General features: G+C 43.3%; 77 protein-coding genes, 2 tRNA genes and 1 pseudogene. 36 read left to right on the forward strand and 44 right to left on the reverse strand.

Annotated features, from left to right (window positions below):
• From NT010_10915 to NT010_10940, 6 genes are all read right to left on the reverse strand, one after another.
• A partial coding sequence (locus NT010_10915; GenBank protein MCX5806559.1) for a hypothetical protein occupies positions 1-523 on the reverse strand: 523 nt, incomplete at its 3' end.
• A gap of 84 nt (positions 524-607) precedes the next feature.
• A complete protein-coding gene (locus tag NT010_10920) occupies positions 608-958 on the reverse strand; it encodes a cupin domain-containing protein (GenBank protein ID MCX5806560.1) in 351 nt (116 codons plus the stop codon).
• 403 nt (positions 959-1,361) lie between these two features.
• Positions 1,362-1,832, reverse strand: coding sequence for a hydrogenase maturation protease (locus NT010_10925; GenBank protein MCX5806561.1), 471 nt, complete (start codon positions 1,830-1,832; stop codon positions 1,362-1,364).
• 78 nt (positions 1,833-1,910) lie between these two features.
• On the reverse strand, positions 1,911-3,368 hold the full coding sequence (locus NT010_10930; GenBank protein ID MCX5806562.1) for a Ni/Fe hydrogenase subunit alpha: 1,458 nt from the start codon (positions 3,366-3,368) through the stop codon (positions 1,911-1,913).
• Between the two features lie 9 nt (positions 3,369-3,377).
• Positions 3,378-4,358, reverse strand: a complete 981-nt coding sequence (locus NT010_10935; GenBank protein ID MCX5806563.1) for an oxidoreductase — start codon at positions 4,356-4,358, stop codon at positions 3,378-3,380.
• 2 nt (positions 4,359-4,360) lie between these two features.
• Positions 4,361-6,544 carry a hydrogenase iron-sulfur subunit gene (locus NT010_10940; GenBank protein ID MCX5806564.1) on the reverse strand — a complete coding sequence of 728 codons (2,184 nt, stop codon included), beginning with the start codon at positions 6,542-6,544 and terminating at the stop codon, positions 4,361-4,363.
• 465 nt (positions 6,545-7,009) lie between these two features.
• Here NT010_10940 and fdhF point away from each other — a divergent pair, with 465 nt between their 5' ends.
• The 3 genes from fdhF to NT010_10955 are packed head-to-tail and all read left to right on the forward strand — an operon-like array spanning position 7,010 to position 12,411.
• On the forward strand, positions 7,010-9,709 hold the full coding sequence (gene fdhF / locus NT010_10945; GenBank protein ID MCX5806565.1) for a formate dehydrogenase subunit alpha: 2,700 nt from the start codon (positions 7,010-7,012) through the stop codon (positions 9,707-9,709).
• 14 nt (positions 9,710-9,723) lie between these two features.
• On the forward strand, positions 9,724-11,547 hold the full coding sequence (nuoF, locus tag NT010_10950) for an NADH-quinone oxidoreductase subunit NuoF (GenBank protein ID MCX5806566.1): 1,824 nt from the start codon (positions 9,724-9,726) through the stop codon (positions 11,545-11,547).
• A gap of 36 nt (positions 11,548-11,583) precedes the next feature.
• Positions 11,584-12,411 (forward strand): formate/nitrite transporter family protein, encoded by an 828-nt coding sequence (locus tag NT010_10955; GenBank protein ID MCX5806567.1) that lies wholly within the window; start codon positions 11,584-11,586, stop codon positions 12,409-12,411.
• Between the two features lie 56 nt (positions 12,412-12,467).
• Here the strand turns inward: NT010_10955 and NT010_10960 are convergent, their stop codons facing one another.
• From NT010_10960 to NT010_10990, 7 genes are all read right to left on the reverse strand, one after another.
• Positions 12,468-13,205, reverse strand: coding sequence for a P-loop NTPase (locus NT010_10960; GenBank protein MCX5806568.1), 738 nt, complete (start codon positions 13,203-13,205; stop codon positions 12,468-12,470).
• The gene (hypA, locus tag NT010_10965) at positions 13,202-13,615 is read right to left on the reverse strand and encodes a hydrogenase nickel incorporation protein HypA (protein MCX5806569.1); all 414 of its coding nucleotides are present in this window, start codon (positions 13,613-13,615) and stop codon (positions 13,202-13,204) included. The genes NT010_10960 and hypA overlap by 4 nt, the downstream gene beginning before the upstream one ends.
• 23 nt (positions 13,616-13,638) lie before the next feature.
• Positions 13,639-14,493 (reverse strand): FecR family protein, encoded by an 855-nt coding sequence (locus NT010_10970; protein ID MCX5806570.1) that lies wholly within the window; start codon positions 14,491-14,493, stop codon positions 13,639-13,641.
• Between the two features lie 271 nt (positions 14,494-14,764).
• On the reverse strand, positions 14,765-15,070 hold the full coding sequence (locus NT010_10975) for a putative quinol monooxygenase (protein MCX5806571.1): 306 nt from the start codon (positions 15,068-15,070) through the stop codon (positions 14,765-14,767).
• Positions 15,071-15,396: 326 nt separating this feature from the next.
• Complete coding sequence (locus NT010_10980) at positions 15,397-16,275, reverse strand: ARMT1-like domain-containing protein (protein ID MCX5806572.1); 879 nt, start codon at positions 16,273-16,275, stop codon at positions 15,397-15,399.
• 117 nt (positions 16,276-16,392) lie between these two features.
• Complete coding sequence (locus NT010_10985; GenBank protein ID MCX5806573.1) at positions 16,393-17,565, reverse strand: MFS transporter; 1,173 nt, start codon at positions 17,563-17,565, stop codon at positions 16,393-16,395.
• Positions 17,566-17,719: 154 nt separating this feature from the next.
• Positions 17,720-19,492: a phosphoenolpyruvate carboxykinase (GTP) gene (locus tag NT010_10990; protein MCX5806574.1), complete on the reverse strand. Its 1,773-nt coding sequence runs from the start codon at positions 19,490-19,492 to the stop codon at positions 17,720-17,722.
• Positions 19,493-20,300: 808 nt separating this feature from the next.
• Between NT010_10990 and NT010_10995 the strand changes: the two genes are divergently transcribed.
• Positions 20,301-21,245, forward strand: a complete 945-nt coding sequence (locus NT010_10995; GenBank protein ID MCX5806575.1) for a 3-oxoacyl-ACP synthase III family protein — start codon at positions 20,301-20,303, stop codon at positions 21,243-21,245.
• A gap of 71 nt (positions 21,246-21,316) precedes the next feature.
• Here the strand turns inward: NT010_10995 and dusB are convergent, their stop codons facing one another.
• Both dusB and NT010_11005 read right to left on the reverse strand, forming a co-directional pair.
• Positions 21,317-22,309 (reverse strand): tRNA dihydrouridine synthase DusB, encoded by a 993-nt coding sequence (dusB, locus tag NT010_11000; GenBank protein MCX5806576.1) that lies wholly within the window; start codon positions 22,307-22,309, stop codon positions 21,317-21,319.
• A 113-nt stretch (positions 22,310-22,422) separates the two neighbouring features.
• A tRNA-Arg gene (locus NT010_11005) sits at positions 22,423-22,496 on the reverse strand.
• Between the two features lie 441 nt (positions 22,497-22,937).
• Between NT010_11005 and NT010_11010 the strand changes: the two genes are divergently transcribed.
• Positions 22,938-23,288 (forward strand): HU family DNA-binding protein, encoded by a 351-nt coding sequence (locus tag NT010_11010; GenBank protein ID MCX5806577.1) that lies wholly within the window; start codon positions 22,938-22,940, stop codon positions 23,286-23,288.
• A 250-nt stretch (positions 23,289-23,538) separates the two neighbouring features.
• On the opposite strand, the gene NT010_11015 is transcribed toward NT010_11010, so the two are convergent.
• From NT010_11015 to NT010_11050, 8 genes are all read right to left on the reverse strand, one after another.
• Complete coding sequence (locus NT010_11015) at positions 23,539-24,318, reverse strand: acyl-CoA dehydratase activase (GenBank protein MCX5806578.1); 780 nt, start codon at positions 24,316-24,318, stop codon at positions 23,539-23,541.
• A gap of 72 nt (positions 24,319-24,390) precedes the next feature.
• Positions 24,391-25,233, reverse strand: a complete 843-nt coding sequence (locus NT010_11020) for an acyl-CoA dehydratase activase (protein MCX5806579.1) — start codon at positions 25,231-25,233, stop codon at positions 24,391-24,393.
• A gap of 42 nt (positions 25,234-25,275) precedes the next feature.
• Positions 25,276-26,607, reverse strand: a complete 1,332-nt coding sequence (locus NT010_11025) for a 2-hydroxyacyl-CoA dehydratase family protein (GenBank protein MCX5806580.1) — start codon at positions 26,605-26,607, stop codon at positions 25,276-25,278.
• A 209-nt stretch (positions 26,608-26,816) separates the two neighbouring features.
• On the reverse strand, positions 26,817-27,989 hold the full coding sequence (locus NT010_11030; GenBank protein ID MCX5806581.1) for a 2-hydroxyacyl-CoA dehydratase family protein: 1,173 nt from the start codon (positions 27,987-27,989) through the stop codon (positions 26,817-26,819).
• Between the two features lie 389 nt (positions 27,990-28,378).
• The gene (locus tag NT010_11035) at positions 28,379-30,361 is read right to left on the reverse strand and encodes an APC family permease (protein MCX5806582.1); all 1,983 of its coding nucleotides are present in this window, start codon (positions 30,359-30,361) and stop codon (positions 28,379-28,381) included.
• A gap of 88 nt (positions 30,362-30,449) precedes the next feature.
• Positions 30,450-30,863, reverse strand: a complete 414-nt coding sequence (locus NT010_11040; GenBank protein ID MCX5806583.1) for a universal stress protein — start codon at positions 30,861-30,863, stop codon at positions 30,450-30,452.
• A 165-nt stretch (positions 30,864-31,028) separates the two neighbouring features.
• Entirely contained in the window at positions 31,029-31,721 is a 693-nt protein-coding gene (locus NT010_11045) for a response regulator (GenBank protein MCX5806584.1), read from the reverse strand.
• Entirely contained in the window at positions 31,711-33,315 is a 1,605-nt protein-coding gene (locus tag NT010_11050; protein MCX5806585.1) for a DUF4118 domain-containing protein, read from the reverse strand. Before NT010_11050 ends, NT010_11045 begins: the two co-directional genes overlap by 11 nt.
• 882 nt (positions 33,316-34,197) lie before the next feature.
• On the opposite strand from NT010_11050, the gene NT010_11055 reads away from it, so the two are divergent.
• The 11 genes from NT010_11055 (at position 34,198) to NT010_11105 (ending at position 40,933) form a co-directional block, all read left to right on the forward strand.
• A complete protein-coding gene (locus NT010_11055) occupies positions 34,198-34,947 on the forward strand; it encodes a hypothetical protein (protein ID MCX5806586.1) in 750 nt (249 codons plus the stop codon).
• A 122-nt stretch (positions 34,948-35,069) separates the two neighbouring features.
• Positions 35,070-35,339, forward strand: a complete 270-nt coding sequence (locus tag NT010_11060) for a hypothetical protein (GenBank protein MCX5806587.1) — start codon at positions 35,070-35,072, stop codon at positions 35,337-35,339.
• Positions 35,320-37,023, forward strand: a complete 1,704-nt coding sequence (locus tag NT010_11065) for a bifunctional DNA primase/polymerase (protein MCX5806588.1) — start codon at positions 35,320-35,322, stop codon at positions 37,021-37,023. Before NT010_11060 ends, NT010_11065 begins: the two co-directional genes overlap by 20 nt.
• 24 nt (positions 37,024-37,047) lie before the next feature.
• Complete coding sequence (locus tag NT010_11070; GenBank protein MCX5806589.1) at positions 37,048-37,395, forward strand: hypothetical protein; 348 nt, start codon at positions 37,048-37,050, stop codon at positions 37,393-37,395.
• A gap of 12 nt (positions 37,396-37,407) precedes the next feature.
• A complete protein-coding gene (locus NT010_11075; protein MCX5806590.1) occupies positions 37,408-37,983 on the forward strand; it encodes a hypothetical protein in 576 nt (191 codons plus the stop codon).
• 13 nt (positions 37,984-37,996) lie between these two features.
• Positions 37,997-38,206 (forward strand): hypothetical protein, encoded by a 210-nt coding sequence (locus NT010_11080; protein ID MCX5806591.1) that lies wholly within the window; start codon positions 37,997-37,999, stop codon positions 38,204-38,206.
• 8 nt (positions 38,207-38,214) lie between these two features.
• Entirely contained in the window at positions 38,215-38,763 is a 549-nt protein-coding gene (locus NT010_11085) for a terminase small subunit (protein ID MCX5806592.1), read from the forward strand.
• Between the two features lie 92 nt (positions 38,764-38,855).
• On the forward strand, positions 38,856-39,125 hold the full coding sequence (locus NT010_11090; GenBank protein ID MCX5806593.1) for a hypothetical protein: 270 nt from the start codon (positions 38,856-38,858) through the stop codon (positions 39,123-39,125).
• A gap of 85 nt (positions 39,126-39,210) precedes the next feature.
• Entirely contained in the window at positions 39,211-39,501 is a 291-nt protein-coding gene (locus NT010_11095; protein MCX5806594.1) for a hypothetical protein, read from the forward strand.
• A gap of 126 nt (positions 39,502-39,627) precedes the next feature.
• A complete protein-coding gene (locus tag NT010_11100; protein MCX5806595.1) occupies positions 39,628-39,879 on the forward strand; it encodes a hypothetical protein in 252 nt (83 codons plus the stop codon).
• On the forward strand, positions 39,851-40,933 hold the full coding sequence (locus NT010_11105; protein ID MCX5806596.1) for a site-specific integrase: 1,083 nt from the start codon (positions 39,851-39,853) through the stop codon (positions 40,931-40,933). The genes NT010_11100 and NT010_11105 overlap by 29 nt, the downstream gene beginning before the upstream one ends.
• 23 nt (positions 40,934-40,956) lie before the next feature.
• On the opposite strand, the gene NT010_11110 is transcribed toward NT010_11105, so the two are convergent.
• Positions 40,957-41,033, reverse strand: a tRNA-Lys gene (locus NT010_11110).
• 147 nt (positions 41,034-41,180) lie between these two features.
• Here NT010_11110 and NT010_11115 point away from each other — a divergent pair.
• The 4 genes from NT010_11115 to atpE all read left to right on the forward strand — a co-directional run bounded on the left by NT010_11115 (position 41,181) and on the right by atpE (position 42,831).
• The gene (locus NT010_11115) at positions 41,181-41,426 is read left to right on the forward strand and encodes an AtpZ/AtpI family protein (protein MCX5806597.1); all 246 of its coding nucleotides are present in this window, start codon (positions 41,181-41,183) and stop codon (positions 41,424-41,426) included.
• Positions 41,404-41,796, forward strand: coding sequence for a hypothetical protein (locus tag NT010_11120; protein MCX5806598.1), 393 nt, complete (start codon positions 41,404-41,406; stop codon positions 41,794-41,796). The genes NT010_11115 and NT010_11120 overlap by 23 nt, the downstream gene beginning before the upstream one ends.
• Positions 41,786-42,478 carry a F0F1 ATP synthase subunit A gene (atpB, locus tag NT010_11125; protein ID MCX5806599.1) on the forward strand — a complete coding sequence of 231 codons (693 nt, stop codon included), beginning with the start codon at positions 41,786-41,788 and terminating at the stop codon, positions 42,476-42,478. The genes NT010_11120 and atpB overlap by 11 nt, the downstream gene beginning before the upstream one ends.
• Positions 42,479-42,615: 137 nt before the next feature.
• Positions 42,616-42,831, forward strand: a complete 216-nt coding sequence (gene atpE, locus NT010_11130; protein MCX5806600.1) for an ATP synthase F0 subunit C — start codon at positions 42,616-42,618, stop codon at positions 42,829-42,831.
• 273 nt (positions 42,832-43,104) lie between these two features.
• Here atpE and NT010_11135 read toward each other — a convergent pair whose 3' ends face one another.
• Entirely contained in the window at positions 43,105-43,650 is a 546-nt protein-coding gene (locus NT010_11135) for a hypothetical protein (GenBank protein ID MCX5806601.1), read from the reverse strand.
• A 198-nt stretch (positions 43,651-43,848) separates the two neighbouring features.
• Between NT010_11135 and NT010_11140 the strand changes: the two genes are divergently transcribed.
• The 14 genes from NT010_11140 to NT010_11205 all read left to right on the forward strand — a co-directional run bounded on the left by NT010_11140 (position 43,849) and on the right by NT010_11205 (position 60,354).
• Positions 43,849-44,244 carry an EF-hand domain-containing protein gene (locus NT010_11140; protein ID MCX5806602.1) on the forward strand — a complete coding sequence of 132 codons (396 nt, stop codon included), beginning with the start codon at positions 43,849-43,851 and terminating at the stop codon, positions 44,242-44,244.
• 85 nt (positions 44,245-44,329) lie between these two features.
• On the forward strand, positions 44,330-44,911 hold the full coding sequence (locus NT010_11145) for an HD domain-containing protein (GenBank protein ID MCX5806603.1): 582 nt from the start codon (positions 44,330-44,332) through the stop codon (positions 44,909-44,911).
• Positions 44,911-46,893, forward strand: a complete 1,983-nt coding sequence (locus tag NT010_11150; GenBank protein MCX5806604.1) for an ATP-dependent helicase — start codon at positions 44,911-44,913, stop codon at positions 46,891-46,893. The genes NT010_11145 and NT010_11150 overlap by 1 nt, the downstream gene beginning before the upstream one ends.
• Positions 46,894-47,578: 685 nt before the next feature.
• A complete protein-coding gene (locus NT010_11155; protein ID MCX5806605.1) occupies positions 47,579-49,108 on the forward strand; it encodes a class I SAM-dependent DNA methyltransferase in 1,530 nt (509 codons plus the stop codon).
• A 10-nt stretch (positions 49,109-49,118) separates the two neighbouring features.
• Entirely contained in the window at positions 49,119-50,444 is a 1,326-nt protein-coding gene (locus NT010_11160; protein ID MCX5806606.1) for a putative DNA binding domain-containing protein, read from the forward strand.
• A gap of 10 nt (positions 50,445-50,454) precedes the next feature.
• Complete coding sequence (locus tag NT010_11165; GenBank protein ID MCX5806607.1) at positions 50,455-51,780, forward strand: restriction endonuclease subunit S; 1,326 nt, start codon at positions 50,455-50,457, stop codon at positions 51,778-51,780.
• Positions 51,777-52,823, forward strand: coding sequence for a hypothetical protein (locus NT010_11170; GenBank protein ID MCX5806608.1), 1,047 nt, complete (start codon positions 51,777-51,779; stop codon positions 52,821-52,823). Before NT010_11165 ends, NT010_11170 begins: the two co-directional genes overlap by 4 nt.
• Positions 52,820-56,026 carry a type I restriction endonuclease subunit R gene (locus tag NT010_11175; GenBank protein ID MCX5806609.1) on the forward strand — a complete coding sequence of 1,069 codons (3,207 nt, stop codon included), beginning with the start codon at positions 52,820-52,822 and terminating at the stop codon, positions 56,024-56,026. Before NT010_11170 ends, NT010_11175 begins: the two co-directional genes overlap by 4 nt.
• An 862-nt stretch (positions 56,027-56,888) precedes the next feature.
• On the forward strand, positions 56,889-57,182 hold the full coding sequence (locus NT010_11180) for a nucleotidyltransferase family protein (GenBank protein MCX5806610.1): 294 nt from the start codon (positions 56,889-56,891) through the stop codon (positions 57,180-57,182).
• Positions 57,179-57,526 (forward strand): DUF86 domain-containing protein, encoded by a 348-nt coding sequence (locus tag NT010_11185; GenBank protein ID MCX5806611.1) that lies wholly within the window; start codon positions 57,179-57,181, stop codon positions 57,524-57,526. Before NT010_11180 ends, NT010_11185 begins: the two co-directional genes overlap by 4 nt.
• 197 nt (positions 57,527-57,723) lie before the next feature.
• Positions 57,724-58,440 (forward strand): hypothetical protein, encoded by a 717-nt coding sequence (locus NT010_11190; GenBank protein ID MCX5806612.1) that lies wholly within the window; start codon positions 57,724-57,726, stop codon positions 58,438-58,440.
• Between the two features lie 36 nt (positions 58,441-58,476).
• A complete protein-coding gene (locus NT010_11195) occupies positions 58,477-59,547 on the forward strand; it encodes a nucleotidyl transferase AbiEii/AbiGii toxin family protein (GenBank protein MCX5806613.1) in 1,071 nt (356 codons plus the stop codon).
• Between the two features lie 170 nt (positions 59,548-59,717).
• A complete protein-coding gene (locus tag NT010_11200; GenBank protein MCX5806614.1) occupies positions 59,718-60,023 on the forward strand; it encodes a nucleotidyltransferase family protein in 306 nt (101 codons plus the stop codon).
• Positions 60,010-60,354 carry a DUF86 domain-containing protein gene (locus NT010_11205; protein MCX5806615.1) on the forward strand — a complete coding sequence of 115 codons (345 nt, stop codon included), beginning with the start codon at positions 60,010-60,012 and terminating at the stop codon, positions 60,352-60,354. Before NT010_11200 ends, NT010_11205 begins: the two co-directional genes overlap by 14 nt.
• Before the next feature lie 108 nt (positions 60,355-60,462).
• Here the strand turns inward: NT010_11205 and NT010_11210 are convergent, their stop codons facing one another.
• From NT010_11210 to NT010_11235, 6 genes are all read right to left on the reverse strand, one after another.
• Entirely contained in the window at positions 60,463-60,741 is a 279-nt protein-coding gene (locus tag NT010_11210; GenBank protein MCX5806616.1) for a hypothetical protein, read from the reverse strand.
• 157 nt (positions 60,742-60,898) lie between these two features.
• On the reverse strand, positions 60,899-62,506 hold the full coding sequence (locus NT010_11215) for a long-chain-fatty-acid--CoA ligase (protein MCX5806617.1): 1,608 nt from the start codon (positions 62,504-62,506) through the stop codon (positions 60,899-60,901).
• Positions 62,507-62,642: 136 nt separating this feature from the next.
• The gene (locus NT010_11220) at positions 62,643-62,810 is read right to left on the reverse strand and encodes a hypothetical protein (protein ID MCX5806618.1); all 168 of its coding nucleotides are present in this window, start codon (positions 62,808-62,810) and stop codon (positions 62,643-62,645) included.
• A 70-nt stretch (positions 62,811-62,880) separates the two neighbouring features.
• Positions 62,881-65,214 carry a xanthine dehydrogenase family protein molybdopterin-binding subunit gene (locus tag NT010_11225; GenBank protein ID MCX5806619.1) on the reverse strand — a complete coding sequence of 778 codons (2,334 nt, stop codon included), beginning with the start codon at positions 65,212-65,214 and terminating at the stop codon, positions 62,881-62,883.
• Positions 65,211-65,693: a (2Fe-2S)-binding protein gene (locus NT010_11230; GenBank protein MCX5806620.1), complete on the reverse strand. Its 483-nt coding sequence runs from the start codon at positions 65,691-65,693 to the stop codon at positions 65,211-65,213. The genes NT010_11225 and NT010_11230 overlap by 4 nt, the downstream gene beginning before the upstream one ends.
• Positions 65,694-65,703: 10 nt before the next feature.
• A complete protein-coding gene (locus NT010_11235; GenBank protein MCX5806621.1) occupies positions 65,704-66,585 on the reverse strand; it encodes a xanthine dehydrogenase family protein subunit M in 882 nt (293 codons plus the stop codon).
• Positions 66,586-66,905: 320 nt separating this feature from the next.
• Between NT010_11235 and NT010_11240 the strand changes: the two genes are divergently transcribed.
• Positions 66,906-67,325, forward strand: a complete 420-nt coding sequence (locus NT010_11240) for a VOC family protein (GenBank protein ID MCX5806622.1) — start codon at positions 66,906-66,908, stop codon at positions 67,323-67,325.
• Between the two features lie 749 nt (positions 67,326-68,074).
• Complete coding sequence (locus tag NT010_11245) at positions 68,075-68,272, forward strand: type II toxin-antitoxin system HicB family antitoxin (GenBank protein ID MCX5806623.1); 198 nt, start codon at positions 68,075-68,077, stop codon at positions 68,270-68,272.
• 248 nt (positions 68,273-68,520) lie between these two features.
• Here the strand turns inward: NT010_11245 and NT010_11250 are convergent, their stop codons facing one another.
• The 13 genes and pseudogenes from NT010_11250 to NT010_11310 form a co-directional block, all read right to left on the reverse strand.
• Positions 68,521-69,864, reverse strand: coding sequence for a DEAD/DEAH box helicase (locus tag NT010_11250; protein ID MCX5806624.1), 1,344 nt, complete (start codon positions 69,862-69,864; stop codon positions 68,521-68,523).
• A 330-nt stretch (positions 69,865-70,194) separates the two neighbouring features.
• Positions 70,195-70,875, reverse strand: a complete 681-nt coding sequence (locus NT010_11255; GenBank protein MCX5806625.1) for a DUF554 domain-containing protein — start codon at positions 70,873-70,875, stop codon at positions 70,195-70,197.
• Between the two features lie 101 nt (positions 70,876-70,976).
• Positions 70,977-72,194: an amino acid ABC transporter substrate-binding protein gene (locus NT010_11260; GenBank protein MCX5806626.1), complete on the reverse strand. Its 1,218-nt coding sequence runs from the start codon at positions 72,192-72,194 to the stop codon at positions 70,977-70,979.
• A gap of 115 nt (positions 72,195-72,309) precedes the next feature.
• On the reverse strand, positions 72,310-72,840 hold the full coding sequence (locus NT010_11265; GenBank protein MCX5806627.1) for a response regulator: 531 nt from the start codon (positions 72,838-72,840) through the stop codon (positions 72,310-72,312).
• A 188-nt stretch (positions 72,841-73,028) separates the two neighbouring features.
• Positions 73,029-73,790, reverse strand: coding sequence for a DUF169 domain-containing protein (locus NT010_11270; GenBank protein ID MCX5806628.1), 762 nt, complete (start codon positions 73,788-73,790; stop codon positions 73,029-73,031).
• 45 nt (positions 73,791-73,835) lie between these two features.
• A complete protein-coding gene (locus NT010_11275) occupies positions 73,836-74,660 on the reverse strand; it encodes an SDR family NAD(P)-dependent oxidoreductase (protein ID MCX5806629.1) in 825 nt (274 codons plus the stop codon).
• A 21-nt stretch (positions 74,661-74,681) separates the two neighbouring features.
• A complete protein-coding gene (locus NT010_11280; protein ID MCX5806630.1) occupies positions 74,682-75,386 on the reverse strand; it encodes an ABC transporter ATP-binding protein in 705 nt (234 codons plus the stop codon).
• A 4-nt stretch (positions 75,387-75,390) separates the two neighbouring features.
• Positions 75,391-76,110 carry an ABC transporter ATP-binding protein gene (locus NT010_11285; GenBank protein MCX5806631.1) on the reverse strand — a complete coding sequence of 240 codons (720 nt, stop codon included), beginning with the start codon at positions 76,108-76,110 and terminating at the stop codon, positions 75,391-75,393.
• Entirely contained in the window at positions 76,107-77,054 is a 948-nt protein-coding gene (locus tag NT010_11290) for a branched-chain amino acid ABC transporter permease (GenBank protein ID MCX5806632.1), read from the reverse strand. The genes NT010_11285 and NT010_11290 overlap by 4 nt, the downstream gene beginning before the upstream one ends.
• 13 nt (positions 77,055-77,067) lie before the next feature.
• Positions 77,068-77,940, reverse strand: a complete 873-nt coding sequence (locus NT010_11295; GenBank protein MCX5806633.1) for a branched-chain amino acid ABC transporter permease — start codon at positions 77,938-77,940, stop codon at positions 77,068-77,070.
• Positions 77,941-78,159: 219 nt separating this feature from the next.
• Positions 78,160-79,392, reverse strand: a pseudogene (locus tag NT010_11300) (amino acid ABC transporter substrate-binding protein).
• 152 nt (positions 79,393-79,544) lie between these two features.
• Complete coding sequence (locus NT010_11305; GenBank protein MCX5806634.1) at positions 79,545-80,765, reverse strand: amino acid ABC transporter substrate-binding protein; 1,221 nt, start codon at positions 80,763-80,765, stop codon at positions 79,545-79,547.
• A 128-nt stretch (positions 80,766-80,893) separates the two neighbouring features.
• Positions 80,894-81,685, reverse strand: a complete 792-nt coding sequence (locus NT010_11310; GenBank protein ID MCX5806635.1) for a MoaF N-terminal domain-containing protein — start codon at positions 81,683-81,685, stop codon at positions 80,894-80,896.
• Positions 81,686-81,743 lie beyond the last annotated feature (58 nt).

The following is an 81,743-nucleotide window of genomic DNA, read 5'->3' on the forward strand; positions in this document are numbered from 1 at the left end:
GAACAGGGTTTTTATCCGGTTGTTTCACCGATACAATCTCCGGGGCTGTTTCAACCTGCTTTTCTATGAATGAGACTAAAACCCTCAGTTCATCAAGAAATGTCTGAATATCTGATTTCGCATACATCCCGGTCTTTTTCTCAAAGTATGATTTTGCATTTTGTAAGACAGCAACCTTCTTTTTAATAGGCATAGGTTTAGATGTTGGTTTCGGTTTGGCTTTTTTGTATGCAGTAAGCATTTTCTCTAATTTAACATTAGTTACAGGTTTCTCCATTATTTCATCAAATATGGTAAAAAAGTCAGGACTTCCAAGGTTAGCGGCAAAGAGATATCCCTGGGAAACAGGGAGTTTTCCACTGAAAATTACGTCCTGAATTTTAGGAACCAGTTTTAGAAGTGATATCGTGCGGAATAAGGTAGGATAAGACTTTACAGAGATTTGAGAAATTGCATTCACAGTGAATGCAATTTCCTTCGATACGTCTTCGGGTCTCCTTTGGATATTCACCAACTCACTCATCACCCCATCCAGATTGTACCCTTTGTCAGGATATTTTGCCTGAAGAACCAGAGGGGGGAGGGGGCGAATTCGCCCTTCGCCTTACTATTCGTATTCCTTGGGAACCGCACAGATCAGAATAAGCGGTTTGTCTTTTGATTTATTCATGTACTGATGAATTTCTCCTGGCATAACAAGAACAAAATCACCTTTTTTTACGGGCTTTTCTTCTTTGCCTTCAATTACAACAGCGCCCTTCCCTTCGATGACATAATTAAGATGTTCAGATGGATGCTGGTGATAGGGAGTATGCCCATCAGGTTCAATCGTAAAAACCCGGAAGACAAAATTCGGTGAACCGTCCTGTTTAGATATGGGGATTTGCTTATAGGCATTATGTGCACCTTCCATGACAAGCTTAATTTTCTCCGTTTCTGCGAGATTGGTAATTTTCATTTTTGTCCTCCTTGCAGGCAGTTTCTTTTATTTCTTATGGTTTCTTCTTGGTCGGTCAGCGGCATCTTCGGGAATGTCCATCTTTGGCGGTCTGCTTCGCCTTGCGATCCTCCAGCGTACATTCAGTACGATTACGGCCTGCAAGACTTACAGCCCATCCACATCTGCAAAATCCCCGACATGCCGCTGCCCACTCAACCAGGATTCATATATATGATTATGTGAATCCTGGATAAAGAAGGGGGCAAATTTTTCCATTTTCATTTCTTTTCTCCCCTCTCCCTGTTTTCTCTTTGTAAAAGCTTGTACATATTCATTCTGCGAAACAGTTTTTCATGCAATGGCAGCACCTGAATATTGCATGCTGTATTCTATTACAATTTTAACTGTTTGTTCAAAAAATTTAATTCATCAGTCCCTGGTCTGTAATGATTTGATTGACAAGGTCGGGAAGTGCCTTTTCTACTTCAGGGCTCAGGATTTCGCTGAAGGTTGTATTGTCTTTGATTTCAATAGCGTAGATTTCTATTTTTTCCGGCATTTCATAACCAAATTTATTGCCAAGTTCAACTGCTGTTCTTACATCAAGAAAATGTGGGCCGCAAGGGTATGTAATATCCCCCAGGTCTTCCAGGTCAATTTTATAAATCTCACCCGGTTTGCCGTCAGCGGTTTTTATTGAATCAACTATAATCACTTTTTTGTATCCCACCATGAGATCAAGAAGTCCAATGCCGCCCAGACTTGCTTCAACTATGTCTATGCCGGACAATTCACGGCATTGCTTCGCAATCTCCCGGGCTGCCAGTATACCTGCACCGTCGTCGCTGAGTATAGTGTTACCCAATCCTATTATCAGTGTCTTTTTTTTCATTGTAATGATTACATCCGGTAATATTTGAATTCTTTACTGCCGGTTTAAAACGTCCGGCAGTAAAGACTGTTCAACCTTTTATCTCGAAATTGTCTTGATTATATTCCCCTCAGGGTCTCTGATATCAATTACCAAAGGCATCTTACCCGGCAATGTATGTGTTGCGCATCCGAGACATGGATCATATGCTCTGAATGCCATTTCAGCCATATTGAGCATACCTTCCTTTACTTCGCCGCCTTTAATGAATGCCTGAGCAGCCTTTTTTACAGACAGGCCGATAGGGGCCGCATTGTGCTGGGTGGCAACTATAAGGTTTACTTTCCTTATTAATCCATTGTCATCGGTTTCATAATCATGAATCAATACGCCTCTGCATGCTTCAACACAACCTACACCTTTTCCTGTAAACTGAAAATTCATGTTGCGGATGTCTTTGCTGGTAAGCAAAGGATCGTCTGCGATATTCTGTAAATCTTCTGCTGCCTGGAGAGCTTCGATCAATCTCATCCAGTGATATGCCAGCGTATGGTGAGAAGGTTTACCCAGCGTTTCCACCATCTGTTCGTATTCTTTCTGCGCAAGAGGTGTTGCCATGCCTTCGCAAACATTGTACCTTGCAAGCGGACCGACACGGTAAAGGGAGGTATCATCGCCTTCGATAAGCCCCTTCCATCCAAGCTTCTTAAGGTGCGTCAATCTTATGTATGTCCATGGTTCAACCCATTCGCCGATATAATCAACATAGTCATTCGGGTGAAAAAAAGCTGTTTCATTTCCGGATGGATCGATTACTCTCAGCTTTCCTTCATAAAAGTTGACCTTCTTGGTATCATCTACAAGCGCCATATAGTATGTCTTCAAATTATAGGCATCACTTAAGACAAGATCCAAATAACCCTTATTCTTGAGCACAGTATCTTTAAATAGCTGCATGGCAAACTGAGCAAATTCAACAGACAAATCTGCAGTCTTCCGTATAGTTTTTCTCTCTTCCTCTGTTATGCCCCTTGGAACACCTCCCGGTAGTCCGCCTTCGGGATGTGCGGGTTTGCTGGCAATAAGTTTTATGATCTCCCGCGTCTTTTTTCTTACTTCAATAACCTTTTTCCCTATATCCAGACCGACTTTATTGATTACTCCCAGGATATTCCTCTCTGCGGGGTTGGCATCAGGCCCTACTACAAAATCAGGACCGGCAAGGAAAAAGAAATGGATATAATGGTCCTCTATAAAATTAGCATTATACTGCAGTTTTCTCACAAGTTTTGCCGTAGGGGTGGGGGCTACGCCGTAAATATAATCAAGGGCCTTAGTGGATGCCATATTATGGGGTGTAGGACAGACGCCGCATATATTCGGCACTATCCTCGGCATCTCCTCGGCAGGTCTTCCGATACAGAATCTTTCAAAACCTCTTAACTCTGTTACCTGGAAATATGCATCTGCAACATCCCCGTTGTCGTTAAGAAAAATATCTATCTTACCGTGTCCTTCTAATCTTGTTACCGGATTTATCGTTATCTTATTAGCCATTTTTGCACCTCATGATTTCTTTGATGCATCTCTTCTCTTTTTCAAGAGAGAAGATGCAGTTGTGAAACGGTAGAAATAACCGGTAGGATCGTCCAGGCTTTCAGTGAGCTTCTTCCTGTCTTCCTCCGTATCTGCTTCTATTATTGAAGCAAAGGCCGAGAGATATTTTGCGCCCATGTCTGCAATACCTTCAACAGGTCCAAAACAACCTCTGCAAGGGATGTTTGTTTTTATGCAGGTTTCCCCGCATCCCGACCGCGTTGCAGGCCCTGTACAGACTACCCCCTGAGCAAGAAAGCATTTTTCAGGGTCGGCTTCAATTTCATGTATCCTCTTGATCTGAGATATGGCAAGGCGATCAGGTTTTGTTTTGTTCCTTTCGCAAAGATCACATAATGCCCTTTCAGGTGCCAGAGTTGAGCCCTTCGGCGGCAGATCCCCTGCTATCGCAGCGCTTACTGCATTATATATCAGGTTTGGCGGCGGTGGACATCCGGGAAGATAATAATCAACATCTATTATCTGATTCAATGGATACACCTGTGTGTAAAATTCCGGGAGTGTTAATTCATAACCGGTCGTGTTTGAAACAGGCTGTGGAACATTGTGTTTGGGGTTAACAATTGTCGGTGCATCTTCATAAACCCACTGAAAGATATCTTCCTTACTCCTTAAGTTTGCCATGCCGGGCGTTCCTCCAAAACATGCACAGGCGCCGAAGGAAAGTATAAGCTTGGATTTCTTTCTCAAAAGGTGGGCCATTTCCTCATGTTCCGAGTTTCTTACCGAGCCGTTTATGATGCTCAAAGTGATTTCTTTATCTTCCATTGCCTCGATATGATGATATTTAAAGTCGAGCGCAACAGGCCAGAGGACTAAATCAAAGGCGTTTGTCACCTTGAGGATATCTTCATTCAGGTCAACGATAGCCTCATCGCATCCGCCGCATCCGCCGAACCAACATATCGCTAATTTAGGTTTATCTGCCATTTTCATCCTCCTACACTTGTTTTCGGTCCAAGACCTTCTATTCTGTCTGCCATGCCGCGCACAATACCCAGCACTCTTTCCGCCTGCGGGTCAATGCCGGTAATTACCTCCAGTCTTTCCTTTTCAATACCGAAAGATTCCAATATTGAGTGGAGAAGATAAATCCTCTTTTTTGCTTCCTGGTTCCCGTCCTGGAAATGACAGTCACCGTCAGGGCATCCAAGAAGGAGAACACCGTCAGCACCTTTGTTAAAGGCATTGAGTATATCGGTTGCATCAACTTTTCCGATACATACAACAGGTATCATTTTGTTTATCTTTTCCATTTTTTCCTGATCAAAGGTGTATCCCCAGCCGAATTTGCAATAAAAGCAGACGACACCGGACTCGTAATCAGCCTTCTGCTTCTCAATAGAAACATCGGGTACAAGGCTTCTTGCCCCTGATGGACATGCTGACACACACATGCCGCAAGCCTTGCAAAGAACAGGGTCAGTATAAGAGATCCTCTTTGTTCCTATCACCCTGCCTTCAAAAAACTGCTCTGTCTCAGTCAGGTGAGCAGTGTTGTAGTTGCAGGCTGCTACACAGATACCGCAGCCGCTGCAAAGATTTTCTTCTATTTTTACGGCAGGCAGTTCAGGCTGTATGCCTGTCGATACGCAGGCCTTACAGGAAATGCAGGGACCGCATTCGAGACATCTGCGCGCCTCTTTGATTGCCTCGTCAATGGTAAATCCTTTCTCGAAAACATCAAAATTCATACGTTTGTCCGGAGAGGTCCATTTCGCTGCCGGTTCAGGCTTATAGGTTGCACGCAGTGGGGCTTCACTCCCTTCATACCTTACTATCCAGCGCTGCAGCCCGAGGCCCCTCAGATATTTATCAATAGAATCTGCCGCCTGCCTGCCTTCAGCCATTGCGTCCACCATAAAACCAACCCTTCTGACATCTCCGCCAAGAAATACTTCTTTTTTCAGCAAGCTCTGGTGAGTTACAGGGTCAACAGCAAGCCTGCCGTTTTCATCAAAGAGACCGGCTGACTGAAGGAATGACCTGTCCCATGCCTGTCCTATGGTAATCAGAAGCACGTCTCCTTCAATCTCCATACTGTCCGATGTATCAAATTTGGGATTAAAGCCCTTTTCATCAAAGACACTTGTACATTTCGGACAGTCCACCTTTGTAAATTTACCGTTTTCTCCTACCACCTTTTTGACACCCCTTGAATAGACTATCCTGATGCCTTCCTGATGGGCGCCTTCTATCTCTTCAGCGTCTGCCGGAATACCGTCTTTGTGCTTTTTATCCCAGGTCTCAAGACAGACCATTGTTACCTTTCCACCCATTCTGTATGCAGTTCTTGCAGCGTCAAAAGCAACATTGCCTCCGCCTATTACAATAACTCTCTTATCTTTATAGTAATCTGATGGAAGCTCGTTTTTCCCTGCCTGATCAAGAAAGGTGAGGCCGTAATCCACATTTTCCAGTCCCTGCCAATCCACAGGTTTTATGCCGAGGGTAAGCGGACGCGGGTATGGTGTCCCTGTGGCAATGAAAAAGGCTTTAAATCCCTTTTCTTTTAATTGAGCAACCGGATCACTCCCGTCCAGTTTAATCTTTTCAACATTAATCCCGCCGATTCTTACAAGGTTGTCTACGGCAGCATCAAGGACATTCTCAGGCAAGCGGTATTTCGGAATGTACCTTACCGCACCGCCCAATTTCGGATTGTTATCGAAGATTGTTACATCATAACCTTTCTTACCTAATTCCCAGGCACAGAGCAAACCTCCTGGACCACCGCCAACAATAGCAACCTTGGCTTTTTTGCTGTCAATGTTTACAGATGGTTTTTCAGGCAGATATGGTGTGTAGTAATCGGAAAGAAATCTCTTCAGCAATCTCCTTTTAATTGATCCGCCCTTTGTTTTGTAATTACATTCCCGTTCGCAGATGCCGCATATGTATCCGCATACGGTAAATAAAGGGTTTCTGTCATACAGATAGTCCCCGATCTGGATCACTCCTTCACGTGCTTTTTCCGGATCATCAGGCAGAAGAGAGATCATTACATTTGTTCTCTGTATGCCCTCTTTAATGGGACATTTGACCTGACAAGGGGGGAGAACCTGTTTTACTGCGGCTTCAACCCGTGCTTCTTCATCATTCCTCAACTGCCACATGGTCGTTTACCTCCTTTACTTTTGGTTGTTTGATTTGAAATGAACATTTATAACTGAAGTAAAAACAGGACGTAGGTTTAAACGGCTGCGCATATGAAAAAAATAACAATCGGTTATAATTACCATAAAAGTCGTCTATTGCTGGCAATGATATTAGTTTATTTTTAATTTGATGTCAATATGTATTAAATTCATATTTTTTTGCAAGATGCCAATAATGATATTCACTATTATAAACAATAAAACGCTATCAATAATAATAAAAATTAATATTATACGCTAAATTATCTATGATAATTGGAATATGTTCACTATAATGAATGTGAATTATTTCATTTGACATTTTAATTTGTATATGGCAGAAAAATACCAAATATTTAATGATATTTTTGCATTAAGTTTAACCAAATTTGATTTCTGTTTAATTTTTTTGTGATCAATTAAAAGCAAAAAGGAGTACTTAATATGGATGAAATAAAATTGTCATTCAACGGACGTGAAGTAAACGCCAGGAAAGGGCAGACAATTCTTGAAGCAGCCCTTATGAACGGAGTTGACATCCCTTATCTTTGTTATCATCCAAGAGTAAGCAAGACAGGTGCATGTCGAATGTGTATTGTTAAAGTAAATGATGTGATGCTTAAAACGGCCTGTACAGAACCTGTCATGGAAGGCATAAAGGTTGTTACGGAAGACGAGGAGATCATACAAATAAGAAGGGGTATTCTGGAATTGCTCCTTGCAGAAGGGGACCACAACTGTCTTTACTGTGATGCAAATGGTGAGTGTGAGCTACAGGCTCTTGTTTATAAATACGATATACAGCAGACTGCTTACGAATATCCGAAACGTGCAAGGGAAATAGACTACGAATCAAGTGAAGGCTTAAAGAGAAATGAAAACAGGTGTGTTTTATGCGGGAGATGTGTAAAAGCCTGTAAAGAAATTCAACTTTCCAATGTATGGGATTTTACCGATAGAGGAAGTCACACCCATCTTACATCAGGTCTTTTTGAAAAGATCGGCGACTCAGAATGCGTGAAGTGTGGAACGTGTGTCCAGTTGTGTCCCACAGGAGCCCTTTCATTTCAGACAGTTCTTGGCAAAGGCCATGCATGGGAACTTACAAAAGAGTCAAGCATCTGCATATATTGCGGGGTAGGCTGCAAAATAGATTTCTATAAAAACAAGGAAGGTCTGCTGGTTAAGACCATGGGGAACGAGGACGGCCCGAACAAGGGGCATTTGTGCGTAAAGGGGAGGTTCGGATTTGACTTTGTCCAGAGCCCCAAACGGCTTACAAAACCGCTTATAAAGAAAAATGGCAAGCTTGAAGAAGCAAGCTGGGACGAAGCCCTTGACCTGGTTGCAAGCAAATTCACTGAAATAAAAGAAAAGAGTGGCCCCGATTCTCTTGCAGCATTGTCATCTGCGAAATGTACGAATGAAGAAAATTATCTTATGCAAAAATTCATGAGGGCAATGATAGGTACGAATAATGTAGACCACTGCGCCCGGCTCTGACACAGTTCCACCGTCGCCGGTCTGGCGGCAGTGTTCGGTTCAGGAGCGATGACAAACTCTATCCGTGAAACACCACTTTCCGAAGGATTTCTTGTGATAGGATCAAACACAACAGAAAACCATCCTGTTCTTGGTTCAATGATAAAAAAAGAAGTAATCAATCAAGGCAAAAAACTGATTGTAGCTGATCCTCGTAGGATTGAGCTTTCAAGATATGCAGATTATTATTTTCAAATCAAGCCGGGTACGAATATAGCTATTCTTAACGGTTTTATGCACGTGTTAATTAAGGAAGAGCTTTTTGATAAGGAATTTATTGAAACACGTTGCGAAGGTTTTGACGCAATGGCTGCAGCGCTTGAGAAATATACCCCGGAATATGTTGCAGAGATTTGCGGGATTGATAATCCAGAAGATATTGTAAGTGCTGCTCATCTTATGGCTAATTTAAAACCTATGGCCCTTTATTATTCCATGGGCATTACCCAGTTCATCTCAGGTGTCAATGGCGTAAAGTCTACGGCAAACCTCCAGATGTTGCTCGGCAACATGGGTGTTCCAGGCGGAGGAGTCAATCCGCTACGCGGACAGAACAATGTTCAGGGTGCATGTGATATGGGCGCTCTCAATGCGGTGTATCCGGCATATCAACCTGTTGCCAATGAAGATAATAAGGCGAAATTTGAAAATTTCTGGGATGCGACAGGTTTATCTCTCAAACCAGGGCTGACAATTGTGGAAATGTTTAACGCTGCTATAGAAGGAAATCTGAAGGCTGTTTACCTCATGGGCGAAAACCCCATCATGTCCGACCCGAATCAGCACCATGTTATAGAGGCCATTGAATCGCTTGAGTTCTTTGTTGTCCAGGATATTTTTCTTACTGAAACCGCTCAATACGCTGATGTGGTATTCCCGGCATGTGCTTTTATTGAAAAAGAGGGTACGGCAAGCAACACAGAAAGAAGGGTGCAGCCTATGCACAAGGTACTTCCGCCGCCAGGAGATGCAAAGGACGATTGGTGGATTATTACACAGTTGGCAAACCGAATGGGCGCCAAATGGAACTATTTAAAAGCAGAGGACATTTTTGAGGAGATCAGAAAGGTAACGCCTTCTTATGCCGGAATCACATATGAAAGAATCGAAAAGGAACTGATACAATGGCCGTGTCCTACTGTTGAACATCCTGGAACGCAGTTTCTCCATAAAGATAAATTTTCACGAGGGCTGGGCCTTTTCACAGCTATTGATTATACACCCCCTGCAGAAGAAACCGATCCGGAATATCCTGTGATACTAACCACCGGCCGTTTACTTGAACATTTCCACACAGGCACAATGACGAGGAACTCAAGAATACTTGATGAAATAGTACCGGAAGGGTTTGTTGAGATGAACCCTAATGATGCAGAAAACTATAATATTACAGACGGCGAGATCATTTCAGTCTCTTCAAGACGCGGCAGCATAAGGATAAAGGCAAAGGTGACAGGAAAAATAAAGCCGAATACTGTTTTTATCCCCTTTCACTTCTATGAAGCAGCTGCGAATAAGTTAACCATAGACGCCCTTGATCCTACCTGCAAGATACCGGAATATAAGGTATGTGCATGCAAGATTGAAAAAATATACATGTAAAGGCGGTGATAGAGATGATAACAACTACAGAAATTAAAAATGTAATAGAGAACAGAGGAAATGCAAGAGAGCACCTCATGTATATACTGCGGGATCTTGAGCATTTATCCGGCAACAATCAGCTTGATGTAAGCGTATTAAAAGAAGTTGCCGATTTAATGAATATCCCGAAGAGCGCTGTAGCAGGTTTTCTAGGATTTTACGGTATGTTCAAAACAAATCCCAGGGCACGTTTTATAGTACGGGTTTGTAAATCAGGCCCATGTCATGTAATGGGGGCAAGAACTGTTTTTGACTATATTGAAAAGTATCTTGGCATTAAACCGGGCGAGGCAACATCTGACGGAATGTTTTACCTTGAAAAATGTGAATGTCTCGGGGTTTGTTCTGTAGCCCCTGCCATGATGATAAATTACGATCTCCATGGAAATCTCACTGAAGAGAGAATGGGAGAGATATTCAAGGATTACAGAAAGAAAACGCCATTTTTTGGAGAATCCTGTGGGCTGGAGGTTGAAGCAGCATCATGTATCATCGATGATGACAGACAAACCAAACGGCTGCTAAGAATGATCGGCAAGGTCGACCCGCTGAGTATCGACAGCTTTATTAAGAATGGTGGATACAGCGCACTCAAAAAGGCAATAAAAGAATATTCCCCTGACGATGTGATAAATATTGTGAAAATTTCGGGACTAAGAGGAAGAGGGGGCGCAGGATTCCCTGCAGGCGTCAAATGGTCATTCATGCCTAAAGGAGATATGCAGAAGTACATTATATGTAATGCCGATGAAGGAGAACCCGGCACATATAAAGATCGTATTCTTATGGAAGGTAATCCCCATATGCTTCTTGAGGGCATGATTATATGCGGTTATGCTACAGGCGCATCTGTCGGATACATCTATGTGAGAGGGGAATTCAGGCGTGCTATTGAAAGACTTCAGCATGCAATAGATCAGGCGCGTGAGAAAGGCTTTCTTGGAAGACCTATTTCCGGTTCCTCATTCAGCTTCGATGTATTCATTAAAGAAGGCGGGGGCGCATATGTATGCGGTGAGGAATCATCGCTTATGAATTCCATGGAAGGAAAACGGGGTTATCCAAGATTCAGGCCTCCATTCCCGGCCGGGGCTGGTTTTTCAGGTATGCCGTCAAACGTCAATAATGTTGAAACATACGCCTCTGCGCCTATGATCATCAGAAGAGGTGCCGATTGGTATAAATCTGTCGGTACTGAAAAATGTGCAGGAACAAAAATATACTGTCTATCGGGGAAGATGAACAGAGTTGGCCTTGTTGAACTGCCGATGGGAGTGACCCTCCGTGAAATAATTTATGAATACGGAAAGGGCGTTAAAAATGGGAAACGTTTTAAATTCGCACAGGTGGGCGGATCGGCAGCAGGCGTCCTTGGGGAAGACTTGCTTGACCTTCCTCTCGACATAGACCAGACGATACAAGCAGGAGTAACGCTCGGTTCAGGGGTAGTACTTGTATGTGATGAGGATACTTGCGCTGTGGATTTTTTACTGAATATACTCAGTTTCTTTGAGCATGAATCCTGTGGGCAGTGCGTACCTTGCCGTGTAGGGACATCACAACTGCATTATCTTGCAAGGAAGTTCGCTACAAGAACTGCTGTTGAACAGGATATTGACATGATGATTGAAAAGGCTACACTGATGAAGAAGGCTTCTCTTTGTGCCCTCGGGCAATCCCCTGTGTTGCCTATAATAACAACGTTGAAATACTTCAGGGAGGAGTTTTTGAAGCACTGTAATCCGAATTACAAATGCCCTGAGTGCGACAAAACGTTGGCGAGGTTTTACAGGTAGATATAAACATAATTTAATTTTAATAAGGAGGAATGAATGGCAAACAAACCAGTGGAAATTGTTCAGTTAGCGGGAGACGCCGGAAAATACAAAGGCAATCTCGGCATACCAAATTGGTTGGTAAGGAGTTTTATGGCAGGCCTTTTTATTGCTGTCGGAGGGGCCCTTTGTACAGTCTGTTCGACTGGGTTGGAAAAGACGATGGGGCCCGGCTTCAGAGCCCTTATTACAGGGGCAGTCTTCCCGGTAGGCTTGATTGCTATCGTGCTTACAGGAATGTCTTTGTTCACAGGCGATACCATGCTTATTCCTATGGCTGTTTTTCAAAATAAAAGCACATGGGGTAAAGTTATCAATGCATGGATATGGGTCTATATAGGCAACTTTGTCGGTTCTCTTTTTTGGGCATATCTTATGTCAGTCGGGCCGTTCACCACGGGCGGCATTGCGCCATTGACTGCTTTCGGACAGAATGCAGTCGCCATAGCGCAGGCAAAGGTGCTTCCTTATATGACGGCAGGGACGATGGGCTACTGGTCGGCATTTATGAAAGGCATTGCCTGCAACCTGCTGGTTAATGTTGCAATATTGTTGGCTCTTTCATCCAAAAATATGGTCGGTAAATTTTTTGGTATCTGGTTCCCCATTATGGCCTTTGTTTCCTCGGGATTTGAACACAGCGTGGCAAATATGTATTTTATTCCTGTTGGGATTATGCTGGGCGCAAATGTCACTTGGGGTCAGTTTATACAATGGAATCTTATTCCTGTTACCATCGGGAACATTGTTGGCGGGTTTATTTTTATTGGGGCGGTTTATTTTTATTCCTTTAAAAAGGAACTTTCCAGTATTTCACCTACATAAAAAAACAGCCCCGAACCTGCCAGGGTTCGGGGCTGTTTGCAACTTCTTTTCTGCATCTACAATTTATCTTTAATTCTTGTATTAAATATTCTATCAAGTTGCTTGTAAAAATCGGTTTCAATCAATTTATCCATATTGCCGGTTGCATCTTCAATTGTCTGATCAAAGTTTATTGTGCCTAATACAGGAATATTTAGATCGCTCATCATATCTGAAAGCAAAGGAGACTCCTTTATCCTCATATTTTCAAGAACACCCATGACAGGTATATTAAGCTCCATAAGTATTTTCATTTCTTTTTTCATAACCCCGATTGCAACCTTTGAGGGTATGGTAACAACAAGAAAGTTCATTTTTTTAATTAATCTTATGACATCGAGTATAGAATCGCTGATTCCAGGGGGCATATCAAGAATCAGCACATCCAGTTGATCCCATATTGTAATTGTAAGTAATTCTATAATGATATTAGATATATCGCTACCTCTCAACGGAGAAGGGTTATTGCCTGCAAAATATATAATGGACATATATTTAATCCCATGTATTTCCGGTGGGATCAGCCCTTTGTCTTCTTCCGGATATGCGCCTTTTATTCCAAGTATAATATGTGTAGAAGGACCACTCAGATCAAGATCCAGAAGACCTGTTTTATAGCCGTTTTTTGTCATACACAATGCCAGAACTGAGGCAACCGTACTCTTGCCTATTCCACCCTTTCCGCCTGAAACAGCTATTATCTTTTTTATTTTTTCCAGTCTTTTACTGATAACATGCAAACGCGGATCTATCATGTCTCTCCTTCAATACTCTCTATCCATACACCACGCCCTTTTTTGATGTTGAAGTCAGGACTTCCGCAGACAGGACATCTCATGTAAGTGTGAGCAATCTCCGGGATAAAGTGAATAGCCTCTGCTTCATCCGCCTGCATCTTTTTGATGTTTTCTCCGAAACTCCATTCATTTTCGCAGACATTGCATTTCAAAGTGCTTAGCTCTTTTTCAAGTATAATGCATTCTTGATCTACAGTTGTTTCGTATGTTGCAAGGACATTTTCAAGAGCAAACCTGAATATTTCAATATCGATCTGCTGTAACTCGCCAATTTTTACCGTAACGCGCGATATTCGGCTGAGTTTATTTTTTTTTATTTCATCTGAAATAGAACAGATAACTGATTCTGCCAGTGCCCATTCATGCATTTTGCAATCCTTAATTATGTTTTTTAATGGTTAGATGTGGTTGTATGTGTTTCTGTTGAACTGCTGCCGCTTGTTATCGCCGCAACACCTGCTGCTACGGCAGCTGCTCCGGCTATTCCAGCCGCTACTGTGCCTGCTCCAATACCTGCCCCTACACCTGCTCCTGCTCCTGCGCCTGCTGCTCCTGCCCCTGCTGCACCCGTGCCTGTTGCACCTGCCGTACCTGTACCTGCAGGCATTGAAGCACCTATCTGACCCATAACCCCCTGAATTACAGCCGGTGTAAAAGCCGCAGGAATAGTCGGTGCCATACCGGCAACAACAGTTGTGAAATTACCTGCCGTCACAGCAACAACTTGTGATGAAATTAAGGGGTTCATAACTGCCACTGTCTGTTCCAATGCATAAATTGAACTCTGTGCAATATTATTAACAACTTCTACTACTGTCAGCCATGCTGTTCCTCTTGCTCCTGCAACTGCCGTAGGGGTACGAACTTCAAAATTTGAATTCGAGTCAAGGAATTTTTCCACTTTAGTATATAGATTACCTGCTTTTAAAGAAACAACGCTTTTTCTTTTATTCTTTTCAAGAAGAAATTCGGTAATTTCAAGATGTGATTTCGGACCCATTCTAAGTATACTGTCATCGGCAAGAAGTAATCTTGCCCTCGATTGATCGCCCGTATATATGATATCCTTAGTCTGAATATTGTCTCCAACATCAGGTTTCAAACGTGCCTTTGCCCTGTTGAGTGATACATCACCTTTAATTTCATTAAATTTTCCGATTGTATCGGCAAAAACAGGAAATGGCAGCAACATCTGTAGAACTAAAAGAAAGACAAAGAAACGGACTGCCATTTTATACCTTTTCATAAATAACCCTCTCTAGATGTTATTAAGACATAATAAAATACTATTTTTGTATGATAACATTGGACATAAACTTAGTCAATAAAAATTATTTACCTCCTTGAAATTAAGAAAACCGGAAAAGCCTCCGAGCTATCGGGAATCCTGGCCATTAAAAAGACGTGTCCAGGCACTATCTTGTTAACAACTCGTCGCTGTTTTATATTGGTAAGGATCATTAAATTTCTTCAGGAGACTGGCAATAGCGACTGGACTCTTACAATTTAAAAGCCCATTATGCTTCCTTAAGCACCTTAAGGGACACATTTTGAACCATACCTTCTACCTTTTCCATGTATGCCATCATGTGAGGGCTGGCAAGATGATCATGGAGTGCATCCATATTCTCCCACTTCTCGATAATAGTGATTAGATTGTCTTCCAATACCTGCGGGGGCAAACCGGAGTCAATATCCATTGTTGGGATATACTGAACACACCCCTTCTCTTCTCTGACCTTTGGCATATTGGATTTAAATATTTCAAGATACTCGTTAACCCTGCCTGTCTTCACACGTACTGAGGCAATTACATGAATCATGTTAGTTTCCTCCCTCTTTTAATTATAACATCCTTATTTTTCGCTGCAAAGTAGAAAAGCAGATGCTTCCTTGTCTAATGACCGATAATGCTTTCCAACATCGGACTTCCTGGCAATATCCTTTCAAAAATAGTAACATTATTGATTACCTCAAAACAAAAGGGCTGAAAGGTATATCCTTATTAAACCTTAAAGATCATTTGGTTATTTCTAATTTACCAGTAGTTCCAAAGTCATACATAATTAATTACAGAAATATTACAATAATATAATTTAACCTCGTAGAAGTGAAAGTTCATATGTTGGCTGTGGGCAACATAGTTTTTTTAGCCGTTCCGAACAATAAGTGAACCCACGGGAACGTTGTTGTCGGTACAATAGGGATAACATTTACCATGAAGGAGATATGTAATTTTCCCTTTTATTGCCGGTTCTTCGGTGAGACAGTCATAATTCGCCCCTCCTTTAGAAATCAAAAGGTCTGCCCTCTCAACAAGCAATCTCACACGGGGAGAGACTTTTGCAAGTATGGTGCCTGCTATTGGTTCCTGAGTACCGTTTTCTATGACTTCTGCAACTTCTTCAATACCTACTGACCGGGCATCATTTAACGTGGCATCATTAAGAACAGGAAGCGTTCTTGTTACAAACGTTGTTTCAAGATCATGCATATCATGGCAGATGACCTCAAGCAGAAGTCTGTCGAAAACGATCTCTCCGCAATTATCACTAAAGTACACAAGCCGTTTGGCTTTACTCAAACGATCCTTGAATACTTCAACATTTTTTATATTTATTACATATTTTTCCAGTTCGGGGACCAGTCTTTCCATTGCCTTATCATGGACACTTACCAAGTCGTACAGATCGTTACCGGCAATAGATAACTTTAAAGCTTTAATAAAAGGGTCATGGTTTTTTAAGACCAATTCTTTCGCAGCAGAATATATATCCAGAGCCATGTTATTTTGATTTATCTTTATTTCCTTCATGGGATCCGCTTCGCCTGTAATTTTCTCCAGTATGTACCAGATATCCCTTATTACTTCGCCTGCAAGTACATGCCAATTTTCTCCACAAAAAGGCCTTAACTTCAGCACTTCACTCATGAAATCTTTCATAAGATCCTCTTCTTTGATCGCAAGACGGCCTGCTCCCAGTGACATCTTCAATATACAAGGAATACAGTCGGGCCAGATAAACATAACGGCTCCTTTCTTTTTTATATATATGTTAGCCGCAAGGACAAGCGGTGCACATTGTCGTCACATTATAAAATGCGTTTTCAGTTAAAGCAATAATTTACAGGATGTATATCAGTTTCATCGTTTCATTTGTGGTATAAGAAGATATGTAGCCAGAAAAGCTAATGCTGCAAGAAAGGCGCAAGGTAGGGGTATTGATAAAAGTCCTGCCAATACTGAATAATGATCTCCTATGTATCCTATTGATATAGGGGCGGCAGATGCCATTGCATAGGCAAAAGTGGAGATCACTCCAAGAGCCAGACCCTTAAAGGATGGAAAAACAAGACCGGTGAACGTCCAGAGCGCACCCATTACAGCACCGCCGATAAAACCCATCTGAAAGGTGAAGATAGCCCTAAGGAAAGGGCTGCTTACCCAAAGTAAAAGTACGAGAGATGTTCCCATAAGAATTCCGCCGCTTATGCCAACCCGCCGATAGCCGAGTTTATCGGATACCCATCCCAGAAATGGCCGGCCAATGAACTGTCCTACCCCATACAGACCGGCAATAAGACCGGCAATCGTTGCACTTGTCCCTATTTCTGTTTTAAGAAAGACAGGATACCACATGGTAAAACCAAACTCGGCAGATATCTGGAACATTGCAGTCAGGCTCAGGAGAAAAAGCATAATCAGGTTGGCGGGTTTGATGATGCTTTTGTCGAAAAAAGCACCAGCCCGGGTCTTATTTCCTTCCTGGGGCCAGACAAGGATCAGGAGAACCGCAACAACGATACCTGCAAGCCCGGTCAATATAAATGGCGCCCTCCAACTTCCGGTGAAATCCAGCAACCAGCCTGCCGATGCAGGACCTACAAACCAGCCTAAAGAAGAGCCGGAGGATATGGCGGTTAAAAAGAATCCCGGTCGTTCCGGGAAAAGTTCAAGTGTAAAAGCGAGAAGGATAACGAAATAAAAGGGCTCTATCATGCCTGTAAGAAGCCGTCCAATAAAGAGATGTCCTATGCTGGATACTAATCCGCAGATTACTGTGAGGGCAGAGAAACCGAAAATGCCAAAAAGGATGGTATATTTTCTTCCAAAACGATCCGATATTAAACCGGCGATAATAGGGGTAAACATGTAACCCCAGAGAGAAGCAGCACCGATAATGCCAAGGCCGGTCCTGTCAGTATGAAATTCTTGCATAAGAGAGGGGATAAGAGGACCAAATATCCAACGCTGAGCAAAGTAAAGGAGCCCTCCGATCCAGGCAATAAAAAAGAAAAGAATCCTCTTTGATGGCATAAACCTCCGTATAACTAACGGATAGGCTATATCACAATTATAGATATTTATCAAACTTGTGTTGATATAGGAAACCCCGGCAAAATAAATATGCCGGGGTCAACCACAACAGTGAAGTCGTCTGTTCTTCTTTTAGCGTAATTCCTGTTAAGACTTATGCGAAATGCTTTTTCAGTTGGGCTAATTGTCCTGTAAGTTCCTTAGGAAGTTTTTCGCCAAACTGTCCGTAAAATGCTTCAATACCTTCAATCTCTTTCTGCCATTCATCCTTATTAATTTCAAAAAGCTTCTTAAGAGTTTCTTTGGATATGTCAAGACCGGTGAGGTCTATGTCTTTTTTCTCCGGTATAAAACCAATAGGCGTTTCCGTTGCCTGAATTCTACCTTTGGCCCTGTCGAGCATCCATTTAATTATACGGAAATTTTCTCCGAATCCAGGCCATATAAATTTGCCTTGATCGTTCTTCTTAAACCAGTTAACAAAAAATATCTTCGGTGGATTGGTAAGTTTGGCTCCTATATTCATCCAGTGTTGGAAATAGTCGGCCATATTATACCCGCAGAACGGAAGCATTGCCATAGGATCGCGCCTTACCACGCCTATCTGGCCTGCTGCCGCCGTTGTGGTTTCCGAACCGAGCGAAGAAGCTTTAAAAACACCATGGTTCCAGTTGAAGCTCTCACATACAAGGGGTACGGTGTCTGAGCGTCGTCCTCCGAAAAGTATTACAGAGATGGGCACGCCTTTCGGATTGTCAAATTCAGGGGACAGAGTAGGACAGTTGTATGCCGCCACGGTAAAACGGGAATTGGGGTGTGCAACAACCTTACCTGAGGTTTTGTCCCAGGGATTACCCTGCCAATCCATAATATTTGCAGGTGCAATATCCGTAAGCCCTTCCCACCACGGTGAATTGGTATCAATATCGATACCGGTATTGGTAAAAAGAGTGGGATAGAACTTATCCGCCCTGAGGGTATTCATCATTTGAGGATTTGTCTTATCAGAAGTACCTGGAGCAACGCCAAAAAAACCTGCTTCGGGATTGATCGCATAGAGTCTGCCGTCGGCTCCTACATTGATCCAGGCAATATCGTCGCCTAATGTAGTTACATTGTACCCTTCCAGGGTAGGCTGAATCATGGCAAGGTTTGTTTTCCCGCAAGCAGAAGGAAAAGAACCGAGAACATACATGGTCTCCCCGGTTTTTTTGTCCTCTACACCCATTATAATCATGTGTTCTGCAAGCCAGCCTTCCTGATGACCCTGATAAGAAGCAATTCTCAAAGAGAAGCATTTCTTGCCGAGAAGTGCATTCCCACCATAACCGGAGCCAATACTCATAACAAGGTCTTCCTGGGGGAAGTGCATGACATACCGTCTTTCAGGGTTAAGGTCGGCTATTGAGTGAAGGCCCTTTACAAACTTACCCGTGGAGCCGATTTTGTCGATTATTCCCTGCCCTACCCTTGTCATGATATACATGCTGACAACAACATAAATAGAATCGGTGATTTGTATACATGGCTTCGCATAAGGAGAATCAGGATGACCCATCATGTAAGGGATAACATAGAGTGTCCTGCCCTTCATGCATCCGTCAAAGATTGCAGAAACTTTCTTCTTGGCATCGGCAGGCTCCATCCAGTTGTTGTTAGGACCTGCATCTTCTTTTTTCGGTGTGCATACAAATGTAAGTTGTTCTGTTCTGGCCACATCATTAGGGTGACTCATGTGATGATAGGAATTTGGAAAGAAATTATGGTTAAGTTCCCGGAATGTATTATGAATATATGTTTTCTCCTTCTCTATGCCTATTTTAATAAGGTCACGTATTTCCTGTTCATTGCCCTGAACCCAGTAAATTTTATCCGGTTTGGTAAGTACAGCCTGTTCTTCAACCCATTGTTCCACTAACTTTCTCATCTTATTTCCTCCTTAATTATTATGTAAATGTATAACTATTGCAATTGTGTATGCTTGACACGGTTCACATTGTATAACCGTCTTTTATATTTGCTGTACTGGATAACACATTGCAGAAACACAAACGGGAAAATTGTTTCACAGCGGTTGCTGTATCCACCCGATGCATTCCCGGACATTTTTACAGATCAATTGTGATCTGCTTGGTGTTGTGCCGATTTGGGTTGTGGAAAGAAAGTGCCAGACGGAAACCACTTGTTTATTTGTTAGTAGTATATATATCAAAATATGTTCCACCCGAATTGAATTATTATTTCTTTTATTTTATACTAAAGTCAATAAAAAAAATGTACAAAATGATGCACTAACCTTTGGGTTAAGTAGCCATGCGCTATCACCTGCACTCGGCAACTGATTTTTTAAACAGTCTCGTCAGTTGCCTCATAATTAAATCCTACCACCCAGGGTATGCCGAAGCAAGATAACATTGACTCATATAAAACCTTTATATCGGATTATGAACCAACAATCTTTTCTGTGATCTCTTTAATAAATTTAATATGATGCAATTCGTTGGTATACTTACTGAAGTTTATTTAAGGTTGACACTGATGCATATTACTGGTATATTTCACTTTATAAATAAGGTTTATCGTAAGGAGAAGGAAAATAAGTTTTTTTGACGATCTTGCCTCTGTTATGGTTCTTCTGAATTTTTTTGGAAGATATTCCCTGAACAACTAAAGGATTACAGCCATTATATTCAAATCGTTAATAAAAGAATATATTCATTATAGCAGATCATTATATGTATATTAATGCGGCCTACCATTATTTACCTGATAAGATCATTCCTAACTCATACTATACAACTCTGATTGACTTATCGGACGAGTGGATTTATAAAAGATCGGGTATCCGGACAAGAACAAAAGCAGGCATTGACGAGAATACAAACACAATGTCCATAGATGCTGTAAAATCAGGACTCCATAGACTCCCGTATGATCTGAAAGAAGTAGACCTTATTGTCGGCGCCACATATACACCTTACGATACCGTTGCAACTAATGCTCACGCTGTTCAAAGTCATTTCGCTATTTCCCGTGCCAAGGCTCTCTCCATTTCTTCAGCATGCTCATCCTTTATTAATGCTGTAGAGATAGTAGAAGGTTATTTTGCTATCAACAAATCACGGAGAGCCCTTGTCGTTGCTTCGGAACATAATACCGCTTACAGCGACGACAATGACAAGCAATCCGGTTATTTATGGGGAGACGGCGCCGGGGTCGTACTTATTTCGAAAGAAAAAATTTCTGAAGAAGATATTGAGATACTTGACCTGAACACAACGGGGCTTGCAGATGTTGGAAAAGGTCTCGATGGTGTATATTTAAGGCCAAATGACGGAGGACTACAAATGCCTTACGGCAAGGATATCTTTGTCCATGCATGTAAACACATGGTCTCTGAAGTCGAAAACATAGTAAAAAAGAATGGTTTTAAATTGGAAGACATAAAACATTGTATTCCACACCAAGCCAATGCACGAATAATCAATAATGTAGCAGAAACTCTTGGTTTGAAAAACGGGCAGTTGATTATGAATATCGAAGGTACCGGTAATACCGGTAGTGCAAGTACGATTATTGCCCTGTCACAAAACTGGCAGAGATTTAAGAAAGGCGAACTGATTGTCATCACAGTGTTCGGCGGCGGATACTCAAGCGGCGCAATACTTTTAAGAAGGTAATTTTTTCAATTGTGTTTCTTTCATACTACTCATGCTTTGCACTTACTTCCAGCACATGCATCTGCACAACATTAATTTCCCTGCGTCATCTGCTCTGAGTTATCAAAAGTCCGCAGTTCTTCTATAGCATCGAGAAGCTCTTTGCACGTACCTGTTCTGAAGGCTCTGTCGCGAAGCGGCTTCATCCCTGAAAGTCCTCTTGTGTACCATATAAAAAATTTGTGAAAGCAACTTACGCTTTTCTTTTCACCATAATGCTGAACCAGCAGGTTTAGATGCAGTTTCATTATTTCAATGCGCTCAATTATATCAGGCCCTTCACAAAACGTTCCATTTTGATAAAATTGGATTATCTCCCTGAATATCCATGGATTCCCGAGGGCGCCGCGGGCAATTGCCATCCCGTCACAGCCGGTTTCATTAAACATCTTTCTGACAAAGGACAACGATAAGGCGTCGCCGCTGGCAAATACAGGAATCTTTAATGCTTCTTTTACCTCTTTAATGATCCGGTAATCTACGGTTCCGTTATAACCCTGGGTTTTTGTCCTTCCGTGGATAAAAAGTGCACTGATACCGGCATCCTCGGCATAGAGTGCAGTTTCCCGCGCATTTATTGAATCATAATCCCACCCTGTTCTAATCTTCACTGTTACCGGGACTTTTGAATGGGCAACCAGTAATTTAAGGATATTTCTCAGTTTTCGCGGTTCTCTGAGAAGTGCTGCTCCTTTGCCGTTGCGCGTAATTTTTGCTGTTGGACAGGCAGCATTAAAATCAAGAAGATCAAACTCGTGTCCATCAAGAACATTCATAGCTTTTAAGATGTGTTCTTCGTCGTTCCCCAGCAACTGCACTCCCAGAGGCCGGTCATCAGTTGTGGAGGAAAGCATGCGAAGAGTCCTTTTATCATTGTGCGACAAAGCCCTTGCATCAATCATCTCAGTAAATGCCATTGGCGCACCAAAAGCACGTGTGACCAGACGAAAGGGAAGATCGCTCACCCCAGCCATAGGGGCAAGAATACAGGGGACGGGAAGAACGATGTTGCCAATTGCAAGCATGTTTTATTCTATCTCTCAAATACTCGGCTGTCAAATATAGGGAACTGGATGGTTGTAGTAAGTAAAAACATTCAAATACAATGGATCTGCGGTACAGTATCAGAATATAAATATGCCCCCGGCATGACTCGAACATGCGGCACACGGATTAGGAATCCGTTGCTCTATCCGCCTGAGCTACGGGGGCATCATTTAATCAATAAAATTGAGTTACACATTTTAAAATATAAATCACGCAAAGAATCTGCAAATTCATAAATATCACTGTCGTAAAACATGCTTTTTAATACCATATATGGGATTTATTTTAAAGAAAAAAGGCAGAGCGCCGGTAATTCATTGTTTAGCAAGGTAAATGCAACAAAATAGTGGCTTTTGTCATGGTAATTCAATATAGATTAGTGCCAATAAAACAACAAATAATCACCGAATATGTCTAAAAAATGGAATATTTATAAAAATTTTCATTTTTTTTTAAAAAATATGCAATAAATCCTTGATTATTAAAGAAATTGTGCTAATATCTTTTGTACATGGTTATTCTTACAGGGTTTCATATAACAGGCAAAGGATATTTGCCTGATAATCATATATATTATTATAAACTATACCCAAGGAGGTAGTAAGAATGACCAAGGCAGAAATCGTAGAAAAAGTAGCAGAAGAAATTAAAGTTTCTAAAACAGCTGCAGCAAAAGCCTTCGCTGTTGTTACAGGATCCATTGAACAGGCAATGAAGAAGGGTGAAAAGGTAACAATTATCGGATTTGGAACCTTCTCAGTAGCAGACAGAAAAGCCCGCAAAGGAAGAAACCCCCGTACAGGTAAGGAAATCAAGATTGCAGCAAAGAAAGTCCCTAAATTCTCAGCAGGCGCCGCTCTAAAGGCAGCAGTCAGCGGCAAAGCAGCAGCAAAACCGGCAGCAAAGAAAGCACCGGCAAAAGCAGTAAAACCGGCAGCAAAAGCTAAAAAGAAATAATACAACTTTGATAGATACATTCTGAACCAAGCGGGCCTTTTGCCCGCTTGGTTTTTTAATGGAAATTGCCTGGGACAGCTTGATACAGTTACTTATCCTAATGGAAAATACGAGATTGTTTCTTCCGTTTGTTTCATACCCGGTAATACATCCTTCCCCCCCATTAATAAACGACATCAAGGATTTTGATAAGGACTTGGGGAGCAAATTTTCTTAATAGCTCCAGAAGACAACGATCAATCTTCCTTCCTTACTGACGGGCGTTTTCTGCGGCTAAGAGGGCTGCTCCAAATGCTGCAGTGATTTGTGGTTCATCCGGAACAAGAATATCAATATTAAGTTCTTTCTCTATTGCTTTCACCAGACCACGATCTTTAGCGCCTCCGCCTGTTATAGCACAATCCAGAGTGAGACCAAGGCGTACAACAAGGTTTATAATCTTTGATGCAATAGCCTTATGTACACCGGCGAGAATATCCGCTGGGAAGGCTCCCTCGGCTATGCGCGACACCGCCTCTGATTCGGCAAAAACAGCGCATCCTGTTGTAAACTCAACAGGGTTAGCGGATTGAAGTGAAAGCTCCCCGATCTCATCTATATTCATGTGAAGAATACGGGCAATGACATGAAGAAACTTACCACTTCCTCCAGCGCATTTCTCATTTAAAATAAAGTTGGCTACCCTTCCCGCATCATTAAACCGGATCGCCTTGCTGAACTGGGCACCAATATCAATCAGAGTCCTGACAGAGGGAAATAAATGAAAAACACCGGCAGCATGGCATGAAATGTCCGTAATCGACTGATCTGCAAAATCAACAGTTGTCGCTCCATAGCCGGTGGCAATTGTATAAGATATATCCCCTATATTAAGACCGGCTTTTTCCAGAGCAATATCCGACGTTTTTTCAGCCGTTTCTTTATAGCTTCCGCCTGAAGGCATAGTTGCATATGAAATGAGAGTCTTGTCCTTGCACACAACCGCCTTTGAAAAACCGGAACCTATATCCACACCGAGCACATATGCCATCCTAAATCCTCTGTCATTGCCGTATAACACCGGGCTTTATCTATAAGAGTCGACATTGCCGGAACATGTCTCTCAAGAGAAAAAACTGGCCGCTTGCAGCCCCATTGTACTTCTTTTCAGAGTTTCTCCCCTTCCGGCAGCGTTTTCATAAGTTTCTTTCCCTACAATTGCTGCACCTATCGCACCTGTAAGCAGCGGTTCAGGCGGAACCAGAACCTGGCACCCGAATTTTCCTTCCAATGCCCTTACCAGGCCGATGTTCTTTGCTCCACCGCCTGTTATGGCAATATCGGGTGAAATTTTAAGCTTGTTTGCCATGGAATATATCCTAACGGCAATGGCTTCATGGATGCCTGCAATAAGATTGGCAACAGGTTCACCATTCGCAAGCTGAGAAGTTACTTCCTGTTCTGCGAAGACAGTGCAGGTATTACTAATAATTGCCGCCTTTCCGGCTGAAAGAGAAAGCTCGCCAAGTTTTTCCAGTGGAACACCCAGCGCATCGGCAATTACTTCAAGAAACCGCCCTGTTCCGGCAGCGCACTTATCATTCATAACAAAACTGATAACCTTGCCGGCCTTCAGTTTAATACATTTACTGTCCTGGCCGCCGATATCCACAATTATTTCCGCTGTTGGAAGAAGGCTGTAAATCCCTTTAGCGTGGCATGTAATCTCCGTAATCTGTTTGTCTGCAAAGGGTACGTTTATCCTGCCGTATCCGGTGGCAACAACATAGGACAAGTCTTCGAAGTCAAGCCCTGCCTTGTTAAGAGCTTCTTCCATTACTTTATTGGCCAGCCTGCGGTGCTCAGGACCAGTGGGTCCGATAACGGATGACACAAGGGTATCACCCACGATGGCCACCTTGGTCATCGTGGACCCAATGTCAATTCCGGCAAAGTATTGTTTCATTAATACGGGCTTTTGCACTGTATGCAGCGATCCGACAAAGTTTTAATTGCCCTTACTCCTGACCGTTTCCAGTGCTTCGATGAATGCATCAATCCTGTTGTGCGTATCTGCCTCATTGTAAGAGCTGATATCCACAATGTCGCCTTCCATAATAAGAACAGGTATGTCTTTATAAATTTTTCTGAGAATTTCCGCCTGTTGAACGATTCCTGCATGCCAGCTTCGGCAGGAAAAGGCTGAATGAAAAACTACACCATCGCATTTATAGTCTTCAATATATTCGATAATGCGCTCAACCTTAGGTATGGAGCCTGGACGATTCCGTGCCTTGTCGTACCAGTGGGTCCAGAATCTCACCCATCTCCATGCAATGTGTTCCAGGGGATCATTAGTCTTCGGGAGATTGAGACGCTCAACCTTTTCAGCGTTACGATATGTTGTTTCTACAGGGAATACGGCGCCTTTACTGTTGAAATACTGAAAATCGCCGAGGGCAAACCACGAAGGAAGTCCGGCACCCCAAAGAATACGGTATTTTTCTTCATCGGCCACGCCTTGCTTCTGCTCTATTTTCTGCCTCAACTCCAGGTTCAGGTCAGCATAAAAATCGTAGGCCTCCTGAGTACCGAGGTTAAACGTCAGGGGCACCATAGTATTCATCGCATCGCCAGTATCCATAGGCGTGGGAATAGCCTTGCGCAGTTCGTAGGTATCAATAAAGATGTCCCATGTTCTATCTGTAAGGTCAACAAGAGCTGCAAGCTTGTCCCAGTCCATCTTTTTACCAATATGTTTCTCACAGAAACTTACGCATGCACGCAGTTCCTCTGTTGCATATTTCACGTAGATCTTTTCCTGTCCCTTGTGATCCATATTCGGGTCCCAGGGCGGATAATACATGCTCCCGACAAATACAGGCACATCCTGCAGATAATGCTGTGTTGCCTGCGGCCACTTAAATCGCGGATCGCACAATTGCTGGCCGCTGCCTATTATCATGTCCGGTCTTCCCATGCCGCCCCACGGAGCTCCAGGAGGCATTTCTCCGCCCATTTCTTCGCGCAGCATATCAAAACCGAGGGTACATGTCGCATATGTGCACAAAGAACGGGAGAAGTTATCCGATTCTGCCTTTTGCAGATATTGTTCAGCATCACGTTTGGCTGCACATACGCCTGAGAAACTTTCACCCCAGGCGGGTACAATATCCATAGCCCTCATAATTTCATCCTGACCGTCATTGATATAGGCGTAGGCTACTTTTTTCCCCTCTTCTTTTGCTTTAAGGGTTGCGGACATATTGCCTCTTACAAATTTCGGTATTTTTGCTGCTGCCTGGGTTGCAAGCGCTCTTGGTTTTTTATCATCTGCCATGTTATTTTCCTCTAAATTATTTATTATTATTTACAATTTGCCAGGACACCCGCAGGCGGGTACCTGCCCCACACTCTCAAGGCTGTCGGGGCTTTCTCTTCTCGCTCACTGCCTGAGCTATTTTATTCTGTGTACGCTTTATTTTTACCGGGACTTAGTCCCTCCATTTCAAACGGTTTAAACACCTTGAACGGTTTAACCTGTTAATTCTATGCAATCATCTCCAGAAATGCCTCAACCCTTGTCTTCATCCTCGGCAGAGTAGAAGAGGAATATTCATCTTCAAGATAGAGTACCGGCACACCTGCAGTTTCGATAAAGCTTTTCATTGCCGGGACCTCAAAACCATAGGGGTCACAAAATTTATAGATAAAGAGAACAACACCATCCACTTTAAAATCCTTTATATTCTGTTTTATATGGCCAAATCTGGCCTCCAGATTTTCCTGGTAATTATTGCCGGCAGTAATGCATGTCGTAGGCAATTTAAGTTTTTTCAAATAACGCTCAGCGATACCCTGAACCGGATCAGGCGTTATATCAACATCAGCCCAATACATTTTACTTCCGATTGACAGATCATCCATAACAAGATTTGCACCGGCACTCTCGATGGTTTCAACAATGGCCACATCATCGATCTGATCTCCTATTAACATGATCCGTGACAGACTTGTACCATTTGGCACTCCTCTCAGTTTCACTTCTTTTATTACATCCCCGATAAGCGCGCTCGATTCTTCTACCGGTAAACTCATGGCAGCCACAAGAACCTTCATCATCTCAGCACCCGATATGAGAGGGTAATCGGCTTTTCTCAAAGAATAAAGCTCTCTCATAACCCGTCTGTTCTCATTGTGGGCTTTAACTGCCTGAACCAGAGCTTCGTCCGTGATCGCATTGCCGGTATACTTTTCGAGAGTGTCGATAAATATTCGCAAAATTGATTTTGTAAACTCTATTGACGGATCATCAGTCAAATGCGGGAAATTCAAGAAGTGCCAGTATGGCAAATTCAGGTTATAACTCCATACATCGTTTGTCCTGTCAATGCTATCACATTGATGAGGCAGGACCATGCCGTCAAGGAAGTCATATTTCCCTTTCAGGGCAGTATCAAAGACATTGCGTATAAAAGGACAGACTATAGTTTCCATATGGGCATCTGCTTTAGTAATTGCCTCTGAGACATTCCCCTTCAATCTAAGCGGGATTATTCCGGCAGCCGTTATGATTTCCACCGGAGCCAATGCAGATAAATAGCCTATTACTTTTCTGCCTTCAGCTTTTAGAGCCTTTGCCCTTGATCCATATTGACTGTAATGTTTTTCAGCTAACGCCAATCCATTTCCGTATTGTTCCATCATCTTTTTTCCTTTCACTCCTTCTTCTTTGCTCGCAATTAACCATTCATGCACTGTAATGCTTATAACTTCAAAACTTTCAGAAAAACCGGGGGAACCCGAAACATCATCTTTTAGACATTTTAATGAAGAGATATTTTTATCATATTTTCCTTTTCATTTCAACCGACTATTATCCTTGGAAATAGATAACAAGACTATACCGGGCCTTCATTTCTCACATTCGACAGAAGTTTCATCCTCGCGGAGTGTGTCGCCTGGCACTATGTTTACTAATCTTGTTTTGCTTTAGCTGTCGTAGAGGAAGCCATCACAACAATCGAGAAAAGGGACAAGAATGCAAAGAAGAAGAGCTTTCTCAAACAGAATTTCTTCAGTATTGTGCAGCCCCTTCTCAAATGGTATATTTACACGTCCACACGGATCGGTAAAATGACCGTTGGTATACCGTTCCACTGCAGCCTGCGCTGAATAGAGTGGGCTGTTTCATTGTGAAGTATCTTCTGGAAAGGGTTGTCGTGACGGAACACTAATTTTCCTGTAAAAACAGTTGATCTCGGAAACTCTTTGACCGTTGCTTCAACAAGATCAGAGGCCGCATCTATCACATCTGTTCCCACATCCGTTCTATAATCGGCAGAGAAACCATGTTCCCGGGTAACTTTTATATATTTCTTAAGCCCTTTCCGTACTGATTCCTTTAAGGCTTCTACTTCGGCAACCCCTTTAAAAGAACCGGAATCAATTTCAGCAACAGAAATAAAGATGAAGTTTTTGTAGATATTAGGGAAATAGCGAACAATTGACATAAGGGTATGAAGACCAAATCCATTATACCCGCTAACGAGAAGAATAGCGGTCATTTCCTTTGGATTGACGGGATTATTGTTGTACGGTTCGGTTGTAGGAAGGTTGGAGAGCATCTCTTCAAGCTTCTTCACACCAAGCCTGACTTTTTTATAATGGGAACGAATTAGGTAACAGAGACCTACTACTGCTAAGGTTAGAACAAGCGTTACCCAGCCACCTTCTCCAAATTTTTCATAGATAGTTATTACAAGGATAGTTAAGCAAAGGATGAGACCTATAATATGAATAACTATATGTTTCTTCCAGTCCCGATCAACCTCTTTGTTTTTTATAAAGAAGCGGACCATCCCAAACTGGGACAGAGAAAAGGTGAGAAAGACATTGATCGAGTACATGATGATAAGGGCAGAGACTGAACCGTGGGTATAGATAAGGAGAACGATAGCTGCCGTGCCCATAACGAGAACACCATTCTGCATTGAAAGCCTTTCTGAGAGGGCGGCAAATTTTCTGGGAAACCACGAGTCTACAGCCATGTTTGCCATTACGCGGGGACCATCGATAAATCCTGCCTGGGCAGCAACTATAAGAAGAACTCCTTCTGATAAAATTGTAATCAGTGCAATATAATAGCCGAAAGGCCAGTTCCCGAAAACCCCATCTGCAAGGATTGTATTTAATGTGCGGCCTTCAACGGGGTTTATCCCGAAAAGGTAATAGCAGAAAAACAGTCCTCCTGCTGTTATTGCAAGAGATGTAGCCATATATGCCATAGTGCGTTTACCGGTTTGCACCTTTGGCTCCCGCAGGATTTGCATTCCGTTCGATACAGCCTCAAGGCCGGTATATGTGCCGCCGCCGAGAGAGAATGCCCTCAAGAAAATTGCAAGTATACCGACAAAACCAATTGTCGATAGATCCGAACTGGATGTTGTTTTTAATGCGCCAAGTAATGGATTGATTTGGGGAACATGGCTAATAATGCCATAGCCTATTAATAGAACATGGGTAATGACAAAGATCGCGAAAATTGGTGCGAGAAGGGTCACCGATTCTTTTACTCCGCGAAGATTGAGGATAACCAGGGCGACAATGAGAAATGAAACAAAAAAAATCTTGTATTTTTGAAAGGCCAAAGGGAGAAAACTGAAAAGGGCATCACCGCAGGAAACAAGAGAGACAGTAATTGTCAGCATGTAGTCTACAAGCAACGCACATCCTGAAACAACCCCGACATTTTCGTTAATCGTATGGGTTGCCACGATATAACCGCCGCCGCCATGGGGGAAGTGTTCGATGATTCGTGAATAGGCATATGCAATGATAAAGACCGTTAAGGCTGTGGCAACCCCTATGATAGGGGCCAGATAGGTATGAGTGCCAAGTGCCCTGAAAGCCTCTTCGGGACCATACGAAGAAGATGAAAGACCGTCTGCACCAAGGCCGATCCATGCAAGTATCGGTATGAGTGAAAGTTTATGAAATATGGAAGGTTCATTTACATCTCTTGGCGCGCCTATGACTTTTCGCTTAATCCTTTCGTATAAACTCGGTTCCGGCTCCGAGATGTCATTTTCCATTAGAATATTCTCCTTTACTGTTGATATGTTCAATGAATCCCCCACTGTTGCCAGGCGGGTAGGTTGTTTGATGACGAAATATTTTCAATTAAGCCCCTACCACCAGTACAGAACATTGTGCATACTTCTTAACCTTTTCTGTAACGCTTCGAAAAAAAGTAAACAGGGATTCTGCTTTGTTATGTCGGGCAATTATAATTAAATCTATATTTTTTTCTGTCTGCACTTTCAGGATCTCTTTATAAATTATCCCTTTCCTGATCTCCGGGACTATCTCAACAGATTTTGCCTCAGGAAATTTAGCAAGTTGTCTCTGAATCATTTCCTTTTCGTCTGCAACCTTTCGAAATGGCAGAACGTGAAGAAGATGGATCCTGGCGTTCTGTTGTTTGGCGAGGTCGATTGCAATCTGTAACGCTACATCCGAAGGTTCTAAAAAATCCGTTGGAACAAGTATTGTCTTCAGACCGTGTTTGCCAATCTCTGTCGAGCAGCACATCATTAATACTCCAACATTCCGGGAAAGCTTACAGTACAGGCTTTGTAATTCACGCGGTGCTCACTCTCTTCCAAGATATCCTCACATTATTAATTTTAAACAATTCGGTATAAATTAACTGTTAAAAGATTGGCGATAAGTATAAAGAAAATATAAAGAAAGGATTTTTTAATCTCGTGTAATCAGCCGATATCCAACACCGGGCTCGGTGATTATATAAGTAGGCTGCGACGGATCAACCTCGATTTTACGTCGCAGTTGACCAATATAAACACGCAGATATTGAGATTCTTCCTGATAATTTGACCCCCAGATGGCCCGTAAGAGCTGTCTGTGGGTTACTACCCGGCCGGCCTGTTGCGCCAGATATTTTAGAACTTCATATTCTGTTGGTGTGAGCTTTACTTCCTCTCCTCTGATTGTCACGTTCCTGTGTGCTAAATCCACCGAAAGCTCACCGAAGGCAAGTATTGGCGCATCCTCTGACTTGGCTGCGTGACGCAGAGCAGTCCGGAGCCTGGCCAAAAGCTCGCCCATACTGAACGGTTTGGTGACATAGTCATCTGCACCGGCATCCAGTGCCTTGATCTTATCATCTTCATGCTCCCTTACTGAGAGAACAATGATGGGGACCTGTGTCCATTCACGGAGGTGCCTAATGACCTCGATGCCGTCGAGATCCGGCAACCCCAAATCCAGAATGATCAGATCCGGATGAAATATTGATGTTTGACTCAAACCTTCTTGTCCTGAAGCGGCTTCGCCAACATCATAGCCATAACCCTCTAAAGCAGCCTTCAACATCCGGCGTATCTGTTTTTCATCATCCACAACAAGTACTCGTGCGCCATCAGCCGACATTATCTGTTCCTTCTCTTGCATATTTTTGTTCCGAAAGCTCTTCGGATACAGGGAGAGAAAAGGTGAATCTATTACCGTATTCCGGCGATGAATCAACCCATATGCTGCCGCCATGCGCTTCAATGATTCCCTTGCAAATAGACAAGCCGAGTCCTGTCCCGCTTGCATGTTTAGAAGAATATAGCCGATAGAATTTATCGAACACATGTTCATGCTCTGTCTTTGGAATAGGCGGACCAGGATCAGCTACCGTAAGAAACAGTATTCTGTCCCGACAATGAACTGAAATTGAGATTGAGCTGCCCGGAAGAGAATATTTCACTGCATTTTCCAGCAAATTAATCATTACATGTTCTATGAGAATAAAATCAGCCATGAAGGAAGGAGGGTCCGGCGGTATATCAATCTGCAATGGATGCTCCTGTAAAGCATCTCTTGTTTCCCTCAGTACAACACCAATGATATCCTCGATATCGCACCATTTCATGTTCAATTTTAATGCACCACTCTCAAGACGTACCATATCAAGAAGATTTTCTATGAAACGGTTCATGCGGTGCGCCTCTTCCCTGATTGTGTGTAAAAAGATGTTTTTGGTTTCTTGTGTATAAACGCTTCCTTCCGACAGAAGACTTGTCACCGCACCCGTGATAGATGCAAGGGGTGTACGGAAGTCGTGGGAAATGGAATTTAATAATATCCTGTGGAGTTTCTCTGATTCTGCCAACCATTTTGCCTGTTCGGCTTCTTTTGCAAGCTGCAGGCGGATTATGGCAACTGCTACAAGATTGGTAAAGGTTTCTATAAGTTGTTGTTTTTCGGGCGAAAGGGCTGCATTCTCTATATTGGGTCTGATGCCGAGGACGGCTATTGTTTTATCTTCTGCTTTTATAGGAAAGAAAAACAATGAGCGTGCTCCTTCGAAAATTCCCAATTCCCTACCTGCTGGCTGGCCATGCTCCAGTACCCAACGTGCCACCGCATATTCTTTCTCATCAAATACAGCGTTGTCCAGAGTTGCAGCCATTTTGTACAGAACTTCATTATTCGGATCCTGGATGAGTACAATAGCCGTGCCGTTTACAGTTTCTGCAACCTTATCAAGAAAGGTTTTCAGAACTTGTTCCAGATCAGCCTTCGCTGCTATTTCCCGACTAAGTTCATACAAAGTGAGAGTTCTTATTTCCCGTTCAGTGGTTTTTTCCAGTTCATTCCTAAGTTTTGTTGCCGTAGTGCCGGTAACAAGGGCCACCAAAAAGAAAACAACAAGAACAAACAGGTGCTGCATGTTTCCCACTGCAAAGGTGAAAATTGGTGGCACAAAGAAAAAATTAAAAGTTAATACACCCATAAAAGAGGAGAGGAATGAAGGTCCTCTACCCCAACGAACTGCGCTGATAAGCACAGGCAACAAATAAAGAAGGACGATATTTATTAAATCAAAATAGGGTGTAAGTATTTCTCCGATAACGGTAACAATTGATACTGAGAGTGCTGCCCACGCATAATGCTTTAACGGCGAGCTAAATAAAGAGGAGTGCCTCTTCTGAATGCTCTCATTTTGTTCGGAAACTTTATGTGCGGCTGTTTTCATTATACTAATAAAATTATATTTTGGTATTATACCATGAAAAAAGTGTAAAGTTGTGGATGTTTATTGCCCCTCGGATTTATTCCATTTCTAAATCAAGGATGAAATGATTTACCCCGCTTTAGCTTGCGGGGCAATCAAGGCGGCAAGGGAACACCCGCAAGCGGGTACCCGGACGTAGGCGTACTATAATAGTACGTCGGAGGAGCCGATGACGAAGCCAACGATGATAGCGCCTTGATTTAGAATTGGAATTAGTACTCCAAAACTTGCCCTCGGGGTAATTCTTTGCGGAATATAATGAGACATAGTAAGGAGAAAAAAAGGGAAACGACGCTTCAGAAAGACAGCCGTATTCTGCAGGAACAAAAAACAAGCTGCCAAGCATTTACTTATTTCATTTGGTATTCAATAAGCTCACTCAAATGTGTATTGTGCAGGTTTATATCTGGTATATGCGACCAATTTTTCTTGATTTTTCCGCATTTTTCAAAGCTGATAACTAAACGTGAAGGGTTGATATTGTTTGTAAATAATTGGTGGGCCGTGGAGGATTCGAACCTCCGACCAATTGATTAAGAGTGAATAACATATGTAATATCAAATAGTTATGGTGTTAGATGCTGTTTGCTCCTGCTTGCAGTTATGGAAAAAAGGATATACCGATATAGACGGTATTACCCCTTGTTTGACGGTTTCAGTTCACAGTTAGTTCACAGGTAAAATTTATATTTTTACTTGTCATGGGTTGTAAACAAAACCGTGTCCATTGATTTTCGCAGTTTGAAGTTGTAATCTTTTTCAAGGGATAGGCAGCGCAGCCGATAAGGGGACTTCTCAAACCCCTTCCCTTGAATTTTTGAGAAACCACGATGAGAGGTGGCGATGGAAAAAGAAAATAGAGATGATAGAGTTTCTTTCAGTTTTAAAAATATCAATAATCCAAATATCGGTTATGCAGCGGGGTATTCACCACCAACTCAATGGGATAACGGCGAACATTGGTTAGATTTAACAGAAACCCCGAAGATGTTCCCACATTTTTACCATAAAGAAGCATGGCAGATATTTTACGATAACGCAACATTTGACGATATTCTTGTTGCAGCTGTTGGGGAAAACATTCTTGATGTAATGCATCGGGAAGGGCTACCGGACTTTGACGACCATAAAAAATGGACAGATAAAAAATTCCTTGAAGAACTTAGCCGATATCCTGATTGGCTTCAAATGATAGAGACAGGAGCCTTAGACAGATTTATCTTCATGATGAAAACTGCGGGGATAGCCAACAGTAAAAAAGCAGAACAGGTTTGTAATAATTTGAAGTATTATTTTATCCCGAAACGACCAGGAGGGTCTAAGGTCTACCCGGTTAATCTACATGGCTGTTATTACCTGCTTAAAATGTTATCGAAACATATCTCGAAAAAGTGCAACGAGTTTATAAAAGCCGGAGATAATCTTGATCGACAATCTTTTCAAGAATATACTGATGAAAGCCGGGTTACAGATATTTCTGTGTATGATTTGGACATCCTCCTATCACAACCAACTCAATACGCAAAAAAACTACTTGAAAAAGAATTATACGTCAGCATGGAAAGTCTGAAAAAAGAACTCAAAAAAGGGTAAATTAAAGTTTCTATTTAACCTTTCTGTATGTTTATCAAAACACTATCATATTGTATGCTTTCCTTACAACATAATGTAATACCCTAATATTACATTATTATTTACCGGTAAGGAGCACGACTATGAAAACTTTTTCAACCTTAGACATCTATTTATCTTCATTCCTTTTTCTTAATGGTGAGGAACCCGACCTTACAATCAAGAACAACAAAGTGGCTTTCAATTTCGATGCCAATGATAATGTTTACCGACTCATGGCAGAATTCAACACAAACCCGGAAATACCTTGTCTTGATCTGATAACGGCAATAAAAACGCTTAGAGGAAAGATGCTTTCAGCTAAAGAGAGCATAACTGGAAACGGTGGACGATATGGATATAATCACAGATAACGGGCAAACCGGATTTACAAAAAATGAAAATGAGTCTTTTTTACGTCGTGCTCTTGAATATCAAAAAATGGGTTTTTCAATAATTCCATTAAGAATCGACAAAACGCCACACATTAAATGGGAAGCTTTTCAAAAGCAAAAAGCAAAGATCGGAGATGTTACAGGTTGGTGGAAAAAATGGACTGATGCTAATATCGGCGTCGTGACAGGGTCTATATCCGGGCTTGTTGTGGTTGATGTCGATGATATGAAGATCGGGCTTTCAGAGCTTGCAAAGGTAATCCCGGTAGGCATTGAAACACCAACAGCGCAAACACCTTCAGGCGGACTACACTTTTATTTTAAACATCCGGACAGAAGAATCGAATGCAATAGAAAAACTATTCCGGGTTGTGATTTTCAAGGCGATGGGGGCTACGTCGTTGCACCGCCTTCGTATTGTGAGTATATAAAGCATGGCAAGGATATAAAGGGTTCTTATACATGGGTTAAATCCCCTGATGATTGCACCTTTGCGCCTTTGCCTGAAGCATATATAAATGCATTTGATTCTTTTAATAATAATTCTTTATATAAGGGTGGTAAGGTTGACACCTTACAACACCTTACAGACCTTACAGAACCTTACAGATATTTCATTGAAGGCCGCAGGGATGAGGACATTTTTCGTATTGCCAATGCACTTGTAAAGGCCAATTGTGCACCCGGTATTATACAGCATGTGCTTAATATACTTGCACTTTCTTGTGATCCACCTTTTCCTGAAAAAGACATTAATGCGAAAATTCAGTCAGCTTTACAGCGCGCGGCGCGACGTGAAAGAAACCTTTTGGAAGAAATTAGGACGTGGTGGACCTTACAAGAAGGTTACACAGACCTTACAAATATGAAACAGACCTTACAACTCCTTACAAAGGAAGAACGGAACCATGCTGATGTCATAATTCACAGACTCAAGGAGGAAGGTTTCATTGAGAAGTACGGTAACAAAGCAGGCGTTTATCGCCGTGTTGACAAGGATTTTGAGCGTGTCGACTTTCTCAGTGCTTCAGGAAGAGAGACAAATATTAACCTACCGCTTGACTTAAACGACCTTGCAAAACTATACGCCGGAAGCATTATTGTCGTTGCCGGTAGCAAAGAGGCAGGCAAAACCGCGTTCCTTCTAAATATCGCTTTAGCTAATTTGGGTAAAAAGCGCATTGTTTATCTCAATTCTGAAATGGGAGAGGACGAGTTGAAAAATCGCCTTCTAAATTTCGGCAACGTAAAACTTGAGACCTGGGCGGAAAAAATGGAAGTATTCAGGCTAAAACCGACGCAGACCCCGGCGGACTTTATTGACGGATCGGACACTATCTGGATTGTAGATTATCTCGAAATTGCAGAGGACTTCTCAAAGATAGCCCTTCCTATAGCTCATGTTCACGGAAAGTTAGGAAATGGCCTTGCCTTTATCGGCCTACAGAAGGCAGATGATAAAGAGATAGGACGCGGGGCCGACTTCAGTAGAGAAAAGGCGCGCTTGTATATTTCTCTTGATTGGGATTCGGAACGCCGACAGAATCGGATAAAAATTATTGATTGTAAGGCATGGAGAGACAGGAACCCGCGCGGGCTTTACAGATATTACAAATTGGTAAAGGGGGCTGGCATTATTCCACAAGGGAATTGGCAGGAATGAATAATACAAAAAGAGGTGAAATGAATGGAAAACATTAGTTACAAAGACATGGATGTTATCGGCGGCGAAGAAGTTAGAATATCAAGGGAGCAGAATCTCTACCCGGATATGCAGAACGGGCAGCACTTTACAACTCTTGAAGCATTGCCGGGCTATCTTGCCGGACAGATCAGCACGTCAAGCAATCCGACAGTGACAATGCAGCATCTTTCCGAACAGCTACTACAGGGCGGCCTTATGATGCCGCAGGAGTATGTTCGTTTCCAAACTCTTACCAATGAGATGAAGGCAGCAAACACAGACGAAAGCAAAACCGAAATTCTGAAAAGAACAACAGTTTTCTTAAACGGGCTACGGCCTAAAAAAATTTAAAGGGGGTTTCACATGGAAGATGTTTTAAAAAGGATTGAATCGACTTTGGCCTCATCAAATGCAGCCGGTAATCTTGCAGGGTTTGCAGAGGACAGGACAGAAACAGAGAAAACAAAATCTGATATTGAATCTGATATTTTCTTACTTCAGGCAGACCATAAAACTCTATCCGATTCCCTCAGTTCTGCTACAGATGAAAAAGAGATCGACGAAGGGACCTTAAAGCTAATTCAGATTGAGAAGAAGATTGCACTTAAAACAGAGAAACTACCGGCTTTAATTGCATCGTTGGCAGAGACCGAACGACAGGAAAAAGAATACAGGTTAGCTCACAAGCTCGATGCTGATTTATGGCGGCCCGTCCGGGAACCGATTCAACAGCAGGCGGCGGTGTTGCATCACAATCTAATAAAGGCGTTGGAAGCAATAAACGATTTTGATAGTGAAATTTACAAACTCTTCCACAAGTACAATGCAAGCCCGAACAAGTCAGAGCTTGAAGCTATGCTCATGACTTTTATCGGTCCTAAAACCGGCTTTTATATTGATTTGGTGCCTGTTCACGATAAGCGCAAAATGACAGAGTAAGGAGGATAACATTATGAAAACAATCACATTTCTAACAGAAGTAAGGCAGCATGGCAAACAGGGTCATAGATTTGCAGGTTCAGCTTTATCAAAATACAGACTTTGTACTTTTGGCAGATCGTTAGAGAGAAGTGATGAGCCTTACGGGGAAGTGGTTATTCCGATTAAGATGGTGGAAGAGCAGGGCTATCCAACAAGTATAACATTGAATTTTGAGAAGTAGGGGGTAACATGCAACGTGTCAATGATGATGAACTTTTAAAAATGCTTGACGATAAGATACCACAAAAAGATATTGCAAAGCACTTTGGGGTGTCAAACGGTTGGATTACAAAACGCAAGCAGTTATTGCAGACGCCAGAACCGGAAAACTTTTCAAAATTGACTGAGCAGCAAAGATGTTTTGTTATTGAAAAGGTTAAAGGCCGAAGCAATGTTGATGCGGCTTTTACTGCTTATAACGCCACATCAAGGGATAGTGCTCGAAATATCGCTTCTGACTTGATGCAGAAGGATGAAATAAATTTATCAATCCGGGAATTAATGGAAAACCACGGGTTGACAAGAATCTATCGCATTAAGAGGCTTAAACAACATGTTGACAATAAGTCTCCTGATATTTCCCTGAAAGCATTACACCAGTCATGGCAGTTAGGTGGGGACTATGCGCCAACACAAACTAAGAATCTCAACCTCAATGTAGATGTAATCCCGGAGTTAGATCAAGCACTGATTGAAAGATTCAGGATAAAGCCTATTTTACCTGATGAAAATGAATAGCGCGTTGGGAAGGGGATATACGATGGAGGGCGAAAAGTTAATTTTCCCCCTCCCCCCCCTCGATCCGTGACACCCCTAAAGGAGGTTTTGAAATGATGGATAATATTGAAGATGTTTGCAGTTATTATTATAAGTGTGAAGTAAACATATGCCCGCTTGACCCTGGTATAGCTGACAGGAATTATATTTCAGGTGAAAAGGTATGCAGGAAGATTCTTGATTACCTCGAAGGCAAACCGACAAAACTCGACGAACAGATACGAAAAACAGAACATATCTGGAAAGCAAAGTACGGGAAGAAACTCGAAGCACGTTTAAATAGTAGAATGCAGATAAGAGAAGCATTCAGAAAGGCAGTTTGAAAGCGTCATACAGCAGTCATTGTTTCACATTGTGAGTATGACATGACTATTAGTATTCATGACAATTTGAGGTCATAGAAAGGATATGAAAACCATACTTGAACCGGAAGATATTCAGGCAATAGCTGAAAAAGTTATTGAACTTATCCGGCCTTTATTATCACAAAATAAGCCTTCTGAATCCATTATGGATAAGAAAGGTTTATCTGAATATCTTCAAGTTGACGTTTCATGGATTGACAAGAACCTTTACCAATTGCCGCACTTCAAGGCCGGGAAGTATGTCCGATTCAGGCAAGTCAACATTGACAAGTGGATAAACAGTATTGAAAAGACCCCTTTACCTTATCTTAAATTGTTGAAAAATAACAGGTGAACCCTTGATTGTAAGTCAAATTACTGTAAAAAAGATACTTATAAAATCAGGTATTTACAATGCAATGTGAAGTGAATTGTGAACTCAATATTTTACTTGACTTCTAACTATGTTAGATATATAAATATGATTATGGATGCTTGGACACCAGAAAGGATTAAAGGATTGAGAAATAGATTTAATTTATCTCAAGTGGCTTTAGGCGGGCTTACCGGTGTATCAGGCAATTATATCTGGATGTTAGAAGGAGGTGATAAAACTAAAAAGCCGTCAAAAACACTGTGTCTGTTGTTAGATCGTATTGAAAAGGAATTACAGGAAAATGAAAACGAAAAGGAGGTTATGAGACATGGCACGAAAGATAAAAGGTCTTTATAAACGTGGTAATGTCTGGTGGTGCTGTTATAAGGATTTAACCGGGAAGATTGTCCGGGAAACAACAAAGCACGCGGATTATGACAAAGCGGTAGAATTTCTCACAGAAAAAAAATTCAATGTTCAAAGAGGAATAGAACCTGAAGTTATTCAAAATATCAATTATACCTTTAAGGAGCTTGTTGTTGAATATCTGAAATGGTGTGAAAGACAACGGAGCTTTGATAGTAAAAAGATATTCATAAAACAATTGCTTGATGCTTTCGGACATATGCCTTTGAAGAATTTCAACACCATGATGGTTGAACAATTCCAGACAGATCGTATTCAAAAAGGAAACAAACCGGCTACAGTCAACAGGCTTGTTGCTACACTGAAACATTCATTTACAAAGGCTTATGACTGGAACATGATAACCGAAACAATATTGAAAAAGGTAAGAAAGGTGAAGCTTCTGGAAGAAAATAACCGGCGACTGCGTTATTTATCAAAAGAAGAATGTCAGGCCTTAGTAAATGCCTGTGATGCTCATTTAAAGCCGATTGTTATTACAGCATTAAACAGCGGTTGCAGGAAGGAAGAAATATTAAGCTTGAAGTGGGATCAGATAGATATGAAACATGGTTTTATTCTGTTAGATATAACAAAGAACGGCGAAAGAAGGGAAATTCCTATCAATGGCACTTTGCGTACTACCTTTGAAGCATTACCTCGAAGGCTTGACGGCGGTTATGTATTCTTTGATCCAAAGAACGGCGCAAGGTATCAGGAAGTCAAAAGGTCATTTGCTACAGCATTGAGAAAAACAGGAATAAGAGACTTTCACTTTCACGACCTTAGACATACCTTTGCTTCACATCTTGTTATGGCAGGCATAGATTTAACAACAGTTTCAAGGCTTTTAGGACACAAAAGCCTTGCAATGACTTTGAGATATTCACATTTATCACCACAACATTTCACAAAGGCGGTTGACGTACTCGACAACGTTTTAAATGATAATTTTAATTCCACTTCACATTTAGTTCACAATCAAAGGATAGTTCACAATGGCTAATGCTCATAGATGGTTGATTTTATTGGTGGGCCGTGGAGGATTCGAACCTCCGACCAATTGATTAAGAGTCAACTGCTCTGCCAGACTGAGCTAACGGCCCCGGATTGTTTTATATAGCACATAAACGAAAGAAAATTCAAACCAATTTTATTTTTAGTTATTGCAAAAGAAATATTTCACATATCTATCAAAAATACGTTGACTAAAGGGAATCTATTATGATAAAAATGATTGGTTTGAATTGGGTATGTCTATATCTGAAAATAATAAGGATGTAGTCAGATCTTTAATAAGCTTTAGCTCGCTTGGCTTAGAAATGGGTCTTTCCGTTGCCATAGGCATTGGGATTGGCTACTTTCTTGATTTTTATTTCAAGACATCCCCTTACCTGACCATAATATTTATGCTTTTTGGCGTCGCAGCAGCATTTAAAACAATATTTATGCTACTGAAGAAGGTTAAAAGGGAAAATGAAAGAAACAACAATAAGTAATATAGAGCATGTTAATGTTATCGTGCTTGTAATTGGGTCTATATTATCAATATTGATTATGAGAGAGTTCAAATATCTTTTCAGTTTTGCCTTAGCAAGTTCCATTATGACATTAAATTTTAGATTCTTAAAAAAGATTATGGAAGCAGGTTTCCTGAAATCTGAGATCAGCAAAAAAGATCTCATTATTAAACTTCCTTTAAAGTTTCTTGTTCTTATGGGTCTTATGGTTGTTATATTGTTGTATGGAGATATCAATGTAGTATTTTTTCTCATTGGTTTATCAACAGTGTTTATATCAATTGTGATAAATCAAATAATTATTTTATTCAGTCCTGAGGCAAAAAGGAGGCAAAACAATGGAGCATAGTTTTTCATGGGCTTCTTTATTTCCGTTTCTGCATAATGACCCCCAGGTAGTAAATGGGATTATTGTTTCAATAATACTTCTCATTATCGTAATTTTAGGCTACAGACAGTTGAAAAGGACGGAAGACGAGGTTGTGCCGGAACCTAAATGCACTTTCAGAAACTTTACCGAAATGATTGTTGATAACCTTTCAAGCATTATAACAGATACCATGGGACCGAGAGGCAAGGAATTCGTATTAGTTGTTGGAACACTTGCTTTATTCATTCTCTTTAACAATCTTTCCGGGCTTGTACCGGGTTTTTCACCGTGCACTGACAATGTAAACACAACATTTGCCTGCTCACTGACAGTCTTTGTTATGACACACTATTACGGATTTAAAGAACATGGCGTAAAATATTTGAAACAATTTGTGGGGCCTATGTGGGCGCTCGCACCATTGATGATCCCCGTAGAACTTATCGGGCATTTTGCCAGACCATTATCGCTGGGGTTAAGGCTTTTCGGAAATATATTAGGCGACCATCTTGTAACTGCCATTTTTTTCGGTCTTATACCTTTACTGGTCCCTTTGCCTGTTATGTTACTCGGTTTATTTGTAGCATTTGTTCAAACGTTTGTATTTATGCTGTTGTCCATGGCGTATTTCTCAGGGGCAATTTCGCATGAAGAGCATTAAAAATTTATAGAAAGGGGTGAGATTTAATGAAAAAATTATTAACAGTTATGATGCTTCTCGGGATTTTCGTATGTTTTTCTTTCAGTATTGCAATGGCCGCTGAAGAAGTAAAAGGGCTTGAACCGCAGGTAAAACAGATGATTGCACTCGCGGCAGGTTTTGGTATTGCTGTTGCAGCTTTCGGCGGAGCACTCGGTCAGGGAAAGAGTATTACATCAGCGCTTGACGGCATAGCAAGAAATCCAGGTGCAGCAGGAAAGATAGTAACTCCTATGATTATCGGTCTTGCTATGATTGAATCACTTGTAATATATTCCCTCGTCGTTTCATTGCTTTTAATCTTTAAGCTTTAGAACGATTTTTTACGGGGGTGGCAACCACGCCTACCCCCGTAATTTGTGGTATTTATTATTCAAGACAATTCTGAAAAGTCCTATCAATATGTTTGTGTGCGTCCCGGGATAAATGTTTGATAAGACGGATTATTAATATGATATAATCTATACGGATCGTCTTTTCGTAGCAGGGTCGTGAAAAGTAATAGAGCTCTTTCTGATAATACAGATGCTGCGTGAGATCAAATTCATATAGTTTTGACTTTTTTGCCTGCCAAATTGTTCAGTATTCTAATCTGAATCGAGCTTTCTTTTGATATTATTCCAGAAATCCAAAATATCTCTCATATAAGGTGATTTCTTCATATCAAGCCCTTTTTCTCCAATATAGCTGTCATAGTGTTTTATAATAAATTCATCAGGAATGCTGTCTATAATGGTATAGAGGTCTTTTTTCTCTGCAGACTGGATTTTCATTATCGCTGCAGACCTGTCTATTTTCTCATCAATACCGTATACAGTCTTTACGTTCTGCGGCAAATCCTTCATGTCACGATAAATGGCTAGATACTTGCTTGTGAATTCCTGATCATTCATCTTTTTGAGTTTAGCAATGTTGGTTTCCTTTATTTTGTTAATATCAGTAACTGCAACATAGCCTTTTGCAAACAGTTTAACCACTGCACCTACGAAAAGCTCTTTCGTTTTTACCGCATCAGAGTCTTTATCGCTTTTATCTTCTTTCACTTCCGCAGCACAGAACGCGTCACATATAAAGGACAACAGCAGGAGCACAATTACCACAAAACTTATTGTATTCGATTTTGTCCTGTTCATGCCGAATAAGTTTACGCCACAGTTAAACAGCTGTCAATACACTGAAACTATTTACTGTAATCCTGCCCATATGAAACAAAGATTGTTTCTCAGCAACAAATCTTTTTAAATAAAATATATCTATTAAGATAAATTTGTTCATGAAAAGATATTGCAAACTTTTTGTAAAAAGTATACTTTTACAAAGGGGCTTTCATTATGAAAAAAATTGTTGTTTCAGCTTTTATATTGGCTTTTATAATTACCGGAAATGTATATGCTTCAAATGATGCATTTGAAAAAACTGATGCAAACAAGGATGGAAAGATTGATGCAAAAGAATTTGATTCGGCAGTTAATAACAAATTTAAGCAATACGATAAAAATAGTGACGGCTTCATTGACGATAAAGAGCTTAATATTGCAAAAGATCCTGAAGCAGCCAAAGAATTCAAGTTTATGGACAAAAACAAGGACGGAAAGATAAGTAATGATGAATTCAAGTCCTCTGCCTTTGAAAGATTTAAACTTTTTGATAAGAATAGAGACGGCACACTCAGCACTACTGAGTATAAAGCTGAACGGGCATATCCCATTCTTAAATTCTATTTTTAATCAACAGTATTCAGATACATTAAAATAAAGTGAAAATATTTAACAAATCTTTTACATAACAGTGATGGAGCTGACAGGATAACGTATGGATTACCGGGAAATAATGGAAAGCGCACTTGAGGCAATGGGAAACATGGCAGAGATAAACAATCCATACAAGAAAGGACACCACAAAAGGGTTTCATCTCTGTCCGGAAAAATTGCAGAAGAGATGGGTATTGAAAGCGACGACATATACCTGATCCGGGTTGCTGCAAGCATTCATGATATTGGAGAAATAGCCATTCCAATAGATATACTCTGCAAGGTCACAAGACTTACACACATAGAGTCAATGCTTTTAAAAGAACATCCTGAGAAATCCTTTAGCATTCTGAAAGATTTGAAGTTTCCCGGGATCGTGGCTGAAACAATCCTCCAACACCATGAAAGAATTGACGGCTCCGGGTATCCTCGAGGTTTGAAGGGCAATGAAATACTCAGGTCAGCGAAGATTATCTCTGTGGCAGACACAGTGGATGCCATAATATCCGACCGTTCATATCATTATGCCAGGCCTGTTGAGCAGGCGCTCAAAGATATTGAACAGGAAAATAATGTTTTATACGACCCGGAAGTTGTGGATGCCTGTACAGTACTCTTTCGTAATAAAGGATTTACATTATAATGAAAAAGTACATTCTGCATAGGGATACTGCACCAAAAACATCCCTTATTGAGTATGAAAAAGAGCTGAATGAAGAGCAACTAAATGTAGTAATGTGCGGAAACGGGCCGATTCTTGTTATAGCAGGTGCCGGAAGCGGCAAGACACGCGTCGTCACATACCGGGTTGCAAGGCTTTTGGAACAGGGAGCATCGCCGAACAGTATACTGCTTCTCACATTCACAAACAAAGCTGCAAGGGAAATGCTCCACCGTGTGGAGCACCTGTTAAAAATAAACACCAGATATATGTGGGGCGGCACTTTCCATCATATCGGCAATATGATATTGAGACAGCATTGCGAGCTGCTTGGTTTTAAGAAAAATTTTACAATCCTCGACAATGAAGATGCAAAAGACATGGTTGAGCTTGCAGTAAAAGAACTGAAAATAGATAAGAAGGAAAGGAGATTCCCTAAAGGCACATTAATAAAAAAGATACTAAGTTATTCAGTAAACACGATGGATACTGTAGAAGCGTGCATTAAAGAAAGGTATCCCTTCTTCTTTGACATAATCGATGAAATAGCAGCAGTAGAAAAAAAATATACAGAAAAGAAAAAAGCCACTAATTCAATGGATTTTGATGACCTGATTTTCTTCTGGCATAAGATACTATCTGAAAACGAGCATTTGAGAACGCATTATGCCGCAGTTTTTTCTCACATTCTCGTTGACGAGTATCAGGACACAAACACGATACAGGCACAGATTGTTGATTTTATGGGGCTGATAAACCGAAACGTAACTGTTGTCGGAGACGACGCCCAGAGCATTTACTCTTTCAGGGGTGCAAACTTTCAAAACATCCTTGAGTTTCAGAAAAGATATGAAGAAGCCAGGATATTCAAGCTTGAGACTAATTACAGAAGCACCCCGGAGATACTGGAGCTTGCAAACGACTCCATATCACAAAACAAAAAACAATTTTTTAAAAATCTGAAAAGCATAAGAGGCAGCGGCGTGATTCCCGTTGTAACACATTTAAGAGATGTAATGGAACAAGCAGAATTTGTTGCACAGAGAGTGCTTGAGTTGAGAGATGAAGGTGTGCCTCTGAATCAAATTGCAGTGCTCTACAGGGCCCATTACCATTCAATGGAACTCCAGATGGAGCTGACCCGCAGAGATATCCCTTTTGAGATAAGAAGCGGATTGCGTTTCTTTGAACAGGCGCACATAAAAGATGTTATTTCGTTCTTAAGGATAATGAACAATATATACGACGAAGTTTCATGGAAGAGGATGCTGAAGCTGTTTCCCAGGGTAGGCAACAGAACGGCAGATCACATCTATGAATATATCAAAACCTGTCCTGACCCGATTCACACATTTATCTCAAAGAGTATTATTGAGCATTTTAAGAGTATACAAAAAGAAAATATTGAAATATGGTCAAAACTTTTCAATGAGCTTTCCACGCTGCTGGAGGAAGAAGCATTATCCGACATGATCTCTGCTGTACTGAAGCATGGTTATACGGAATATCTTAAATATAACTACCCTAACTCAGATTCAAGACTTGAGGACATCGGACAACTGATAAATTTTTCCACCCAGTATCAGTCTCTGGAAGCCTTTTTGAGCGAGCTGTCCCTCTTAAGCGGAGTCAGTGGCGAAGAGATCGTAAGCGCCGCAGATGATGATGAAAAAATGATCTTAAGCACCATTCATCAGGCAAAAGGGCTTGAGTGGAAAGCAGTATTTATCATATGGTGCGCTGAAGGCAGATTCCCGAACCCGAAGGCTATAGAAGAAGGCAACGACGAGGAAGAAAGAAGGCTTTTCTATGTGGCTTCCACAAGGGCAATGGACGAATTGTATCTGTGCTGTCCTCTTTTGACTTTCGATAAACAGGCAGGCCATGTAATCCTCAGACCTTCAAGATTTATCTCAGAATTAAAGGGCAGCTCCTACGATGAGTGGCATGTATCGGAGTATTAAAACCGACAAAAAATAATCTGATAAGCCTGTCCGGAGAATTTGCTAACATTGTGTTAGCAAATTCTTAAATCTCCGTAAATTCAATAACCACGCCATTTAACAAGCCATCATTTTTAAAACCTCCTGATGAGATACAGGGTATTATCCGGGAGTTAAAATTATGATAGTGAATAGAGAATAAATATTATTTCAAGACCCGGCCACAAAAGTTCATTTAACATTCAGGCGAAATTGTTTGTATTTTTCATTTCATAGGGGTAGAATTTTCGTAAACAGGGTGAAGGGGCGGTTCCAATTTCAAATTGAGAATTTAGAATTTAGAATAACCCGAAATGTGCAAATTTAGTCTCAAAATGCGCGTTGCAGAAACGCTTGCCTGTATTGGTTTTACGGAGATTTTGGAAGTTTCTGACAATGTGTCAGAAAAAAGTTGCAAGTTGAAAACTATGGACTATTTGCTATTACCCGTTGGATGTTTTGAGAAAGGTGGAGCTAACATGTATGGTTGGAGAATCTGGTCTCACAGGTTCTGGTTGACACCCCGAAAACCATTTGATAGCATTAGGGAAAACAAATTAGGACAAGTAAAAAGGTCTTATTCCAATGTTAGGTTCCAAGGTTTTCCTGTAAAAGTTGTAAGGAAGTTGCTGACGATGTTGACGTCAGCATAATAAGGAGATACTAAATGGCCGATAACAACGAACTGGAAAGAACCCTCTGGGCTACGGCAGATAAGCTGCGCAACAATATGGATGCGGCACAATATAAACACGTTGTCCTGGGATTGATCTTTCTCAAATACATTTCCGACGCCTTCAATGACCTTCACGAGAAATTGAAAGAAGGTAAAGGGGAATCTGAAGGCGCAGACCCGGAAGACAGGGATGAATACCTTGCCAAAAATATTTTCTTCGTTCCGGAAAAGGCCCGTTGGCAATTCCTCCAGGACCATGCTAAGCTGCCGGAGATAGGCAAGTTCGTTGACGAAGCCATGGAGGCAATCGAGAAAATCAATCCATCACTCAAGGGTGTTCTGCCGCAAATTTACGCCGATGCTGATCTGAACAAACAAAGGCTCGGTGAATTGATTGACCTTATTGCAACTATCGGATTTAACCAGGATGGCCATACATCAAAGGATCTGCTCGGCAGAGTATATGAATACTTTCTTGGCCAGTTTGCTGACGCAGAAGGTAAAAAAGGCGGCCAGTTCTGGACTCCTCAAAGCATCGTGAAGCTCCTTGTCGAAATGCTGGAACCTTACAAAGGGCGTGTCTATGACGGCTGCTGCGGCTCAGGCGGCATGTTTGTCCAGAGCGAGAAATTCATTCTCAGCCATCAGGGCAATATCAAGGACATCTCGATTTACGGGCAGGAATCGAACCCGGCAACTCTCCGTCTTGCCAGAATGAATCTTGCCATTCGAGGCATAGACGCCCAACTGGAAGTCGGGGACACCTTTCTGAATGACAGGTTCAAGGACAAGGATTTGAAATTCGATTTCATTCTTGCCAATCCACCCTTCAACATAAGCGATTGGAGCGGCGAGCTTCTGCGCGATGACAGCCGCTGGAAATACGGTGTTCCGCCAACAGGTAATGCCAACTATGCCTGGCTTCAGCACTTTGCCCATAAACTGAGTCCCAGCGGTACTGCCGGAATTGTTCTTGCCAACGGCAGTATGAACAGCAATACAGGTGGAGAGAGTGAGATACGGAAGAACATGATCGAAGCGGGATTGATAGATTGTATGGTTGCCCTTCCCTCACAGCTTTTCTACAATACCATGATTCCAGCCTGTCTCTGGTTTCTGGCACGGAACAAAACCAATCACAAATTCCGTGACCGCTCGAAAGAGATTCTCTTTATTGATACCCGCAAACTCGGCACAATGCTCAACCGTCGCAACCGCGAATTGACCGATGCCGATATAGCCCTCATCGCAGGCACATACCACAGTTGGCGCAGCAAGGATGGTAAATACGAAGACAAAGCAGGTTTCTGTAAATCCGCCACAATTGAAGAGGTGCAAAATAACGGACATGTATTAATGCCCGGACGTTACGTGGGTACAGAGGAAGAGATAGACGACGGCATTCCTTTTGATAAGAAGATGAAGTCTCTTACTACAAAACTGGCTGAGCAGTTTGCCAAAAGCTCGGAATTGGAGAAGACCATTCGGGAGAATCTCAAAGGGATTGGATATGAGTTTTAGGGAAGGCGAAATGATTGAATTTAAGAAAAGCCTTACCTCCCTCAAGGAGGGCTTGATTTCAATCTCGGCAATCCTCAATAAACATGGAGCAGGTGAACTTTGGTTCGGCATTGCCCCTGACGGCAAACCAACAGGCCTTGTTATAAATGAAAAGACACTCCGTGATATTTCGCAATCCATTGCAGCGCACATTGAACCCAGGATTTACCCCCAGATTACCCCGGAAATACTTAACGGAAAGACCTGTATTAAGATAGCCTTTTCAGGAAGGGAAAGGCCCTATTTCGCATACGGCAGGGCTTACATGCGCGTGGCCGATGAGGACAGACACCTTACTGCAAAAGAACTTGAAAACCTGATTCTTGCCAGAAACCGCGAGGCGCTCCGCTGGGATAATGAACCCTGCAAAATCTCCATCAAAGAACTTAATGAAAGGAAAATCAGGGCATTTGTAAAGCGGTCCGGTCTGGTATGGGACAATGCCTCCAATGTACTGGAGAAACTGAGCCTTATGCAGGATGGACAATTGCTCAATGCAGCTCCTCTCTTTTTTGCCAAAAAACCTACGCTTCAACTGCGCTGCGCTGTTTTTGCCTCAACGGATACGGCAACAATTATTGACCGTCACGATTACGAAGGAGACATTCTTGCACTTATCGAAGAAGCGCAGAAATACATTCTCAAAAATATTCACATCGGCATGAAACTCGATGGCCTCTACCGCGTGGATGTTCCTGAAATTTCGGTGGCAGCTATGCGCGAGGCGATTATCAACGCATTCTGCCATCGTGACTATCACGACCCGGACTATGTGCAAATAGCCATTTTCAAAGACCGTGTTGAAATCCGTAATCCCGGCAAGTTGTATGGTAATCTGACAATTGAGAAAATACGCAAAGGTAACGTGTCTCAGCGAAGGAATCCCCTCATTGCGGAATTGCTCCGCCGTATTCAGATGGTTGAGACCTGGGGACGGGGCATGCGCCTCATCCTTGCTGAGGAGCCGACTGTCCAATTCAGCGAAGTAGCCCATCTTTTTATCGCCGCTTTTAGCAGGCCCTCATTCGCTGAACCGGATAAGACTATCGATAAAACCACAGCCCCAAAGGAACCGGAACAAATCACCGAAGAAAGTTCGGGGAAAAGTTCGGGGAAAACAGAAGAACAGATCATTGCGCTGTTTTCGGTTAATGGAAAGCTGACCATTCCTGAACTGGCGGAAACCCTCGGTGTTACAACCCGCGCGATAGAGAAACAGATCGCCCGCCTACGCGGCCAAGGCCGTCTGCGTCGCGTGGGTCCGGCCAAAGGCGGGCACTGGGAGGTGGTGAAATGACCGGACAGCTTTGCGGCAACTTGTTCCAGTGTGGTTTTATGGCCTTTCCAATCCGGGATTCACTGCGCCCCGAATTGAAATATTGGGCTACCATGGTGCAGCGATGAGTAGGGCGGGGTGGAAAAGATACAAACTTGAAGATATCCTCTCAAAGACAATTGATAACAGAGGAAAGAATCCGCCATTCTCCGATACGGGGTATTCGTATATCGATACCACCTGTATTGTTGGCGACAATAGATATCCCAGCTACGCTTTGGTTAGAAAGTATGTTTCAAAAGAAACGTATGAAAACTGGTTTCGCAGTGGCCATCCAAGAAGAAATGATTTACTTATAGCCACTGTAGGGGCAAATATTGGGAAGATTTGTTTGATGGACGACACGCCTGCCTGCATAGCACAAAATACGATTGGATTACGTATTGATGTGGCTGTTGCCGACCCTATTTTTGCTTACTATGTGCTTAGTAGTAATGAAATCCAGTCGAATCTGAAATCGTTGGATATCGGATCAGCTCAGCCGAGCATAAAGGTGCCACATCTTCTCAACCTATCCGTTGCCCTCCCTCCGCTCTCAACTCAGAGCCGAATCGCGGCCATCCTCTCCGCTCTGGATGATAAAATAGAACTCAACCGTCAGATCAATGCCACACTGGAAGCCATTGCACAGGCCATTTTCAAGGAATGGTTTGTTGATTTAAATTTTCCCGGCGCAACAGGCGAAATGGTTGAGAGTGAGTTGGGGATGATTCCACACGGCTGGTGGGTGGAAAAATTAGGGGAGATAGTAGAAGTAAAAGGTGGAACAACGCCAAGTACCAAAGAGGAAAGGTTTTGGAATGGTGAAAACTATTGGGCAACACCAAAAGACCTTTCAAACTTAAGTTCACCCATTTTATTGACCACAGAAAGAAAAATTACAACAGAGGGTGCCAAGCAGATAGGTTCGGGTATTCTCCCTTCGGGCACTTTACTTTTATCTTCAAGAGCGCCAATAGGCTATTTGGCAATTTCAGATATACCCGTTTCAATCAATCAAGGTTTTATCGCTATTAACGCCAAGGCAACGTCAAACTTATTTATTTTGCATTGGCTAAAAGAGAATATGGAAACTATCATTGGCAGAGCCAATGGCTCCACATTTTTGGAAATTTCAAAAACCAATTTCCGAGAGATTGAATTAGTTATTCCTGATACACAGATTACCCAGATGTTTGAAAAAGTCATTGCCCCAATTTTTGAACAGATAAAAGTCAATATGCAAGAATCTATAACTCTTGCCACCCTGCGTGATAGTCTTTTGCCTAAGTTAATGAATGGAGAAATTGACTTATGAGCGAAGAGCTGCGAATTGAATATTTAGATAATCAAGAGTTTAATGATCAGTTCGATTCCGATAATCCTGAAATCAAGATTGGGGACCTGACGCCTTATAAAGCCAGTAAAGTGCTTTATTGTGTAGATTACGATGCTTATTTAGATGCAATTCAAGATTATACACAGCGAAATGAAGATGCAAAAAAGGATTCGGTATTCTATTACTACCCGCAACCAATTGCTTATTATTATCAACAATCGGAAAACGGCTACAGCAATAATAATCACCGCCTACAGTTACTGCGTTCGACATGGGAAGCTATAGTTTATACCCTTTATGCAATCGTAATGGGCGAATCTCGTAGTAAGAATTTCCCGCTTAGAAATATAGCAACAATAGACTCTACCGGAAATCCAGATTTGTCTTTCAGTTCATATTTCAGTGATAGCCTTGCGCAGAGACTACTCATAATAGAAAGAATTTTGAAATACGGTATCGACAACAATGTTCTGTTGTTGAGTAACGAAATTATCCAGTTACCTGTTATACAAAAAATAAGACGATTAAATCAGGAAAGAAATGGTTTCATGCATACGGCGGCTCTATCGGAGGAACAGGCTTCTCAAAGACATTTGGAGCTCACCCCCGAAGTATTGGAAGTTCTATCAGATTTAAGTGAATTGGCATCAATAGACGTTCTGCATTATATAGGAAACGAAGGATCTGCAACAGCATTAAAATGCGAAATTTTTAAGAGCTTTACATTGGCGCGGCAAAATTCACCAACTATAAAAATAACTTCGGCACAATTACATGTTCTTGCTAATGAGTTAAATCACCAGAATATTCTTGCATATTATAAAGGAAATTTATTCAGCATTACCCCATTTTTCTATTTCAAGTCAGAAGCGAATGGAAATATTACGAACCTTTGTTATTTCAAACGAAGACATTCCAGCACAAGATACGAGTTTGAAATTGTCACCCGCTCAGATGTATACGAAGTGGATGGAACAGCCTTTCAAGATAGGATTAACGAATTGCGAGGTTTAATTATATGAGTGCAAAATCACAAGTAATCGCAGAGTCTGAAATCGAACAAATTGCTCTTGAGATTCTCCGCGGTGAGAATCGATATAACGACATCCTATACGGCCCCGACATCTCCGAAGGCCCTGCCAAAGAGCGCGAATACACCGAAGTTATCCTTCAAACCCGCCTGCGGGCCGCCATTGACCATATCAACCCGACCATGCCCATTGACGCACGAGACGATGCCTTCAAAATGGCCATCCGTACTACCTTCACGACCGTAATTGACAACAACGAAACCTTTCATCGCCTCCTTACCGAAGGGGTGGACGTCAAGTTCGGCATCGGTGAAGGTAAATCAAAAAGTGATAAAGTCAGACTCATCGATTTTGACAACCCGGAAAACAACGAATTCGTGGCTGTCAATCAGTTCACGGTTTTAGAAAACCACAACAACAAGCGGCCTGACATTGTCATTTTTATTAATGGTATGCCCCTTGTGGTAATGGAACTGAAAAATCCTGCCGATGAAAATGCAGACGTGCAGGCAGCCTTCAGTCAGCTCCAGACCTACCAGCAGCTTATCCCGTCACTCTTTACCTACAATACTTTTCTCGTTATCAGTGACGGCTGGTTTGCGAAGATCGGTACCATCTCCAGCGATTACTCACGTTTTATGGACTGGAAGAGCGCCGACGGCAAAACTATCGTGGATACCAAGCATCAGTCCGAACTGGAACCCATGATAAAGGGGCTTCTTAATAAAGCAACCATCCTTGATGCAATCCGCCATTTTATTGTCTTTGAAAAAACCAAAGAGGCAACAATCAAAAAGATTGCCGCCTATCATCAGTATTATGCCGTTAATCGGGCCATTACTTCCACCATCCGTGCTTCTGTGGAACCGGGGTCTTTTGTGGCTGAGCATCCCGCAGAGTACGGCTTTCCAAGCGTTGACGAGCAGGCCCAGGGTGACAAGCGGGCAGGTGTTGTCTGGCATACACAGGGCAGCGGTAAAAGCCTTTCTATGGTTTTTTACGCGGGCAAGCTCGTGCTGGCAGAAGAGATGAACAACCCCACCATTCTGGTACTCACTGACCGGAATGATCTTGACCAACAGTTATTTGAGACATTTGGCAATTGCCAGCAGCTTCTCCGCCAGACCCCGACTCAGGCAGCCAATCGGGACGATCTTCGAAAGCTTCTGTCTGTGGCATCCGGCGGCATCATCTTTACAACCATTCAAAAGTTCTTGCCTGAAGAAAAAGGCGGAACATATCCGCTCCTCACTGATCGGCGCAACATTGTCGTCATTGCCGACGAGGCCCACAGAAGCCAGTACGATTTTATTGACGGTTTTGCCAGACACATGCGCGATGCCCTGCCAAAGGCTTCCTTCATCGGATTTACCGGGACCCCTCTTGAAAAGGAGGACAAGAACACCCAGGCTGTTTTCGGTAATTACATCGACATCTACGACATCCAGCAAGCTGTGGAAGATGGGGCAACCGTACCCATTTATTATGAGAGCCGCCTTGCCCGGATCAGTCTTTCCGAGGCCGACCGCAAAGTACTCGATGAGCGCGTGGAAGAGGTAACGGAAGACGACGAGTTAACAGAACGACAGAAACGCTTTGTAAAATGGGCAAGCAAAGAGGCTGTTGTGGGCAGTGCAAACAGACTAAAACAGGTTGCCGCCGATTTGGTCAAACACTTTGAAGCCCGGCTCAGTGCGTCGGAAGGTAAAGGTATGATCGTCTGCATGAGCCGTCGAATCTGTGTTGGCTTGTACGGGGAAATCCTTAAATTGCGGCCCTATTGGTACAATTCAGAAGATGACAAAGGCGCGATCAAGGTGATTATGACAGGGTCTGCCAGTGATCCCCTTGACTGGCAGGAACATATACGCAACAAGGAGCGCCGCAAAGCAATCGGCAACAGACTGAAAGACCCCAAAGACCCGCTTAAGCTCGTTATTGTCCGCGATATGTGGCTCACCGGATTTGATGTGCCATGCCTCCACACCATGTATGTTGACAAACCCATGAACGGCCATAACTTGATGCAAGCCATTGCCCGCGTCAACCGAGTCTTTGGCGACAAGAAAGGCGGGCTTATAGTTGATTACATCGGCATTGCCCAGGACCTGAAAAACGCCTTGGCAAACTACACCGCAATCCGCCCTGATAGGGGCGAGATCGCCTACGATCTGGAGAAGGCTGTTGACAGGATGAAGGAATTGTACGAAATTGCCTTGGATATGTTCGACGGCTTTGACTATCGCCGATACTTTACGTTGGAATCAAAGGCAAAGCTGGAATTCATTCTCGATGCTGCCAACTACATCGAAGAACTGACCGGAGAAAAAGACGGGAAAGTGGTAAGAAATGGCAAGGAACGCTTCAAGGGAAACGTGATCAGCCTGCAGCAAGCTTTTGGCCTTGCCGTGCCCCACCCCGATGCCATGAAAATACGTGATGATTTGGCACTCTTCCAGGCTATTAAAGCCCGCTTCGCCAAGTTTGATGACCAGACCAGAACTCGGACTAATCAGGAGATCGAGACAGCCATCAGACAGATTATCAATGATGCCATCATCTCCGAAGAGGTGGTGGATGTCTTCGATGCAGCCGGAATCAAGAAGCCTGATATATCAATTCTGTCCGATGAATTTCTTGCCGAAATTCAGGGAATGAAGCGGCAAAACCTTGGGTTGGAACTTCTTAAACGACTCCTCAATGACGAGATTAAAACCCGCGGAAAGACCAATCTCGTACAAGGCCGCAAGTTCTCCGAAATGCTTGCCGATGCTGTCAAGCGGTACCAGAGTGGGCTGATTGATTCGGCAAAGATGATTGATGAACTGATTAGGCTGGCGAAAGACATTAGAGAGGCCGATAAGCGCGGCGAAAAGATGAATCTCCGTCCCGATGAATTGGCGTTCTACGACGCTCTTGCTGATAACCCAACTGCTGAAGCTGTGCTTGGCGACTTCACGCTCAAACTGATTGCCCATGAGCTTGTGGAAACTGTGCAGAAGAATACCTCCATTGACTGGCAGGTAAAAGAAAGTGTCCAGGCTAAGTTACGGGTAATGGTAAAAAGGATATTGAGAAAATACAAATACCCTCCCGATGATCCAACAACAGGCGAATACACTGTTTCCGTCACAAAAGTGCTGGACCAAGCCGAAGCATTGGCCGATTTATGGTCAAGCGATGAAGGACGATAAATAGTGCCGTATAAAGAGGAAGGGCCATTTACGCTTGCCGGGGACATAGTTCCGTTCCATTGATTCCATTGACATCAGCTTTTTTAATCGTACAGGATTAATACATGCCACAATGAATTGAGCCCGACATGAAAGGATCACTCACCTTTCCATGGAAATGGAAAAGAAACAGGCTGCTTTTCAGGTCGACAAAACGTCCCTCTCGTCAGCTAAATATTCATTAATCATGACCCGGGACAACCATTTAGAGACATTTGCATTCAATGTGAATGCAAATTTAAAATCCAATATAAACTCTGTGTTGCACGAATTGATTTTCAATCGCAAAAACTATAGTACCAAATCTTTGTCTTTGATATTACCCCTTTTTTCTTTAATGCATGAGAAAACATAGCTCCATTAATTTCGTTGAAATTCGCTATTTCAGCAGTATCTTTCGCCCTAATTTGCTCCTAAAAGTAGAAAAAATGTTTTGAAATAGTAAGTATTGTAGAATGGCTTCTGTATTTACTTTCCGGCAATTTAAAAAAATGCTAAAACTGTTTTAGCAAATCTTCCGAAAATGAGCTGTCAGTATCCTCGTACAGGTTAGCCATGAGGCCGGCAAACATTAACGACCCTCCGGTGCCGAAGACAACAAAGTTCAGGTGCGAAAAGCGCCCAGCCCCACCTAAAGCGAGCAGAACACTCTATATGAAGCCGCCATCAAACACGTTGAAACCCGCCTAAAAAAAGGCAGGGAGCATATAATACATGAACCTTAAAAAGAATCAGATAAAAGATATGGTTTTACTCAATAAATTTGGACGAGACCCTAAAAATCTGGTAGAATTATTTAAAATTAACTTGTATGGTATAAAATATGAAAACAATTGATGAGATTAAAGAAATCCTTGTACGGCACAAAAAAGAATTGCGGCAGATACATAGAGTAAAAAAGATCGGTATTTTTGGTTCTGTTGTGAGAAAAGAACAAAAGAGGGGAAGCGACATTGACCTGCTTGCAGAGTTTGAAGAGCCTCTAAGCCTTCTTGACATTGTGGGAGCAGAAATATATCTGAGAAAGATTCTGAAAGCCAAGGTAGACCTTATTCCCAAAGAAGATCTTCGTCCAGAAATCAGAAAGAGGATTCTGGAAGAAACTGTTTACGCATGAATAGAGAAATCGATCTCTACATCAAAGATATTCTCGATAATATGGACAATGCCGAAAAGTTCATAGCCAATATGACTTTTGAAGCATTTTCTGCGGATATAAAAACTGCCTATGCAGTTTCAAGATGTATAGAAATTATTGGTGAAGCGTCAAAAAACGTTCCTGCAGTTGTGAGAAAACAATATCCTGACATACCGGCGGGGATGCGAGACAAGGTGATTCACTTTTACTTCGGTGTAAATTACAAAAGAGTTTGGTTGGTTGTAAAAAACGACATACCGAAAATCAGGCCGTTCATTGCAAATGTCTTTAAAGAATTGCACAAAAAAGACAATAAAAACTAATGACCTCCATTATCTTAGATACCCTTGACCTCACCCCTGGCGAGCGGGATGCCGTCTATGAAGCGTTTATCAACCTCGTCGAAACCCGCCTCAAAAAGGCAGGGAGCGTATGAATTTAGAGAATGTAATTTTAAATAGGGAAGGAATTTAACAAATGCCAAAACCTAACACATCAATTGAAAGAAAGGGTTAGGACTATGACTATTAAAGAGAGAATTATGGAGTTCATAAAAGACAGATACTATTTTCACGTCGATGACCTCAAGCGTTATTTAGAAAATAAAAAGGTTCAGGTCAAAGACGACAGCCTGAAAAAGACGCTGACACGTCTCAAGATGGATAAAACAATTTACCAGGCGGGGCGGGGTTGGTACTCCACCATAGAAAATGTTGTCCAAGTAAACACTGAACCGATAGAACCAATAATTGGTTTGATCAGAGAGAAATTGCCCCTCCTTGATGTGTCGTGCTGGAGCACAATTCAGATAAGGGAGTTTTTTCATCACCTTCCAAATCAATTTGTCACGTTCATGTATGCCGACAGAGATGCCCTTGCAAGCCTGAAAGATCTTCTATCAGAGCACGGATTTATGCCCTATTTAAATCCAGGGAAAAAAGAAGCCGAGAAATACATCGAACTGAGTGAAAAGATCGTTATCTTAAGACCTTCCGTATCGCAGCAAAGGCCGAAAAGCAGTTTCTTTACACCAGTCGAAAGGATACTTGTAGATTTGTTCGTGGAGTCAAAAGCCCTTAACCTATTGGATAACAGAGAGGTTATTCGCATTGTGTCAGACATAGCGACCAACTATCGTATCAATGTTGGGGAAATGCTTGATTATGCTGACAGAAGGGGAATAAAAGAAAGTATAAGAAAAACTATCCCGGAACTAAAGTCCACCAATGCCAAGTAAGAACATAATTTGGCATAAGAGGACAAAAGGTAAAGGATGATTACAAAGGAATGCTTTCGAGCGGAACGAGTATCGGAAATAGCCAGAGAAATCAAGGTTGATCCGGCACTTATCGAAAGAACCATTTATGCATTTGAGTTGCTTGGCGCCTTAATAGAAAAGGGCATTGACCTGGTTTTTAAAGGCGGAACCAGCCTGATGCTCATGATTCCTGAATTAAGGCGATTTTCCATCGACATTGATATCATGTCCCGGGAGAACGATCATGCATTAACAAAGGCATTCGATGGTATTGTTGCTGACGGGGTATTTAAAAGATGGGAAGAAGACCACAGGACTGAGCGTGATAATCTACCGAAAAGACATTATAAATTTTATTATTCATCTGATATTGCAAGGAAAGAGCTATATATTCTGCTCGATTGCGTCAAAGCGGATGTCCTCTACCCAAAGACTGTAAAGAAAGCCATTGCTTTGCCATTCTTTGCGTGCGATCGGGAGATAGAAGTCAATATCCCGACTATCAATGGTCTCGCCGGGGATAAGCTGACGGCTTTTGCACCGACGACCATTGGAATCCTTTATGGACAGGGGAAGTCCATGGAGATTATCAAACAGTTGTTCGATATTGGGGCGCTGTTTGAACAGGTGACTGATTTGCAAGAATTGGGTGAAGCTTATACCCTTATCTCCAAGCAAGAAGCAATGTTTCGTAAGTTGACATTAGAATCTAAGGATTTTCTAAACGACACCATTAAAGCATCACTTCTGCTCTGCCAATCGGGGCTTCGAGGTTGTATAGAAAATGAACAGACCAGGGAATTAAAAGATGGTATCATCAGAATAAGGAGTCACACAAGAGAAGGACGATATACAAATGCTAATGCAAAAGAAGATGCTTCAAGGGCGGCTTGCCTTGCCTCTTTGGTGAGGGACAAGAATCTGGATTTCGACATCACATCTTTTCGAAAAAACATAGGCAATACAGATCAAATTAAAAATATGTCACTTCCAGACGACTATAGAATTTTGGATAAGTTTAAAAAAATTGCTCCGCATAGTTTCCATCTATGGCTGATAACCACTGGGGTTATAAGTCGATTGTAATAGGCTGGGCTATTTCAGTGCCGGAGGTATCCCGGAAGATGGCAGAATAAGTGAGGGAATGAAATCATTACTGACCATAGAACGATGGGTGAAAAAATTGCTTTAAAATTTGGTATTTCGTTTGAAATTGTTTATAATAATACTTTAAGTAATTTTGGAGGCTTAGAAAAATGGCAAGCAAAATAAATATTCCGAAGCAAAAATTAGAAGAATTTTGCCAACAGAACCGCATAAGGAAGCTTGCCCTTTTTGGATCAGTATTGAGGGACGATTTTAAAACAGAAAGCGATATTGATGTGTTGGTAGAATTTGAACCAGAGGCCAGGGTGGGGTTTTTTGAGCTTTACGACATGGAACAGGCATTGTCGAATATTCTTGGCAATAGAAAAGTGGACCTGAATACCCCTAAATGCTTGAGTAAGTATTTTCGGGATAAAGTTGTAGCAACCGCAGAGGTGCAGTATGTCAGACAATGATCCAAAAATAAGACTCTTTCATATGCGTGATTATGCGCAAAAGATTATATCTTTGTCTAATGGTAAAGAAAAAGCCAATCTGGATGAAGATGAGATATTCTGCCTTGCAATGACCCGGCTCATCGAGCTTATCGGAGAAGCTGCAAGCAAATATCCGAAAGAAAAGCAGAGCGAATATCCACAAATTCCATGGCCAAAAATAATCAGCATGCGGAACAGGTTAATCCATGGTTATGATTTTGTTGATTATGATATATTGTGGGATGCCATCACTATAAACATGCCGCAGCTTCTTGCTGAACTTGAGAAAATTCTTTCTCCTGAGACATAAAACGACATGCCTGCCCATGACATAATAGAAAACCGTAATGAAAACCTATATTTTCATTACTAATTTGTGCCGATACGCCGGCATGAGTGTTTGATTTGGAAATGAAACCTATCCCCCGCCAAGCAGTATTAGAGAAATTGTAATTGTATCTCCGTCCTTAAGTCCGGTATCCAGACCTTGCGGAAGGGTATAATGAAGCACATCGTTCAGGCGCACCTCAAAAAGGCCGTCAAGCATTAGTTCCCCTGTACGGGAATCAGTAATTTCCTTAACAAAATGAGTGTCAGCAAGGACCTTGCTGAAGAAATCCCGCAATGTACCGGCTTCCATTTCCACTTCATCGGGAATTTCAGGAATATTCATTGTCTTCCTTACTTTTATCTTCATGCCGGCATCTCTACCTTATACCAATTCGGATTCATACATAGAACGAGGCAACGAGGAACACCCGCAAGCGGGTACCCGGACGCAGGCGTACTTTTACAGTACGTCAAGGAACACGACGACGAGTTAACGAAGTTATGTGTTTGAAGGCGAATTGGTATTATATTTTCCTCTCACGTCCCTGCCAGTATTTCTCCCTTATCTGCCGCTTCAATATCTTCCCCTGAGGGTTCTTAGGAAGAGACTGCACAAATTCTACTGATCTGGGAACCTTGTACCGGCCAAGATGTTCCCTGCAGAAGGCGGTAATGTCATCGCTTCCCACCTCATGTCCTTCTTTCAAAGTTATTACTGCATGCACCCGCTCCACCCATTTCTCATCGGGTACACCGATGACTGCAGCTTCCGATACTGCCGGGTGTTTGTAAAGTACTTCTTCAATTTCCCTGGGAAAGACATTTTCCCCGCCTGTGATGATCATGTCTTTCTTTCTATCAACAATATAAATAAACCCTTTTTCGTCATAATAACCCATATCGCCGGTGTGGAGCCATCCATTGGCCATTACATCGCGTGTTTCAACAGGCTTACGCCAGTAGCCCGTCATCACGGCTTTGCTCTGCATCACAATTTCTCCAACTTCATGAGGTCTTGCATCGTTATCATTTTCATCCACAATCCTTGCATGGACCCAGACGCAGGGCTGCCCGCAGGAAGCAAGCACTTTTTGCTCTTCAGGAGACATATCAGGAAACTGATGGAATTCCAGTGGAAGAATGGCTATATCAGGTCCGGACTCTGACTGTCCGTAACCCTGCCCGAAAATCGCACCGAATCGGGCAATTCCTTTCCGCAGAAGTTCCAACGGCATCGGAGAGGCTGCATACCATATCTGCTTGAGACTTTTCAGATCATACTTATCAATATCAGGCAGAGCCAGCATGCCTACAAGCTGAGTGGGAACAATATGGACATCCGTTGCCCACTCATCCTCAATGGTCTTAAGGGTAGCTGCAGGGTCAAAGGACCTCTGAGGCATGATCACATTGCATGCACCCACATAAAAAAACGCCCAGAAATGGGACCAGCCGCCTATATGAAACAGGGGCAGGATCATTACATGCTTATTGCCCGGCTGAAGACCCGCAGTGAGCACCTTGGTGCGCGCCTCTTCCATCTTACGCAAATGGGTATAGACTGCACCGCGCGGAACACCGGTGGTTCCACTGGTATAAAAGATTACGAAGGGGTCATCCTCCTCAATCTGGACATCCGGTTCTTCTTTTGAATATGTTTCGAGCAATTTATCATGTGTGAGCATTTCCGGAACAATCCCCTCAAGGGAAATGTAATGTCTGACTCCCTGCAGACGAGGTCTCAACTGATTAACTATTTCCACCAACTCCGGACCTACAAAGAGTACCTTGACCTCAGAATAATTAATTATATAATCGAGCTCATCTGCCTGCATCCTTGGGCTGAATGGGGATACAATGAATCCGCCCTTCATTCCCGCCCCGTAGACGTCAGTATATTCGAGACAGTTCCAGGAAAGGATGCCTATACCGTCACCCTTCTTGAGTCCAAGTTCCTGGAGTGCACGGATAAGGCTATTCACGCGGGCATTATATTGAGAAAAGCTGATCCTCTGAGCCCCGTATATAAATGCCTCCCTGTCAGGGCGAAGCAGCGCATTCCTGTATATAATATCTGCATAGGTGCCTATTGGGTAGCGGCTAAGCTCTTTTAGTATTAATGCTTCCGACATCTTTACCTCCTTTTATCTCGTTCGATTCAAAAGTTTATGCCTTATTGCTGTTTCTGTTTTGAGCAGTTTTATGTGTCCGCTTTTTCTCCTGGTCGGTCAACGGCATGATTGCAATGTCCATCTGCGGCGATATGCTTCACCTTGCGATCCTCCGACGTACGTTCAGTACGCCTACGGCCTGCAAGGCTTGCATCTCATCCACATCTGAGACATTGCTGCCATGCCGCTGACCACTCAACCCGGATTCACATATACACTTATGTGAATCCGTAATAAAGAAGGGGGTGAATTTCTTTATTTTCATTTCTATGTTTTACCTCTCCTTTATTTTGCCTTGTAGAGGTTCGATCTTACACAATCTTCATACCAATTTTTCATGTAACTTTTTTAACAATACCTTCCATCCATCTCCCCTTCTCTTTCAGCGCCTTCACTATCTTTTCCGGTGTAACGGGAAGTTCCTTGAACCATATACCCGTAGCATCGTGGATGGCGCTGATAACTGAAGGGGGAGTGCTCACGTGACTTCCTTCAGAAGCCTCCTTTGCCCCGAAAGGACCGTCGGGGTCATCAGTAATAATATCTATTACTTTTATGTCGGGTACATCGGTAGAGCGGGGCATCTTGTAATCAAGGAAGGTCGGGTTGAGTGTTTTGCCCCTGTCCATGATGAAATCTTCATAAATAGCCTGTCCCATGCCCTGTACAGCGCCGCCTTCGTTCTGGCTCTCAGCCCCGATGGGGTTCAGCGGTCTCCCGCAGTCATGGGCAATCGTAAAATCGGTGACTGTAACATGTCCGGTCTCCATATCCACATTGGCACGGGTCGTTTGTGCGGTAAAGCTAAAAGCCGTGCCGGAATTACCTCTACCTGTCTCGAAATCGAGCGGTTCGATCCCATAGCCTGAGTACCCCTTCCCTATAATGACAGCACCGGAACCGGAATAACAGGCAATCTTGGCCAGTTGCTCAAAAGATATTTGTCGTGAGGGATCTGATTTAAGACACACTATTGAGTTCTTGATTTCAATCTCCTCCGGCTTCACCTTCCATAGAGTGCTCAGAATATCAATGAGTTGTTTCCTTGCATCAGCAGCAGCTATTTGAACGGCCTGGCCTGCAAGGACCGTCACGCGGCTTCCGTAACTTCCCGCATCGACAGGCGTATAGAAGGAGTCAACACGCTTAAAATCAATATCCCGGAGTTTCACCCCCAGTTCCTCTGCCGCAATCATAGCAAGAACTGTGTCAGACCCCTGTCCGCAATCCGTAGCGCCGGTGATCAGATTCACAGTACCATCTTCGCATATCCTGACAATAGCTGCGCAGGATTGGTGGCCAAGCTGACGAGCCCCGCTCATATAGGCAGTGGCAGACATCCCCACTCCATAGGAAACATTACCGCTTCGTTTTGGGACCTTGTCTTTTTCAGCCCAGAGCGGGTCTCCGACAAGTGTCCGTATGGCTTCTTTAATCCCGCATGTTTTGATGGTTATATCGTTGATGGTCCGGTAGACAGTTCCCGGTTCCGGATTATCGATTGCATTCCTCATACGGATATCCACAGGGTCGATACCCAGCTCTTCGGCCATCATCTCCATCTGAATCTCACATGCAAAGCGCGTGTGCGTTACGCCATGACCCCGCATTGCTGCGCAGATAGGGTTATTTGTAAATGCCCTGTAAGCATCATGCTTAAAGTTAGGAAGCTTGTAAGGCAGAGGCGTTGCACATCCGGTAAGATACATGGTGAGGGGACTCACAGCAGTATAGCCGCCGCCGTCAGCCACAACGCGGCTCTGAATGGCAGTGATTAATCCATCTTTTGTCATACCCATCTTGTTGTAAACAAGCATGGAGTGTCTCCTCTTGGAAACGGTCAGTTCCTCTTCCTGTGTGTAAACGAACTTAACAGGTTTCCCTGTCTTTTTAGAAAGCATTACAGCACAGAAGTCGCCGGCTACAGAGTCATTCTTTGTGCCTCCGAAACCACCGCCGATAAAAGGCTGGATTACCCTTATCTTCGACAGGGGAAGTCCGAAACAGGCCGCAAGGTGCCGGTAATGGAAGTAGGGGCTCTGCTTTGCCGCCCATACAGTAATAGAACCGGAAGGATCATACCATGCCAGCGATGCAGGCGGTTCCAGATAACCCTTTGTTGCCCTGGAAGTCCTGAAGCGATCTTCCCTGACCAGATATGACTCTGCAAAGGCTTTTTCCACATCGCCGAAGTTCCAGTGGTATTCCACGCTCACATTGTTGGGCCGATAATCATGAATAACCGGTGCACCTTCCTGCATTGCCTCTTCAGGATCGAATACTCCAGGAAGTTCTTCATATTCCACCTTGATAAGATCACACGCCTCTTCGGCAATATCTTCATCTATGGCTGCAACACCGGCTACGCCTTCCATATAGTAACGAACTTTATCCATGGCTAAGGGCGGTTCATCTCTGGTGGTTGCCATAAAACCCCAGGTCCACCCGTTAAAATCTTTTGCTGTAACAACAGCTTTTACACCGGGTAGACGTTCTGCCTTGCTTGTATCAATGTTGAGAATTCTTGCATGGGCATAGGGTGAACGTACCACTTTACACCAGAGCATATTGGGCAGGGAATAGTCGGCAGCATACTTTGCCTGGCCCATGACTTTTTCTCTGCCGTCAACCCTTGGCACTCTTTTACCTATTACATTATATTCTTTCATAAATCACCCTCACCTTGCCGTATCCGCTGAGCGGCTACCTTCACTGATTCGATAATCTTCGTGTAGCCTGTACAGCGGCAAAAATTGCCTTCCAATCCCTTTCGTATCTCTTCGTCGGTGGGGTTATTGTTCGCATCAAGGAGCACCTTTGCGGAAAGGATCATGCCGGGGGTGCAAAAACCGCACTGCATGCCGCCTGCTTCAAGAAAAGCCTCCTGTATCGGGTGAAGCTTGTCCCCGTCGGCAAGGCCTTCTATGGTTGTGATCTCTTTGCCGTTGGCTTCCGCTGCCAATACCAGGCAGGCGTTAACAGCTTTACCTTCCATGATTATTGTGCAAGCTCCGCATTCTCCTGCATTACAGCCTTCCTTTGTCCCTGTTAATCCAAGATCATCACGTAAAATTTCAAGGAGTGTAGACCAGGGTTTGATCTGGAGACCATAATCTCTGCCATTAACGATTATATGTATTTGTTCCACAATTTCCTCCTTACTGAACAAAAACCTGCTTAAGAGCACGTTTCGTCAGGATGTACACCATATCGCAGCGGTATTCTGCCGATGCCCGATGGTCATCTATAGGGCTGCACTCTGTTCCGGCCATCCGGGCTGCCTCTTCAATGATTTCAAGCGTTGGTTTCTGACCGAGGAGAACAGCTTCAGCTTTTCTTGCCCGCAGCGGGGTTGGCGCAACAGCCCCAAGGCCGATCCTGATATCTTTGCATATACCATCAAAGAGCGCACCAAGGGCAGCTACACCCACAATCGCCAAATCCATTGAGTGCCGGGGTGCAAGCTTCAGATAAACCCCGCAGCTCGCCGGAGAAGGTTTCGGGACTGTAATTTCAATGACTATTTCATCACTTTGCAGGATTGTTTCGCAGGGGCCAACAAAATATTGATCAATGGGAACGATCCGCTCTCCATTTGGACCTTTAATCTTTACAGCTGCTTCCATTGTCAGCAGCGCCGGAGCGCTGTCGGCAGAGGGGACAGCATTGCAGATATTACCGGCAAAGGTTCCCCTGTTTCTTATTTGCGGAGAAGCCATACACGATGCAGCCTGTGCGATGGACGGATAGTATTGCCGGATAACAGGCGACTTCTCTATGGCGCTGATTGTGGTCAAAGGGCCAATCTTCAAACCGGACTGTTCATCATATGAAATGGTATCCAGTCCTCCTATTGCTTTCAAGTCAATCAAATATCGGGGGACATTGATAGCCCGTTGCTTTAACTGTGGAATCAAATCAGTACCGCCTGCAAGGAGCCTTGCCATCCCTTTGTGCTCGTTTAGAAGCGTTAAGGCATCATCAAGCGTCTTCGGCATAACATAATCAAATCTTGGCAATTTTCGGTAAAATACGGCCATAGCGGACTCCTTTTAAAATATTGTTCACCGGCATAATTTTATAATATTTTAAGTACATATACAAATCCATAAATATCCGGATATTCTAAACTTTTTCTGTCTTAAATAGTTTAAAAACTTTAATATCATATGTTTGATTATATCAGTATCATTGCTCTTGTGTAAATAGTCGAAAGAGTTTCGGGCTCTATAATGTCGATAGGCAGAACCTGTGAAAAATGACATAAATTACAACGTATCATGGCAGAGACAGGCTCTTGTCTTCGGCTCGTACTTTTGATAGTATTATTCCAAGGCGAATTGCTTAAAGGAGATGGAAAATGAAACCGCGAATTAATATGATTACTCTTGGCATTATGGATATGGACAGGGCAACTCGGTTTTACGAAGATGGACTCGGCCTTCCCCGCATGCCTTTTGAGGGAGGCGCTGCTTTTTTCACGCTGAACGGCTCATGGTTGTCATTGTACCCATGGAATGCACTCGCTGATGATGCTACTGTAACTTCAAATGGAACCGGTTTTCGCGGAATTACGCTGGCTCATGTAGTGTCGAGCAAAGAGGAAGTCAGGGATGTAATTAACCGGGCTGTTGAGTCCGGAGGAAAGCTTATTAAACCGGCGCAGGATGTGTTTTGGGGCGGCTACTCCGGATACTTTGCTGATCCTGATGGACATTTATGGGAAGTAGCCTGGAATCCCCATTTCTGGCCTGGGCCTAAAGAAGATGGAAAAGCATAACCAGGATATCAGTGGAACCTGATAGAACCATATCTCACTGAGCAGCGTATTGTGCATAGATATCTGATAAGAGAATCAGGAATCAGGGGACGTAATTGACAATATTCACTAGTCGTGTTAGCCAACTACGCTCCTTCACCTCTCCGTCTTAGCTTTTCTTTCGCCTGAACGCAAGTCCGGCAAAACCACTGGCAAGGGGGAAAACAAAGGGGTCTGCCCTTGACATTTGAATTATTGGCAAGACTATAGGAAAGGTAGTAATGCCAAACAAGTTAAATAACAACAAGTTGCCCAACACAAAAATTGAAAAATTTAAACTTTCTTATCTTTACGGTATTATTACTAAAAGAGATGGTATTGTCAGAAGTTAAATGAAAAGCAGGTACACAGAATGAGTATTACAGGCGCTTACAAGGAGAAAACAGGGGGAGGGAAATGAAGTATGGAAATGAAGAAATCCTTCTTCATTTCTGCCGGATTCATATCAGCGAATAAAGGCAGATGGGAATCCGGCTTGAGTGGGCGACGGCATGTCGGGAATGTTCAGGTTTGGATGGGCTGTAAGCATTGCAGGCTGTAGGCGTACTGAACGTACGTCGGAAGATCGCAAAGCGCAGCAGACCGCCAAAGATGGATATTCCCGAACATGCCATTGACCGACCAGGGGAACAAAGACAAACTGCTCAAGAATAAGAGCAAAAGGTAAGAAATTTTTGACAATACCAAAGAGATTGCCCGGAGGTAGGAAAATGGAAACAAAAATGAAAATGATTTATTGGAAAGGCAAAAAGTTCTGGGTTGGCAAGCTGCTTGAACATCCTGAGATAATGACTCAAGGCGAAACACTTGAAGAATTGGAAGAAAATATGAAAGACGCATATATACTTATGGCTATGGAAGATGTTCCTGAACATCACGAAGTAAGAGAACTTGATCTTAATATATGAACAGAAAAGAATTGATAAAAAGAATCACCGTTGCCGAGTGCGTGTTTGTAAAGACTATGGGGTCAAATCTTTTATTCTTTACATTATCCCCTTTTTTTAATACATGAGGGAACATGGATTGATATTTTTTTAATAGCGGGACTGGCCGCAAATGAGCTGTCAGGATCCCTGTGCAGGTCAGCCATGAGGGCTGCCAACATTAAGAATCCTCCAGCCCCACCCTATGCAAGGTGCGTCAGGGTACCCTTTTATCGATATACACGCCTTCCCGAGAGAGGTGGTGCTGCAGCTCCGGTTTTGGCAGCGCCCGCGCGTGGCGGTTGGGCGGGACGCGTCTTGGGACGGGCGCCGGCATTCGTGCGTGTACCGACATTCGTGCGTGTACCGGTCTGCGCTGCTTTCGGTTGTGTCCGGTGGTGCTGCGGCTCACGTGGTTGGCGTGCAAATTCAATATCCCGTGACGGCGCTGATTTCTTATAATCGAAATCCTTCAATATGCGGCGCTCGATCTTCTCACCGAGCACACGCTCAATGCTCTTGATCAGCGACTCGTCCTCATGGCCGACGAAAGTGAAGGCGTCGCCGGTCTTTGCAACACGGCCGGTACGGCCGATACGGTGTGTGTAAGCATCCGTTGTATCCGGAATGTCATAGTTGATTACATGGGATATGCTCAAGACATCAATGCCGCGGGCCGCGATATCGGTGGCCACCAGAATCTGGTACGAGCCGTTGCGGAAGCCGTCAAGTGCATCCTGGCGTTTGTTTTGCGACAGGTTCCCCTGGAGTGAGGCAGCCTTATACCCTGCCTTCACAAGTTCTTGCCCGATGATTTTGGCCCGGTGCTTGGTGCGTGTAAAGATCAGGATGGATTCCGTATCGGTACGCTTCAGGATCTCCATGAGGAGTCCGGTTTTCTGATATTGCTCTACCGGGTAAAGGGCATGGGACACGGTGCTTGCCGGACCCGTATGGCCGACCTTCACTGTAATCGGGTTATGCAGCACTTCATCCGTCAGTTTTCGGATATTATCGGCCATGGTGGCAGAAAACATCATCGTCTGGCGCTTTAAGGGCAATTGTTTGACGATACGCCGGATATCGGGCAGGAAACCCATGTCGAACATACGGTCCGCCTCATCAAGGACAAGGACCTCCAGGCCGGTAAGGTTGATCGTCCTCTGGTTAAGGTGATCGAGTAACCGGCCGGGGCATGCGACAACGATATCGACGCCGCCGCGCAGTTTCTGGATCTGCGGGTTCACACCCACGCCGCCGTAAATTGTGCAACTCTTCAGGTGTGTGTTGCGTCCCAGCTCTCCAATCGATACATGGATCTGTTCCGCAAGTTCGCGCGTAGGCGCAATAATCAAGGTGCGGACCTTGCCGCGTGGACCCCGCAGTAAACGATCTAAAATAGGTAGCACAAAAGCCGCTGTTTTGCCTGTCCCGGTCTGGGCAAGACCCATAACATCTTTGCCTGCGAGGGCTGGCGGGATTGCCTGTACCTGGATTGGAGTAGGGACTTCGTAGCCGAGTGCCTTGACGCCTGCCGTTATTTGAGGATGAAGCTTAAACGAACTAAAACCCATATTATCTTCCTTATAAAGAGAAATTAGTATCTGAAGCAGGATATGACCTAAGATTAGCGTTTTACAGGAAAGTTTTTTTGAGGAACTTTAAAATGACTCTCTAACACGGCTTTTAGTCAGCACTTCATTACTTAGCCAATAGTATAAGTTTATTCGGCGTTCAAGTCAAGCTACTTCCAACAATGGAACTGGCGGGATCAAATCTTTATCCTTGAGATTTGACCCCACATGCATTTGAATCTATGCGAAATGCTTTAGAATGTAACACTGTCACAGTGAGTGAAACCATTAAAGTTACTCAGTAACAAATAGCCCCGGAGGGGGGCGTGTTTAACGAAGGAATATATAAGCCAGAGCAACTGCTATGATAAGACTGGGCAGCATATTGAGTATGGGCAGCTTCTTTATTTCCAGGATATTGATGCCGAGGCCGATAAGAAGCAGCCCGCCTACGGCGCTCAGCTCATTTATCAGTATGTTAGTAAAAAACTGCTGCAGCGACGATGCAAACAGCGTAATACCGCCCTGGTAAAGAAAAAGCGGAATAGCTGAAAAGATTACTCCGATTCCAAGAGTTGCAGATAAGGCAAGAGAGGAGAAACCATCAAGGACTGCTTTAGCCACGAGCAGGTTGGGCCGTCCGCCCAGTCCCTCTTCAATTGCCCCAAGAATGGTCATTGAACCCATGCAGAACAGAAGGAAGGCAGTGATAAACCCCTCTGAGAAATTCTTGTCTTTCGACCCTACTTTGCCTTTTATATATTCGCTCAATCTGTCCATCCGCTTTTCGATATTGAGCAATTCTCCTATGATTGAACCGGGAACGATGCTGAAGATCATTATAAGGAAATTACTCGTTTTAGCAGCCATTGTAAATCCGAGGAAAACCGTAAACAGGCCAATGCCTTGAAAGGCTATTTTTGTTATTCTTTCGGGGAGCTTGCTGTGGATAGCCAGACCTATAAGGCTCCCCAGGATGACAGCCCCAACATTTATCAATGTTCCCAGCATAGGTATTTATAGATTATTTTGCATGAATTCTCAAACAAAAATTCAAACTATATTCGGAAACCCCCGGCTTTGCACCGGGAGTTTCCGAATTTTAAATATTCCTATTTTTTCGGCCACTCAGGTTTCGGAAATTCAGGTTTTGCCGTACGCTTCGCACCCGGATCAATAATTTCCCAGTTGCCGTTCTGCCACTGACCTATGTGGCCGGGAAAGGTCATATTGAAATGTATTTTATCAAATTTCATGGGCCCCATAGCCGTATCAAATGTACTTTTAGCCATGACATCCCGTATTTTGGTTTGGTCCAGAGTTCCTGCTGTTTCAATGGCCTTTTCAAAGAACTGCATCGAAGAATAGTAAATCAGTTGTCCCCAGTACTCAACGCCTTTGTATTTGCTCATCAATTTTTCAGCAAGTATTTTAGCACCGGGAGAAGTTTTTTCGTTCCAGGCACCGCCGCCCATAACGCCCTCAACACCGGCTGCAGTAAAAGCATCCCTATACTGCGTCAACATAGGACCGACCGTTAAAAAGAAGGCTTTCGGATTGAAACCGGCTTCTATTGTCTGCCCTGTAACAAGAAAGGCTTCATCAGGATAGAGAAAACCTAAAAATGCATCAACATTTGCCGCCTTGGCTTCTTTGATCAATGGGGTAAGATCCTTTGTTCCATGGGGGAAGCTTTTCGCTGATACAATTTTGATTCCCTTTTTCTTGAATTCTTTAAGCGCCATATCACGATACTCTATCCCGTGCAGATCCTGGATGTATATGATCGCTGCCGTTTTTACTTTGTTTTCAGCAAGAATACCGGCAAGCTCCGGTATCTGGGTTTCAGCCGTATTGAGCACGGTGAAGACGTAAGGCATTTTGGGCATAATTTCTTTGAGTTTTATACAACCACCGGCATTTCCCATCAGTATATATTTATATTTGTTGGCAACCGGTGCTGCCGCATAGAGCATTGCCGTGCCCCAGGGGGCAAGTACAAAATCAACTTTATCTTCTAAGATAACCTTCTCCATCAGTTTTGTCATGGTACCAACATCGCTTTTATCGTCATATTTGATAAGTTCAATGGGTAATTTCTTACCGTATTCCTTTACGTATATTCCTCCTTTTGCGTTAACTTCTTCAAGCCATATGTCGTAGGCAGCCCCGGTTGTCGCTGCTACAGAGGCGGATAACATGCCGGAGAGTGAAGTGACCCAGCCTATACGGATCTTATCCTTCGCCGGTGCCGCATTAACATCAGTAAAGCATAAAAAAGCAACAATCGGAATAAACACCAATAAAGCAAAAAACACCTTCTTCTTCATTATATACCCTCCTTTTACTGTATTTGGTATTGCCAAAGCCTTCTTAAACTTTTGTCCAAAACTCTTTTCTAAAAAGCTTGCCTCCTGTGTGAACAAGATCCGTATAGTTGACAGATTAATCAGAACTTGGATCAAGCTTATCTGATTTTATCTTCTTCTCGAAGTCCTGCCAGAAAGCTTCATCCGGTTTGCGCCAGTAAGGCCCCCACCCTTTGTTAAAAAATCCTTCAAGCTGTTTTAAGACACGATTCCAGACAGAGCCATATTCATAGGTAAGCACATCCTTTAGAAATGGGACTATGTCACCTATCTTATCTTTCGGCAGATACGCCCTTGCTCCGAGCTCTATGGATTGCTTCAGCGCATCCGGGGACAGGGAATGAGCGGTCAGCATTACCACCGGTACAGGATATGGACGTTGAACGGCTTGTTTGAGGAGGTCAAAACCCCGCACTCCCATTATGTCAAAAATGGCCAGATCATACGTCCAGGAAATCAAAAGTTCTGTAGCCTCTTTGTATGAACCGGCAGTATCAATGATGCAATCCGGGGTCTCGGTAAGTATCTCTTCTTTGAGCACTGCAAGTATATCAGGCTCGTCATCTACTACCAATATCTTCTTACCGTTCAAAACAGATCCTTTCATTGCAACCCCTCCAGAGCCGGTTTTTATAAAACTTCCGACAATATTCTTATCAGGTTCCGGCAACACTTTGTTGTTTGCATAATATATACTTCTTTTATGAAACATTCATACAATTTGTAAGTCCACTTCCCCTATATTGAACAGGAAACCTGGTTGCGCTCTCACAGGCAGGCATTCTGCCTTGTTTATCATGGATTTGCAGATTCTTTAATCAAATCTACAAGAATTTCTTCAAATTCCGCCAGATACGCAGCCTTGCTCTCGTGAAACACCAGCTTTATCTCCTTAAGATTCTGTGCTACCACCTGCAGCCATTGATATGGGATAGAAACCAGTACCGTATTCGGTGCAAACAATTCTCTTCCGTTCATACCATGGATCATTTCAGGTATCAGGTAATTCACTTTGCCGCTCTCAAAGGGATAAATGTAGATCCACGAGCATCCCATGAAGATTGTAGTCTTTGAGGTATAGGGCTCACCCGTTGAATAGGTCATTGCTCTCATCACAACTTCTGCCTGTTTGGGCGTGGCAGTGACAATTAAGACATCCGGCTCGAAGGTTATTTTGTCTATCGGGGCAAAAGCCACATAATTAACTATACCCTTAGACAATCTTGGAACATGATGATAAAAGTTGTGGTTAACTCTTGCCTCCTGAACCATGCCCAATCTGGGTCCGATTTGCCCGGCTTCGGCAAAGGGCTCCATATCCGTCATGCCCAGCAATATCTTACCAACACAGGTCTCGTTATTCTCTCTGCTGAAATAAAATGGCGCTTTAGCAAACTGTGCTTCCTTCAGCATTTCACAGAATGCGAGATTCTTGTCCAAAGGCAACTGTTCCATGCCTTCAGGCCTGAAAAACAGGTACTTGACCCCTACCGGCGGCCTCTCAAAATCAATCCTCTTAAAACCGGATAAATCTGTTTGAAGCGGTCTAATCTTCATTATATCCCTCCTGTCAATCGTTTGGATTGCTGTATATCGGTCTTCCTACTCGGCTACACCCCACTTCACACCGGACATGGTTAGCGCCGCTCCGGCAACATCAACATTCGCCGCTCCTCCGTCGATTAACAGAACGGAGCCGGTCATAAAGGATGAATCATCGCTCGCCAGGTAAGCGCAGATACCCGGGATCTCTTCGGGATTGGCAAAACGACGCAGAGGCATACCTGATGATACAAGGTCCAGTACTCCATCCACATCCTTTCCAAGGGCATCGGCAAGAGGGCTAAGCGAGTTCTCGATCATAGCCGTCCTTACACCGCCGGGACAAACCACATTGCACCGGACTTTGAACGGACCATAATCCGTTGCGGCCTGCTGTGTAAGCATGATGAGGCCTGCCTTAGATGAACAATAGGCGGGCATGCCGGGCAAACAGCGCAATCCGCCAAGGGAAGAGATATTGATAATAGATCCTCCACCTGCCTTGATCATGTGTGGTATTGAAGCCTTCATAAGCAGGAACGGACCGGTCAAATTCACGTCGAGGACTTTGCGCCAGACGTCGGGGTCAATATCAACAACGGTCCCTCCGGGATCGATTCCCGCGTTGTTTATAAGGACATCTATTTTCCCTCCGAAGGTAAGCGTTTTCTCGACCATTTGTTGTGCGTCTTCATATTTCGATACGTCCCCGGGGCAGGTTGTCACCATACCCGCAGGGAGTGAACGGGCCACATTATTAAGCATCTCCTGACGACGGCCCGTAATACAGACCTTTGCACCCTCGCGGACAAACCGTTCTGCAATAGCTGTACCGATGCCGGTTCCTCCGCCGGTAATAAGCACCACTTTTCCTTCCAATTTCATATTATTGCCTCCTTATAAATTTCATAGTCCCAGATAAGCCTTTCTCACATGGTCTTGCTCGATAAGATCACAGCACTTTCCTGTGAGAACGAGATGCCCGTTCTCCATTACACAGGCGCGATCGCTCATTTCGAGTGCCTGCTTTACGTTCTGCTCGATAAGCAGGACCGTAATCCCCTGAGTGGGCAATAGCTTAATTACCTTAAATATCTCCGATACCGCCTTGGGCGCAAGGCCGTAAGAAGGCTCATCAAGCATGAGAAGTTTGGGCCTGGACATAAGTCCGCGACCGATTGCTACCATCTGCTTCTCACCGCCGCTCAATGTGCTGACGATCTGGGAAGCCCTCTCTTCAAGCCTCGGGAATATCTTGTAAACATTCTTAAGGGTCTCTCCTCTATGCTTCCAGGCATTACGTTGATATGCGCCCATTTCCAGGTTCTCAAGTACGGACATGTCAGGAAAGAGCCTCCCCTCCTGAGGAACCTGCAACAGACCCTGTTCTACAATGGAGGCAGCGGAATCACGGTCTATTCTCCTGCCCTGAAACTCGATTGTCCCCGATGAGGACTTTACAATACCCGATATGGTGTTGAGCAGAGTCGTCTTGCCGGCTCCATTTGCGCCGACAAGGGCAACGATCTCCCCTTCCTTGACCTCGAAACTCACATTCCACAGGGCCTGTATTTTACGATAAAAGGTGTTTACGTTATTGATGGCAAGCATAGTGCTATTCTCCCAGATAGACTTCAATGACGGTCTTGTTACTGGTGATCTCTTCAGGTGTACCTTCGGCGATCTTTTCACCGTGATGGAGTACTACTATTCTGTCGCATATAGTCATGATGGCCTTCATAACGTGCTCGATCATCATGATGGTTATGCCTCTATCCCGTATCTTCTTAACAAGCTCCATAGCCTGGGCAACCTCCGTAGGGGTGAGTCCTGCCATCACTTCGTCAAGGAGAAGCAGATCAGGTTTTGTGGCAAGGGCTCGGGCCACCTCAAGCCTTTTCTGATTGGCAAGAGTAAGATCGATAGCACGTCGATCACCCAATCCGGACAACCCGACAAAATCAAGGATCGCGTCTGCATCTTCCATATCTGCCCTGTCTTCTTTTAACTTTGTGCTCCCGAACAAGTATCCCAATCGAGTGTTATCCAGGACCGACATCCTTGAAAAAATTTTAACGGACTGAAAGGTCCGTGCAATACCCATCCGTGCAATCTTGTGGGGCTTAAGACCTGTGATGTCGACACCCTTGAAGGTGATGGTCCCAGTGTCAGGTTTCAATGCACCCGACACCAGATTAAATAGGGTTGTTTTGCCTGCCCCGTTGGGACCGATGAGGCCGAGTATCTCACCTTTTCGTATATCCCCATCCACGTTAGTTGTAGCTGCTAATCCTCCAAAATGTTTATTCAGACCCTTTGCTTCAAGTATGTTCATGGCTTCTCCGCATATCCTGTGTTTTTTCTTCTCAGCAAGCGTTCTATAACCCCCTCTATGCCGAGCGGCATGAACCTGATAACAAGAAGCATGGTCAAACCAAAGAGGAGCATGTAGTAGTAAGGAAATTTAGTCGTAAATATCTCCTCAAGAATGGAAAAAACAGCTGCTCCGGTAATAGGCGCATAGAGATGGCCCATACCTCCGAATATGGCCATGAGAACAGGCATAAAGGAACGGCTGATGTCAAAGGCCATAGTCGGATCAACATAGGACCATCTCAGGCTCATGGCTGCTCCGGTAAGCCCCATGAAGAAGGCGCTGACGGCAAAAATCACTGATTTTACCCTCGTTACGTTTATGCCCGTATGGGCAGCTGCATCCTCCGACTCTCCTATCCCCTGCAAGGCCAGACCGAACCTGGAACGTTTGATGAGATATGATGTGAGAAGAACCGCGAGAAATATACAGACCATCGTATAGTAGATGGTAGTTGCATCCGGTGAGATGACCATTCTCCCAACAGTACCGGTGATGTTAACCTCATACCAATGCAGCAGGTTTCTTATAAGTTCAACCAGGCCAAAGGTAAACATAGTGAAATACATGCCCTTCAATCTCAAGGTGACCGAACCCACCAGATAAGCAAGGCAAAAGCTTGCTATTCCACCAATAAGAATCACAAAAATAAGAGGCAGTTCCGCGCTCAGGAGGGCTGTTGAGTATACACCCACACCAAAAAAGGCCGACGTGGCAAGGGATATATAGCCCGTAGGTCCAGAGAACATCGCCCAACTCACCGTGAGAACCACATACATGAGAATATTAGCAACGAAAATGAGTTTGTACGACGACGACGAAATAAATACCGGTAGAAGGATTAACATCATGAGCAGAACAAATGATAAGACGGTGGAACCATACCTTTTCTTTCTGATTTTCATAACTTTCAATTCCTTATTTTCCCAAGAGTCCTGTAGGTCTCACTAAAAGTAAAAACAGGAAGATCACATAGTAGGCAACCATCGACAAGCCCGGTTCGAACGATGTAACTATATATCCCACCAGGCCCAGGATGAAGCCTCCGATGAAACTCCCTTTTATATTGCCCAGTCCGCCAAGAACAACTACGATGATGGCGATCAGTGTATATTCCATTCCCATAAAAGGCGTCGTTACCGAGGATGTCATGCTTAGCAGGAGCCCCCCTGTCGCCGCCATCGTGGCACCAAGGCCAAAACAGAGGGCCAGAACACGATTAATATGGACCCCCATAAGTTCCGCAGCGTCTGCATCCTGAGCCGCCGCCCTGATCGCCTTGCCTGTACGGGTATTGGCTAAGAAAATATAGAATGCCAGACCAAGTACCACTGAAGCAAAGAGCGTGACAATACGATTTGCAGGAAACACTGTACCCAGGAAGCTGACGGGATATGCCATATATGAATAGCCCTTCACCGGCGCCCCCCATATGATTAAAGCCAGATTTTGGATGATAAACATAAGACCAAAGGATGCCAGCATCGAACTGCCCTCAAAAGCAGCAGGCGATTCGGAAGAAACTCTGAGAGGTGTATAAAGTACCCTGTAGATTACAAAGCCGACCGCAAAGAAAGCTGGGGCACAAATGAACAGTGAGATAAGAGGGCTCACCCCCAGCATCGTAAAAAGCGTCCAGGCAGCAAAAGAACCCAGCATGATGAATTCACCATGTGCTATGTTCAGAACCCGGGCCACACCGTATTGAAGACCAAAGCCGACGGCAATCAGGGCATATATGCCGCCCATCAATAAACCACCAATCAATATATCTACCAACTTTACCATCATTATAGCATTCTCCTGAATCTCTTATTCAGTCTCCGCGCAATCCCTTGGTCTTCTTGCCGGAACGAAAAAATCCTTTTTTCCGACACGGAAACCGATAGTTTCACGCCCGGGGTTTCAAGATGGAAACTAACTAACCTGTTTTTGCACCCTTAACGCATGCCGCCATGGGAACTTCAGACGGCATGCGCACTCTTATTCTCTCCAAGGTGCAGGGAAGAACTACTTATCTTTCTTTGGTGGCGGCTGCCATGCCGGCTTCGGGTAAATAGGTTTTGCCGTCCGTTTCAGTCCGGGGTCTATAACCTGCCACTCGCCGTTCTGCCACTGACCCATCTCACCTGGATGATTCGTGTTATATTGACCCTTAAAACTCATGGGTCCCATAGCCGTATCATAGGTCTTCTTGGCCATTACGTCTTTAATCTTTGTATTGTTGAGAGTTCCTGCTTCTTCAATAGCCTGTCCGAAAAATTGCAGTGAAGCATAGTATATCAGACTACCCCAACCTTCAGGTTCAAACCCCCATCTCTTTACATAATCATCATGGAATTTCTTTGCGCCAGGAGAAGTCTTTACACTCCATGCTCCGGCGCCCATGACGCCGTCGATCCCTTTAGCTCCAAAGGTGTCCCGATATTGAGAAAGGCATGGTCCTACAGTCATATACATAGCCTTGGGGTCAAAACCAAGTTCCATGGACTGGCCCGTCAGAAGGAATGCTTGAGGCGGATATACAAATGCCAACAAAGCATCAATATTGGCTGCTTTGGCCTCTTTTACCAGGGGGCTTAAGTCCTTCACGTCCAGCGGAAAACTCTTGGAGAAGGCAACCTCAATTCCATTTTTCTTCAGTGCCTGAAGTGCGTCCTCATTATATTCTATGCCATGAAGGTCCTGAATGTATATGATGGCAACTTTCTTTACTCCCACTTCCTTCATAACTTCTGCCATGACAGGCATATGGGTTTCAGAAAAATTCAAGACCGCGAAAAATTAGGGAAGTTTATGTACGATCTTTTTGAGCTTCTTCGCTCCGCCTGAACCTCCGAGAAGAACCATCTTGTGTTTGTTGGCAATCGGGGCTGAGGCAAAGAGGAAAGCTGTGTCCCAGGGAGAAAAAATCAGATCGACTTTATCCTCGACAATGGTCTTTTCGAGGAGTTTCGTCATGGTTCCGACATCACTCTTATCATCATATTTAGTGACTTCAAGGGGTAGTTTCTTGCCGTACTCCTTGATGTAAAGTCCACCCCTGGCATTAACCTCCTCGACCCACATGGTGTAAACATTTCCGCTCGTCACCGGAACACTACTCGCATTTACACCCGACAAAGACGTGACCCAGCCAACCCGGATCTTGTCCTTCGCCGGCGGCGCTGCCTGGACAAAAGAACACAAGCAAAATACCACCACCGACACTACTATCAGTGCACAAAGCAGTTGTTTCTTCATCTTTCTACCTCCTCCTTTTTGTATTATCGTTTAGCAATGCACGATACGTCCTCATCCGGTAATCATACCAATGGACCCAGCCAGGGTTCACCGGTAATAACTCCCGATTACTGCGTTTTCGGATACATCCGTCCTATTTGCCATCCCCGGACTCACTTGGACTTCTGCCACTCCGGCTTTGGATACAAAGGTTTTGCAGTACGCTTCTTGCCCGGGTCTATAACTTCATACACGCCATTCTGCCATTGGCCTATCTCACCTGGGTGGGTAGTGTTGAACCCTTTTTCGAACCTCATCGGTCCCATAGCCGTGTCGTATGTTTTTGTGGCCATAAGGTCCCGTATTTTCTTTTGATTCAGGGTCCCTGCTTCTTCAATAGCTTTCTCAAAGAATTGGAGTGAGGAATACATGAAAAGTGGTCCCCAATATGAAGGCTCAACTTTATATTTATTAATAAAGTTATCACGGAACTGTTTTGCTCCAGGCGATACTTTCTCATTCCAGGCTCCTCCTCCCATCACCCCTTCCACGTTTTTTGCACCAAAGGCCTCCCTGTACTCTATAAGGAAAGGACCAACTGTCAGAAAAAAGGCTTTCGGATTGAAGTTGATCTCCATCGCCTGTTTAGTCACAAGGAATGATTCGTCAGGATAGATAAACCCCAGGAAGGCGTCAACATCGGCTGCTTTGGCCTCTTTCAAAAGAGGAGAAAGATCCTTCGTTCCAAAGGGGAAGCTCTTTACCATTGCAACTTGAATCCCCCGCTTTTTTAGCTCTTTGAGTGCCACATCTCTATACTCGATGCCGTGAAGATCCTCGATATAGATGATAGCCACTTTCTTCACATTAGCATCCCCAAGTATCTGGACAAGAGGGGGCATCTGGGCCATGGCCGTGTTTAGCACCGAGAAAAAGTATGGGAATTTCGGCATCATGTCTCTGAGTTTGTCGGCTCCACCGGGGCCGCCGATGAGTATGTACTTATGTTTGTTGGCTATGGGCGCAGCGGCGAAAAGCATTGCCGTACCCCAGGGTGAAAATATGAAATCCACCTTATCTGTCAATATTGTTTTCTCAAGCAGCTTCGTCATAGTACCTACGTCGCTCTTGTCGTCATATTTGATAACTTCTATAGGCAACTTTTTCCCGTACTCTTTGACGAATATCCCTCCCTTTGCATTGATCTCATCGATCCAAAGATCATATGTCATTCCGTAGGTGCCCGGCACCCCGCTGGCATAGGGACCAGATAGAGAAGTAACCCAGCCTATACGTATCTTATCCTTCGCGGGCGCTGCAACAAGAGTGTTACAAAACAGAAACAGCACCATTGGAACCATGACCAGTAATGCAACAAACATCTTCTTTTTCATACCATCCCTCCTGTATATTATCTGGGGACTACGTCGATTCTTCCCGTAGCCGCGCCACTGACTGAGTCCCCTTTCTTTTAAGAGCAAGCAACCGTCAACAGCGTCAACATGGCCGCATTAACACCTATTTACGCCGGTTTCTTATCGGCAGGATAAAAGGTCATTGACAACTTCTGAATGATGGCACCGGCAGGTGTATTTGCAACAGCGCCGTTTTCACCAATCGCAAAAAATTTGCCTGTCTCCCTCATCTGGTCCCAGTTATGAAAGAAAACGGTCGAAACAGGCAGGCCGAATTCACGGAAGCAAAAAACGTACTGGTTATCATCGAACTTATAATCGCTATGAAAATCTACGTCCGCTTCACCATAAAGCGGTCCTACTACACAATGCCAGACATAGCGTTGCGTATTCAAGTAAATATGTTCAAAACACTGGTTGGGATTGTATGTATAGATCGCCCGCAAACCGACCAGATCACGTGTAGGAGCAGGTTTATGTCCCGTTGGCGGAATAGCCGGATCACCAAGAACGCCTGGAGAAAACTGATGAACAGCCCTGGGCTCTTTGCCTACATCGCCTTCGCGCATAATTGTCCGAATTGAGAGCACCCGTCTTGTTTTCGTGTTTGCAATAAAGGTCTGCGACTGGCGAGGTTCACTGGTGAATGTCATGTCGATAAAATAGGTTTCGGATGCTACTTCCACCACTTCGCACCAGTCCGTGCCGCCTTCATTGCCGCTTTTCCAGATAGCTTTATTGCGTTCAGTAAACTCTATAACAAAGATCGCCCCTGATTCGAGCGTAATTCTAACAGTCTGACCTACCAAAGCTTCCGTTTGATTAAGACGATGGAAAGCCATCTCTGATGCATAATCCTCATACTTATAATTAGTTTCACCTTCTCGCTGTGACATCATGTACCTCCTTTAAATAATCAGAAAATAGCCTGACTTCATTCAATAGACTAAAATTCTA

It is taken from the genome of Pseudomonadota bacterium (genome assembly GCA_026388275.1).
Lineage (GTDB): Bacteria > Desulfobacterota > Syntrophorhabdia > Syntrophorhabdales > Syntrophorhabdaceae > JAPLKB01.

What these genes read in the sequence shown, in the direction of transcription:
- NT010_10920 (MCX5806560.1), bottom strand. Translation starts at nt 958, where the DNA reads ATGAAAATTACCAATCTCGCAGAAACGGAGAAAATTAAGCTTGTCATG.
- NT010_10925 (MCX5806561.1), bottom strand. Translation starts at nt 1,832, where the DNA reads ATGAAAAAAAAGACACTGATAATAGGATTGGGTAACACTATACTCAGC.
- NT010_10930 (MCX5806562.1), bottom strand. Translation starts at nt 3,368, where the DNA reads ATGGCTAATAAGATAACGATAAATCCGGTAACAAGATTAGAAGGACAC.
- NT010_10935 (MCX5806563.1), bottom strand. Translation starts at nt 4,358, where the DNA reads ATGGCAGATAAACCTAAATTAGCGATATGTTGGTTCGGCGGATGCGGC.
- NT010_10940 (MCX5806564.1), bottom strand. Translation starts at nt 6,544, where the DNA reads ATGTGGCAGTTGAGGAATGATGAAGAAGCACGGGTTGAAGCCGCAGTA.
- nuoF (MCX5806566.1), top strand. Translation starts at nt 9,724, where the DNA reads ATGATAACAACTACAGAAATTAAAAATGTAATAGAGAACAGAGGAAAT.
- NT010_10955 (MCX5806567.1), top strand. Translation starts at nt 11,584, where the DNA reads ATGGCAAACAAACCAGTGGAAATTGTTCAGTTAGCGGGAGACGCCGGA.
- NT010_10960 (MCX5806568.1), bottom strand. Translation starts at nt 13,205, where the DNA reads ATGATAGATCCGCGTTTGCATGTTATCAGTAAAAGACTGGAAAAAATA.
- hypA (MCX5806569.1), bottom strand. Translation starts at nt 13,615, where the DNA reads ATGCATGAATGGGCACTGGCAGAATCAGTTATCTGTTCTATTTCAGAT.
- NT010_10970 (MCX5806570.1), bottom strand. Translation starts at nt 14,493, where the DNA reads ATGAAAAGGTATAAAATGGCAGTCCGTTTCTTTGTCTTTCTTTTAGTT.
- NT010_10975 (MCX5806571.1), bottom strand. Translation starts at nt 15,070, where the DNA reads ATGATTCATGTAATTGCCTCAGTACGTGTGAAGACAGGCAGGGTTAAC.
- NT010_10980 (MCX5806572.1), bottom strand. Translation starts at nt 16,275, where the DNA reads ATGTTTATCTGGCCCGACTGTATTCCTTGTATATTGAAGATGTCACTG.
- NT010_10985 (MCX5806573.1), bottom strand. Translation starts at nt 17,565, where the DNA reads ATGCCATCAAAGAGGATTCTTTTCTTTTTTATTGCCTGGATCGGAGGG.
- NT010_10990 (MCX5806574.1), bottom strand. Translation starts at nt 19,492, where the DNA reads ATGAGAAAGTTAGTGGAACAATGGGTTGAAGAACAGGCTGTACTTACC.
- NT010_10995 (MCX5806575.1), top strand. Translation starts at nt 20,301, where the DNA reads ATGTATATTAATGCGGCCTACCATTATTTACCTGATAAGATCATTCCT.
- dusB (MCX5806576.1), bottom strand. Translation starts at nt 22,309, where the DNA reads ATGCTTGCAATTGGCAACATCGTTCTTCCCGTCCCCTGTATTCTTGCC.
- NT010_11010 (MCX5806577.1), top strand. Translation starts at nt 22,938, where the DNA reads ATGACCAAGGCAGAAATCGTAGAAAAAGTAGCAGAAGAAATTAAAGTT.
- NT010_11015 (MCX5806578.1), bottom strand. Translation starts at nt 24,318, where the DNA reads ATGGCATATGTGCTCGGTGTGGATATAGGTTCCGGTTTTTCAAAGGCG.
- NT010_11020 (MCX5806579.1), bottom strand. Translation starts at nt 25,233, where the DNA reads ATGAAACAATACTTTGCCGGAATTGACATTGGGTCCACGATGACCAAG.
- NT010_11025 (MCX5806580.1), bottom strand. Translation starts at nt 26,607, where the DNA reads ATGGCAGATGATAAAAAACCAAGAGCGCTTGCAACCCAGGCAGCAGCA.
- NT010_11035 (MCX5806582.1), bottom strand. Translation starts at nt 30,361, where the DNA reads ATGGAAAATGACATCTCGGAGCCGGAACCGAGTTTATACGAAAGGATT.
- NT010_11040 (MCX5806583.1), bottom strand. Translation starts at nt 30,863, where the DNA reads ATGATGTGCTGCTCGACAGAGATTGGCAAACACGGTCTGAAGACAATA.
- NT010_11045 (MCX5806584.1), bottom strand. Translation starts at nt 31,721, where the DNA reads ATGTCGGCTGATGGCGCACGAGTACTTGTTGTGGATGATGAAAAACAG.
- NT010_11050 (MCX5806585.1), bottom strand. Translation starts at nt 33,315, where the DNA reads ATGAAAACAGCCGCACATAAAGTTTCCGAACAAAATGAGAGCATTCAG.
- NT010_11055 (MCX5806586.1), top strand. Translation starts at nt 34,198, where the DNA reads ATGGAAAAAGAAAATAGAGATGATAGAGTTTCTTTCAGTTTTAAAAAT.
- NT010_11060 (MCX5806587.1), top strand. Translation starts at nt 35,070, where the DNA reads ATGAAAACTTTTTCAACCTTAGACATCTATTTATCTTCATTCCTTTTT.
- NT010_11065 (MCX5806588.1), top strand. Translation starts at nt 35,320, where the DNA reads ATGGATATAATCACAGATAACGGGCAAACCGGATTTACAAAAAATGAA.
- NT010_11070 (MCX5806589.1), top strand. Translation starts at nt 37,048, where the DNA reads ATGGAAAACATTAGTTACAAAGACATGGATGTTATCGGCGGCGAAGAA.
- NT010_11075 (MCX5806590.1), top strand. Translation starts at nt 37,408, where the DNA reads ATGGAAGATGTTTTAAAAAGGATTGAATCGACTTTGGCCTCATCAAAT.
- NT010_11080 (MCX5806591.1), top strand. Translation starts at nt 37,997, where the DNA reads ATGAAAACAATCACATTTCTAACAGAAGTAAGGCAGCATGGCAAACAG.
- NT010_11085 (MCX5806592.1), top strand. Translation starts at nt 38,215, where the DNA reads ATGCAACGTGTCAATGATGATGAACTTTTAAAAATGCTTGACGATAAG.
- NT010_11090 (MCX5806593.1), top strand. Translation starts at nt 38,856, where the DNA reads ATGATGGATAATATTGAAGATGTTTGCAGTTATTATTATAAGTGTGAA.
- NT010_11095 (MCX5806594.1), top strand. Translation starts at nt 39,211, where the DNA reads ATGAAAACCATACTTGAACCGGAAGATATTCAGGCAATAGCTGAAAAA.
- NT010_11100 (MCX5806595.1), top strand. Translation starts at nt 39,628, where the DNA reads ATGATTATGGATGCTTGGACACCAGAAAGGATTAAAGGATTGAGAAAT.
- NT010_11105 (MCX5806596.1), top strand. Translation starts at nt 39,851, where the DNA reads ATGGCACGAAAGATAAAAGGTCTTTATAAACGTGGTAATGTCTGGTGG.
- NT010_11115 (MCX5806597.1), top strand. Translation starts at nt 41,181, where the DNA reads ATGTCTATATCTGAAAATAATAAGGATGTAGTCAGATCTTTAATAAGC.
- NT010_11120 (MCX5806598.1), top strand. Translation starts at nt 41,404, where the DNA reads ATGAAAGAAACAACAATAAGTAATATAGAGCATGTTAATGTTATCGTG.
- atpB (MCX5806599.1), top strand. Translation starts at nt 41,786, where the DNA reads ATGGAGCATAGTTTTTCATGGGCTTCTTTATTTCCGTTTCTGCATAAT.
- atpE (MCX5806600.1), top strand. Translation starts at nt 42,616, where the DNA reads ATGATTGCACTCGCGGCAGGTTTTGGTATTGCTGTTGCAGCTTTCGGC.
- NT010_11135 (MCX5806601.1), bottom strand. Translation starts at nt 43,650, where the DNA reads ATGAACAGGACAAAATCGAATACAATAAGTTTTGTGGTAATTGTGCTC.
- NT010_11140 (MCX5806602.1), top strand. Translation starts at nt 43,849, where the DNA reads ATGAAAAAAATTGTTGTTTCAGCTTTTATATTGGCTTTTATAATTACC.
- NT010_11145 (MCX5806603.1), top strand. Translation starts at nt 44,330, where the DNA reads ATGGATTACCGGGAAATAATGGAAAGCGCACTTGAGGCAATGGGAAAC.
- NT010_11150 (MCX5806604.1), top strand. Translation starts at nt 44,911, where the DNA reads ATGAAAAAGTACATTCTGCATAGGGATACTGCACCAAAAACATCCCTT.
- NT010_11155 (MCX5806605.1), top strand. Translation starts at nt 47,579, where the DNA reads ATGGCCGATAACAACGAACTGGAAAGAACCCTCTGGGCTACGGCAGAT.
- NT010_11160 (MCX5806606.1), top strand. Translation starts at nt 49,119, where the DNA reads ATGATTGAATTTAAGAAAAGCCTTACCTCCCTCAAGGAGGGCTTGATT.
- NT010_11170 (MCX5806608.1), top strand. Translation starts at nt 51,777, where the DNA reads ATGAGCGAAGAGCTGCGAATTGAATATTTAGATAATCAAGAGTTTAAT.
- NT010_11175 (MCX5806609.1), top strand. Translation starts at nt 52,820, where the DNA reads ATGAGTGCAAAATCACAAGTAATCGCAGAGTCTGAAATCGAACAAATT.
- NT010_11180 (MCX5806610.1), top strand. Translation starts at nt 56,889, where the DNA reads ATGAAAACAATTGATGAGATTAAAGAAATCCTTGTACGGCACAAAAAA.
- NT010_11185 (MCX5806611.1), top strand. Translation starts at nt 57,179, where the DNA reads ATGAATAGAGAAATCGATCTCTACATCAAAGATATTCTCGATAATATG.
- NT010_11190 (MCX5806612.1), top strand. Translation starts at nt 57,724, where the DNA reads ATGACTATTAAAGAGAGAATTATGGAGTTCATAAAAGACAGATACTAT.
- NT010_11195 (MCX5806613.1), top strand. Translation starts at nt 58,477, where the DNA reads ATGATTACAAAGGAATGCTTTCGAGCGGAACGAGTATCGGAAATAGCC.
- NT010_11200 (MCX5806614.1), top strand. Translation starts at nt 59,718, where the DNA reads ATGGCAAGCAAAATAAATATTCCGAAGCAAAAATTAGAAGAATTTTGC.
- NT010_11205 (MCX5806615.1), top strand. Translation starts at nt 60,010, where the DNA reads ATGTCAGACAATGATCCAAAAATAAGACTCTTTCATATGCGTGATTAT.
- NT010_11210 (MCX5806616.1), bottom strand. Translation starts at nt 60,741, where the DNA reads ATGAAGATAAAAGTAAGGAAGACAATGAATATTCCTGAAATTCCCGAT.
- NT010_11215 (MCX5806617.1), bottom strand. Translation starts at nt 62,506, where the DNA reads ATGTCGGAAGCATTAATACTAAAAGAGCTTAGCCGCTACCCAATAGGC.
- NT010_11220 (MCX5806618.1), bottom strand. Translation starts at nt 62,810, where the DNA reads ATGAAAATAAAGAAATTCACCCCCTTCTTTATTACGGATTCACATAAG.
- NT010_11225 (MCX5806619.1), bottom strand. Translation starts at nt 65,214, where the DNA reads ATGAAAGAATATAATGTAATAGGTAAAAGAGTGCCAAGGGTTGACGGC.
- NT010_11235 (MCX5806621.1), bottom strand. Translation starts at nt 66,585, where the DNA reads ATGGCCGTATTTTACCGAAAATTGCCAAGATTTGATTATGTTATGCCG.
- NT010_11240 (MCX5806622.1), top strand. Translation starts at nt 66,906, where the DNA reads ATGAAACCGCGAATTAATATGATTACTCTTGGCATTATGGATATGGAC.
- NT010_11245 (MCX5806623.1), top strand. Translation starts at nt 68,075, where the DNA reads ATGGAAACAAAAATGAAAATGATTTATTGGAAAGGCAAAAAGTTCTGG.
- NT010_11250 (MCX5806624.1), bottom strand. Translation starts at nt 69,864, where the DNA reads ATGGGTTTTAGTTCGTTTAAGCTTCATCCTCAAATAACGGCAGGCGTC.
- NT010_11255 (MCX5806625.1), bottom strand. Translation starts at nt 70,875, where the DNA reads ATGCTGGGAACATTGATAAATGTTGGGGCTGTCATCCTGGGGAGCCTT.
- NT010_11260 (MCX5806626.1), bottom strand. Translation starts at nt 72,194, where the DNA reads ATGAAGAAGAAGGTGTTTTTTGCTTTATTGGTGTTTATTCCGATTGTT.
- NT010_11265 (MCX5806627.1), bottom strand. Translation starts at nt 72,840, where the DNA reads ATGAAAGGATCTGTTTTGAACGGTAAGAAGATATTGGTAGTAGATGAC.
- NT010_11270 (MCX5806628.1), bottom strand. Translation starts at nt 73,790, where the DNA reads ATGAAGATTAGACCGCTTCAAACAGATTTATCCGGTTTTAAGAGGATT.
- NT010_11275 (MCX5806629.1), bottom strand. Translation starts at nt 74,660, where the DNA reads ATGAAATTGGAAGGAAAAGTGGTGCTTATTACCGGCGGAGGAACCGGC.
- NT010_11280 (MCX5806630.1), bottom strand. Translation starts at nt 75,386, where the DNA reads ATGCTTGCCATCAATAACGTAAACACCTTTTATCGTAAAATACAGGCC.
- NT010_11285 (MCX5806631.1), bottom strand. Translation starts at nt 76,110, where the DNA reads ATGAACATACTTGAAGCAAAGGGTCTGAATAAACATTTTGGAGGATTA.
- NT010_11290 (MCX5806632.1), bottom strand. Translation starts at nt 77,054, where the DNA reads ATGAAAATCAGAAAGAAAAGGTATGGTTCCACCGTCTTATCATTTGTT.
- NT010_11295 (MCX5806633.1), bottom strand. Translation starts at nt 77,940, where the DNA reads ATGATGGTAAAGTTGGTAGATATATTGATTGGTGGTTTATTGATGGGC.
- NT010_11305 (MCX5806634.1), bottom strand. Translation starts at nt 80,765, where the DNA reads ATGAAAAAGAAGATGTTTGTTGCATTACTGGTCATGGTTCCAATGGTG.
- NT010_11310 (MCX5806635.1), bottom strand. Translation starts at nt 81,685, where the DNA reads ATGATGTCACAGCGAGAAGGTGAAACTAATTATAAGTATGAGGATTAT.